This is a genomic window from Pseudomonas sp. IB20 (genome assembly GCF_009707325.1).
Lineage (GTDB): Bacteria > Pseudomonadota > Gammaproteobacteria > Pseudomonadales > Pseudomonadaceae > Aquipseudomonas.
Genome location: NZ_CP046103.1, coordinates 575,397 through 689,608, shown reverse-complemented (window position 1 = coordinate 689,608; position 114,212 = coordinate 575,397). Strand labels below are relative to the sequence as shown.

The window sequence follows — 114,212 nt, the reverse complement described above, 5'->3', positions numbered from 1 at the left end:
CGCTCCCTGGCAAAAGAGCTGCGCAGCGGCGGCGTGTTGCAATTGTTGTACGTGGGCGAAGGCGCCGAAGACCAGTTGGAGGGTGCATTGCGGTTTTTCCTGTCGCCTAAAAGCGCCTACATCTCAGGCCAGGTGATTCGCCTGCAAGCCTGCGCCACACCGGTTGAGGATTGGACCCGCCCATTGGCCGGGCGCAAAGCGTTGGTCACTGGCGCCGCCCGTGGCATTGGCGCCTCCATCGCCGAAACCCTGGCGCGCGACGGTGCCGAGGTGATCGTGCTCGACGTGCCCCAGGCCAAGGCCGATCTCGAAGCCTTGGCGGCACGCTTGGGCGCACGCACCGTGGTGCTGGACATCTGCGCCGAAGACGCTGCCGCGCAGTTGATCGAGCACTTGCCAGACGGCATCGACATCGTGGTGCACAACGCCGGCATCACCCGCGACAAAACCTTGGCCAATATGACCCCGGAATACTGGGACGCGGTGCTGGCGGTCAACCTCAACGCGCCGCAAGTGCTGACCAAGGCGCTGCTCGACAGCGGCACCCTGCACGACAACGGCCGTGTGGTGTTGCTGGCGTCCATCAGCGGCATCGCTGGCAATCGCGGGCAAACCAACTATGCCGCGAGCAAGGCCGGGCTGATCGGCCTGGCCCAGGCCTGGGCGCCGTTGCTGGGTGAGCGTGGGATCAGCATCAACGCCGTGGCGCCGGGGTTTATCGAAACCCAGATGACCGCGCACATTCCTTTCGCCCTGCGTGAAGCTGGGCGGCGCATGAGTTCGCTGGGCCAGGGCGGCCTGCCGCAGGACGTCGCCGAGGCGGTGGCCTGGCTCGGCCAGCCGGGCTCCGGCGCGGTCAGCGGCCAAGCACTGCGGGTCTGTGGGCAAAGCCTGCTGGGAGCATAAACATGGAGTGGCTGACCTTAGGCAATACCCCGTTTCTGCCGCCGCTGTATTGGCGTGCGGCGCTCAAACGCAAGATCACCGGCAGCACCTTGCCCGAGCAGGGGCTGCGCTGCCGGGTGAGCGTCAACCCCAAGGCCGTGGCCGCTTATCGCAACGTCTGCGGTTTTGCCGACAGCCCCATCCTGCCGGCGACTTACCCGCATATCCTGGCGTTCGGCCTGCAGATGCAATTGCTGACGGCGAAAAACTTTCCGTTTCCGTTGCTGGGGCTGATTCACCTGAGCAACCGTATCCGCATTCACCGCCCACTGGGCGCTGTCAGTGAGCTGACGGTGGCCGTGCACGCGCAAAATCTCAAGCCGCACGCCAAGGGCGCAACCTTTGATGTGATCACCACCGTCGAGGACTCCCTCGGCCTGCTGTGGGAAGCCGAAAGCCAATTGCTCTGCCGGGGCGTGAAGCTTGAAGGCGAGCCGGCGGATGACACCTTGCCCAGCCCCACGCAGGTCAACGAGCTGACTCGCTGGAAAGCCCCCGCCGATATCGGCCGCCGCTATGCCCGGGTGTCCGGGGACTACAACCCGATCCACTTGAGCGCGCTGACCGCCAAGTTATTCGGTTTTCCCCAGGCCATCGCCCACGGGTTATGGAATAAGGCGCATACCCTCGCCGCGCTGTGCGACCACTTGCCGGCCGCCAACATTGAAATACACGTCGAGTTCAAGAAGCCGGTACGCCTGCCCAGTGAAGTTACGTTGCTGGCCAGTGCGCCGGGTTCGAGCGGTGAGTTTCTGTTAAAGGGCTCGAGTGACATTGAACATATGGTAGGGAAGTGGCAACCCATCACCTGAAAAACACTGATTAATTGTATATATACACCTTAAGTTATAGCGGACCTGAGCAGTCCGCTTTATTTTATTTAAGTCACTGATATAAAACATATATATATTCTGACACACCCTCTCTTTATACCCTTGGCATTAGTCGCTAAGCGCTGCCAAGCGGCCAGTATATAAATCGTTAATACCAAGTTGAGCGTTGCGCGAAAGAGTGCCCGGGTCTGTGATAGCCAAACGGACAAACGTATCGCTACTACTAGAAATAGCGAGCGTTTGAAACAACCAAGGTTGTACAGGTGCAAGGGAACTGAATCATGAAAACTCAAACTCAAGTAGTGCTATGGAAAGCAAGTACCGCGCTGGCTCTGATCATGGCGATGAGCCTCGGCGGCTGCAGCAGCGGTGGTGGCGGACATCACAGTAGCGTGGCGGCATCTTCCCCTGACTCAGGGGCAGGGACCGGTGGCGGTACTGGCGGTGGCACCGGCGGTGGAACAGGTGGCGGCACTGGCGGCGGCACCGGTGGTGGAACAGGTGGCGGTACTGGCGGTGGCACCGGCGGTGGAACAGGTGGCGGTACTGGCGGCGGCACCGGCGCAGGGGCAGGGACCGGTGGCGGTACTGGCGGTGGCACCGGCGGTGGAACAGGTGGCGGCACTGGCGGCGGCACCGGTGGTGGAACAGGTGGCGGTACTGGCGGTGGCACCGGCGGTGGAACAGGTGGCGGTACTGGCGGCGGCACCGGCGGTGGAACAGGTGGCGGCACTGGCGGCGGCACCGGTGGTGGAACAGGTGGCGGCACCGGCTCGACCACTACGCCTCTGGTCACAGGCCAAATTGTCGGCACCGTGGGCACCACCGTGGGTAATGTCGGCGCAGCAGTGGGCGACCTGGGTTCGACCCTGACCACCGTGCCCATCGTCGGCGTAACCGCTGGAGGCTTGGTCACTGCGACCGGCAAAGCCGTTACCAGCATTGGCACCGGCGTCACCGCGGGCCTGGGCTCGCTGGGCACCAACAGCAATTCACTGGGCATCACCGTCGCTGGCGTAGGTGACGGCGTCTCCGACCTGGGCACCGGCGTATCGAACACCGGCAAGTCCTTGGGCACTACATTAGGCGGCATTCCGGTCGTCGGCGGGTTGACCGGCGGCGTAGGCGGTGCAGCGGGCGGCCTGGTGGACAAGGTCGGCCAAACCGTGACTATGCTCGGTGACACCCTCAGCACCGCCAGTACCACTGGCCCGCTGGGCTCCGTGACCAACACCCTCGGCGGCAAGGTGCTGGTGCCTGTGGTGTCCCTGGTGGAAAACACCACCGGCAACCTCGGCAAAGCCACGGGCCTTGGCAATCCAGTCAATGGCCTGCTGGATAAAGTCGGCTCCACCGTTACCGGCCTGGGCGGTCAAGTGGCTGGCGCCGGCGGCACCGGCAACCCTGTCACTGGTATTGTCGGCGGTGCATTGGCTGGCGTCGGCGGCGCGCTCGACAAGTCGGGCGGCTATGTCGCACCTGCCGGCGGCGCCTCGGCTTCCGGCCTGCCGGAACTGGTGGGTGGCCTGGTGGCCAATGTGGGTAACGGCTTGAACGCCGGCAACACCAACGGCACTGTCAGTGCAGCAGGTGTCACCGGTGGCGCACTGGGCAACACCGTCGCCTCCCTTGGCACTATCATCGGCGGCACCGGCGTTGCCAACACCGCCGCCACAGCACCGGTGGCAGGCTTGGCCACTAACGTTGGCGCAGCGCTGAACCCTGTGACCTCCGGTGTCAGCAGCCTGACACAAAACATCGGCACCACCACCGGTATCGGTGCGCCGGTCAACGGCCTGGTGACACAAGTGGGTGGCGCTGTCAGCGGCTTGGGTACCAACCTGACCGCCGCCAACGCCAACCCGATCACTAACACCTTGGGCACCACCGTAACGGCAGTTGGCAATACCGTGGGCGCAGTCGGTGGTTTGGTCACCGGCGGTACCAGCAGCAGCGGTGGTGGCTTGCTCGGCGGCTTGAACGTAGGCGCCAGTGCCTCGGCCAGCGGCAGCGCAAGCACTGGCACAAGCGGCGGCCTGGGCGGTGTATTGAACGGCCTTACCGGCAAAAAATAAATTGCACCTGGCCGATTAGACGGCCTCCCCTACAGCGCCTACGCTTGGTTGAGACGAGAGACCCTATAAGTCTCTCGTCTTTTTTATGGGGTTTGTTTCAAAGAACAATGCTTGGCTCTCCCGAACCGCGTCCCAGAACCCGGCGGGCCAGAAACGCTGCTGCAGTTTGACCATGGAGTGTCCTATGCGCGTGTTAACGCCGTTGTTAGTGCTTACCCTCAGTGCCTCCTACGTCCAGGCCGAAACCCTTCCCAGCTTCCTCAATAGCAACGACACTATCCGCACCCTGCCGGTGCCCAACCTGCCCGCAGACGCCTATCGGCCGGTCACACCACAGACCCAGGTGCCGGAAGCGTCGCCGACCCAGAACCAGCCCTTGCTGATGGACACTAAAGTCACCATCCGCAAACTGCAGATCGAGGGCGGCACGATCTACCCGCTGGACGAGACGGCCAAGGCCTACGCGGCGTTGATCGGGCATGAGACCAACCTCGCACAGCTGATCGACGCCACCCGCAATATCACCCGTCGCTACCAACAGGACGGCTACCTGCTGTCCTACGCATTCCTGCCACAACAGACCTTCGAAAACGGCCTGGTGCGCGTGGTATTGGTGGAGGGCTATATCAAGGATTATCAACAGAGTGGCGACATCGGTTCCGTGTCGGCCTACGTCGACAAATTGGCGAATAAGCTGCTGGGAGAACGCCCGCTCACACGCAAGACCTTCGAGCGCTACACCACACTCATGGGCCGCATTCCTGGGGTGACGCTGCAAGCACAAGTGCCGCCGCCGGGTACCACCGATGGCGCCACGCACATGGTCATCCAGGCCAGCCGCAAGCCGTTCACCACCAGCATGAGCCTGGTCGAAAAAAACCGCGGCGGCACGCAAGCGTTGCTGACCGCGACCAGCAATTCGCAGACATCCATGGGCGAACAGCTCAACATCAGCGGCCTGTTTCCACCGGGCGATGACAAAGAGCACTACTACCGCGTGGGCTACAGCCAATTCATCAACGCCGAGGGCACCCAGTTGGCGCTGGCGGCCGAGCGTTATCGCGCAGACCCCGGCACCAACGTGCAACTCGATGGCGGCTTCCAACTCAAACCGCACCAGGCAATCGACCGCTACACCATCGGCTTCACCCACCCACTGATTGCCTCACCGAATGAATCGCTGACCCTGGGCACACGCCTGTACACGGTGGACCAGACCACGCGATATCAACTGGTGGGCTACCCCAACCGTTTCGACATCGAAACCAACTTGCGCGCGCTCGCGTTCGAGGGCGACTGGCGCAAGTCCGACACTCGGCAATTGCGTATTCTCAGCGCCGGTTTGTACCAAGGCATCAACGGTTTGGGCGCCACGACTCGCAGTGACCTGGAAGGGACAAAACCTGACCTGGACTTCTTCCGCCTGCGCCTGTCCGGCGTGCAGAGCGACAAGTTCTTCGATAACTGGCAAGGCGTGCTGTCGGGGGCGTTCTACTGGAGCGATAACACCTTGCCCGACAGTGAACGCGCGACCTTTGGCGGGCAGAACTTCGGCCGTGGCTACCCTGATGACCAAGGCTCGGGCGACAAGGGCTGGGGCGTGGCGTATGAGGTCAACTACAGCTTCAACCGCGCCGGCGATTGGGTGAAGGTCCTGCAACCCTACGTGGTGCTCGACCGCGCCAAGACCTGGTTCAACGAGCTGCCGGTCAAAGGCAACGACATGTCATCGGCGGCTGTCGGCCTGCGTTTTGGTGACAACAAGTACTACAACATTGCCCTTGAAGCGGCCAAGCCAATGTCGGACATCGCCCTGGACAGTTTCAACCGGCGGCCGCGGTATACGCTGAGCTTCAGCTATCAACTCTGAGTGTTTGTGGCAGCTCGTTTGTTAGGGAAGGCCGCCCTGCCAGGGGGAATAGGCTGTTGAGGGTGTCGATTAACCGCACCAGATAGATGGGCTTGCGAAACAGGTCCAGCACCTGCAGGCGTAACATGTCGCTGACGTCATCCATCTCGGCATGACCCGACATCACGATCACCGGCAAGTGTTGGCGATCGGTGTGTTCGCGCAGGCGCTTGATCAGCGAGATACCACTTTCCTCGGGCATACGCAGGTCGGTGATGACCAATGCGATGTCGGGGTTCAGGGTCAGTTCCTGCAACGCGTAGGTGACGGAGGTGGCGGTAAAACAAACGAAGCCCTCGTTCTCCAGCGACTCCGCCAGTTCTACGAGGGCATCTTCTTCGTCGTCCACCAACAGAATTTGTTGGCGAAAAGGTGCAGCTGCAGCATTCATGGGTACTACCTGGCGTTGCTAATCAATAACAAAAGTACTCACAGAATGCCGTCTACAAGGTCACGTTGGCGTAATGGCTGTCGTGATTTTTGTAAACAACGCGCTGATCTGAGGCGACAGCGTAGTGCCTGCTGCCAGTATCACCAGCGCTACAATGGCCACCAGAATGAGGTACTCAATCGCCGTTGCACCGTCTTTACGACGAAAGAGCAACTGAAGTTGAACGCAACATCTCATCAACATATCAAGGATCATAATACGGCTCCTCTGGCGCCTCAGCGCCTGATCAACAAGGTACTGCACAGTCGTCGAATGCCCTGCGAATTTACGGTGGCGTAACGGCGGTGGTGATTTTTGTGAAGAAGGCGGTGATCTGTGGTTTTAAGGTAGTGCCAGCTGCCAGTATCACCAACGCTACAATTGCCACGAGAATGAGATATTCAATGGCTGTCGCGCCTTCTTTGCGCTGGAAAAGCAATTGAAGTTGGACGTGAAGTCTAATCAGGAAATCAAGAATCATCGTACTGCTCCCTGGGCGGCCAGGCGCCCTAGCTCGGTGCTGCACAGTAATTGCGATGTGCCACTTGAGCATTGTCAACAAACCCCACACTCACAACTGTAAGAACGGATTAATCACAAAGTAGTGGGTGCATTTCCAGTGCCTCAGATCCGTGATTTCAGAGGGTACTTGGGGCTTCACGAAGAATTTTTTCTGTCAGTAATGGCATTTCGTCCTAGCTGAACTACCTTCAAATAGCGAAATAGTTAGTCCACTGTTCATAGCAGCCGGGTTGCGTAATTGGCCTGTTCGGAAGACGGGTTGTAGTGCAACAGGAAAAGGAGAGCCGTCATGAACACGCGTCTGAGCATGATTCTGGCTGGTGTGCTGTTGATCGGTGCGCTGTTTGCCGGTTATTGGGGGCTTGTCCTCAGCCGTGAACCTGCTCCGGCGCCGCCACCGCCGCCACAGGCTGCTCCTGTCGAAAAAGCCGTCGCCGTGGTGGAAGACCAAACCCGCCAACCCGTGGTGGTGCTGGCTCACGATGTGCCACCGTTTGTTGCGCTGAATGCTGCTGACCTTAGCGTCGAAAAATTACGCACCGTGCCGGCCGGCAGCATGACCAGTGTCGACCAGGCCATCGGCCGTACACCGTGGCGCGCCCTGCAAGCCGGCACCTGGCTGAACGAAGAAAGCTTCACCCCCGGTGGCCCCCTGGCGCGCATGATTCGCCCGGACGAGCGCGCCCTGGCCGTGGCCGTGGATGAAGTGATCGGCGCGGCCGGGCAGTTGAGCCCCGGCGATTATGTGGACGTGCTTTTGTACCTGCGCCAGGACACCGCCAACCTCGAACAATCCGCCCAAGTGGTCGTCCCCGCCATGCGCCTGCTCAGTGTCGGCGATCAAATGGGCCTGACCAACGACGGCACCCCCGCCTCCCCTCCCGCGATGACCGCTGAAGAAAAAGCCCAACGCCGCGCGCCCTCGCGCACCGTGGTACTGGCGGTGCCCGAACAACTGCTGAGCCGGCTGATGCTCGCCTCCCAGGCCGGTACTTTGCGCCTGGCGGTGCGCAGCAGCGACGAACGCCTGTTGAGCCACTATTGGGCAGGCGAACGCGATACGCAGGGCAAGCTGCAAAGCGCCAACCGCGACCTCTACCAGTTCACCCAGCTGGCCTTCGCCCAAGCCCCGAAAAAGCTCGCCCAGAGCGCGCCGCGCCGCGCCGGTGTCGAGGTGATACGCGGCAACCAAGCCACCCAACAAACGCCCGACTGAACAAGGATGCTGTGCATGAGCCGACGTTTCGCACCGGTGTTCACGCTGAAAATTGCCTGTGCCCTGCTGCTGTCGAACCTGCCCGTGGGCCTGGCCGTAGCCGCCACCGGCAACTGCGCCAGCTTGGGCCAATTGCCCGCAGCGCTCTCGGTAGGCGAAGGCCTGCAACAGGAGCTGCAATCGCCGGTAGCGATCACGCGACTGGCAATCGGCGACCCAAAAATCGCCGACGTCCACCTCAATGGCGACCGCGGCTTCCTGCTGACCGGCATCGCTTCCGGTACGACAAGCCTGATGGTCTGGACTGCCTGCTCCACCACGCCGCGCCAGAGCATGGTGTTCGTCAAGGGCAAGGCCACGTCAGCCCTGACCAGCCTGTCCTTGGCGCCAGCGGATGACCCTTCACTGCCCAGCCAGGTGCAGACCGACATCCGCTTTGTCGAGGTCAGCCGCACCAAGCTGAAGGAAGCCAGCACCAAAATCCTCGGCATGGGTAAGAACTTTTTCCTTGGCAGCCCCAACCTGTTGTTCCCCACACCCAGCACCTTCAAGCTGCCGGTGAGCGCTGAGCAGTTCAATATCGGCTTCGGCGGCGGACGTGTTTCCGCGATGATCAACGCCCTGGAAAGCAGCGGTTTTGCCTACACCCTGGCGCGTCCAAGCCTGGTCGCCATGAGCGGGCAAAGCGCGACCTTCCTGGCCGGTGGGGAGATACCGATCCCGGTGCCCAGCAGCGGCAGTGACACTATTTCCATCGAGTACAAAGAGTTCGGCATTCGCCTGACCCTGACCCCCACCGTGATCGACCGCAATCGCATCTCCCTCAAGGTGGCACCGGAAGTCAGTGAGCTGGACTACACCAACGCCGTGGTGATTCAAAACATCCAGGTGCCGGCCCTGACCATCCGCCGCACCGACACCAGCGTGTCCCTGGCCGATGGCGAAAGCTTTGTGATCAGCGGCCTGATCAGCAGCAACAACACCACCAGCATCAGCAAGTTTCCAGGCCTGGGGGACATCCCGATCCTGGGCGCGTTCTTTCGCGATTCCTCGGTCAACCGCCAAGACAAAGAACTGTTGATGATCGTCACGCCGCACCTGGTGCAGCCGCTGGCCGCCAACGCCCAGCTGCCGTCGTTGCCCGGCGAGAACCTGCGCAACTATGACCCGAATTGGTACCGCCTGTACTTCCTGGAAAACGGCAATTTCGACCGCAACAACGGGTTATCCCAATGAGCGATAGCCTGAGCCAGACCTACCTGGCAATCACCCGTAATACCACTGACCTTGAGTGGCTACAGGGCGCGCTGGCACCGCTTGGCCAAGTCGTCAGCGCCGGCAGCGGCACGCTGGATGAGTTGCTGGCGTTGGTCGATGTGACCTTCGCCACCCTAGTGTTTGTCGGCCTCGACCGCGAGCATGTGGTGGCCCAAAGCGCGTTGATCGAAGGCGCGCTGGAAGCCAAGCCGATGCTGGCCATCGTCGCCCTCGGTGACGGCATGGACAACCAGCTGGTACTCAATGCAATGCGCGCCGGGGCGCGGGATTTTGTCGCCTACGGCTCGCGCTCCAGCGAAGTGGCCGGGCTGGTGCGCCGCCTGAGCAAACGCCTGCCGCCGGTGACCACCAACACCCAGCTCGGCGGCCTCACCGTGCTGTTCGGCACTCAAAGCAATGCCGACGGCGCACTGCTCGCCAGCCACCTGGCGCTGGTCGTACAAAAAAGCGGCCAGCAAACCCTGCTGCTGGACCTGGGCCTGCCACGGGGTGACAGCCTGGCACTGCTGGGGCTTGAAAGCTCATTCAATTTCGGTGATGCCCTGCGTCACCTGCGCCGGCTCGACGCGACCCTGATCAACAGTGCCTTTACCTCTGCCGAGGATGGCCTGCGCATCCTCGCCTACGCTTCCAGCGATGAGCCCTTGGAGCAGACCAGCGCCGCCGAGCTGTACATGCTGCTCAGCGCCTTGCGCCAGCACTTCCAGCACATCGTGGTGAACCTCGCCGGCCAGCCGGACAGCGAAGCGCTGCGCACCTTTGTCAGCCATTGCGACAAGCTGCTGTGGTGCACCGATCAAAGCGTGCTGGACTGCCGCCGCAACCTCGCGGTGCTGAACCAGTGGCGCGAAAAAGGCATGAAGCTGGAGCACGCCAAGCTGTTGGTCGATCGCTACATCAAAGGCTGCGCGCCCGACGCCGAGGCCTTGGGCAAGAGCTTTGGGCTGGAGGTGATTGCCGTGTTGCCGTTGAGCCCGGAGGTGCGCCTGAATGCAAAAAACCAAGGGCAGACCTTGTTCAGCCTGGCCCCGCGGGAAGCTCTCACGCAAGGCATGAAAACCCTGGGCGAACGCCTGGCAAAACGCTCGGAAGGCATGAAAAAACCTTCTCACACCTGGTTTGAACGCCTGCTGGGAAGCGGCAAATGAACGGCGAAAAACTCTTTGGCGCACCCGCGCGCAGTGTCGGTGGTAACACCGACCACGATGGGCTGAAGCTGGTGCTGCATCGCTACATCATCGATGCCATCGAAGAGTCGGGAAAGAACTTGCTGGAAGGTTCGCGCCCGCTGCTGGCGCAATTTGTCATCGACAAAGTCGCCGAATACATCAACCGCATGCACCTGGCGATTTCCCGTTACGAGATGGAGCGCCTGGCCGAAGAAATCGTCGACGAGCTGACCGGTTTCGGCCCGCTGGAAGTGCTGCTGCGCGACCCGTCGGTGACGGAGATTCTGGTCAACGGCCCGCACCGGGTGTTTATCGAACGTGATGGTCTTCTGCACCAAAGTGACCTGCGTTTTATCGATGCTCACCACGTGGAGCGCGTGATGCAACGCATTCTGGCGCCGCTGGGCCGGCGCCTGGACGAGTCGTCGCCGATGGTCGATGCGCGCCTGCCGGATGGCAGCCGGGTCAACGCGATCATCCCGCCAATTGCTTTGGACGGGCCATGCCTGTCGATCCGAAAGTTTCGCAAGGACATGCTCAAAAGCAGCGACCTGGTGGCGATGCAGACCATCGACCAGAACATCTTCGATTTCTTCCAGGAAGCGGTGGGCAAGCGTTGCAACATCCTCATCAGCGGCGGCACCGGCACCGGTAAAACCACGCTGCTGAATATCCTCAGCCAATTGATCAACCCGCATGAGCGTCTGGTGACCATCGAAGACGTGGCCGAACTGCAACTGGGCCACCCTCACGTCGTGCGCCTGGAAACCCGCCCGCCGAATGCCGAGGGCCATGGTGAGGTCAAGGCCAGCGACCTGATCCGCAACGCCCTGCGGATGCGCCCGGACCGCATCATTCTCGGCGAGATCCGAGGCGTGGAAGTACTCGATGTGCTCACCGCAATGAACACCGGCCACGACGGCTCCATGAGTACCGTGCACGCCAACAACGCCGCCGATGCGCTGCTGCGCCTGGAAACCCTGGTGGGCTTGACCGGCCGCGTGGTGGCGGAAAAAACCTTGCGGCAAATGATCTGCGCGGCGCTGGACGTGGTGATTCAACTGACGCGCCTGCCGGACGGACGTCGCTGCGTGAGCGAAGTGGTCGAGGTGGTAGGCATCCGTGAAGACGTGTACGTGACCAACACCCTGTTCCGACACGACCGGCGTACCGGCTTCGGCTTTCTGCGCGAGGCGGTCAACCCGGCCGGTGAAAAACTGCGCCGCGAACCGTTACTGCCTTGAAGGAGACGCAAGCATGACCGGGGCTATCCTGCTGCTCATCTGCCTGATCCTGATCGGCCTGTCGATTCGCTCCTTCCAGAACGGTTTGCGCCGCGCCCAGACCGAGCGTGTGCTAGGCCGCCTTGCCGAAGGCCAGCCGCAGCTCGTCGAGGCGAACAGCCAGTGGAGCGGCATGGAACGCATGTTCCTGCGCGCAGGCCTGGGCAAACCCAGTGACCACCTCGGCCTATGGCTTGCAGCCTGGGCCCTCGGCGCGGTGCTGGGGTTGCTGGTTGCCAGTTGGATTGGCCTGCTGGTGATGCTGGTATTGCCGCCCTTGGTGCTGCGCCTATACATCGCCTGGCGCTATCAACGGCGCATCAAGCGCATGATCGAACAACTGCCGCAATTGCTCGACCACACCGTGCGCAGCCTCAAGGCCGGGCGCACGCTGGCTGACGCGGTGCTGGGCGGCATCGAGATCACCGAAGACCCGCTGCAACAAGCCATGGGCCGTATCCGCCGTAACGTGCAGTTGGGCGTGAGCCTGCCGGAGTCGGCCCACGACTTTGCCGAGTTCTATGAGCGTGACGAGTTTCGCCTGTTCGCCCTGGGCTTGAAGGTCAACCACCGCTACGGCGGCAACGCCAGCGAACTGCTGGAAAACCTGATCAAGATGATCCGCGAGCGCGAGCAAGCCGCCCGCCAACTGCGTGCCTTGACCGGCGAAACCCGGGTGACCGCCTATGTGCTCACCGCCCTGCCGATCTCGATGATCGGCTACTTCCTGGCCGTGAACCCCGCGTACCTGATGACCATGTGGAACGACGGCACCGGGCGCATCCTGTTGTTCGTAGCGCTGGTGATGCAGCTGTTGGGCTGCTTCACCTTGTGGCGCATGTTGCGGAGCGTATGAGATGGCGATTGCACTGCTGATCAGCGCTGTACTGTTCATCGCCGCCCTGGGGTTGGTGCTGGCCAACCTGATGAAGCACCGGCGCGGCCAGCGCCTGGTTGCCCAACGCTTGCAGGGCCAGATGGCGCGCGAACACACATTCGGCACGCTGATGCGGCAACTGGGCAGCAGCCCACTCGCGCAACGCTCGGTGAGCCTGGACAACGAAACCCAAATCCTGCTCAACCGGGTCGGCTGGCGCAAAGCCAACCAGCGCTCGATGTTCGCCGCCTTCCAGGTCGGCACGCCGTTGTTGCTGTTGGTCATTACCTTAGTGGCCCAAGAGTTCCTGTTTCCTAACGTAGGCTCGCCGTGGCTGGCGCCTTTGCTGGCCCTGGGCATCGGCTATCTGTTGCCCAAGCGCATCCTCGCCAGGGCCGCCAAGGCTCGCCAGCAACGCATCTCCCACGAGGTATCGACCTTCATTCCGCTGCTGCGCATTCTGTTCGAGTCCGGCATGGCGGTCGAACAAGCGCTGCGCGTGCTGAGCATTGAAGCGCAGCGCCTGCTGCCGGCGCTGACTCATGAACTGCGCCTGATCCTGACCCGCGTCGACTCCGGCCTGGAGCTGAGCGAGGAAATGGGCAAGACCGCCAGGCTGTTGGCCGTGGATGAATTCACCGACACCTGCACCATCCTCCAGCAGTTGGTACAGCAAGGCGGCGGCGCGATGAAATCGCTGCTGTCGCTCAAGCAATTGCTCGACGACCGACGCCTCACGCGGATCCAGGAATTCGTGTCGAAGATGTCGGCAAAAATGTCGGTGGTGATGATGGTGTTTTTGTTTCCAGCCTTGCTGATCGTGCTCGGGGGGCCTGCCTTTATCGGCATCACCCGGGCCTTGAGTAACTTATGAGGAGCGCCCGATGAAAGCCTTGATAGCCGGTTTTAGCCTGTTGCTGCTGGGCGGTTGCGCCACCAACGGCCAAACCCCGTGGGGCGCGTTGACGGGCACCGGCAGTTGCGCCAAACCCAGCTCCGACCAGGAGCTGGCGCTGAACCTGGCCGATGAAATGGCCGGCGACGGCAAGCTGCACGCCAGCCTCGCCAACCTGCAAAGCTTGCCAGCCAATTTGCCCCAGGTGCGCCTGCGGCAGGCCAAGGCTTATCGCCTGCTCGGGCGCAGTGAAGCCGAGCCGTTGTTCCGCAGCCTGCTCGGCACCTGCATGGCCGCCGAAGGTGAGCACGGCCTGGGGCAAATCGCCTCGGCCAAGGGCGATAACGCGCAAGCCGTGGCCCACTTGCAACGCGCGGCGCGGCTGGCACCCACCGATGAGAAAATCCGCAATGACCTGGGCGTGGTGTACCTCAACCAACTGCGCCTGGAAGACGCGCGTTTCGAGTTCATGACCGCCATGGAGCTCAAGCAGAGCGACCCGCTGGCGGCAGTCAACCTGGTGACGCTGTTGATCTATCAGGACAACTGGAAACAAGCCGCGCAACTGGTCAGCCAGATGGGCCTGAGCCCTGAGCAAGTCACCGAAGCCCAGGCGCGGGCCGAGAAACTCAAAGGCTCAAGTGCAACCGCCACCAAAGCCAAAGACCAGATCGCCACGGTCAGTGATGCCGCAAGCAACCCGAGGAATTGATGATGAAAATGCCTTATCTCGCAAGCCTGGCCATGCTGGCGCTGCCCATGAGCGTCATGGCCATCGAACCCGGCCCCTCGTCACCGCAGCAGGCGCAGACCGAACAATGACTGACGCTGCAGTCCACCGGCAGCGCCGCGTCTAAGACCCCACAGAAGGCCTCAGCGGCCGAACGCGATAAAGCTCATCAGCGGTTGTTGGAAAGCTACAAGTACCCGATTCCGGAGTATTTCGAGCAGAAGGTGGGGGGGAAAACTGGAGGGAGTAATTAAGAAAATACCCGCCAGGTCTCTATCAAAATGTGGGAGCGGGCCAAAGCTGTCCAACTTTTGGGGCGCACTTCAACACCGCTATCGCGAGCAAGCCCGCTCCCACATGTTTGACTGCATCCAAACAGACAGATCAGTGCGCCGTCACGCGCTGACGCATCACCGAGTTGTTCGGCGACAACGCCAACGCCAGTTGCGTACGGTTGTGCATGTGCGTCAGGCGCAGCACTTGGGACACGTACAGCTTCACGGTGTTTTCTGTGATGCCCAATTCGCAGGCGATCTGATAGTTGGTCTGCCCCTTCCCCACCAGCCGTGCGACATCCAATTGGCGCGGGGAAAGCTGGTTGAAGATCGCCGGAATTTCAACCGGCCCGGCCTCCTCGGCCGACACTTCTTCGCCGTCCAGGCCTGGCCGACTGCTGCGCACTTTGTCGAGGTCCTGGTACAGGTCGTTGATGGACTCGGAAAGAAATTGCAGCTTCTGGTTCAGGTCGCCCAGTTGCAGATCCTTTTTGCGTTCTTGCAACGCAGCTTCCTGGCGCAGCAAGCCTTCGAGCAACTCGTCGAGGTTGATGGGTTTCTGGTAGTAGTCGGCGATCCCGGCGCGCAGGGCCTTGATCACGTCCTGCTTGTCGGCGCGGCCGGTCAACATGATCGCCTCAAAGACCCGCTGCTTACCGGCGACCTTTTGCAGGGCCTGCACCAACTCAATGCCATCCATGTCCGGCATGTGCAGGTCGCACAGCACCAGGCCGATCTCGGGCTCTTCGCTGAAGCGCTTCAGGGCCTGTTGGCTGGATTCACAGGGGACACAGCGGAAACCGCTGCTTTCAAGAAATTCACAGAGCTCTTCTACGATCAGCGGTTGATCATCGACAACGAGCACTTTTACCGCAGAGATAAGCTTGTTCACGCGCTACTCCATGCATTGCAAGCCAAAAGATTGACCATCCCTTTACGACACATGTTTCCTGTACATCCGTTTATTAAACGTAGACGTACTTTATGACTATGTACATAGCGTTAATACACTCATACGACTAGTGGATCCAACGCCAAGCAAGGGCGAAACCTACCAGCAAAAACGGAGCAAATGGCATCTTTTTTGACTCTCCCGGCGCCAGATACACCATATGCTCTCTAAGGCCTTGATTCATATGCGGCCAAAGCTTTGGCGCGATGATGAGCCAGAGCACATTGGCGATCGCAGCCCCTACAAACGACCCCAGTAAGTACTCGGCATCCGAGGCCAACGCCAACGCCGCGAGCAGCTTCACATCGCCTGCACCCAGGCGGCCAAGGGCGTAACCGGGCAAAGTCAGCAGCAGCGCCAGTAAAAACGCTAGCAACCCCTGCCCGGCCGGCGCACCGAGCCACGTGGTGCCGGTCCAGAACAGGTAGATCAACGCCAACAGGGCCGCGCCCAGTGTCAGGCGATTGGCGAGCAGCCGCTGCCGAACGTCCTGCACCGCACACAGCCCTAACCACACCAACACCACTGCGCCATGGATCACTAAAAAACATCCCTTTTTGCTGATTGATTCTATGCTGATATTAAGTAGTAGCCGTCAGGGTAGACGCGGTGATGAAAACAAGCCTCCCGAATAAGCAAAAAGGCGCGGCAGCCCTCGAGTTCATTGCCGTGTTCGTGATTTTTTTCGCGGTGTTCTACGGCATGGTCAGTTATAGCCTGCCGTTGCTGCTGTTGCAGTCGTTCAACCAGGCGACGGCTGAAGCCGTGCGCCTGAGTGTAGCGCTGGACCCCAACATGGCCGGCTATACAGCCGCCGTGCAAAGCACCGCCAAAGCCGCCGTCACCAACCGCTTGGTGTGGATTCCCCCGGCGTACAACTTCAACGCCAGCCAAGTCAGCACCACCTTCGTCGGTGGCCTGCTGTCAGTACAGATCAACTACCCCACGGCCAATCTCCAGGCGGTGATGCCGCTTATTGTGCTGCCCGGCATCGGCACCGTGCCGCAGCTGCCGGCGACACTGCAGGCCACCTCGAGCCTGCAGTTTTGACCTCGGGGGACAAACTCTTCGGGCGCCTGCTCGGCAGAAGCAGCGCGCTGGCCATCGACAGGCCGGCAGCGCCTTGCGCCGGGCTGCACGTGCACTTGGACGCGCAAGGCCGCGTGCTCGACATCAGCGGCAGGCTACGCCCACAACTGGCGCAATACGCTGATTCGGCGCCCCTGCAAGACCTGCTGTGCGCGCACAGCGCGGTGACGGTTGAAGGCGTGCCGGCCGATTGGCAGCGCCACAGCCTGGACCTGGATTTCCAAGGCGCCGCCGGGCAAATCCTGCACACCCGCGGCACCCTTGAGGCGGAGGATAACGGCTGGCTGCTGCATGCCGTGGACATCGGCGACTTGCTCAGCGGCCGGCACCTGGCCGAGCAGCGTGAACAGAATCAGCAATTGGTCAGCCTGGTGAGTGAACACCTGCGCGTGTGCAGCCTCAGCCGACTGCCCGAGGTGTTCAACGAACAGCTGTGCAGCGTGGCGCAGCGCTGGCGCATCCCGTGTGTGGCCCTTGCGTTGCTTGATCAAGAGGACCAGGCCTGGGTGATCTACAGCCAGTACGCCAACCACGACGCGCCGCTGTTCTGGCACACCGGGCAGCGCCTCGGCACCTGCCTGGACAGCCTCAACGGCACCACCGCGCTGAGCCTGCAAGCGCCTTATGGACGCGGAGAGCATCCGCGTTTGCACAGTGTGTTCGGCAATGCCGACGGTTTTCTGGTGCCGTATCGCGACGGCCAAGGCGTGGCGGCGTGGCTATTGTGCGGCGCCTATAACGGCCAACCGCAGACACGCGAGCGCGACTGGTTGAACCTCGCCGCCGCCCTCGCAGCGCCCCTGCTCAGCCGCCTGCGCGAACAACGGCACCATCAACAACTGGAGCGCCTGGAAGCCCTGCAAGGCTTGCTGGGCACCGGCTGGTTTGAGTTGTTGCCCGCCAGCGACGAGATCCAACTGGCGCCGCAACTGATGCGCAACCTCGGCCCGGAGGAAGGCCCCACCCGCCTAGCCCTCGACACGTGGCTGGCGCTCATCCACCCCGCCGACCGCCAGGAACTGCACAGCCGCCTACGCGACCTGCAAGCCCTCGGCAAACCGCTGCTCGCCAGCGTACGCCTCAACCGTGGCGACAGCGCCCAGCCGCCGACCTGGTACCGCGTACAAGGCCAAGTGCTAGAAAGCGGTGAACAACGGCGCTGGGTCGGCTTCATGCTCGACATCAGCGACATCAAAAACCAGCAACTACAGGCCGACGCCGCCCACGCGCGCCTGGATAACCTGATTGCCAGCTCACCGGCGGTCATCTACGTGCAACGCTACGTAAACGGCGCCTTGCTGCCGGTGTTTTTCAGTGACAGCCTGCTGCCGCTGCTGGGCCGTACCCTGGCCGAATGCACTCACGACAGCCTGGTGCAGTGGGTACATCCCGACGACCGCGACCTGTACTTCCAGCGCACGCGCCAACTGCTGCGCGAAGGCAGCGTGCGCAGCCGTTACCGTGTGCAAGACAAACAGGGCGATTACCACTGGCTGCTCGACGAAGCCAAACTGCTGCGCGACGACCTCGGTGTGCCGGTGGAAGCAATTGGCCTATGGCTGGACGTGACCGACGCGACGCTGGCCGCACAACAGGTCAAAGACAGCGAAGAGCGCTACCGCATCCTGGTGGAAGACTCCCCGGCGATGATCTGCCGCTACCGCCCGGACCTGACCCTGACGTTCGGCAACACGCCGTTGGCCAACTACCTCGAATGCCGGCCCGCACAGTTGCGCGGGCTGAACCTGGGCGACTGGCTGTCAGCCGAACAGCGCGAAGCGTTTGTGCAGCGCATCCGGCAACTGACGCCGGAGTTTCCGGTCAGCACCGCCGAGATCAGCCTGCAACTGCCTGGGCGCGAACATGCCTGGTGGGTGTGGTCGGACCGTGGCGTATTCGATGAGCACGGTGCGTTGGTCGAGGTGCAGGCCGTGGGCCGCGACAACACTGAAGTGCGCCGCTCCCAGCAACAACTGACGCAAAGCGCAAAAATGGCCACCCTCGGCGAAATGGCCACGGGCCTGGCCCACGAGATCAACCAGCCGCTGAACGTGATGCGCATGGCCATCGTCAATGTGCTCAAGCGCCTGGGCAACGGTGATGCGCAGATCGATTACCTGACCGAGAAACTCCAGCGCATCGACGCCCAGGTCCAACGCGCGGCCCGTGTGGTGGACCATATGCGCGTGTTCGGCCGCCGCTCGGAGGTCGAGCAGCAACCTTTCGACCCGGCGCAGGCGGTCGAGGGCACCTTGTCGTTGCTCAGCGAAGGCTTGCGCGGTAAAGGCGTGGACGTGCGCCTGACCCAGGCGGACATTCCCGTGCAGGTCAAAGGCTATGTCGACCAGCTTGAGCAAGTGTTGATCAACCTGATGGTCAACGCCCGCGACGCACTGCTGGGCCAACGTGAAAAAAACCCAGAGCTGCGCCCGTGGATCGCCGTACACACCGAACACGACAGCCGTCACGTGCGCATCTGGGTCGAGGACAACGGCGGCGGCATCGACCCACGCTTGCTGGAGCGCATCTTCGAACCGTTTTTCACCACCAAGCCGATTGGCGTGGGCACCGGGCTGGGCCTGTCGGTGAGCTACGGCATTGTGGAAAACATGGGCGGGCGCCTCAGTGTCAGCAACGGCGAACACGGCGCACGGTTTTGTGTGGAACTGCCCAGGGCCATCGACGCTTAGATCACCAAGTAGGCTTCGCCGGTCTGGCCGCAGGTCAGGTTGGCGCCGACATTCACATTCGCCAGGCTGACGCCGAGCATGTTCAGCAGGTTGTTGAGGATCGGGTTGAGCAGCGGGCCCAGCAGGTTATCCACCACTGGCGTGACGATGGCGCTGACGCTGCCGAGCAGCGACACGACGGTCGGAGCCAGCGCGCCCAATGGGTTTCCGCCCACCGGCTGGTAAGCGGTGATGCCTACGCCATTGAGCGTGGTCGACAGGCTGCTCACCACATTGGTCGCCGGGGTGGCGGCCTGATAGGTCGGTGTGAGCCCCACGTTTGGCGGCGTGGCGAACGGCGTGGTGCTGGAAAACACCAGGGTTTGATCGCTAGCCGCAATCGGGCTTTGCACCTTGATCGCCACGCCACCGCCGGTAAACGGCACGCGAGCGCCACAGGTGCCGACCCCCAGGATCTGATGACAGGTCTTGGTGCCGATATCGATCAGCGCCAAAGGTGCCACGGTCATCGGCAACGTGGAGGAAAACGCATTGGTGATATTGCCCACATTCAGCGAAGCCAACGAGGTCGTGGTGTACGCCGTCAGGCTCTTGGTGCCCGCGCTGCCGGTCGGGCAGCTGTAGGCCTTGACGTAGCTGCTGGCGCCCCCGGCATCCAGCACAATATTGAGCGGCAGATTGCCCGGTAGCGCCAACAAATCCAACTGTTGGCAGCCGGCCCCCAGCAGGCATAACGCCGAATTCAGCGTGGTTACCAGGTTTAAGCTCAGCAGCCCATTGATCACCGGCGTCAGCGGCCCCACCAGGTTATTCACTGCCGTCGTCAGCCCCGACAAGCTGCTCAACACCGGCAGGCTGACCGTCACCTGGGTGCGCACCTGGGCGGTACGCACGTAAATCGCATTCGGCCCGGTAGGGTTGGCGACAGCCAGCGCCGGATTGCCGATGGCCGACAACTGCGGCGGCTGGATCACCTTCACTTGGGTGGTGATATTGGCCAGGCCCAGCAGGCTCACGGGCAAGGTCGCTGCCGCCGCGCTCTGGCTGTTGGAGAGTTGCACCACACCCTGAATCAGCTGGAACACCTGCAGGTTGGCATTCAACGCCGCAGCGGTGGTGCCGGTTTGCAGTTGCAGGATCTGCCCAAGGGTCAGCGGGGTCGGGTTGATCGCGGCGATTTTCAGGTTGCCCAAGGCGGTTAATACGTCGGCTGTTGCGCCGTTGGCGGTGAGCACGGTGATCGCGGCCTGGATCAATTGCGAGGCGGTGACGTTGGTGCTGAGCAGTTGGGTGTAGTTACCGGCGGTCACGCCCAGGTTAATCGCCAGTTGGTCGAGGTAACTGAGCAGGCTGATGTTGGTATTGAGCAGGCCATTCCAGCCGGCGAGCGTCAGGTTGAGGTTGCCGCCGAGCAAGCCGCTGAACAGCGGGTTCAACAGGCTGGCACTCGCGGTGTCGACGCTGGCCAGGGTGCTGTTGATGGTCAGCTGGGCCAAGGTTGGCGTGGGTTTGGCCGCCACTGCCGTGGCCGTCAATACGGTGTTGAGGCTGACCGAGTTGCCGGAAAACAACGACCAGACGCCACCGGCCACGCTGGTGGTAACGGTTTTGCTGGCCACCACTTGGATGGCTGTCGAGACCGCAGGGTTTGCGCTAAAGGTGCGCCGGCCCGAGGCGGGAGTGGTGACGGTGCCACAGGTGGTGACCAGGGTGTTGCCGTTACCTACCACGAAATGGTTGCGCGCCACACTTTGCCCCGCGTAAGCCGCCGCGCTCAAGCCGGTCAGGCAGGTGCCGTTGCGGCTGACGGCTTCCAGTGCCGCGGTGTCGGCCACGCCTTGCAGCTTGCGCTTTTCCAGGTACAAGCGGCCGCTGTCGATCACCAATAAGGTAAAGGCTAAGACCACCGCCAATACGCCGACGGCCATCAAGCCGATAGCGCCACGCTGCTTGCACTGAAATCGGGGAGACATCGAGCACTCCTGTGCCGGCGAGTTGCCGAGCGCTTACTCTCCTGGGGTGTAGATGAGTGTAGACAAGGGCTGAAGGTGATGAAGATCAAATGTGGGAGCGGGCTTGCCCGCGATGCGGGGTGTAGTGCGGTGGGTAGTTGGAGAGGATTTTGCTGACGGTGGTGCGGATGGCGTTGTTGCGGTCTTGTGGGTTTGGGCTGCTGGCCATCATTTGCTCGTCACTGCCACGCCATACCAGCTTGCCGTCTTTGCCGTCCAGCAGGTCAATCTGGAGTGTTGCCACTTTGTAGGTGATGTTGCGCGTTTCGTTGTACATCGGCCCGCCCCAATAGCCATTCCAGGGGCCACCCCAGGCGCCGCCGTAGTTGGTGGTGACTTGTTGCTGGCGGTCTTCGACGATCAGGTAGGCCTGCACATTCAGGTCGGCCTTGGTGCCGGCCGCTGCAGGGCGCAGGCCGCGCTGGTCAAGTTGTTCGCCCACGGCCTGGCGGATGCGCTGCTCGGTGAGGTCACTCTTGATGCGTGGATCATCCGGGCGGTATTGCAGCGCCGGGTCTTTCCAGGCCCAGTTGCGGTAGGCGCCAAAGTCGCGGCTGGCGTCAAAATCGTGGTTGACCTGGTTGGTCTGGCAACCGCCCAGCAACACGACAACAGCAAGTGCAGCAATGCGACGAAACATGGTCTATCTCCAAAAGACAATTCAGCCTGAGATGAGAATAGCGGCTAACTGGGTGGGTAAGCGCTCATTGCTTTTTGCATCGCCGCGCGCAATGCATCGGCCCGTTCGCTCAGGCTGCCCTGGCTGGCGGTTTCGGCGCTGGTACTCCAGACCGGCTGGCGGGTGCGGGCGTCGAACAGGCTGATACGCGCCACCGCGACCGTCACTTCATAGGTGCGCACCACCGGCACCGTGTTGTACATGCCGTAGCCGTTGCCATAGCGGTTATAGCCGCCGTAACCGTTGCGATAGTCTTCCTGCACTTGGCGCAGGCGCTTTTCCAGGCGCACATCCGCACTCACCAGCAGGTCGGGTGGGCGGTTGTCATGCAAGGGGCGCAAGCCACGCTGGTCGAGGGCGCCGCTGACCGCTTCGGCGATCTGCGCCGAGTCGGCCCAGGCGGTGCCCGGCGGTAGTTGGCCGTTGAGCCAGCCCCAGCTGCGGTACGCGCCATAGTCGCGCACCGGCGCCGGGTAGGCGCTGGCGTCAAAGGTGCTGGCCGCCTGGGCCGGAGCCGGCGGCATCGGGGCCGAGGCGGCCACGTAGGGATTGGGGCTGGAGCAGGCGCTCAAGCCTACTGAAAACAAGATCAAACAGAGACGACGCATTTCGACCTCCGCAGACTGGGCCGCTTAAACCGGACGGCAGATCCAGTGCAAATAACGCCCAAGTCCGGCAAAGCTTGGGTGACGACGGTGAGCAAGTTCCATCTCCAACAAGTCCTGTAAATCGACGCGGGCCTGGAATTCCACCGGCATATAGTCGTGGAACACCCGAACGCCACTTTGGCTTTCGACCTGCCAAAGCCCCTCGAGTTGCGCCGCCAACTCACGTGGGTCGAGCGGCTGTTGCGGGGTGAGGCTCTGTTTCTCCCCGGCCATGTCGTTCTTGCGCATTTTGCGGAAGTGGCCTTTGAGCAGGTTGCGGTAAATCAGCGCATCGCGGTTGTAAAACGCCAGCGACAGCCAGCCACCGGGCACCGTGAGCTGGTGCAGCACCGGCAGGATCGCATGGGGTTCGGCCAGCCATTCCAGCACGGCGTGGCACAGCACCAGGTCGTAAGGTTCGGTGAGTTGGCCGAGCAGCTCTTGCCAGGGCGCATGGATAAAGGTCGCGGTCTGGCCGGCGTCGGCGAAGCGTTGGCGCGCGCCGTCGAGCATTGGCTCGGCGGGCTCGGCCAGGGTCACCTGATGGCCGCGTTCGGCCAGCCACAGCGACATATGCCCCAGGCCCGCGCCGATATCCAGCACACGCAACGGGCGGTCTGGCAGGGCTTCGGCGAGGTCGGCCTGCAGCACTGCCAGGCGGATTGCACCTTTGGCACCGCCGTAGATTTTTTCAGCGAAGCGCGTGGCCAACTGGTCAAAATGACGGTCACTCATGGGCAAACCGCCGTTCGCTGTCGGCCAGTTTGGCGCGCACCACCTCGTTCATGTCCAGGCCCAGCTCACTGCACAGCAACAGCAGGTACAGCACGATATCGCCGACTTCCTGCCCGGCGTGGGCGAGTGTGTCGGCGGGCAACTGGCGCGATTGGTATTCGGTCAGCCATTGGAAGATTTCCACCAGCTCGGACATTTCCACGCTGGCAGCCATGGCCAGGTTTTTCGGGCTGTGGAACTGCTTCCAGTCGTTGTTATCGCGGATGCGGTGCAGGCGTTCGGTGAGGTGTTCGAGGTTCATGCGGGGGCTCCTGAAGGTGTATAGCTTCCGGGGGATCAGGGATGAAGGCAAGTGAATCCCGGTGGTGTGTTTGAGGACGCCTTCGGGAGCAACCCCCATCGCGACCAAAGGCTCAGTGTTGGCAATTTCGTCCACTTATTCATCGAGACACACCTATGCAAGCAGACTTTTTCGGATGGCTGGGTAACACAATCGGCTTGATCATCCACTACATCGTCGAGTTCTTCAGCGGGCTGTTCAACATGCTCACCAACGCTGGCGGCAACTTCGTCGAAGGTATGTCCCGCGCACTGGGCATGGACACTTCGATCATCAGCATCATCACCTTGATCGTCGGCCTGCTCTTCCTCTACTCAGCCGTACGCGCCTTCATGCGCGCCTCGATCATCGCAGGCGTCATCTGGCTAATGCTCGGCCTGTGGTAATGCCGCTCCCCAAAGGAGCCCAAATGACAACCCTGCTCACCGACTGGCGCCACCGCCCCACCCACCGCCGCGTCTGGGCCCTGGCCGCGCCGATGATCCTGTCCAACATCTCGGTGCCGCTGGTAGCCCTGGTGGACAGCATGGTCATCGGCCACCTGCCCCACGCCCACCAACTGGGTGCCGTGGCCGTCGGTGCCAGCCTGTATACCTTCCTCGCCTGGGCCATGGGCTTTCTGCGCATGGGCTCCACCGGGTTCGCCGCCCAAGCCGCCGGGCGAGATGATGGCGCCGCACTGCGGCAAATCCTGCTGCAAGGTTTGCTGCTGGCGCTGGGCCTGGCGATGTTGCTGGGCACGGTCGGCATCCCCCTGAGCCATCTGGCCCTGGAGTGGATGCAGCCTTCCCCCGAACTGAATCAACTGACCCGCGATTTTTTCCACACGCGCCTGTTCGGCTTGCCCGCCGCCTTGGCCAGCTACGCTTTGGTCGGCTGGTTCCTGGGCACACAAAACGCCCGCGCGCCGCTGGCGATTCTGCTGACCACCAACCTGGTCAACATCGCCTTGAACCTGTGGTTCGTCCTCGGCCTGGATTGGGGTGTGGTCGGCTCCGCGCGCGCCTCCGTCATCGCCGAATGGACCGGCGCCCTGCTCGGCCTGGCGCTCACACAAAAAGCCCTGCGCGCCTATCCCGGGCACATCGCCTGGGCGGCCTTAACGCTGTGGCAAAGCTGGCGCCCGCTGCTGGCGGTGAACCGCGACATTTTTATCCGCAGCCTTGCCCTGCAATCGGTGTTTTTCATGATCACGGTGCAGGGCGCACGCCTGGGCGATGCCACCGTGGCGGCCAATGCGCTGCTGCTCAACGGCCTGCTGCTGACTGCCCACGCTCTGGACGGTTTGGCCCACGCCGTTGAGGCGCTGTGCGGGCATGCCATCGGCGCCCATGACCGTCAGGCGCTGCGCCGTTCATTGGTGGTCGCCTGCGGCTGGTCGCTGATCGCCAGTGTCGGCTTCGCGCTGTTGTTCACCTTCGCCGGCCACCTGTTTATCGCCATGCAAACCGACATCCCCAGCGTGCGCGAAACCGCCGACATGTACTTGCCCTATCTGGCCGTGCTGCCTTTGATTGCGGTGTGGAGTTACCTGTTGGACGGCCTGTTCATCGGCGCCACCCGCGCGCGGGAAATGCGCAACGGCATGCTGCTGACGGTACTGTTGGTGCTGCCGTTCGCCTGGGCGCTGCAGAGCCTGGGCAACCACGGCCTGTGGATAACCTTTCTGCTGTTCATGGCCTTGCGCAGTCTTACGCTGTGGGTGATCGCTTGGCGATTGAGCAAAAGGAACGAATGGCTTGGCGCTTCGACCTGTTAGTTCTCACAGGTTACAAAAGCCCGTCATCGGCGTTGAATGGAGGTGGGCCCTGAAGAGCGATAAATTCAGGCCCCAACCTTCTTGCAACCCAGGGACGAACCCACATGGGCGGCAATAGCACCGAGACCTCAACGGTGTACAGCCTGTACCGTCAAAAATATCGAGAAAAATAAGCAACGCAGACATCTATCCTTTCAGGAAGGACCCGACATGGATCGCAAAAGCCCCGCCGTTTTCACCCTTTGAGCGTTTTCATGCAAGTGGCCAACGCCGACTCCGAGAAGGAAACCCTCCAGCCTAACGGCATATTGACCATGGACTTGAGCAATGGCGTCATCACGCTGTCCACCACAACCAAAACGGACGCCGTGAAGTTCATAACACTGTCAGGCAAAACCGGTGCCTGCCAACAGGAAAACTGCCTGACGTTACAATAAGCCTTGGCGTTATCGGATCAATCGCCCGGCGTGAACCTGATAAATGCGGTTACCCGATCCAGCACCGGCGCCAGCCAGCGTAAGGGCCGGGAGATCGACGCCACCAACGTCGCGTGGTTGGTCTTGGTGAAGTAAAACTCTTCAACCGGCACATCCGCCGCGCGCAACTTCTTCGCCAGCCCGCCGGTATTGCGCGTGGGGTTGACCAGGCTGTCGGACGTCGAGGCAATCAACAGGCTCGGCGGTGCTCCGGCACTGACATGGTTGATCGGCTGGGAATCGGGCGGTGAGTCGGGAAAGAAAAACACCGGTTTCACGTCAGGGTTGTCAATCGGCAGGAAGTCATACGGCCCGGCCAAGCCGACCCAGCCCTTGAGCATCGATGGCGACATATTCACTTCGCCAAGCCAGCGCGCATCCAGCGCCAACATCGACGCGTTGTAAGCACCCGAGCTGTGCCCCATCAGGTAGAGCTGCTTGGGGTCGGCGCCGTAGTCGGCGATGTGCTGATAGGTCCAGGCGACGGCCTGGGCGTTGTCCTGTAGGAACAGTGGGTAACGCACTTGCGGGTAGAGCCGGTAATCGGCAATCACCACCACGATGCCGCGTGAAGCCAGGGCTTCGCCGACAAAACCGTAGTCATCCTTGGCACCGCTGTTCCAGCTGCCGCCGTAGAAAAACACCACGACAGGGGCGTTGGGCGAGGCTTTGCTCGGACGGTAGATATCGAGTTTTTGGCGCGGGTCATCGCCGTAGGCAATGGAGGCGGTTTTGGTGAAGGTGCTGGAGGGCGTCAGCGCGTTGAGCACTTTGATTGGGGAGCACGCGGCAAGCAGCGCGGCGAATGCCAGGGTGAACGCTTGCAGGAATTTACTCGACATCGCTCAGACCTCACACAGAAGGTACAACCAAACGAAGGTCAACATGTGGTAGCCGGGCTTGCCCTAATGCCGTTCAGTTAAGCGCAGATCCCCTGTGGGAGCCCAAGCCCGGCTCCAACATTAGAGCCGGGTCACTTCAGTTACGACGACAGGTACGAAGACCGCGTCAAACCCAACCGCAACGCATCCAGAAACTGCGTACGCTCCGCCGCACTGATCTTCGCGCTCGCGCACTTGTCACGGTAATGCGTCATCAACTCCTCCGGCGACAAGTGCACATAGCGCAGCATGTCTTCGATGGTGTCGTGGGTTTCGATCCCGGCGCTGTACACAGACCCGTCTTCACGCTGGTAGATGTTCACCGAGTCGGTGTCACCGAACAGGTTGTGCATGTCGCCGAGGATTTCCTGGTAAGCGCCGACCAGGAAGATGCCCAGCAAGTAGTCTTCACCGTCGTTCAAGGCGTGTACCGGCAGGCTGGTCTCGATGCTCTGCTCGTCGACGTATTGCTTGATCTTGCCGTCGGAGTCGCAGGTCAGGTCCTGCAATACCGCACGGCGCAGCGGCTCTTCGTCGAGACGGTGCAACGGCAGAATAGGCAATACCTGGCCGATGGCCCAGGTGTCCGGCAGGCTCTGGAACACCGAGAAGTTGCAGATGTACTTGTCGGCCAGCTTGTCATTGAGTTCGTCCAGCACCTGGCGGTGCGAGCGCTGGCGGGCTTTCAACGAGTTGTGCAGGCGGCGGCACACGGCGAAGTAGCACTGTTCGGCGAGGGCTTTTTCCGCCAGGGTCAGTTTGCCGTCGGCGTACTGGGTGGCCACGTCGCTCATGTAGTGCGTGGCGCGCCAGTAGGTCTCGGTGACCATTTCAATGTCGGTCGGGCCCAGCAGGTCCACCAGCCATTGCACGGTTTCCGGCAGGTTTTCCTTGTTCTCGATCAGCGGGATTTCGTCGTTGTGTTTCTCGACGTCGGTGACTTGCACCACCAGCATGGCGTGGTGGGCGGTCAGGGAGCGGCCGCTTTCGGAGAAAATGTTCGGGTGCGGCAGGCTCTGCGCGTCGCAGAATTCCTTGAGCATGCCCACGACCACACCGGCGTAGTCGTCCATGTCGTAGTTGATCGAGCTGGCGTTACGCGAGTGCGTACCGTCGTAGTCCACGCCCAAGCCGCCACCGACGTCGATGTGGTCCACCGGCAGGCCGAGGTTGCGCAGTTCGCCGTAGTAACGAATGGCTTCCTTGAACCCGTGCTGGTAGTCGGCCAGGTTGGCGATCTGCGAGCCCATGTGGAAGTGCAGCAGGCGGATGCCCTGGTCGAGGCCGGCGTCGCGGAAGCGCTCGACCACCGACAGCAGTTGCGCCGCCGACAAACCGAACTTGGACTTCTCACCACCGGTGTCCGCCCATTTGCTCGACGCCAGGGACGACAAGCGCACGCGCAGGCCGACCTGTGGCTTGACCTTGAGGTTGGCGGCCTCTTCGATCACCAACGCCACTTCGGATTCTTTCTCGATCACGATGAACACGTTGTGGCCGAGCTTCTGGCCCATCAGCGCGAGGCGGATGAACTCACGGTCTTTGTAACCGTTGCAAACGATGGTGCCGCCCTTCGGCGCCAGGGCCAGCACGGCCAGCAGCTCAGGCTTGGAGCCGGCTTCCAGGCCGATGGACACGTCTTGGGTGGCAATGATGTTCTCGATCACCGCTTCCTGCTGGTTCACCTTGATCGGGTACAGCGCGGTGTACTTGCTCTGGTATTCCAGGCGCTCGATGTTGGCGTCGAATGCACCGGTCAGCTGGCGCACGCGGTCTTGCAGGATATCGGGGAAGCGCACCAGCAACGGCAAGGACAGGCCGCTCTTGCGCAGCTCGTCGACTTGCTCGTACAGATCGACAGGCGTGCTGTTCGGGCCGTTCGGACGGACTTCAACGCGACCGGCTTCATTGATCGCGAAATACCCGGCCCCCCAATGGCGAATCCCGTAAACACTGCGGCTGTCCGCAACTGTCCATTGGCTGCCATCGTCTTTGCGTGTGCGTCGTACGGACATCGAAGTCCCCTATAAATGAAGGCGAAGGCGCCGCCCCTGGTTTGAGGCTGGCGCAGTCTAAAGAATGAAAATGACGATTTGCCTGTGAGCAAGGTAAGACCTCACTCGCAGGACAGAGTTTAGACACAGGTTGGGAAGAGGCTTTCAGCCGCCGGCCTCACTCGCAGGACAGAGTTTAGACACAGGTTGGGAAGAGGCTTTCAGCCGCCGGACTTCTTGGCCTTGTACCCGAGCTTGATCAGCTCGGCCAACAGCAACTCGACGTGATCGCCCTGAATCTCGATGACCCCGTCTTTCAACGCGCCACCGGTGCCACAGCGCTTTTTCAGCGTGGTGGCCAATTCCTTGAGAGCGTCTTCTGCAAGCGGCGCGCCGGTGATGGTGGTCACCGTCTTGCCGCCACGGCCTTTACTCTCGCGTCGCACGCGGGCAATGCCGTCGCCTTCAGGGATCAGGGTTTGTTTGCAGGTGCACGAATCCACGGGCTGACGACAGTCCGGGCAGTGTCGACCTGCGTCGGTGGAAAATACCAGGCCACCAAGGGCGGCGAAGGATGCGGCTTTTTTGGCCACCGGCAATCCTCTTGGGAGGACAAAGACTGATCGGTGCTCGCAATGAGGATCACCGACCGCGAAGCCCCACTCAGGCAGGGGCAGCGCTACCGAACCGCAAAGGTGGTTCGGGGGAAAAGTCGCGCAGTGTAACGGCAAAAAGCCGACTTGCTAAGAGCCAAATAGCGCCAATTTATGCAACTTTAGCGACGCGAGGCCAGATAGCGCCGCAAGCCCTCTTGAGCGTCCGGGCAGTAAGGCTTTTGCTCAGCTTCCTGTAGGACAATTTCTATGGGTAAAAAGCGCGCCTCCATGACTTCCTCCGGCTGCAGGTGCAACGGGCCATCCCAGACCGCCGAGTAGGATTTGCACCAGAGCCGACTGTCGCCATCCTCAAAGTAGAAATGGTCATGCTCGGTCAATTGCACACCCGCCACCCCAAGCTCTTCTTCCAGCTCGCGGGCTGCCGAATCAGCGTAGCTCTCGCCTGCCGCGACCATCCCACCCGCCGCCGTGTCCCAGAAGCCGGGGTACATGGCTTTGCTCAGGGTGCGCCGATGCACACACAGCTCACCGGCTGAATTGAACAGGAAAATAAAGGTGCAACGGCCGATAAGGCCGCGCTGGCGAAGGTCGGACCTGACGAGGGTGCCGAGCAGGTTGTCCTGCTCGTCGACCCAATCGATCAGTTCAGCATCAGAGGCCGCGCGGTGCGCGGCCTCGTTGTGACTAGCGTCCATCATCAACCCTGGTTGAGGAGCTGACGCAAGTCGATCACTGCGGCGTTTGCCCGGGAAATATAGTTGGCCATGACCAGCGAGTGGTTGGCGAGGATGCCAAAGCCACTGCCGTTAAGAATCATAGGACTCCAAACCGGCTCCTGCGAGGCCTCCAGCTCACGAATGATCTGGCGCACGCTGACGGTGGCGTTTTTCTTGGCCAGCACGTCGGCAAAGTCGACTTCGATGGCGCGCAACAGGTGGGACAGTGCCCACGCCTGGCCACGGGCTTCGTAGAACACGTTGTCGATCTGCATCCATGGGGTTTCCACCACTTCCTCATCGAGCTGCGGCACTTCACCCGGCGCCAGGGCTTCGGTTTTCAGCGCGGTGTTCAGTTTCACCCGGCCAACACTGGCCGACAGGCGTTGCGACAACGAACCTAAGCGGGTAGCGACGTCCCCCAGCCAGTTGTTCAGGTTGTCGGCGCGGGCATAGAACAGCGCGCCGCGTTGGTTCGGGTCTGACAGGCGTGCTTCGTAGCGGCTCAGGGAGTTAATGCCTTCCTGGTACTCCGACTCGCTGGACGGCAGCACCCAGCTCTTGTTGTCGAAGTTGAAACGCGGCTCGGCCTTGGCCAAGTCGGCGTCTTCAGCCGACTGCGACTGGGAACGGGCGAAGTCTTTACGCAGCGCACGGGTCAGGTCACGCACCTGCACCAACACGCCATATTCCCAGCTCGGCATGTTGTCCATCCACAAGCCTGGCGGGAAACGGTCGTTGGAAATGTAGCCACCAGGCTTGTTCAGCAAGGTGCTGACCACGGTCTTGAGGGTTTCGACGGTGGTGTAGCCCACCACCATCTGCTTGCCTTCCTTCTCGGCGGCAAGCTGGGCATTTTGCTGGACCGGGAACAGCGCGGGCTCTTCGCTCCAGTACCAACCCAGGCCGCCGGTGACCAACAGGTACAAACCCAGCACGCTGAGCACGGCTCGGCTCATCACCAGGTTGCGAACGTAGCTACGGTTGGCCGACTTGGGCTCAGGGGCGGGGCCTTTGGCAGTGCCTGCGCGGTTTTTCCAGTCCAGCATGGCGATATCCTTTCAATCACTTGAGTTCATGCACGTCATTTGTCCGGGTGCGTTCAAACACTCCGACCACAACCCTACCCCATCGTGCCCATCGGCGCGGGGCTTTTAACCGAAAGCGGCGCATGGGAGTGAGGAAGTAGGACTATAAAGGATGCACGTTTTTTACGCTGCGCGACCATCAAGTCAAAAATTGAATGGCACAGACTTGTACTTAATTGACGTATGACACTCATGTAAGAGAAAAGAGGTGCTAGCATAGAGCCATCAGTCGACCTCAGCATGCAGCCTAACTAGTAGTCAGGATATGACCGAGTCAGAAGACCCGAGCCGTGAGCGTCTCAAGCACCATTTTGCCCAGCGGGTAATTCATCAGGCACGTCAAATTCTTGAGATCTGGCAGCGCCTGCAACGCAGCGAATGGTCGAACACCGATTTGTCCGAACTCAGCGAAGCCAACCTGCGCCTGCTGCGCTTTGCCGAGCGTTTCGAACAGCCCGAGCATGGCCAACTGGCGCGGCATATTGGCGAATCGCTCAAGGTGGTCGATGAAAATCGCGGCCGCCTGAGCAGCCAAGTGATCACCGAGCTCAACCGCCTGATGCAGCGCCTGTCCCGCACCGGCCTGCGCCAGGGCGACCAGCTGGAACAAACCTTCCTGCCGCCGATGCGCAAGCCGATCTACGTGATGCTGGCCGATCACGACCGCGCCGAACGCCTGGCCAAGCAGCTGGAATTCTTTGGCATGAGCGCCCAGCCCCTCGACAGCGTGGCGGCGTTTCGCGCCTCCCTGGCCGAGCGCCTGCCCTCTGTGATCGTAATGGATGTGGATTTCTGCGGCCCTGGCCTGGGCCTCACGCTCGCCGCCGAAGCCCAGGAAGGCCTGGAACAAAAGCTGCCGCTGCTGTTTTTCAGCCTGCATGAAACCGACACGCCGACGCGCTTGGCCGCCGTGCGCGCCGGCGGTCAGGAATTTCTCACCGGCACCCTCGAGGCTTCGAGCCTGCTGGAAAAAATCGAAGTGCTGACCTGCGTCGCTCAGTACGAGCCGTATAGAGTGCTGATCATCGACGACTCGCGCGCCCAGGCCCTGCACACCGAGCGCCTGCTCAACAGCGCCGGCATCGTCACGCGCACCTTGATCGAGCCGATCCAGGCGATGGCCGAGCTGGCGGACTTCCAGCCGGACCTGATTATCCTCGACATGTACATGCCCGCCTGTACCGGCACCGAGCTGGCCAAGGTAATTCGCCACAACGACCGTTACGTCAGCGTGCCAATCATCTACCTGTCGGCCGAAGACGACCTGGATAAGCAGTTGGATGCCATGAGCGAAGGCGGCGACGACTTCCTCACCAAGCCGATCAAGCCGCGCCACTTGATCACCACCGTGCGCAACCGCGCCGCCCGCGCACGCAACCTCAAGGCGCGGATGGTCCGTGACAGCCTGACCGGGCTGTACAACCACACCCATATCCTGCAATTGCTCGAAGACTGCAGCTTCCGCGCGCGCCGCGAGAACAAGCCGTTGAGCTTTGCCATGCTCGACATCGACCACTTCAAGCGGGTCAATGACAGCCACGGCCACCCGATGGGCGACCGTGTGATCAAGAGCCTGGCGCTGTTTCTCAAACAGCGTTTGCGCAAGACCGACTACATCGGCCGCTACGGCGGTGAAGAATTCGCCATCGTGATGCCCGACACCGACCTGGAATCGGCCTGCAAGGTGCTGGACGAAATCCGCGGGCGTTTTGCCGAAATTCATTACCCGGCCCAGCCGCAGGATTTGTGGTGCACCTTCAGCGCCGGGCTGGTGGAGCTGTGCGACGGCTCCGACAGTTTGATGATGGCCGCCCAGGCGGATGAGGCGCTATACCGCGCCAAGAACGCCGGACGTAACCGCGTGCAAGCCGCGCGCACGTCAAAGCAAAGTGCCACCTTTTCACCGGAATCCACTGAATCCGTCATAACTCTGTAATGGAAACGCAATAACTTCAGGCACTTATCTTTTGCTGTCGGTTGAAACCACGCATGCGCCTGAAGCTGCTGACCAATCTGAATACCCTCCTTCTGGTGGCCGTGTGCCTGGCGCTTGGGGCGACGCTGTGGTGGTCGCAACGGGCGCTGGAGCGGCCTTATTTGCTGATGGAACGCTACCTGGGCCTGTCGCAAACCTTTCAGAACCAAGCCGCGCGCAACATCGACGACTATTTGGCCAGCGGCGATGCCCTGCGCTTGAGCAGTGCCGGCCAGAGCCTCGAAAGCCTGTTGCAGCACTTGGACGAACTGCCCGCAGAGCTGGCGCAAAACCTGCGTCCCAGCCTGGTAGACCTCGACACCTTCAGCAAAACCGACCTGCTGGCCGCCGGCAAACTGGCCGGCGACCCGCAAGCCCTGCTGTTGCAAGCCGAACGCGAATTGGGCGCGAACCTGGAGCAACTGAGCCAGTACGCCATGGGCGTCAACTCGCCCGAGGCCTCGCGTTATCTGCCGCCGTTGCTGGCCGCGTCCCAGCACTTGGGCAAGCTGTCCCTGGCCCGCGACAAGCTGGTGAGCAGCGGGCGCGCGGAACTGGCGGATGATGTGGAGCGCGAAGTCGCCAGCATCCGCACCCAGGCGGACCTCTTGGCGCAGCTGCCGTTGCTCGGCGTTAAGGCCAGTGCCGAGTCCAACACTGATGACTTTTCCGCCATGATGGGCCTGGAAAACACCGAGAAAACCGAAGCCCAAGACACTGGCGTCGACCTCAAGCGCGAACTCAACAGCCTGCTGACCCGCTACCCCGCCGAACTCAAACGCACCCGCGACCAGATCCAACTGCGCACCGCGCTGGCCGACAGCACCCATGTGAAAATCGCTACCGTGCAGCAAGCCATCGCTGGCCTGGAGCCGGTAGTGCGCGCGCAACACGCCAAGATCCAGGGCGAAGTGCGCCTGATGCAAGGCGTGATGATCGGCCTGATTCTGCTGATCGCGCTGCTGATCGACACGCTACAAAGGAAGCTGGCGCGCGTACTCACCAACCTCGCACCCGCCTTGTCGACCTGGGCCGAAGGCGACTTCAGCCGACCGATTGCCTTGGGCAAGACCAACCGCGAGCTGCACGATATCGAAGCCTCGCTCAACCGCCTGCGCGCTTATCTGGTCGATTTGGTCGGCACCATTCGCGGCAATGCCGAAGAAGTGGCCGGTAGCAGCCGCGCCCTCGCCGAGCTGAGCAGCGGTCTGCACGACGGTGCCGAGCGCCAGGCCGGGGACACCGCGCAGATCCGTGATTCGCTGGGTGAACTGGAGGCGACCATCCAGCAAGTGGCCGGTGATGCCAGCCAGGCCGCCGGTGCCAGCCGCAGTGCGGGCCAGGCCGTGGAACAGGGCCAACGCGTGATCGGCCTGAGCCTGACCGGGCTGCATGCCCTGGTGGGCGAAGTGCAGCAAAACGCGCAGATGATCGAAAAACTCGCCGAAGAATCCGCCACCATTGGCGGTGTGCTGACGGTGATTCGCGCGATTGCCGACCAGACCAACCTGCTGGCGCTCAACGCCGCCATCGAAGCTGCGCGTGCCGGTGAGGCCGGGCGCGGGTTTGCCGTGGTCGCCGATGAAGTGCGCTCGCTGGCGCAACGCACCGCCGGCGCCACGGCCGAAATCCAGACGCTGATCGCCGGCCTGCAAACCGCCGCCCACCAATCGGTGCAAGGCATGCGCACCCAGGTCGAACACGCCGAAGCCACTGCCCAGCAAGCCCAGGCGGCGGACGGTGCCTTGGATGAAATCGTCGGGGCTATCCAAACCATTTCCGACACGGCGGTGCGCATCGCCGATGTAACCGCACAGCAAAGTGGCGCCGTCAGTGAGATTCGCGATAACAGCGAGCGGATTCACCAGCTGGGTGAGGACAATTTGCTGCGCATTGGCCAGGGCCGTCGCCAAGGCGAACACCTGCTGGTGCTGGGCGGGCAGCTCAACACGGCCGTGCAAGCCTTCCGCGTCTGACCCAATCGCCCGTCATGCGGAGATTAAAATGTGGGAGCGGGCTTGCCTGCGATAGCGGTATGCCTGTGCAAGATAGGCTGGCTGACCTGCCGCTATCGCAGGCAAGCCCGCTACCACAGTGGATCCGCGCCGATTTCGGGCCGTCTTACCAATGACCGGAATCTGACCCGCAGTCACAAATTTTGCGCAATCCTCGCTAATCGTGCCGCCTACTGCATAGAACTGGACAGTCACAAACGCTTTGCGGCATAGTCGCCGAGTTCTGCCGTACCCACATCAATAACAAGGAACAGCCGATGGCGACCTTATTGGTTCTTCACGGACCCAACCTGAACCTGCTCGGCACCCGCGAACCGGGCGTCTACGGGGCAGTGACCCTGGAACAGATCAACCTCGATCTGGAACAGAGGGCTCGTGATGCCGGCCACCATTTGCTCTACCTGCAAAGCAATGCCGAGTACGAATTGATTGATCGCATCCATGCCGCGCGCGGCGAAGGCGTGGACTTTATCCTGATCAATCCCGCCGCTTTTACGCACACGAGTGTTGCATTACGTGACGCGCTGCTGGCGGTGAGCATCCCATTCATCGAAGTGCATTTGTCCAACGTGTACAAACGCGAACCTTTCCGCCATCACTCTTACTTCTCCGACGTAGCGGTAGGAGTGATCTGCGGCCTTGGCGCCAGCGGTTACCGACTGGCCCTGGAGGCCGCCCTGGAACAGCTTGAACAACCGGCCAAGCGCCCCTGACCGACCCTTGGGAGTTGATGATTCATGGATATCCGTAAAGTTAAGAAACTGATCGAACTGCTGGAAGAATCCGGTATCGACGAGCTGGAAATCAAGGAAGGCGAGGAGTCCGTACGGATCAGCCGTCACAGCAAGACCCCAGCCCAACAGTTCTACGCACCGCAAATGCAAGCACCGGCTCCAGCGGCTGCTCCAGCCGCCGCACCTGCTGCTGCAGCGCCTGCCGCACCGGCTGCGCCTGTACTGAACGGCTTCGTGGTCAAGTCGCCAATGGTCGGTACGTTCTACCGCACCCCGGCACCGACCTCGCCAGCCTTCGTTGAAGTCGGCAAGACCGTGAAAGTGGGCGACACCATCTGCATCGTTGAAGCGATGAAAATGATGAACCACATCACAGCTGAAAAAGCCGGCGTCATCGAATCCATCCTGGTAGAAAACGGTCAGCCGGTTGAGTACGACCAGCCGCTGTTCACCATCGTTTGAACCGCGGAGCGCCTTCGATGTTGAAACCTGCGAAGAAACTGCAAAAAGTCCTGATCGCCAACCGCGGCGAGATCGCGCTGCGTATCCTGCGCGCCTGTAAGGAAGAGGGCATCAAGACCGTCGCTGTTTACTCGACGGCCGACACCGAATTGATGCACGTGAAGCTGGCCGACGAGGGCATCTGCATCGGCCCGCCACTGGCGACCAACTCGTACCTGAAAGTCTCCAACATCATCGCGGCCGCTGAAGTGACCGGCGCTGATGGCATCCACCCGGGCTACGGCTTCCTCGCGGAAAACGCCGATTTCGCCGAACAGGTGGAAAAATCCGGGTTTGCCTTCATCGGCCCGAAAGCCGACACCATTCGCCTGATGGGCGACAAGGTATCGGCCAAGGACGCCATGATCGCCGCCGGCGTACCCACCGTTCCAGGTTCCGACGGCCCACTGCCTGAAGACGAAGAAACGGCTCTGCGCATTGGTCGTGAAGTCGGCTACCCGGTGATCATCAAGGCCGCCGGTGGCGGTGGTGGTCGCGGCATGCGCGTGGTGCACAAGGAAGAAGAGCTGATCGAAGCCGCCAAACAGACTCGCTCTGAAGCGGCTGCCTGGTTCGGCAACCCGATGGTCTACCTGGAGAAGTACCTGACTAACCCACGTCACGTGGAAGTGCAGGTTCTGTCCGACGGCCAAGGCCACGCCATCCACCTGGGCGACCGCGATTGCTCGCTGCAACGTCGTCACCAGAAGGTACTGGAAGAAGCACCGGCACCGGGCCTGGATGAAACCGCGCGCCAGGAAGTTCTGGCTCGTTGCGTCAAGGCCTGCATCGACATCAACTACCGTGGCGCCGGTACTTTCGAGTTCCTCTACGAGAACGGCCGTTTCTACTTCATCGAGATGAACACTCGTGTGCAGGTAGAGCACCCGGTGTCGGAGATGGTCACCGGTATCGACATCGTCAAGGAGATGCTGAGCATCGCCGCCGGCAATGTGCTGTCCTTTACCCAGGACGACGTGAAGATCCACGGCCACTCCCTGGAGTGCCGGATCAACGCCGAAGACCCGAAAACCTTTATCCCAAGTCCAGGCCTGGTCAAGCATTTCCATGCTCCAGGCGGCAACGGCGTTCGCGTCGATTCGCACCTGTACAGCGGCTACAAGGTTCCGTCCAACTACGACTCGCTGATCGGCAAGCTGATCACCTGGGGCGCTACCCGCGACGAGGCCATGGCCCGTATGCGTAACGCCCTGGACGAAATCGTGGTTGACGGCATCAAAACCAACATCCCACTGCATCGGGATCTGGTTCGTGATGAAGGCTTCTGCGAAGGTGGTGTGAACATTCACTACCTGGAACACAAGCTGGCTAACCAGTAAGTGTTCCCCCAACAAAGCCGCCTTCGGGCGGCTTTGTTGTTTCTGGGCTATCAAGAACAGCACAAAATCCTGTGGGCGCTGGCTTGTGTGGGAGCTGGCGGAACGCGCCTGCATCGCAGGCAAGCCCGGCGCCCACATAAGCCCTTCCCACATTTGGACTGAGTGTGCAGTCAGCACAGTCGTCTTCTGCACGCCGCTCGCGTAAACTTGCGCCCTTTCGCGACCCAGCCGGTCGCACACTCATTTTTTCAAAGGTGCCCGCCATGCCTTGGCTGCAAGTCCGTCTCGCCATCAGCCCAGAACAAGCCGAAACCTACGAAGACGCGTTCCTCGAAGTGGGCGCCGTGTCGGTGACCTTCATGGACGCCGAAGACCAACCGATCTTCGAACCCGAACTCAACACCACGCCGCTGTGGTCCCACACCCACTTGCTGGCCCTGTTCGAAGACGGCACCGATGCCGCCGCCGTCCTGGCCCATATGCAACTGCTCACCGGTAGCCCGCTGCCCGAGCATCACAGCGAAGTGATCGAAGACCAGGACTGGGAGCGCAGTTGGATGGACAACTTCCAGCCGATGCGTTTCGGCCAGCGCCTGTGGATCGTGCCGAGCTGGCACGCCGCGCCTGAGCCAGAGGCGGTCAACCTGCTGCTCGACCCGGGCCTGGCGTTCGGCACCGGCACCCACCCCACCACCGCGCTGTGCCTGGAATGGCTCGACGGCCAGGACCTGGCCGACTGCAACGTGCTCGATTTCGGCTGCGGCTCAGGGATCCTGGCGATTGCCGCCCTGCTGCTGGGCGCCAAGCAAGCTGTAGGCACGGACATCGACGTGCAAGCCCTGGAAGCCTCCCGCGATAACGCTGGGCGCAACCACATCCCTGAGGGCAAATTCCCACTCTACCTGCCCGAGCAACTGCCCCAGGTGCAGGCCGATGTGTTGGTGGCCAACATCCTCGCAGGGCCACTGGTAGCCCTGGCGCCGCAGCTGTCGAGCCTGGTCAAGCCAGGTGGCCGCCTGGCGCTGTCGGGCATCCTCGCCGAGCAAGGCGAAGATGTGGCGGCGGCCTATGCTAAGGACTTCGAGCTGGACCCGATCGCCAACCGCGATGGCTGGGTACGCATCAGTGGGCGTCGGCGCTAGAATGAGCGCTTGCCTGAATCGGATGGCCGCATGACCGACAGTTTCGTCACCCAGTGCCCACATTGCCAAGCGCGTTTTCGCGTCAGCCACGCTCAATTGAACGTGGCCCGTGGCGTGGTACGTTGCGGCTCGTGCCTGCAAGTGTTCAACGCGATTCGCCAGTTGCTGGAGCAGCGTGCCGGGGCATCAGCGTCGAAACCTGAACAGCCAGCTGCGGTTGAACCAGCGGTTCAACCGACGCCCAAGGCAGCCCCCGCAATACCAAGGGCCATCAGCCAGAAACAGTGGGCCGCCGAAGACCTGGACCTCGACAACCTGGACCTCGACGAAGAACTGGCCAAGCTGGACGACTCGACAAGAACTGGCCAAGCTGGAACGCCGTCAGGCAAACGTCGACCGCCGGCAACCTGAGGACTCACTCAGCGCCACCCGCGGCACCGTTAAGGCCGACGAAGAAAAATGGGCCGCCAGCCTGTTCAGCGAACCGCCTGAAGAACGCCCCCAAGCGCCCGAAGACGAGCCTGAACCGGCGGCTGCGACCAAGCAGCGCACCGAGCCATCGATGTCGTTTCACACGGGCGATATCGACAAAGAGCCGCTGTTGCGCTCCTCCCCTGACGATGACGACTTCGACCCGCCGTTCACGCCCCTGACCCATGCCGTGGACGAGCCCGAGCCTGAAGAACGCCCTCAGCCGCGTCGCAAGCGCCCGCGCCCCGATGCCGGCCTTCACGACGCCGTCCTCCAGGACCTGGAAGACGACCCACTGCATCTTTACGCGCAGAAACGTCCATCCGGCTGGGGCCGTCGCCTTATCTGGATCATCCTGGTTTTGCTGGCTGCTGCGGGCCTCGCAGGCCAGTACATCGCCTATCAATTCGACGAACTGGCCCGCCAGGACGCCTACCGCCCATGGTTCCAGCAACTGTGCCCCACACTGGGCTGCACCGTGCCATCACGGGTCGATATCGCACATATCAAGAGCAGCAACCTGGTGGTGCGCAGCAACCCGGAGTTCGCCGGAGCGCTGGTGGTGGATGCAATCCTCTATAACCGCGCGACGTTCTCCCAGCCCTTCCCGCTGCTGGAACTGCGCTTCGCCGATTTGAACGGCGGACTGATTGCCAGTCGTCGCTTCAAACCGGCCGAATACCTGAGTGGTGAGCTTGCCGGAGTGAGCGAAATGCCTTCGCAGACACCGATCCATATCTCCTTGGACATACTCGATCCAGGCAATAAAGCCGTGAATTACAGCCTGAGTTTCCACTCGCCCGAGTGAGGCGGCACACGCGTCGAGGTTTGACGGCAGATTATTGACTGGGCTGCGCAACCAAACCAGCGGCGATAAAGAAATAACTGTTCAGATTTTATCCAATTCAGCCTTTATCCAGTCATCGAGAGCGGGTATCATGCCAACCCTTTTTCGAACTCTAATGATCCGGCCCCACAACAGGGAAGTCCTATGTCGGCGGTACGCATCGGCCCATACACATTGCCAAATGGCTTGATCCTCGCCCCGATGGCAGGCGTCACCGACCAGCCCTTTCGTCAGCTGTGCAAGCGTTTGGGCGCGGGTCTAGTAGTCTCTGAAATGGTCACCAGCGACATGAGCTTGTGGAACACCCGCAAATCGCGGATGCGCATGATCCACGAAGGTGATCCCGAGCCCCGCTCGGTCCAGATCGCCGGTGGTGATGCACAGATGCTGGCGGCTGCGGCCCGGGCCAACGTGGAGTTGGGCGCACAGATCATCGATATCAACATGGGCTGCCCGGCCAAGAAGGTCTGCAACAAGGCCGCCGGTTCCGCCCTGTTGAAAGATGAGCAATTGGTAGCCGAGATCCTGCAGGCCGTTGTCGCCGCAGTGGATGTGCCGGTCACCCTGAAGATTCGTACCGGCTGGGACCGGGACAACAAGAACGGCCTGACGGTGGCGAAGATCGCCGAACAGGCAGGCATTACAGCGCTGGCGGTGCATGGCCGCACCCGCGCCGACCTTTACACCGGTGAAGCCGAGTACGACACCATTGCCGCGATCAAGCAGGCGGTGTCGATTCCGGTGTTTGCCAATGGCGATATCGATTCAGCCGAGAAAGCCCGGCGCGTGCTGCACGCAACCGGTGCCGATGGCTTGTTGATAGGCCGGGCCGCCCAGGGGCGGCCATGGATTTTTCGTGAGATCGAGCATTTTCTGCGTACCGGCGAAGTCTTGCCGGCACCGGAGCTGACCGAGGTGGAACGTATTCTGCTAGAGCATCTGGCCGCCCTGCACGCCTTCTATGGAGACGTGATGGGAGTACGCATTGCTCGCAAGCATGTCGGCTGGTATCTCGCAACCTTGCCGGGCGCCAGGGAGTTTCGCGCCCAGTTCAATCGTTTGGATGATACGCATGCACAGGTCGCCACCGTTCGAGAGTTTTTCAGCGAGCGCGAAAAGAGCCTGGGGACAGGGGACGGAGAGGGGGTGGCCGCATGACGATGATGACCGAGACTTTAGTGAGTGGAACAACACCCGTGAGCGACAACGTCAATTTGAAACAGCACCTCAACACGCCGAGCGAAGAAGGCCAGACCCTTCGCGGGAGTGTCGAGAAGGCGCTGCACAATTATTTCGCCCACCTTGAGGGCGCTTCCGTCACGGACGTGTACAACCTGGTGCTCTCCGAGGTCGAGGCCCCCTTGCTCGAAAGCGTGATGAACTACGTCAAGGGCAACCAGACCAAAGCCAGTGAGCTGCTGGGCCTCAACCGTGGCACCTTGCGCAAAAAGCTCAAGCAGTACGATTTGCTGTAAGCATTCAATCAAACCAGAAAGGCGCCCGCGTAAAAAACGGACGCCTTTTTTGCTGACTCCTTTGCTTTTGATGGAAATTGAAATGACCGACCAGACTACCCGCCTGCCGATCCGCCGCGCCTTGATCAGTGTTTCCGACAAGACCGGGATCCTCGAATTTGCCCGGGAGCTGGAAGCCCTGGGTGTGGAAATCCTCTCCACGGGCGGGACCTTCAAACTGCTGCAGGACAACGGCGTGGCCGCAGTAGAAGTCGCGGACTACACCGGTTTCGCAGAAATGATGGACGGTCGGGTCAAGACCCTGCACCCGAAAATCCACGGTGGCATCCTCGGTCGTCGCGGTATCGACGACGCCATCATGACCGAGCACGGCATCAAGCCGATCGACCTGGTGGCCGTTAACCTCTACCCGTTCGAAGCCACCATCAACAAGCCTGGCTGCGACCTGCCGACCGCCATCGAAAACATCGATATCGGCGGCCCGACCATGGTCCGCTCTGCCGCCAAGAACCACAAAGACGTGGCCATCGTGGTTAACGCCAGCGACTACGCCCAAGTGCTCGAAAGCCTCAAAGCCGGTGGCCTGACCTACGCCCAGCGTTTCGACCTGATGCTCAAGGCGTTCGAACACACCGCCGCCTACGACGGCATGATCGCCAACTACATGGGCACCGTGAACCAGGCGGCTGAAACCCTCAGCACAGAAGGTCGCAGCCAGTTCCCGCGCACCTTCAACAGCCAGTTCATCAAGGCCCAAGAAATGCGCTACGGCGAGAACCCGCACCAGAGCGCGGCGTTCTACGTTGAGGCCAAGCCGGCTGAAGTCGGCATCGCCACCGCAACCCAGTTGCAAGGCAAAGAGCTGTCCTACAACAACGTGGCCGACACCGACGCCGCGCTGGAATGCGTGAAGAGCTTCGTCAAGCCGGCCTGCGTGATCGTCAAGCACGCCAACCCGTGCGGCGTGGCTGTGAGCCCGGACGCTGAAGGCGGTATCCGCCAGGCGTACGAACTGGCCTATGCCACCGACACCGAATCCGCGTTCGGCGGCATCATCGCCTTCAACCGCGAGCTGGATGCCGAAACCGCCAAAGCCATCGTCGAGCGTCAGTTCGTCGAAGTGATCATCGCCCCTTCCGTCAGCATCGAGGCCCGCGCCATTGTTGCCGCCAAAGCCAACGTGCGCCTGCTGGCCTGCGGCGAGTGGTCGGCTGACCGTGCCGCTGCCTGGGACTACAAGCGCGTCAACGGCGGCTTGCTGGTACAGAGCCGCGACATCGGCATGATCGGCAGCGAAGACCTGAAGGTCGTGACCAAACGCGCGCCAACCGAGCAGGAAATCAACGACCTGATCTTCGCCTGGAAAGTCGCCAAATACGTTAAGTCCAACGCCATCGTCTACGCCAAAAACCGCCAGACCATCGGTGTCGGCGCCGGCCAGATGAGCCGCGTGAACTCGGCGCGTATCGCCGCGATCAAGGCTGAGCATGCAGGCTTGCAGGTAGTCGGTTCGGTAATGGCTTCCGATGCGTTCTTCCCATTCCGTGATGGCCTGGACAATGCCGCGAAGGCCGGTGTTACCGCCGTGATCCAACCGGGCGGTTCAATGCGTGATGCAGAAGTCATCGCCGCTGCGGACGAAGCCGGCATTGCCATGGTCTTCACCGGCATGCGCCACTTCCGCCACTGACAGATCGCTCCCACGCTCTGCGTGGGAATGCCTCTACGGACGCTCTGCGTCCGAGGGACGCGGAACGTCCCGGGCTGCGTTCCCACCGGCGTGAGACGGAACGTCCCGGGCTGCGTTCCCACGCGGAGCGTGGGAACGATCAACTGACAGAATTTGAGGTTTATGAAATGAATGTTTTGATCATTGGCAGCGGTGGCCGTGAACACGCCCTGGCCTGGAAAGTTGCCCAGGACCCGCGTGTCCAGAAAGTTTTTGTCGCCCCCGGCAACGCCGGCACCGCCATTGAAGCCAAGTGCGAAAACGTCGCTATCGACGTATTGGCCCTGGAGCAACTGGCTGACTTTGCCGAAAAAAATGTGTCCCTGACCATCGTCGGCCCGGAAGTGCCGCTGGTTGCCGGCGTTGTGGACCTGTTCCGCAGCCGTGGCCTGGACTGCTTCGGCCCGACCGCTGGCGCTGCCCAGCTGGAAGGTTCCAAGGCGTTCACCAAAGACTTCCTGGCGCGCCACAAGATCCCGACCGCCGACTACCAGAACTTCACCGAGATCGAGCCAGCACTGGCCTACCTGCGTGAAAAAGGCGCGCCAATCGTGATCAAGGCCGATGGCCTGGCCGCCGGTAAAGGCGTAATCGTAGCGATGACCCTGCAGGAAGCCGAAGACGCCGTGCGCGACATGCTCGCCGGCAACGCTTTCGGTGACGCCGGTTCGCGCGTGGTCATCGAGGAGTTCCTTGACGGCGAAGAGGCCAGCTTTATCGTGATGGTCGACGGCAAAAACGTCTTGCCAATGGCCACCAGCCAAGACCACAAACGCGTCGGCGATGCTGACACTGGCCCGAACACCGGCGGCATGGGTGCTTACTCCCCGGCCCCAGTGGTCACCAGCGACGTACACAAGCGCGTGATGGACCTGGTGATCTGGCCGACCGTGCGTGGCATGGCCGACGAAGGCAATGTGTACACCGGTTTCCTGTATGCCGGCCTGATGATCGACAAAGCCGGTAACCCGAAAGTCATCGAGTTCAACTGCCGCTTTGGTGACCCGGAAACTCAACCAGTGATGCTGCGCCTGCAATCGAGCTTGGTGCTGCTGGTGGAAGCCGCGCTGGCCCAGGCGCTGGACAAGGTTGAAGCGCAGTGGGACCCACGTCCGAGCGTTGGCATCGTGCTGGCGGCCGGTGGTTACCCTGCCGACTACGCCAAAGGCGATGTGATTGAAGGCCTCGACGCAGCTGCTACGCTAGAAGGTAAGGTGTTCCATGCGGGCACCGCGCTCAAGGATGGCAAAGTTGTAACCGCAGGTGGCCGCGTATTGTGCGCCACCGCGATGGGTGCCAGTGTCGACGCCGCGCAACAACAGGCGTACAAGCTGGCCGCGAAAATCGACTGGAAAGGTTGCTTCTACCGCACGGACATCGGCTACCGCGCCATTGCCCGTGAACGTGGCGAGAACAACTGAGGCGCTACATTCAAGTAGCTATCCGTTCGGTTAGGCAAGGGCCTCTGGCCCTTGCCGTACCCATGTCGCCCCGCGCATAGTTAACCCGTGCATCAACCTACGAAGGGATTTCGCCGTGCGCTGGCTCAGGATCGCCATAGGTTTCACAGTCAGTCTGCTGACTCTGCTCTGCTTGTTCCCGGCCCAGGCCGCCGCGCAAGGCATTGGCTGGGCAGTATTGCTTGATGAACAGGCCGACCTGCAACTGAGCGACATCCGCTCGGCTCGCTACACCAATCAATTCAGCCCCATCGAACTGGACCGGATTACCGCCGCCGAGCCGGACGGTGCGTTGTGGGTACGCTTCAAGCTGCAACCCGGCAAGCACGAGCAAGTGCTGCGGGTGTTTGCCCCGGATCTCTCCCACCTGAGCCTCTATGTACTGGACGGCGACACCCTGGTGGAACAACAAAGCACCGGCACCCGCCAGCCCCAGGCGGAACGCCCGCTGCCCAGCAGCGACTTCATGCTGCCGATGCCACAGAGCCAGAAGCCGCTTGAGGTGTACCTGCGCCTGGTCTCGGAACACGAACTGCGTCCCTATATCACACTGGAACCGGCCGTGCTCGCCGCCGCCGACCAGAACCAGACGCTGATCTACGGCCTGCTGTTCGGCTGCCTGCTGATGCTGATCCTGCACAACCTCACGCGCTTCGCCTACCACCGCTCACGCAGCAGCCTGTGGCTGGCGGCCTGCGAAGTGTTGTTGATGCTGAGCCTGGCGCTGTTACTGAACCTCGTGGGGCCGTGGCTGCCAAACTGGCACGCGGTGCAGACACCAGGCGCCTACCTCGCCCTGCTGCTGACCGCGCCGTGCGGGCTGATGTTTGCCTACCGTTTTTTCATGCCGTTGGGCCCGCACCCGCTGAACAAGCTGTTGATGGCCGACATCCTGCTGATCGTGCTGTGCGGCCTGCTGCTGTTGTTCGTCAATACCTTGCCGTTGAACATCATCACCTATGCACTGGTCGCCCTGGCCGGCTTGAGCATGTTGTTTGTCTCGGCGTATCACTGGCAAAAAGGCTACCGGCCGGCGCGTCTGTTCATGGCGGCGATGGTGGTGTTCAACATCGGCACGCTGATCATTCTGCCAGCCCTGCTCGGCCTGACGCTGGTGGCCCCGCAAGGCTTGATCGTCACGCTGCTCGGCTTTATCTGCCTGAGCGGCTTGCTGATGAGCCTGGCCCTCGGCGAGCGCCAGCGCGCGATTGTCGAGGCGCGCTTCAGCCTCAGCCGCGACCTGGCGGCGAGCAATGCCGAGATCGCCGCCAAGGCCGAGTTCCTGGCAAAGATCAGCCACGAAATACGTACACCCATGAACGGCGTGCTGGGTATGACCGAGTTGTTGCTGGGCACGCCGCTGTCGGTGAAGCAGCGCGACTACGTACAGACCATCCACAGCGCCGGTAACGAACTGCTGACGCTGATCAACGAGATCCTCGACATCTCCAAGCTGGAGTCCGGGCAGATCGAGCTGGACGACGTGCAATTCGACCTCAATGCGCTGATCGAAGACTGCCTGAGTATCTTCCGCGCCAAGGCCGAGCAGCAGAACGTCGAACTGATTAGTTTTATTCAACCCCAGGTGCCCCGCGTCATCAGTGGCGACCCGACGCGCCTGCGCCAGGCACTGTTGAGCCTGCTGGAAAATGCCCTGCAAAAAACCGATGAAGGTGAAGTGTTGATCGTCGTCGCCCTCGACGAGCGCAGCACCAAACCGCGCCTGCGCATTGCCGTGCAAGACAGCGGCCTGCCGATGGAAGCCGCCGAGCGCGACGCGTTGCTGAACAGCGAACTGCACAGCAAGAACTTCCTCTCGGCCACACGCTTGAGCGGCCACCTGGGCCTAGTGATCGCCCGCCAACTGATCCTGTTGATGAACGGCGAGTTCGGCATTAAGAGCGGCAGCCACCAAGGCAGCACCCTGTGGCTGACCCTGCCGCTGGACCCGGAACGCCTGGAGCACCCGACCTCTGACCTCGACGGCCCGCTCAAAGGCGCACGGGTGCTGGTGGTGGACGACAACGACACGTGCCGCAAAGTGCTGGTGCAACAATGCACAGCCTGGGGCCTGAACGTCAGTGCCGTGCCGTCCGGCAAAGAGGCCCTGGCGTTGCTGCGCACCAAGGCGCACTTGCGCGACTACTTCGACGTGGTGCTGCTGGACCAGAACATGCCCGGCATGACTGGCATGCAACTGGCGGCGAAGATCAAGGAAGACCCAAGCCTGAACCACGACATCCTGCTAATCATGCTCACCGGCATCAGCAACGCGCCAAGCAAGATCATCGCGCGCAACTGCGGGATCAAGCGCATCCTCGCCAAGCCGGTGGCCGGCTATACGCTCAAGACCACCCTGGCCGACGAACTGACCCAGCGCAGCAAAGGCGTGGTGGTGCCACGCGTGGCCCTCAGCGCACCGGCAGCCGTGACCGTGCCTGCCGATTTCCGCATCCTGGTGGCCGAAGACAACAGCATCTCCACCAAAGTGATTCGCGGCATGCTCGGCAAGCTCAACCTCAACCCGGACACCGCCAGTAACGGCGAAGAAGCGCTCGAGGCGATGAAGGCCCAGCGTTACGACTTGGTGTTGATGGACTGTGAAATGCCGATCCTCGATGGCTTCTCTGCTACCCAGCAACTGCGGGCGTGGGAGGTTAGCCACCAACGCATTCGTACCCCGGTGGTTGCGCTTACAGCGCACATTCTCTCGGAGCATAAAGAGCGTGCGCGCCAGGCGGGGATGGATGGGCATATGGCCAAGCCGGTGGAGTTATCGCAGTTGCGCGAGTTGGTGGAATTCTGGGTGGCACAGCGTCAGCTGCGGCCGGAACACGCCCCGTCCTGACATAAAATGCGATCTCAATGTGGGAACAGGCTTTTGTGGCGACATGAACAGGCTTTTGTGGCGAGCGGACTTGCCACAACAAGCCAGCTCCCACATTTGATCAGTGTCGCCTGTTAGACTCTCCCCACTTCCCCCGCCCGCGAGCCGCCCCCCATGCTCCACGTGTTATTCAGCGTTTACCTGAAGATGCTGGTGCTCTACAGCCCATTCTTTGTGCTGTCCTGCTTTATCAGCCTGACCCGGGGTTACTCCAGCAAGGAACGCCGGCGGCTGGCCTGGAAAGTGGCCCTGGCAACACTGGTCTCGAGCGTATTGCTCTACCTGTTCGGCCGAGTCATTTTCAGTGTGTTCGGCATCACCGTGGACGCCTTCCGCATCGGCGCCGGCAGCGTGCTGTTTATCTCCGCCCTGGGCATGGCCCAGGGCAAGTCAGCGGTGCAGACCGACAATGTGCAGCAGGACGTGACCATCGTGCCGCTGACCATCCCGCTCACCGTCGGCCCCGGCACCATCGGTGCGCTGCTGGTAATGGGCGTCAGCCAACCGCATTGGGATGACAAGATCATGGCCATCCTCAGTATCGCCCTGGCCAGCCTCACGGTGGGCGTAGTGCTGTACCTGTCCAACCGGATCGAACGCATCCTGGGTGACCAGGGCTTGCAGATAGTGAGCCGGTTGATGGGGTTGTTCGTGTGCGCCCTCGCCGCGCAGATCATCTTTACCGGGGTGCGCGGTTACCTGGTGCCCTAGATCCGGTACTTGGCGATTGCCAATTGCACCTTGTCACCTGCGCTTTCGCGCATCAGCTGAACAGTTTTTTCGTTGACCACCGAGGTATTCAGCACCAGGCAGGTCTGCCCGCTGAAGGCCTCGAACGAGGCACTGTCCCATTCCAGAAACGGCAGCCCCAGCTGTTTGCTCACGCCGTGGGAGCTGTAAGTCACCAGCACCATCGTCACTTCGCCATCGGTTTCGGCACAAGACGCCAGGCCAAAATCACCGCCTTGGTGCACCGTGCTGTTGCGTTTGAAAAGCTCGAACGAGACGGGTTGACGCTTGAGCGCCTCCAGCGCGTCGGCCGCTAATTTCGGCAGTGCGGCGAGCAATGGCCCGGCCAGCGAAGTCGATGCCAGCATTGTCGCAATGATATTCAGCGCCGCCAGTTGTACAGTCAGGCCCTTGCCGGAGCTCGACACCCGCTTGAAGCGGCTGCGCACCGGCAGCCAGCCCAGGCTGACCATCACCTTAATAAATTCGTCGTACCAAACCTCGGTACCGCGCTGCACCTTCAACACATCGCTGACATAGCTGCTCGCCAGCAGGTAGCTCTTGCGCACGTACTCGCGGTTCAAGGCGGACATGCCCTCGATAAACGAGATCACCCCGTTGTTCACCACGGCCGCGTTGCAATCATCCTCCACGGTGCCCACCGGTACAGAGGGCGTCTTTCCCGGTGCGCCTGGCAGCTTGTAGGCGGCAATCAACTTGCGCCTTTTCGCACTGATGATCCTTTTGTGATGTCGCTCCATTTTCAGTTCTCCACAAGCACCCCACATGGGGTTTTCCTCCACACTAGTCCAGTGGCGGGCGGGCTTTCCAGGCGACAAACATCGCTTGGCCCACCCGTGGAAAAAGCGCCACCCAGCAATAACGAGGCGTACACGCAGGCCGTCCGGATTTCATCGATAAAAAAAGAAAAAGCTCCGAGTAGCAGCAGGTTTTCACCCAGCGTTACTCGGAGCCTTCTTGCGTGCGCCAGGCCGTTTTCAGCCGGCGGGCTTCTCGCCATACCAGCGCGGCGTATACACCCAGTCACCGCCACCAGCACGTGGGAACACGCACGTGGTGGACGAGCCGATCAGCACCATGGTGCGCATATCGACCTGTTCCGGCGTCAATTGCCCAAGCGTGGTGACACGCAGGGTCTGGCCTGGGCGACCGATGTCGCGCCCCAGCACCACCGGGGTCTGCGGCGTGCGGTGCAACGCGACGATCTCCAGCGCGCGGCCCAGCTGCCAAGGCCGCGAACGCGAGATCGGGTTGTAGAACGCCAGGGCCAGGTCGGCCTGGGACGCGAGGTCCAGGCGCTTTTCGATGATCGACCAGGGCTTGAGGTTGTCCGACAGCGACATCACGCAGAAGTCATGGCCCAGCGGTGCACCCGCCTGGGCGGCGGTGGCCAGCGAGGCCGAGACACCCGGCAGGATCTCCAGGTCGACCTGATGCCAGGCCGGATCGCTAGACTCGTGCAAGGCTTCGATCACCGCAGCGGCCATGGCGAACACGCCGGGGTCGCCGGACGACACCACGACCACGGAACGGCCCTGCGCGGCCAGCTCAAACGCGTGACGCGCGCGCTGCATTTCCTCGCGGTTGTCCGTGCAGTGCTGCACTTGATCGTCGCGCAACGGCCCGGCCATGCGCACATAGGTTTCATAACCCAGCACATCGGTGCAGCGCGCCAGTTCAGCCTTGACCGCCGGCACCATCAACTCGGCGGCGCCCGGGCCCAAGCCGATCACCGCCAAACGACCACGCGGGCGCCCGACATGCGCCAGGTCCAGCGGTTGCTCGGCAACGCTGATGACGATGTCGGCCTCTTGAGTCACGCCAGCAAAACGCAGCGGCACACCCAGTTCCAATGCAGCCTCATGCAGTGAAGCGTCGGCCATCTGCAGCTCGCTGGCCAACAGGCAGGCCAGGGCTTGCAGCGCAATGCCTGCGTCATGTAATGCCGCACGCACTCGCTCAGCCAACTGCACGCCGGGCTTGCAGGTGACGCATACGTTCTTTGGATAAATCAGCAACTCGTTAGCCGAAGGCACACGTTCGGTGCTGCCCACATGAATCGCCAGGCGCGCGTGCTGATCCTGCGGCAAATTGGCCTGGTCCAGCCAAGGCGCCGCGCCTTCGATGCGCACGCTTTCGCCGGCGAGCAGGTCCGAGACGAAACGCTTGCCCAACTCCAGGTCCGCCAGCTGATAACCGGCCGGCGGGTTCAGCAGGCAGGTGCCGAAACGCAACTCGCCACTGGTGGTGATCGCGGCAGACACGCCCAACGCGGCGGCAATGTCGCGCGCCATCAGGTTCACACCGCCGAGGCCGCCGAGCAAGGGCACCACGGCGCTGCCGTCTTCGGCCACAGCCAGCACGGCGGGTTCCTCACCCTTTTCCAGCAGCAGCGGCGCCAGGGTGCGGATCACGATGCCGGCGGCGCACAGGGCAATCAGCGGTGTGCCTTGTTGATACAGCTGGCGCAGGGTCGCGCCGAACTCACTGTAGGTCTGGTCGGCACCTTCAACCCGCCCGGCCAAACCATGAATCAGCGCGCCGGGGTAAACCTGCGCAATCTTGCGCGCCGTGGCCAGGCTGCCCTGACCCAGAATGACGATCGCCGGGCGCATCAACCTTGCCACCTTTCACCCGGCACGATGATCAGCGAGAAATACGGCGAAGACGCCGGGTCGACCTGACCCAGCGGCACGATTTTCTGGTTGGCCATGGTCGCGCGCTCCACATACAGCGCACGCTCGGCCAAACCGAGTTCTTCCAGCACCTGGCGCACCTTGGGGAAGTTGCGGCCCAGTTTCATGATCACCGCCGCATCGGCATCCGCCAGGCGACGCTTGAGGTCGTCATGGGGCAGCACACCCGACAGCACCGACAGGCTCTGATTGCGATACACCAACGGCGCACCGAGTACCGAGGCGCCGCCGAGCATTGAGCACACACCGGGGATGACTTGGGCTTCATAGCGCTCGGCGAGGCGGTCGTGCAGGTACATGTAGGAGCCGTAGAAGAACGGGTCGCCTTCGCAGATCACCGCCACATCGCGGCCAGCGTCCAGGTGCGCCGCGACGTCGAGGCTGGCCGTGTCGTAGAAGTCGCTAATGACTTGCTCGTAAGACAGCGGCGCCGGCAGCACTTCGGTGGTCACCGGGTACACCAGCGGCATCAAGGTCTGCTGCGCGACCAAGTGGTCTTCGATGATGCCGAAAGCGTTGCCCTTCTTGCCCTTGGCCACGAAGTACGCCACCACCGGCGACTCGCGCAGCAGGCGCAGGGCCTTGAGCGTGATCAGTTCCGGGTCGCCGGGGCCCACGCCCAAGCCGATCAAACGTCCGCGTGCCGGCATTATTCGACCTCCGTGGCCAAGGCGTTAACCGCTGCGGCGGCCATCGCACTGCCGCCCAGGCGGCCCTGCATGATCACGAACGGCACGCCACGGCTGTCTGCCGCCAGCATCGCCTTGGATTCGGCGGCGCCGACGAAGCCGACCGGGAAGCCGAGAATTAACGCCGGTTTCGGCGCGCCGGCATCGAGCATTTCCAGCAGGTAGAACAACGCGGTCGGCGCGTTGCCGATGACCACCACGCTGCCTTCCAGGTGCGGGCGCCACAGTTCCAGCGCGGCAGCGGAGCGGGTGTTGCCCAGCTCCCGCGCCAGCTCCGGCACGCTGTCATCGCGCAGGGTGCAGATCACTTCGTTGTTGGCCGGCAGGCGCGTGCGGGTCACGCCTTCGGAGACCATTCGCGCATCACACAAAATCGGTGCGCCAGCGGCCAGCGCATCGCGCCCGGCCTTGCCTGCACCTTCGGAGAACTGCAGGCCGTCGATGGCCTCGACCATGCCGCAGGCATGAATCACCCGCACCGCGAGTTTTTCCAGGTCGGCCGGGATGCGGTCCAACTTGGCTTCCGCGCGAATAATGGCGAAGGAGTTGCGATAGATCTCCTGACCGTCGCGGATGTAATCAATCATCGGTGTTGCTCCGTGAGCGTGCGCGTAACAGGGCGCCCGCCGCTTCAATGGAAAGAGTGCGCGCGTGCAGCCGGCCGAAACCGGGTTGGGCTGCGTCGCGAAAATAGACGTCGTAGTGGCCGGGGCTCACCGCCAGCAAGGTGACCGGCGCGGTGTGTGCGGCGGCGCAGGAGCGTGGGCAGCCGGACAGGTGCACCTCAACGCCGGGTTGCAGCGCGGCCAATTGCAGGGCGTCGACCTTGGTGTCGGCCAGGCCTTTGCCGCAGCCACTTGAGCCCGTGCAGGCGATCATGCGCGCCAGGGGTTGGTCGACTGAGCAGAGAAAGCCCAACCGCTCCAATCGCGCAGTAACGGCGTCATGATTTTGAACATTGGGCAGCAGCACGCCCTGCCAAGGCGTAAAGCGCAACGTGCCGTCGCCACACTCACTGGCCAGCTGCGCGACGCCTTTAAGCATGGTTGAATCCAAACGACCCAATGGCGCAACGGCGGCGACGTAGAACTGATTTTTTTGACCCTGTGGATAAGTCCCTAAATGCAATAAAGCCTCACTGGCCGGGCGTTTGAAGCCATCCACCGGCAGCAGCGGCAGGTTTAGACGGGCCAGTAAGTTATCCACAGCCAGATGACGCATGCGAGTTTGCGTCGGGGTCGCCAAGTCGAGAAACAGCTCGAGCACGGCAACGACCAAAGCATGACCTTGCTCTAGGGGCACAGCCGCCAATGGCGCATCCAACCCCGGGCAACCGGCTAAGCCAAAGGCCAACAATGTTTCACCATCACGCTCAAACGCCGACAGCCACAGGTCGTGGTGATGCTCGAGCATCGCCAGGGCCTCAAAGCCATCCAGCTGCACGGCGAACTTGGCCGACAACTCATGAAACCGTGGATGGTTTTGCAAGGTGGCGAGGATCTGGTCGGCCAGCGGGCGGGTGTCGAACAGCATCTGCGGGTCGATGCCGGCGCTGGGGCTGAGCATCAGGTTGCGCACATCGTCGCCAGCGGCGTTGTTCGGGCCAAGGCCTGCGGCCAGCAGCGCGGCAATCAAGGCGCCCTGCTCGGCGCCAATCCCGCGAATCTGCAGATTGGCGCGGTTGGTGGCCTCGATCACCCCGCCCGCATAGGCTTGGGCTGCATCCGCCACGGCAATCGCCTGGGCGGCAGTGATCGACCCACCGGCCAATTTGATTCGACAAATGCCACCATCCAACGCCTGGACAATACGCAGCAACCCCGGACAAGCCGAGGGGCGCAAGGTGTTCAGAGCAGGCGTTGGGTTCACGGGGCTACCGGTTGACGGGTAAAGGCGCGGTATTATGCCTGCTTTGTCCGGTGGCATGAAAAGCCTGCCCGTCGGATGTCGTTCAAGGAATTGATATGTCGCCCTGGCTGACGGTAGTAGGCATCGGTGAAGACGGCTTCAAGGGGCTGGGCAGAAACGCCCGGCACGCCTTGTTGCACGCCTCCCGGATTATAGGCGGCCAGCGTCAGTTGGACCTGTTGCCGGTGTGTATTCGTGGCGAGCGTCAGTTGTGGCCTAGCCCGTTTTCCCTGGCGCCGGTGTTGGCGCGGCGCGGCGAGCCTGTGTGCGTGCTGGCCAGCGGCGACCCAATGTTCTATGGCGTGGGCGCCAGTTTGGCGCGGCAGGTGGCGGCTGAAGAGTTGCTGATTTTGCCGGCGCCGTCGTCGGTGTCGTTGGCAGCGGCGCGGTTGGGCTGGCCGTTGCAGGAAGTGGTGACATTGTCAGTGGTCGCGCGGCCGCTGGCGGCGCTGAATGCACATTTGGCCAGTGGCGTGCGGTTGCTGGTGTTGAGCAATGACGGGCGCAGCCCTGCGGCGATTGCCTCGCTTTTGGTTGAGTCCGGGTTTGGGTCCAGCCGGTTGACCGTATTTGAACACTTAGGCGGCGTGGATGAGCAGCGTATCGACGGACTGGCCCAGTCATGGGAGCACACCCAGGTCGCCGATTTGAACGTGGTCGCCATCGACTGCCTCGCCGACGCCAATACGCCGCGCCTGTCGCGCCTCGCCGGTCTACCGGATTCGGCGTTCAAACACGACGGCCAACTAACCAAGCGCGATGTGCGCGCCATGACCCTCGCCCGCCTCGCGCCGATGCCCGGCGAGTTACTCTGGGATGTGGGCGCGGGCAGCGGCTCTATCGGCATCGAATGGATGCGTGCCCACCCGAGCTGTCGTGCACTGGCGATTGAAGCCGATGCCGGCCGCCAAGGCCTGATCGAACATAACCGCGACGCCCTCGGCGTGCCCGGCCTGCACCTGATTCGCGGCAAGGCCCCGGACGTATTACACGGACTGGAAGCACCGGATGCGATCTTCATCGGCGGCGGCGTCACCCGCGACGGCGTGCTCGACACCTGCTGGCAACACCTGCGGCCCGGCGGCCGCTTGGTGGCGAATGCCGTGACCCTGCAAAGCGAAATGACCCTGATGGCCTGGCGCGCGGAGCACGGCGGCGAGCTGACCCGCATTCATGTGGCGCAGGCCCAGCCGCTGGGTGAGTTCGACACCTGGCGCCAGGCGCTGCCGATCACCTTGCTGGAAGTGGTCAAACCACTATGAAACGCATCCTGCTGTTGGGCGGCGTGACTGAAGCCCTGGCCATTGCCCGAACTCTGGGCCCGGAGCACATCTATAGCCTGGCGGGCGTGGGCCGCGTACCGACGGACCTCACATGCCACGTGCGTGTCGGCGGTTATGGTGGCGTTGAGGGCCTCGTGCAGTTTGTCCGTGAGGAACACATCAGCCTGATTCTCGACGCCACCCATCCCTATGCAGCTCAGATCAGCCGGAATGCTGCCGAGGCTGCAACGCTGTCCGGCATCCCTTGCTGGGCGTTGCGCCGCCCGGCGTGGCAACCGCAGGCGGGCGATGACTGGCGTGAGGTCAGTGATTGGGCCGAGCTGATTGAAGCGTTGAAACCCTTCAAGCGGCCGTTGTTCACTCTTGGGCGCGAGCCGTTGCAGCATCTCGAGGAAATTCCGCCGGAGCAGTTCTGGACGCTGCGCGCGCTGGATGTGTATCCGGGGAATGCGCGCTGTGAAGTCATCGGTGCGCGTGGGCCGTTTCTGATCGAGGATGAGCGCGCGTTGTTTGAGCGGCGTGGGATTGATGTGCTGATCAGCAAGAACAGCGGCAGCACGGCCACTGAACCGAAGCTGGAAGTGGCTCGCGAGCTGGGAATGCCGGTGCTTGTATTGAAGCGTCCAGTGTTGGCTGCGGTAGATCGAGAGTTCACCGACGTGGCTGCGGTGCTACAGGCAGTCAACACTCTCTAAACACCACCTTTCCAATGTGGGAGCGGGCTTGCCTGCGATGCAGACGGCTCGGTCTTCCAGTTAGGCCAAGGTGATGCCATCTGGCTGCGGTAGATCGAGAGTTCACCGACGTGGCTGCGGTGCTACAGGCAGTCAACACTCTCTAAACACCACCTTTCCAATGTGGGAGCGGGCTTGCCTGCGATGCAGACGGCTCGGTCTTCCAGTTAGGCCAAGGTGATGCCATCGCAGGCAAGCCAGCTCCCACAGGGTTCAACGTCACGCCGGATGTCGCGACCCGTCTGAAAAATTGGCAATCCGTGGTTCCCGACTATCATGAAGGCAACCACTGCGACACCAAACCACACCTGCGCTTTTTACTTATCCCCACCGATCAGGCTAAATACCCACCTGATCGTTTAACCCTACGGATTGTCCGCCATGGCCCGTCAACGCTTTGCAATTGTGTGGATCGCCTGCTTTGCAGTGCTGTTCAACGCCTTTGCCATGCCGATGGCCAGTGCGATGCAGCAGTCCAGTGACCCCGTGCAGCAATTGCTGTGGGGCAGTTTCTGTTCGTCTAATGGCGCCAGCCTGAAGACCATTGCCCTGGGCAAGCTGGACATTCCGGCGCCGCAGCAGGACGACCACTCCACCATGCAGCATTGCTGGTGTTGCTCGGGCTCGCCGCCGCTGGTGGCGTTGCCGGGGCATGTGCCGCAGTTGTACGTCACACGGTTTGCGGCGGTGCAGAGCCTGCCGCCACCTTCACTGCAAGCGCCTACACCGCGCCAGCAATGGCCGAGCCTCAACCCGCGCGCCTCTCCAACGGCCTGATTTCTTCGCAAGTGAACTGCGTTTAGAACCGTTCTGGAGAACTGCCATGCTCAAATCTTCCCTGCTTCTGGCTGCGTTGTTGCTGCCGGTGTGCGTTGCTGCCAATGCCGATGACTACAAGGCCGGCGACTTGCTGGTCAGCGGTCCCTGGTCTCAGGAATTGCCGCCCAATGCGCCGACCGTCGCGGCGTATTTTGTGATTCATAACACCGGGGAAACGCCGGACCGCTTACTTAGCGTCGAGACGCCTGTGGCGGACAAAGCCGAACTGCATGAGCATGTGATGCAAGGCGACTTGATGAAGATGCAACAAGTGCCCAGCGTTGCCGTGCCGGCCAAGGGTGATTTGACCTTCGCGCCGATGGCCTATCACGTGATGCTGCTGGGTCTCAAAGACCGTAGCCTGTTGGCCGATGGCAAGCAATTCCCACTGACCCTGACGTTCGAAAAAGCCGGCAAGGTTGAAGTGGAAGTCTCGGTTCAGAAAACGCCACCGATGGCGGGCCACGAGCATATGCACGCTCAATAGGCCAACCTCGATGGGCGCCCCTCGCGCCAGGTTATCCGCGCAGCGCCGCAAGCCCATGGGCTTGATGCGCGGCAGTTGGATCAGCCTGTTCGCCATGCTGATGATCTTTATCGGTCCGCTGATTTCCCAAGCGATGCCGATGGATCATCACGCCGGTATGTCGATGGAAATGTCCATGGACATGCCCAACTGCCATGGCGCCCCACCGCAACACAGTAAAACGCCTGACGAACACCACGTGCTCTGGGAAAAGTGCGGCTATTGCAGCCTGCTCTTCAGCTGCCCGGCCCTGCCCGGCAGCGTGTCCTACGTCACCCTTGGCACCCCGCCGCCGGCCAACGCCCTCACCCCCGCCCCACGCCTGGGCCATGCCCGGCAGAGCATCTTCCCCGGCGCCCGCAGCCGCGCGCCACCCATCACCGCGTAAGCACTTCACCGCGTTACTTCACCCCGGCCGACTTTAGACAGACAGCCGCAGGCTGCTGGCCGTGTTGTTTACGAATGATTGATGGAATTTTTCATGTCCAGGTTTTCTGCTGACACCCGTTTGGGACGTACCCCTGTTTTCGCTGTTCTGTGTGGCGCACTGTTGGTGCCACAGGTTCACGCGGAAGATCATGATCTGAGCCCCACGGTGATCACTGCGATTGCCCCCAGCTCGCCGCTGACCGTGATCACCAACCCGAAAGACCCGCGCCAACCTGTGCCCGCCAGCGATGGCGGCGACTACCTCAAGACCATCCCCGGCTTCGCCCTGGTGCGCAACGGCGGCACCAATGGCGACCCGGTGCTGCGCGGCATGTTCGGCTCGCGCCTGAATATCCTCACCAACGGCGGCATGATGCTCGGCGCCTGCCCCGGCCGGATGGATGCGCCCACCTCGTATATCTCGCCGGAGACCTACGACAAGCTGACCGTGATCAAAGGCCCGCAAACCGTGCTCTGGGGCCCGGGCGCCTCGGCCGGTACCATCCTGTTCGAGCGTGAGCCGGAGCAGTTCGGCGAACTGGGCACACGGGTCAACGCCAGCGTGCTGGCCGGTTCCAACGGGCGCTTCGACAAAGTCATCGATGCCGCCGCCGGCGGGCCGCTGGGCTATGTGCGGGTGATCGGCAACCAAGCGCATGCCGATGACTACAAGGATGGCAACAACGATACGGTTGCCTCGCGCTACGACAAATGGAACGGCGACGTCGCGGTCGGCTTCACCCCCGACGCTGACACCCTGCTGGAACTCACCGCCGGCCGTGGCGATGGTGAAGCCCGCTACGCCGGGCGCGGCATGGACGGTTCGCAGTTCTTGCGCGAAAGCCTGGGCCTGCGTTTCGAGAAGTCCAATATCGGCGAGGTGCTGGATAAGGTCGAGGCCCAGGTCTACTACAACTACGCCGACCATGTGATGGACAACTACAGCCTGCGCACGCCGTCGGGCACCGGGATGATGGCCGGGCCCATGGCCTCCAACGTCGACCGCCGCACCCTCGGCGCGCGGATCAAGGCCACTTGGCGCTGGGCCGATGTGCAGTTGATCAGCGGCCTGGATGCGCAGACCAACGAGCACCGCCAACGCAGCAGCATGGGCATCGACACCTACAAGAATCTGCCGCGCAACAAAGACGCCAACTTCCACAACTACGGGGTGTTCGGCGAACTGACCTGGTACGCCGCCGACCGCGATCGTCTGATCACCGGTGCGCGCCTGGACCGGGCCTCGGCCAAGGATTTCCGCCAGCGCACGGGCTCAGGAATGATGTCGCGCCCCAACCCGACCGCCGACAACACCCGCGCCGATACCCTGCCGTCAGGCTTTATGCGTTATGAGCATGACTTGGCCGACAGCCCGACCACCGTCTACGCCGGGCTGGGCCACGCCGAACGCTTCCCGGATTACTGGGAGCTGTTTTCGCCCAAAACCGGCGCGGCCGGTTCGGTGAATGCCTTCGATGGCGTGAAGCCGGAAAAGACCACCCAACTCGACTTCGGCGCGCAATACAAAACCGCGGATGTGGAAGCCTGGGCCTCGGCTTATATCGGCCAGGTACGCGACTTTATCCTGTTCGATTACAAGCCCGGCATGATGGGCACCACCTCCCAGGCGCGTAACGTCGATGCACGGATCATGGGCGGCGAACTGGGTGCAGCCTACAAGCTGACGCGCAACTGGAAGGCCGACGCCAGCCTCGCCTACGCCTGGGGCAAGAACAGCAGCGACGGCAAAGCGCTGCCGCAAATGCCACCGCTGGACGCCCGTTTCGGCCTGACCTACAGCGAAGACGACTGGAGCGCCGGTGCCTTGTGGCGCGTAGTCGCGGCGCAAAACCGCATCGACCAAAACAAGGGCAACGTGGTCGGTAAAGACTTCGACAAGAGCGGCGGCTTTGGCGTGTTCTCGCTGAACGCGGCGTACCGCATCAACAAAAACTTCAAGGTCAGCACCGGCGTCGACAACCTCTTCGGCAAGGCCTACGCCGAGCACCTGAACCTGGCCGGTAACGCAGGCTTCGGCTACCCGGCCAACGACCCGCAAGCCATCAAGGAACCGGGGCGCACGCTCTGGACCAAGGTGGACATGAGCTTCTAACAGCATCGCGGGCAAGTCGAATCGTCGCACCGCCGCTCCCACAGTTGAAATACATTCCCCTGTGGGAGCGGCGGTGCGACTTGCCCGCGATGGCTGCATAACTGACAAAAATTTTTAAAGCCTTTGCGGAGCACCTGATGACCACTCAAAAGATTTCCTTCTACAACCTGGCCTGGCGTTGGCACTTCTACGCCGGGCTATTCGTCGCCCCTTTCATGGTGCTGCTGGCCCTCACCGGCATCATCTACCTGTTCAAACCCCAGCTCGACCCGCTGATGTATGGCGACCTGCTCAAGGTGCAAAGCGCCGAACACGCATTGAGCGCCGACGAACAATTGCAACGCGCCCAGGCGGCCTTTCCCCAAGGCAAGATCAGCAAATATTTGCCGCCTGCCGACGCCACCAGCAGCGCGCAATTCGTGATGCGTCACGATGGGCGCGAAGTGACCGTGTTCGTCGACCCGTATCGCGGCACCGTGCTTGGCGAACAGGATGCCAAATACAACCTGCAAGCCATCGCCCGCGCGTTGCACGGTGAGCTGATGATCGGCACCGTCGGCGATCGCCTGGTGGAACTCGCCGCCGGTTGGGGCGTGATGCTCGTGGTGTCCGGCGTGTACCTGTGGTGGCCGCGCGGCAAGTCGTCGGCCGGGGTCTTGTGGCCGCGATTTAACACACGTGGCCGGGTGTTCTGGCGCGATATGCACGCGGTCGCCGGCTTCTGGGGCGCGGTCTTTTTACTGGTGATGCTGCTCAGCGGCATGACCTGGACCGGCTTCTGGGGCAAGCAATACGCCGAGCTGTGGAACACCTTCCCGGCGGCGATGTGGAACAACATGCCGCAGTCCGATCAGCAGGCCCGCGTGCTCAATACCGCCAGCCAGCAAACCGTGCCCTGGGCCATGGAAAACACGCCGATGCCCATGTCCGGCGACCACGCCGAACACATGAACCACGGCGCCATGCACTCTGGCCCGGCCGCCCCCACCGTGCGCCTGCAACACGTGGTCGACCTGGCCAACGCACGTAAGGTCGAGCCCGGCTACAGCATCACCTTCCCCACCACCGCCGAAGGCGTGTTCACCATCGCGGTATTCGCCAACGACCCGCGCAACGACGCCACCCTGCACGTGGACCAATACACCGGCAAAGTCCTCGCCGATGTGCGCTGGGAACACTACAACACCGTCGCCCGTGCTACTGAGACCGGTGTGATGCTGCATGAAGGCAAGATGTTCGGCTGGGTCAATCAACTGATCGTGCTGGTGATTTGCTTGATGATTCTGCTCAGCGCCGTCAGTGGCGTGGTGATCTGGTGGAAGCGTCGGCCCGTGGGAGGTTTGGGTGTTCCGCCGTTGCGCCATGACCTGCCGAAGTGGAAAACCGCGATGGTGATCATGCTCGGGCTGGCGATTATCTTCCCGTTGGTGGGCGCGTCGTTGATCGTGGTGTGGGTATTGGATCGTCTGGTGTTGGCGCGTTTTTTCAACCCACGTGAATCTGCCTCAGGTTCTGCATGAAGCAGGCGAGATGCCCACGGCAGAGCCCTTCTGTAGCCTTGCGCGACTTTCGTCGCGCAGCCAATAAGTGTTAACTTATAACACTTTCTGCGTTATCGTTGCTCGCCGCGCCCTGCGGCGAGCACACCCTTCAAGAAGTGATTGATCGTCCGATGAACAAGTACCTCGCGTGCGGCCTGTGCCTGCTCGCCCTGCACAACAGCGCCCAGGCCCTGACTCTGCCCGCCAGCCCCGTGACTGCGCCCGCCGTGGATGACGAGCGCGTCGACCTGAACACCCCGACCACCGCCGGCTCGCGCTTGAACCTCACGGCCTTGCAGACGCCCGGCAGTGTCGAGAGCCAGACCGGCGAGAAAATCCGCGAACGCGGCGACGCCAGCGTGCAGGACGCCATCTCGCGTGCCTCCGGCATTAGCCGCACCGGCACGCCGGGCGACGGTGGCACCTCGTTGCAGGCACGCGGTTTTACCGGGCAGAGTTCGGTCATGCAACTGTACGACGGCAACCGCATGTACACCGGCATGGGCACATCGACCTTCCCGGTGGACACCTGGGCGGTGGAGCGCGTGGACGTGCTGCGCGGCCCGGCTTCGGTGCTGTACGGCGAAGGCGCCACCGGTGCGGTGGTCAATACACGCTCGAAAAAGCCCTTCACCGGCGACATCGAAAACCATGTCCGCCTGGGCTACGGCTCTTATGATCGCCAGCAGCAAGCCCTGGACAGTGGCGGCTCGCTGACCGACACCCTGAGCTATCGCCTGAACCTCAACCGCCTGCGCAGCAACGGTTTCATCGACCGTGGCGACTCCGGCAGCGACTTCGTCAGCGCCGCTCTGCGCTGGCAACCAGCCGACAACTTGAGCTTCACCCTGGCCAGCGACTACGGCGACCAGCGCCCACAGAATTATTTCGGCACACCGCTGCTCAACGGCCAATTGCACAAGAGCCTGCGCGACAAGAACTACAACGTCAGCAACGACACCCTGCACTACAACGATCAGTGGACGCGCCTGACCAGCGAGTGGCAACTCAACGACAATGTCAGCGCCACTAACGAGCTGTACTACCTGAAAAACCAGCGCCGCTGGCAGAACGCCGAGAACTACAACTTCACCAACGGTCAGCTGACCCGCAGCGGTAACTTCGGCATCAAGCACAACCAGGAACAGGTGGGCGACCGCCAGACCTTCACCTTCAAGCACACGCTGTTTGGCCTCGACAGCCAGACCGTGGCCGGTGTGGAATACAACCGTATTCGCTTCCGCCTCGCCAGCAACTCGCCCTTTGACGACGTGCTTAAAAACGGCCAGCCGATCGACCTGTACCATCCGGCGCCCGCTGCGTTTCAAAGCAAAGACCCGTTCAAACCGCTGTTCGCCACCACCACTAAAACGGTCGCCGGCTTTGCCGAAAACCGCTTGCAGCTCACCGACCAACTGTCGCTGATCACCGGTATTCGACGCGACTATGCGCACATCGACCGCGATGATTTGCGCGATGGCAACCAGTCCAACAAGACCCTCACCGGCAACAACTGGAAGGCCGGTTTGGTCTATGCGATCACCGCAGACACCTCGGTCTACGGCCAGTACGCCACCAGCACCGATGGCGTCGGCGGCCTGATCTCCTTGAGCCCGGGCCAGCAGCAGTTCGACCTGTCCACGGCCAAGCAGGGCGAAATTGGCATCAAGCAGGCGTTCTGGGACCAGCGCGGCGAATGGACGTTGGCGGCCTACCACATCGTTAAAAAGAAACTGCTCACCGACGTCCCGGGCAACCCGAACCTCAAGCAGCAAGTCGGCCAGCAATCCTCCAACGGCCTGGAAGCCAGCCTCGACCTACAACTGCCCAACGCCTGGCAATTGCAAGCCAACGCCGCCATCGTGCGTGCGCAGTACGACGACTTCAAACAGGATGTCGGCGGCGTGCAAGTATCGCGCGACGGCAACCGCCCGGTGGACGTACCGCGCCGCACCGCCAACCTGTGGCTGAGCAAGGCCGTGACCGACAGCATCCGCGCCGGTGCCGGCGTGCGCTATGTCGATGCGCGTTACGCCGACATGGCCAACCAGAACGAACTGCCAAGCTACACCGTGGTTGACGCCACCGTGTCATGGAATGCGCTGCGCAATACCACCCTGGGCCTGCAACTGAACAACCTGTTTGACCGCACCTACGCCGTCAGCCAATACAACGATGGCCAACAGTGGATCCTGGGTGAACCGCGCTCGTTTTTCGTCACGGCGGACTACACCTTTTAACCGAACAACACAGGCTCCAGTGTGGCAGCTGGCTTGCCACAACAAGCCCGCTCGCCACGAAGTGCCTGATCCACCGCTATCGCAGGCAAGCCAGCTCCCACCTTTGAATTGTGTTGAACAAGAGAACATTGATGACCTCGCTCACCCTCACCGACCTTGCCTGGACACCACCGGGCCACGACCACTGCCTGCACCAGTTCCAGCTGCGTGACGCCAGCCTGCAGGTCGGTGCGGGGGAGTTTGTCGGGCTGATCGGCCCCAATGGCAGTGGCAAGACCAGCCTGCTGCGCTGCGCCTATCGCTTCAGCAAACCGGAACACGGCGACGTGTTGCTTGAGCATCAGAATGTGTGGAAGCACAGTGCAAAGTGGTGCGCGCAACGCATCGCCGTGGTGCTACAGGAATTCCCCGACGCCTTCGGTTTGCGCGTGGATGAAGTGGTCGCCATGGGCCGCACGCCCCACAAGGGTTTGTTCGACAGCGACACGCTGCACGACCAACAGCTTGTTCGCAGCGTGTTGGCGTCGGTCGGCATGCAGGACTTCGAAGACCATGCCTTCGCCACCCTTTCGGGCGGTGAAAAACAGCGAGTGATCCTGGCCCGCGCCCTGGCCCAGCAACCCCAACTGCTGATCCTCGACGAGCCGACCAACCACCTCGACCCACGCTATCAGCTGGAGTTGTTGCGGCTGGTAAAACGTTTGAACATCGGCACGTTGGCCAGCATCCACGACCTGAACCTGGCCGCCGCCTTCTGTGATCGCCTGTACGTGATCAACCACGGGCGCATTGTCGCCAGCGGCCCTCCCCACGAAGTGCTTACCGTCGAATTGCTGCGCGAGGTATTTGCCGTCGACGCCCTGATCGACACCCATCCTTTGTCCGGCTACCCCCGAATCACCTGGATAACCCAACCATGACCCTGCGCGCCCTGCTGTCTCTCGCCTTGCTGTTCGGCACTGCCCAAGCGTTCGCCGACGCGACCCATTACCCGGTGACCCTCAAAAGCTGCAACCGCGATGTGACCTTTCAGCAGGCGCCCAAACACGCGGTCAGCCACGACATCAACATGACCCAGATGATGCTCGCCCTGGGCCTCAAGCCAAACATGGCTGGCTACAGCGGCGTCACTGGCTGGAAGTCGGTAACGCCCGAAATGGCCGAGCACCTCGAAGGCCTGCCGGAGCTGGCGAGCAAGTACCCGTCGGTGGAAACCCTGCTCAATGCCAACGTAGATTTCTTCTTCGCCGGCTGGGACTACGGCATGCGCGTGGGCGGCGACCTCACGCCGCAAACCCTGCAACCCTTGGGCATCACCGTGTATGAGCTGACCGAGTCGTGCGCGTTCGTGATGAAGCGCCCGGCTGCCACGCTGGAAGACACCTATAACGACGTGCGCAACCTGGGCAAGATCTTCGATGTGCAAGACCGCGCCAACGCACTGATCGCACAGATGCAGGCGCAAGTGGCCGAGGTGCAAAAAGACCTGCCCGCCGACAAGCCACGCGTATTTCTCTACGACAGCGGTGAAGACCGCGCCATGACCTCAGGCCGCCTGGGCATGCCGCAGGCGCTGATCGATGCAGCCGGCGGGCGCAATATTCTCGATGACATCGACGCCAGCTGGACCCGCGTCAACTGGGAAACCGTGGTGGAACGCAACCCGCAGGTGATCGTGATCGTCGACTACAGCGAAATCACTGCTGATCAAAAAGAGAAATTCCTGCTCAACAACCCGGCCCTGCAATCAGTGGACGCGATCAAGAACCAGCGTTTTATCGTGATCCCCTACGTGCAGGCCACGCCGGGTATCGACAATGTGCTGGCGGTTGAAACCCTGGCCAAGGGGTTCCACGGCGAATGATCACGCGTCGCTACGCCCTGCTATTGAGTGCCCTTGGCGCGTTGTTGCTGGTGTCCTGCGTGATCTCGCTGGGGTTCGGCTCGGCGCGGGTGCCGGTGGACGTGGTGTGGCGGATTTTACTCAACAAGGCGTTCGGCATCGGTGCGGTGAACTGGAGCACGGGGCAGGAACACATCGTGTGGCTGATCCGCGTGCCGCGCATGCTGCTGGGCGCGCTGGTGGGCGCCGGGCTGGCCTTGATCGGCGCGGTGCTGCAGGCGGTGACACGCAACCCGCTGGCCGACCCGCACCTACTCGGCGTGACCTCCGGCGCCACCCTCGGCGCGGTGATCGTGGTGCTGCATGTGGGGGAAGTCATCGGCCTGCTGACCCTGCCCATCGCCGCCTTTGTCGGTGCCCTGCTGAGCATGCTGGTGGTGTTGGCCGTGGCCAGTCGTAACGGCCGCCTGGAGAGTGATCGCCTGCTGCTGTGCGGTGTGGCCGTGTCGTTCGTGATGATGGCGGTGGCCAACCTGCTGCTGTTTATGGGCGACCACCGCGCCGCGTCGGCAGTCATGTTCTGGATGCTCGGCGGCTTGGGCCTCGCGCGCTGGGAGCTGCTGGCGATCCCCGCCGCTACCGTGCTGCTGGGCTTGGTATTGCTGCTGGGCATGGCGCGGCCGTTGAATGCGTTGATGGCCGGCGAACAGACCGCCGTGACCCTGGGCCTGAACGCGCGCAACGTACGGCTCAAGGTGTTTCTGGTCGCGTCCCTGATGACCGGCGTGCTGGTGTCCATCAGCGGCTCCATCGGCTTCGTCGGGCTGATGGTGCCGCACATCGCCCGACGCCTGGTGGGCGCCGAGCACCGGCGATTGCTGCCGGTGTGCGTGCTGCTGGGCAGCGTGTTCCTGGTGTGGGTCGACGTCGCAGCACGCACCCTCATCGCCCCCGAAGACCTGCCCATTGGCGTGGCGACGGCGGCGATTGGCGGGTTGTTTTTTATCGGTTTGATGCGCAAGCGCTGAGGTCAGAGTTCGTCCCTGGTTCGTGAGTACCAGAACTCCTCGGCCTCCAGTTCTGCCTGCACCTCGCTGATATTCCACTCTTCACCCAGCACCCCCAGACGTGTCCAGAAGGCGTCGGTGACCAGCACCGACAAACTGCCCTGGCCGCGCAACTGATTGACCAGCACCCTGGGATCTGGCGCGGCCCCTGGTGCAAGAACCCGGGTTTCTGCCTCTGTAAATGCCGGCACGTACTTGAGCAGGGCACCGCCCCGGCAGGACAGGTAACAACTCTTGGCGTCGGGAAAGTTGCTCTTGATCACCGACACATAGTCGCGCAGGTCGTCCTTGGAGACGAAGTTGGCCAACAGGCTTGTGTCGATCGGTTCCAGGCTGGACGTCGAAGCAATGGTTTTGTAGAACGCCTGCACAGCGGAGATTTTGTAGGTCTTGAGCTCATGGGTGTCAGGCACGTCGAACCCGGCATGGTCGATCCAGAACAACAGTTGCAAGGTACTTGTGTCTCCCGTGCCCTGATCCTCCACCGGATCGAGGGCGACGTAGCCCTGCGTGAGCCCAGGCACCAGGACCGCGCCCAAATACTGCTGAGTACTGAACGGCGCCACCAAGCCTTCGGCATAGCGGGCCGCATCATCGGGGTAAAGAAACAGCGGCCCGCAAAACGAATGCAAACGCGGGTCGTCGGCAAACGCATGGGGCGCTTTTTTTGGCACCCACTCGGCAGTGACTCGCTCCTTTCTGCCCCAGACGTCACTGGTCACCCGAATGGACAACTCACCCGCACCTGCCAGGCGGCGCACATAGTCACGCACCGTGAGGGTGCCTTCGAGCAAGTGCGTGCGGTCCAGGTGCGCGGTGCGGGTCCAGTCGGACAGCGACGCGGTCTTGGGAAACACATACGTGAGCAGCGCACCATCGCTGCACGCCACATACAGTGGCAGGACATTGACATTGCGCGCAGAGGTCATGAAGTTGAGTGCTTTGGCGAGGTACTGGGGCGGCAGGAAGCTGCGCGCCATTTCATCCTCGGCCGAGGCGATGGCAACCGTGGAAGCGCACAGATACAGGCCATCGAGCACATAGCCTTGGGGCAACTGGCCGTCGACAAACACTTGCTCGAAGTCGGCCAGGTTATCTCTGACAAGCGCCAAGGTCGTCATGTACAGCGGCTTGTTGACTGACTTGAGCACGTAACCGAAGGCCACGTCGGTGTGCGGCTTCCACGCGCGCTGGGCGTAACGAACAGCATCCAACGCGCGGGTAAAAATCGGCCCGCAGGGCGAGTCGAAGAACACCTGGCGAATATCCCCGGCGTTGGGGCGAAATTGATTCGGCACAAAATTCGCTGTTATCTGCCTGGGCTGCCCCCATGTCTGATCGCCCTCAACCACATACAATTTACCCGCCTTCGCCACCTCAGTGATAAACGCCTGCGGCGAGAGTGCACCGCTGCGCAGTTGCTGTTCGACGCCGTTGTCGCCGTAATCACCCTTGGCCAGGTTCAGAGGGCCAAGCCGACTCTTGAGCTGCCTCTCCTCCTCGGTGCCCGACAGCTCGTAACTGAGGATCGAGCCATTTGCGCCGAACACATATTCACGCTTGATGTGGGCTTCACGGTGCAACAGGTTCGACAGCACTGCGCTCGGGATCATGCTCTTGTAGATGGATTTCTGAGTGGAGGACAGCAGCAGCGGTACTTCTTGGTCCACCTCGGACCGGTAACGGGCAACAATAGTACTGCCCCCCGGATAAAGCCCCACCTCAGCCGCGTGTTCAGGGTAGATCCAGTGCAATGCCAAGCCCTGAGGCGGAATCGCCAAAGGGTTCGTCGAAGCGAACAACCGATTGCCCAGCCTGAGGATCACTCCGCCATAACGCCGACGATGCCCGTTGCCCACCAAGGCTGCCGCGTGACGGGCCGCATCATCGGGGCTGGAAAAAGCCGGGCTTAATCGGCGAGGCGCCAAGGTTTCGTAACCGGTCCAGGTAGTGGCGACTACGCCTTTTTTATCCCAGCACTGGCTGGTACGTATCACATGAAGCCTGCCCCTCAGCGCCCACTCCCTGACGAAAGCCGAGGGCGTCTTTTTACCAGAGTTCAACTCTTCCTGCGCCTGAGTCAATAAGGTTTCCGCCGGGCCGCCCGCCTTAACGTCAACCGGTGAGGGCACATACCGCAACAGCGCGCCATCCAGGGTTGAGCAGTAAATCGGCAGGTTGGTCACGCCACTTCGATTCGCTTCATAGAGCGCGACGTACAACACCTGCGGCGTGATAAAAAACAGCGTCAGCCAAGCGTACGACGTGTTTAGCCCAGCAGGGGACCATTGCTGCGAGCGAAACAGCCCGTGCAATACAAACCCATCGGGCAAGCGGTAGCCGCCCTCAGCCTTGGGCTCAAACAGGCTGTTGAGATTGAACAGTTTGTTCTGCTGGCTGACGCCCACCACCTCACTCGCAATGTACTGTTCCTGATCCCGGCGCTTGAGGATGAAGGCAAAGCAGGCCGGCTCTGCGAAGTTACGCGCATGGACCCGCCCATGCAGGTTGCGGGCAGCCTCATCGGCACTGGCGAATACGGCGCCGTAGGTAGCGTAGGTGGGAGCGCCGGACCTCGGGGCGTAATCGAAGTTGGGCGTCCAGTCGCTGTAGACCACCGAGCGTGGGCCCCACAACGGGTTGCCCAGAATAATCTTGAAATCCCCGGCTTGAGCCAGGCGCCGGACCCAATCGAGAGGGCGGATCTGCCCGCTGTCGAGGCGCTTGCCGAGGCTGTTATCACCGGCGTGCGGGCCAATATTGGCCAGCAGTATCCGTTCCTCAGGCGAATTGTTCGGGGTGTACTCCAGCAAGCAGTCCCGCGCCCCCGACAAGTACGCCACCCGCCCGGCCGGGATGATCGAGTACATTTCATCGTCAGAGAATACCTGCAGGTTGGTCTGTGCCTCATCCCGCGTCCAACGGCGCCGCGCGACCCAGCCCGGGTCAATCATCGACAGGGCGGTGTGGGAGCCATAGCGCCCCTGCAATACGTAAGGTTCTGGCGGGATAAGCGGGCCTTGGTTGTCGCGTGGAAAAAACAGCGTGAAGGCAAATGGATTCGCCGCGCTTTCCATGGGCTCAGTGATCACAAAACGGCCGTCTTCGCCCTTGAGTACGTAACCGCCGTAGTAGCGGTCCCGCCGAGTGCCAATGCGCTCATGGGCATACACCGCCGCATCGCGCGCCGAAAGAAACGAACGACTCAAGGTCGCCGTGTAAAACGAGGTCAGCAGGTCGGAGCGGTTATCCACCCCGCCCACCCTGCGCCACAGGCCTCCGGCCTGCACCACCGACAGATCGGTCGCCGCAATGACCCTGCGCACATACGTTCGCGGGCTGAGCGTACCGGCGGCCAGAGCTGCTTGTGCGCCATTATCGTCAAGCTCACCGTCATTTTTTTGCCCGACCAGCTCCAACATGGCCGTGACCTCGGGCACCTTGAATGTCAGCAGGGCGCCATCGGAGGCGTGCATGTACAGCGACAACCCGCGAGCCGAGTCCTGGACGTCCAAGGTAGCCCGCGCCTGGCGGGCCGCTGCGACAACCTGCGCAGGCGTAAAGAAGGTACTGGCCAGCCATTTTTCCCTGGCCGCGACTTCGTCGTTCTCGTACCAGCTTCGGAAATAAATGGCCGCCAGGCGGAAATTGGACGGCAATCGAAGCTTGCCGCCGGGGCGTTCAAGAAACACTTTGTTGGGCGAAAACAGCGGCTGAGTCTTGGGCACTGCCAACGTCGCGACATAGACGTCCTCGCGAGTGTGCTTGAGGACGAACCCCATGGCGCCCGCGTCGAGTGGGCCGGAAGTCAAAAGCGCACTCAGCACGGCCGTTTCCGAGGTGGGGAACACTGAGGTGAAAAAGGGTTGTTGCAGTACGGCACTGCCAAGGGTCACTGGCGTGTTGATTCGCCAGCCTTTTTTAACCTGGCCGCGAACACCGCCCCAAACCCCATGGCCAATCAGTACCGACAATTCGCCGGCCTCGGCCAGTTTCCAAATCATGTTCTCAAAATCGCTGCTGGCCTCAACCGTTCCGGTGCGCAGTTGTTGTTCCCAGGTTTTTTCCAGCGCCGAACCACTGCTGACGTATTTGAGCAACACATTGTCCGGCCCGGAAAAATAGTGGGTCTTGGCGAACGCTCGCTGCTTGAAGCTGAAGAGTTGGTCCGCCACCGAATAGAAGTTGTTGAACAGCTGCACCTGGTCAGGCGTGAAACTTCGAAACTGTTCGCGGATTTTTGTCGCGTTGGCGGGATGGGAGTGATAGAACGCCTCGGCGCTGTAATCATCAGGCGCGATGAAGTTGCCCTCACTGTCCTTGGCCAACAACAACCCATGGTCAAAGCTTTCGTGCTGGTCCGGTAGGGGCTCGGTCGCGTAGTAGCGGTTACCACGTTTGAGAATGACACCGCCATATTCGACGTCGCGCCTCGCGCCGATAGCCTCATGGGCCCAACGGGCGGCGTCGGCGGCGGTGATAAAGGCCGGGCTGAGAACGGGCACGGGAATCTTTGAGAAGGGCCGCCAAGCAGGCGTCACGGCGCCGACCTTGTCCCACACATTACTGGCTTCCAGCACCGTCAACTCACCTGCAGCCGCCACTTGCTGGATAAACGCTTTGGGGCTGAGTTGGGCGTTCATGATCGTGCCCTGAATGCCGTTGTCCGTCACTTGCCCCTCTGGCGTGACGCTATAGAGCAACTCCTCCTGCGCAGAAAACGAAAAACCAGGAGCGGTGTCAGCCTCAGATGAACTGAGGACGGACTTAAAGACGGTAGATAGTTGTTCGCGCAAGTCGGTACGGGACTGCCTCAGCGCTGACAGATTTTGCACCATTCAAGCAACAACCGCGTGAATACCCGCTCGCCCGCGCTCGGGTCTGCCCACACGCCCTTTTTGAGGGCTTGCCGTGCACGGGCCCGCCATTACAGCGCCAAGTTGGTGCGCCACGCCCGCGCCTTCACCCGCTAACCCCCATCAATGCTCACGTTAAGCGCCGCAGGCACAGCCTTTGCAAAGTCCGGTGTATCTGCCCCACAAAAAATATCGGTTTACGGAGATCGCACCATGCAGCGTCGTAGCTTGATCAAGGCTTTTACTTTGTCGGCATCCATTGCCGCCATGGGTTTGACCTGGACCGTGCAGGCCGCCGAGACCATCAAGGTCGGCATCCTGCACTCGTTGTCGGGGACCATGGCGATCTCCGAAACTTCGCTTAAAGACATGGCGTTGATGACCATCGACGAGATCAACGCCAAGGGCGGCGTCAACGGCAAAATGCTTGAGCCGGTGGTCGTCGACCCGGCCTCGAACTGGCCGCTGTTCGCCGAGAAAGGCCGCCAGTTGCTGACCCAGGACAAGGTCGCCGTGGTGTTCGGCTGCTGGACCTCGGTGTCGCGTAAATCGGTATTGCCGGTGTTTGAAGAACTCAACGGCTTGCTGTTCTACCCGGTGCAATACGAAGGCGAAGAGATGTCGCCCAACGTGTTCTATACCGGTGCAGCACCCAACCAGCAGGCGATCCCAGCGGTGGAGTACCTGATGAGCGAAGAAGGCGGCGGCGCCAAGCGCTTCTTCCTGCTCGGCACCGACTACGTGTACCCGCGCACCACCAACAAGATTTTGCGCTCGTTCCTGCATTCCAAAGGCGTCGCCGATAAAGACATCGAAGAGGTCTACACCCCGTTCGGCCACGCCGATTACCAGACCATCGTGGCCAACATCAAAAAGTTCTCTGCAGGCGGCAAAACTGCCGTGATCTCCACCGTGAACGGCGACTCCAACGTGCCGTTCTACAAAGAACTGGCCAACCAGGGCCTGAAGGCGACCGACGTACCGGTGGTGGCCTTCTCCGTGGGTGAAGAAGAGCTGCGCGGCATCGACACCAAGCCGCTGGTGGGCAACCTCGCCGCCTGGAACTACTTCCAGTCAGTGGAGAACCCGGTGAACAAAAAGTTCGTCGCCGACTGGAAGGCTTACGCCAAGGCCCACAACCTGCCAGGCGCGGATAAAGCCGTGACCAATGACCCGATGGAAGCCACTTACGTGGGCATCCACATGTGGGCGCAAGCGGCGCAGAAAGCCAAGTCCACCGACGTCGACAAAGTGCGTGAAGCGCTGGCCGGGCAGACCTTTGCCGCGCCGTCGGGCTTCACCCTGACCATGGACAAAACCAACCACCACCTGCACAAGCCGGTGATGATCGGCGAGATCCAGGCCGATGGGCAGTTCTCGGTGGTGTGGCAGACCCAGGAGCCGATTCGGGCGCAGCCGTGGAGCCCGTACATCCCGGGGAATGACAAAAAACCCGACTACGCCGTCAAGAGCAACTAAAGCCTAAAGGTCGGGCACGGTCAGTGTGGGAGCTGGCTTGCCTGCGATGCAGACGACTCGGTGTGGCAGACACACCCAGCCACACACGAGTCAGTGCCCACACCGTCCGCGCATGATCAGGACATTTTGTTATGCCCACTGCCCTCTACCGCTTGATCCTGGCCTTGCTGCTCATGCTGCCTTTCGCCGCACACGCCAGCGACGCCGAAGATTTCCTCAACGCCAACCCGATGCAACAAGCCAAGCTGCTCCAGGACTGGGCCGCCCAGCCCGACCCGGCGCGCATCGAGCTGGTGGACGCGCTGCAACAAGGCCAGCTCACGGTCAATGGTGAAACCAAAACCGTTCGCTTGAACAACCGCCTACGCGGCCTGATCGACAACGCACAGGCCAGCCAGCAATTGCTCGCGGCCGACCCCAAGGTGCGCCTGGTCGCCGCGCAAACCCTGCAAAAAACCGCTGTACCTGCGCAGCTCAAATTCCTCGACCAGCAGGTCGCCGCCGAAACCAACGAGGGCGTGCACACCGCCCTCAGCCTGGCCCTGGCTAACCTGCAACTGGTCGACACCGACCCGGTCGTGCGCCTCGCTGCCGTGCGTTTGCTCGGCAGCACTGGCGACCCCCTGGCCCGCACGCGCCTTGAAGCGTTGCTCGCGCCCGGTGTCGAAACCGACGCCGCCGTGCACACCGCTGCCGAGACCAGCCTGGCCCAGGTCAAACGCAAATTGATGGTCGGCGAGATCCTCGGCCAGGCCTTCAGCGGCATGTCCTTGGGCTCGATCCTGCTGCTCGCGGCCTTGGGTTTGGCGATAACCTTCGGCCTGCTCGGCGTGATCAACATGGCCCACGGCGAGATGCTGATGCTTGGCGCGTATTCCACTTACATGGTGCAGCTGATGATGCAGCGCTATGTGCCCGCCGCGATTGAGTTCTACCCGCTGATCGCGCTGCCGGTGGCATTCTTCGTCACCGCCGCCATCGGCATGGCCCTGGAACGCACGGTGATTCGTCACCTCTACGGCCGCCCATTGGAAACCCTGCTCGCCACCTGGGGCATCAGCTTGATGCTGATCCAGCTGGTGCGCCTGGTGTTCGGTGCGCAGAACGTCGAAGTGTCCAACCCCGCCTGGCTGTCCGGTGGCATTCAAGTGCTGCCCAACTTGGTGCTGCCGTACAACCGCATCGTGATCATCGCGTTTGCACTGTGCGTGGTGGTGCTGACCTGGCTGCTGCTGAACAAGACCCGCCTGGGCCTCAACGTGCGTGCGGTCACCCAGAACCGCAACATGGCCGCCTGCTGCGGCGTACCCACCGGGCGGGTGGACATGCTCGCCTTTGGCCTGGGCTCCGGTATCGCAGGTTTAGGTGGTGTGGCCCTGAGCCAAATTGGCAACGTCGGCCCGGACCTGGGCCAGAGCTACATCATCGACTCGTTCCTGGTGGTGGTGCTCGGCGGTGTCGGCCAGTTGGCCGGTAGCGTGATGGCCGCCTTCGGCTTGGGCATCGCCAACAAAATTCTCGAACCGCAGATCGGTGCCGTGCTCGGCAAGATCCTGATCCTCGCGCTGATCATTCTGTTTATCCAGAAACGCCCGCAAGGACTCTTCGCACTGAAAGGACGGGTGATCGACTGATGAACCAGCCATTGATGCTTACGGCCACGCAAAAGGCCGGTCCCAAAGTCACGATTGCAGTGGGCGTGGTGATCCTGATCCTGCTGCTGGCGTTGCCGTTGTGCTCGCTGCTGCCTGCGGACAACCCGCTGCAGGTGTCGGCCTACACCCTGACGCTGGTGGGCAAGATCCTTTGCTACGCCATCGTCGCCCTCGCGCTGGATTTGGTGTGGGGTTACGCGGGCATGTTGTCCCTCGGCCACGGGTTGTTCTTTGCCCTTGGCGGCTATGCGATGGGCATGTACCTGATGCGCCAGGCCTCCGGTGATGAGCTGCCGGCGTTCATGACCTTTTTGTCGTGGACCGAGCTGCCTTGGTACTGGACCGGCACCGAGCACTTCCTCTGGGCCATGTGCCTGGTGGTGTTGGCCCCGGGTTTGCTGGCGCTGGTGTTCGGGTTTTTCGCCTTCCGCTCGCGGATCAAGGGCGTGTATTTCTCGATCATGACCCAGGCGCTGACCTTTGCCGGGATGCTGCTGTTTTTCCGCAACGAGACCGGGTTTGGCGGCAATAACGGTTTCACCAATTTCCGCAGCATCCTGGGCTTTGGCATTACCGAGCCAGGCACGCGGGCGGTGTTGTTTTTTGCCACGGTGGTGTTACTGGTCGCGAGCCTGTACACCGGCTGGCGCCTGGCGCAGAGCAAGTTCGGCCGGGTGCTGACCGCGTTGCGCGACGCCGAGAACCGCTTGATGTTCTGCGGCTACGACCCGCGTGGTTTCAAGCTGTTTGTGTGGGTGCTGAGCGCAGTGTTGTGTGGCCTGGCCGGGGCGTTGTATGTGCCGCAAGTGGGCATCATCAACCCCAGCGAGATGTCGCCGACCAACTCCATCGAAGCCTCCGTGTGGGTGGCCTTGGGCGGGCGTGGCACCTTGATCGGGCCATTGCTCGGCGCTGGCGTGGTGAACGGCATGAAGAGCTGGTTCACCGTGGCTTTTCCGGAGTACTGGCTGTTCTTCCTGGGGGCGCTGTTCATCATCGTCACCCTGTACCTGCCCAAGGGCGTTATCGGCTTGCTGAAGAAATGAGGAATGTCATTTTGCTGAAGAAATGAGGAATGTCATGCTCGAACCTATTTTCGATGCGGGCAGCAGCCGCGATGCGATCGGCCTCGGCCAGGCCGCAGGCAAGGGCCTCAACACCCGCCACGGCACCATCCTGACCCTGGAGGACATCAGCGTCAGCTTCGACGGTTTCAAGGCGCTTAACGACTTGAACCTCTACATCGGCGTCGGCGAATTGCGCTGCATCATCGGCCCCAACGGCGCGGGCAAGACCACGCTGATGGACGTGATTACCGGCAAGACCCGCCCCAGCCACGGCAAGGCCTGGTTCGGCGAAACCCTCGATTTGACCAGCATGAGCGAAGTGCAGATCGCCCAGGCGGGTATCGGGCGCAAGTTCCAGAAACCCACGGTATTCGAAGCTCTCAGCGTGTTCGAAAACCTGGAGCTGGCGCAGAAAACCGACAAATCTGTGTGGGCCAGCCTGCGTGCACGCCTGAGTGGCGAGCAGAAAGACCGCATCGATGAAGTGCTCGACACCATCCGCCTGACCGCCTCGGTACAGCGCCCGGCGGGGCTTTTGTCCCACGGGCAAAAGCAGTTCCTGGAAATCGGCATGCTGCTGATGCAAGACCCGCAGTTGCTGCTGTTGGACGAGCCGGTGGCGGGCATGACCGACGCCGAAACCGAGTTCACCGCCGAACTGTTCAAGCGCCTGGCGGGCAAACACTCGTTGATGGTGGTGGAGCACGACATGGGCTTTGTCGGCTCGATTGCCGACCACGTGACCGTGTTGCATCAGGGCAGCGTGCTGGCCGAAGGGTCGCTGGAACAGGTGCAGGAAAATGAGCGGGTGATCGAGGTGTACCTCGGCCGTTGAGCCAGACACAGACCGCTTACTGTGGGAACCGTTGGGCATCACCTCGGTCCAACAGACATACCGAGTTGTCTGCATCGCAGGCAAGCCAGTTCCCACATTTGATCCGGTTCCTACCAGGGAATTGAGGAGATTTTGAACATGCTGCAAGTCGACAAGCTGCATCAGTACTACGGCGGTAGCCACATCCTGCGCGGGCTGTCCTTTGACGTGAAGATCGGCGAAGTCACCTGCCTGCTTGGCCGTAACGGTGTGGGCAAGACCACCTTGCTCAAGTGCCTGATGGGTCTGCTGCCAGCCAAAGAAGGCGCGGTGAACTGGGAAGGCAAGGCCATCACTGGCTTCAAGCCGCACCAACGCGTGCACGCCGGCATCGCCTACGTGCCCCAGGGCCGGGAGATTTTTGCGCGGCTGACGGTGGAAGAGAACCTGTTGATGGGCCTCTCGCGCTTTCCCGGCTCCGAAGCCAAGGAAGTGCCGGCGTTTATCTACGAACTTTTCCCTGTATTGCTGCAGATGAAGCACCGCCGTGGCGGTGACTTGTCCGGCGGCCAGCAGCAACAACTGGCAATTGGCCGCGCCCTGGCGAGCCGACCGCGCCTGTTGATTCTGGATGAACCTACGGAGGGCATTCAGCCGTCGGTGATCAAGGAAATCGGTATGGTCATCAAGAAGCTCGCCGCGCGCGGTGACATGGCGATTCTGTTGGTAGAGCAGTTCTACGACTTTGCTGCCGAACTGGCGGATCAATACTTGGTGATGTCTCGCGGAGAGATCGTCCAGCAAGGCCGAGGTGAAAATATGGAAAGTGAGGGTGTGCGCGGCTTGGTTACCATCTAATCTGTAGCGTCCTAACGATAAGCACTAGAACATGAACCTGCCCGTTTCCCCTGCCCTGTTCACCCCCAGCTGGCACGCCGCGCTGGAACTCGGCTACGCGCGTTTCGGCGACACCACGCGCCCGGTGATGCGCCGCCACCTCGGCCCGCTGCGCGTGCAAAAGCACCTGTACGCCGAAGGCCCCGAGGTGTGCCAGCACATCATCGTGCACCCGCCCGGCGGGATTGCCGGCGGTGATCGCCTGGACATCCGCGCCCATGTCGGCGCAGGCGCCTGGGCGCAATTGACCAGCCCCGGCGCCGCCAAGTGGTACCGCGCCAGCGGCCCGGCGTTTCAGCAGCTCGACTTGACCGTGGAAGCTGGCGCCACGCTGGAATGGCTGCCCCAGGAAACCATCGTGTTCAGCGCTGCCCAGGCCGAACTCACCACGCGCATTGACCTGCAAGGCGATGCGCGGCTGTTTTACTGGGATGTGGTCGCCCTCGGCCGCCCGGCCAGTGGCGAGCGTTTCGACCTCGGCCACTTCCAATCGCACCTAGATATTCGCCGCGACGGCCAGTTGCTCTGGCATGAGCGCCAGCGCATTGTGGGCGCCGACGGGTTGCTCGACTCGCCCATCGGGCTGGACGGGCAACCGGTGTTTGCCACGTTGCTGGTGACGGGCGACATCGAACCTGAACTGCTGGAAACCTGCCGCGCCCTGCCCCACGCGGTGCGTGGTGACCTGACCCAATTGCCCGGGCTGCTGGTCGCCCGTTGCCTGGCCAGTGAAGCGCTGCTGGCGCGGGGTTGGTTGATTGATTTATGGAAACTATTACGTCCGGTGGTGCTGGGGCGGGAAGTCGTGGCCCCACGAATTTGGAGCACATGAAGATCAAAATGTGGGAGCGGGCTTGCTCGCGAATGCGGTGTGTCAGTCGACACCTCTTTAACTGATCGACCGCATCGCACCTCTTTAACTGATCGACCGCATTCGCGAGCACCCGCTCCCACAGTTGATCTCTGTTGTAGTTAAAAATGCATTCTTTGAAGGACCTTGAACCATGGATTTGACCCCACGGGAAAAAGACAAACTGCTGATCTTCACCGCTGGCCTTGTCGCCGAACGCCGCCTGGCGCGGGGCGTGAAGCTCAACTACCCGGAAACCATCGCCTACATTTCCGCCGCCTTGATGGAAGGCGCCCGCGATGGCCGTACCGTCGCCGACCTGATGCACTACGGCACCACCCTGCTCAGCCGCGAACAGGTGATGGAAGGCATCCCGGAAATGATCCCGGATATTCAGGTGGAAGCCACCTTCCCCGACGGCACTAAGCTGGTCACCGTCCACCAGCCCATCGCGTGAGGCACGGCCATGATTCGTGATGCAACCTGGCAAGACCTGCCGGCCATTCGAGACATCTACAACGACGCGGTGCTTAACACCACGGCAATCTGGAACGAACAACCGGTCGACCTGGCCAATCGTCAGGCCTGGTTCAGTGCGCGCCAGGCCCAGGCCTATCCGATCCTGGTGGCGGTGGAAAACGATGAAGTCACCGGCTACGCCTCGTTCGGCGACTGGCGGCCCTTCGAAGGCTTCCGTTACAGCGTTGAACACTCGGTGTACGTGCGCAATGACCAGCGCGGCAAAGGCCTCGGCCCGCGCCTGATGCAAGCGCTGGTCGAGCGTGCCCGCACCTGCGGCAAGCATGTGATGGTCGCGGCCATCGAAAGCGGTAACCAGGCATCTATTCGCCTGCATGAGCGCCTGGGGTTCATCACCACCGGGCAAATGCCGCAAGTGGGTATCAAGTTCGGCCGCTGGCTGGACCTGACCTTTATGCAACTGACATTGAACCCGGGCGCAGAACCGCCCAAGGAGTGAGATCGATGAGCGCTGCACAACTGCGTCGAGTGAATGCTGAAAGTTTTGCCCATTACCGCCTGGGTTTGATTGAGCTGTTGCTGGACGCGGTGCAGCACGGCGCGTCGGTCGGCTTCATGGCTGACTTCGATGACGCCCAGGCCCGCGACTATCTAAAGGGCGTACAAGCCAGTATTGAAGACGCCAGCCTGTTGCTCTGGGTGGTGGTGCGCGACGAACAGGTGATCGCCAGCGTGCAATTGGCGCTGTGCCAGAAAGCCAACGGCCTGAACCGCGCCGAAGTGCAAAAGCTGTTGGTACACAGCAGTGCGCGCCGCCATGGCCTGGGCCAGCAACTGATGGGCGCGTTGGAACTCGCCGCGCGCCAGCACAAGCGCGGCCTGCTGTACCTGGACACCGAGGCCGGCTCCGGTGCCGAAGCCTTCTACCAGTCGCTGCACTACACCAAGATCGGTGAGCTGCCCGACTACTGCCAAAGCCCGGACGGGCGCTACAGCCCGACCGCTATCTACTTCAAGACCCTGGGGCAACCTGCATGATTCCTGGTGAATATCAGATCCAGCCTGGCGACATCGAACTGAACGTGGGCCGGCGCACCGTCACGCTGAGCGTGGCCAACAGCGGCGACCGGCCGATCCAGGTGGGCTCGCATTACCATTTTTTCGAGACCAATGACGCGCTGACCTTTGACCGCGCCGCGAGCCGTGGCATGCGCCTGAATATTGCGGCGGGCACGGCGGTGCGGTTTGAGCCGGGGCAAAGTCGTGAAATCGAGTTGGTGGATTTGAGCGGTGGGCGCCGGGTGTTTGGGTTTGCCGGGCGGATCATGGGTGACCTCGACTGATCATTCCCACGCTACGCGTGGGAATGCCGCCATGGACGCTCCGCGTCCGCTCTTAACGTCGTGACGCAGAGCGTCACAGGATGTATTCCCACGCAGAGCGTGGGAACGATCGAGGACACACACATGAAGATTTCCAGACAAGCCTACGCCGACATGTACGGCCCCACCGTCGGTGACAAGGTCCGCCTGGCCGACACCGAGCTGTTCGTCGAAGTCGAGAAAGACTTCACCGTCTACGGCGAAGAAGTGAAATTCGGCGGCGGTAAGGTGATCCGCGATGGCCAGGGCCAGAGCCAGTTGCTCGCCCATGAGGTCGTGGACACCTTGATCACCAACGCGCTGATCATCGACCACTGGGGCATCGTCAAAGCCGACGTCGGCCTCAAAAACGGCCGCATTCACGCGATCGGCAAAGCCGGTAACCCGGACATCCAGCCCGGCGTGACCATGGCCATCGGCGCCAGCACTGAAGTGATCGCCGGTGAAGGCATGATCCTCACTGCCGGCGGCATCGACTCCCACGTGCATTTCATCTGCCCGCAGCAGATCGAAGAAGCGTTGACCAGCGGCGTCACCACCATGATCGGCGGCGGCACCGGACCGGCCACCGGCACCAACGCCACCACCTGCACCTCCGGCCCGTGGCATTTGGCGCGCATGCTGCAGGCCAGCGACTCGTTCCCGATGAACATCGGCTTTACCGGCAAGGGCAACGCCAGTTTACCGGGGCCGTTGGTCGAGCAGGTCAAGGCCGGCGCCATCGGTTTGAAGCTGCATGAAGACTGGGGCACCACGCCCGCCAGCATCGACAACTGCCTGAGCGTCGCCGACGAATACGACGTGCAGGTAGCGATCCACAGCGACACGCTCAACGAGTCCGGCTTCGTCGAAACCACCCTCGCCGCGCTCAAGGGCCGCACTATTCACACCTACCACACCGAAGGTGCCGGTGGCGGCCACGCGCCGGACATCATCAAAGCCTGCGGCTTCCCGAACGTGCTGCCCAGCTCCACCAACCCGACCCGGCCGTTCACTCGTAACACCATCGACGAGCACCTGGACATGTTGATGGTCTGCCACCACCTGGACCCGAGCATTGCCGAAGACGTGGCCTTCGCCGAAAGCCGCATCCGCCGCGAGACCATCGCCGCCGAAGACATCCTGCACGACCTCGGCGCGTTCTCGATGATCAGCTCCGACAGCCAGGCCATGGGCCGCGTCGGTGAAGTGATCACGCGCACCTGGCAGACCGCCGACAAGATGAAAAAACAGCGTGGCGCCCTGCCCGGTGACGGCCCAGGCAATGACAACTTTCGCGCCAAGCGCTACATCGCCAAGTACACCATCAACCCGGCGATCACTCACGGTATCAGCCATATCGCCGGCTCAATCGAGGTGGGCAAATGGGCCGACCTGGTGCTGTGGCGCCCGGCGTTTTTTGGCATCAAGCCGACCTTGATTCTCAAGGGCGGCGCGATTGCTTCAAGCTTGATGGGCGACGCCAATGCCTCGATCCCCACCCCGCAACCGGTGCACTACCGCCCCATGTTCGCCAGCTTCGGCAGTTCGCTGCACGCCACCAGCCTGACCTTTATCAGCCAGGCGGCACAGGACGCCGGGTTGCCCGAAGCCCTGGGGTTGAAGAAGCAGATTGCGGTGGTTAAAGGTTGCCGCGACGTGCAGAAAACCGACCTGATCCACAACGACTACCTGCCGGACATCGAAGTGGACCCGCAGACCTATCAGGTCAAGGCCGATGGCGTGTTGCTGTGGTGTGAGCCGGCCGAAGTACTGCCGATGGCCCAGCGGTATTTCCTGTTCTGACTATCCATGTGGGAGCTGGCTTGCCAGCCCCCACTGGGTGTCGATTTAGAAGTTCTCGCGCGGGTTAAAGGCCGCTTTCCGCGCCAGCTCCTGCCACAACGCTTTCACCTCGTGTGGTGTGAGCCGGCCGAAGTACTGCCGATGGCCCAGCGGTATTTCCTGTTCTGACTATCCATGTGGGAGCTGGCTTGCCAGCCCCCACTGGGTGTCGATTTAGAAGTTCTCGCGCGGGTTAAAGGCCGCTTTCCGCGCCAGCTCCTGCCACAACGCTTTCACCTCGTCATCACCTGCCGGTGGCATCACGGCCTTGAGCTGCACGAACAAATAGCCACGCTGCCCGGCCTTGTTCAGCAAACCATGGCCCTTGGCGCGCATGCGCTGGCCGTTCTGGCTACCGGCCGGCACCTTGAGGTTGATCTTGCCGGTCAGGGTCGGCACGGCGATCTCAGCGCCCAGCGCTAACTCCCACGGCGCCAGGGGCAAGTTGATGATCAGGTTTTCGCCATCCACTTCGAACTTGGCGTGCGGCGCGAACTTGATGATCAGGTACAGGTCGCCATTCGCCCCACCGCCAATACCCGGTGCGCCCTGGCCCTTGAGGCGGATGCGCTCGCCGTCGGCCACGCCGGCGGGGATCTTCACGTTCAGGCTCTTGGTGGTGTTGCTCACGTGGCGACCCGAGGCGTCGTATTGCGGCACCTGGAAGCTGATCTGCTTGGACTCGGTGGACAACGTCTCTTCGAGGAGCACCGACAGTTGCATCTCCACATCCTGGCCCTTGCGCCCGGTTGAGCGGCGCTGGCCGCCACCGCCGAAGCCGTCGCCTCGGTTGCCGAAGATCGAGCTGAAGAAGTCGGAGAAGTCTTCAGTGCCCGCGCCACCGCCATAACCGCCACGGCTCTGCCAGCCCGGCGGCCCTTGGAACGGCTGGCCGTGCTGGCCGTATTTGCGCAGTTCGTCGTATTCCGCGCGCTTGTCCGCGCTTTTAAGCGCTTCATAGGCTTCGGACGCGTCCTTGAATTTTTCTTCGGCGTCTTTTTCCTTGCTCACGTCAGGGTGATATTTGCGCGCGAGCTTGCGATAGGCGGCCTTGATTTCCTTGTCATCAGCCGTCGGCTCGACACCCAGAATCTTGTAGTAGTCTTTGAAATCCATCGGCGGTTCACCATCCTTAATCGAGATCGCACAGCCTGGGCCACAACGTGCGTTGCTTTGCACCTGTTGAGTGTTGTGGCCTGAGAGTACGTAAAAGTGTTATCGGCGCTAACCGTATGCAACAGATGTGGGGGCAAATCCCGCACTTTCAAGCACGATTTAACGGATGGTCGGCCTACGCATCCGCCTTCGACTGGCATACACTGCGCGGCCGTTTTTCAACCGGAACCAGATAGACATGAAAAACCCATCCCCAGCCCGTGCCTGCGGTATCGACTTCGGCACGTCCAACTCCACCGTCGGCTGGATCCGCCCCGGCGAGGAGACGCTTATTGCGCTGGAGGACGACAAGATCACGTTGCCGTCGGTGGTGTTCTTCAACTTCGAGGAGCGCCGCCCGGTCTACGGGCGCCTGGCCCTGCACGAATACCTGGAAAACTACGAAGGCCGGCTGATGCGCTCGCTCAAGAGCCTGCTGGGTTCCAAGCTGATCAAGCACGACACCAGCGTACTCGGCACGGCGATGCCGTTCACCGACCTGCTGGCGCTGTTTATCGGCCAGCTCAAGAGCCGCGCCGAGACCACCGCCGGCCGTGAGTTCGAGGAAGTAGTGCTGGGCCGCCCGGTGTTTTTTGTCGATGACGACCCGATGGCCGACCAAGAGGCCGAGAACACCCTGGTCGATGTGGCACGCAAGATCGGTTTCAAGGACATTTCGTTCCAGTACGAACCGATTGCGGCAGCCTTCGACTACGAGTCCACCATCGAGAAAGAAGAGCTGGTGCTGATTGTCGACATCGGCGGTGGTACGTCCGACTTCTCGCTGGTGCGCCTGTCGCCGGACCGCCGTCACAACGACAACCGCCACGATGACATCCTCGCCACCGGCGGCGTGCACATCGGCGGTACCGACTTCGACAAACAACTGTCGCTGGCCGGCATGATGCCGCTGTTCGGCTACGGCAGCCGCATGAAAAGCGGCGCCTACATGCCCACCAGCCACCACATGAACCTGGCCACTTGGCACACCATCAACTCGGTGTACTCGCAAAAATCCCAGTTGGCCCTGGGCAGCATGCGCTACGACATCGAAGACACCGGCGGCATCGACCGCCTGTTCAAGCTGATCGAACAGCGCGCTGGGCACTGGCTGGCGATGGAAGTGGAAGAAACCAAGATCCAACTGACCCACGAAGACAACCGCCATGTGCTGCTGGACCGGGTTGAGCCAGGGTTGAGCGTGGACCTGAGCCGCAGCCTGTTCGAATCGGCGATTGATGGTTTGCTGGAGCGCGTGCGTAACAGCGTTACCAAATTGCTAACCGATGCGTCGGTGGAAGTGGCGCAGGTGGACACGGTGTTCTTTACCGGCGGTTCCAGCGGGATACCGGCACTGCGCCACAGCATTTCGGCGATGCTGCCGAATGCGCGGCATGTGGAAGGCAATATCTTTGGCAGTATCGGCAGTGGTTTGGCGATTGAAGCAAGCAAGCGTTACGGCAGCTGACCTTCACTAACACAGCAAATCCATAGGTGGGAGCGGGATTGCCCTCGATAGTAAAGTGTCAGTCGATGTATTTATCAACTGACCCGACGCCATCGCGGGCAAGCCCGCTCCCACATTTTGACCTGTGCACACCTGAAACCCCAGTTGCCACAGCCCCCCTCTGTGGCGAGCGGGCTTGCCCCGCGCTGGGCTGCGCAGCAGCCCCAAAACCAGCCACTCGGGAGTACCTGAAACTGGAGCCGCTTCGCAGCCCAACGCCACATTTTGACCTGTGCACACCTGAAACCCCAGTTGCCACAGCCCCCCTCTGTGGCGAGCGGGCTTGCCCCGCGCTGGGCTGCGCAGCAGCCCCAAAACCAGCCACTCGGGAGTACCTGAAACTGGAGCCGCTTCGCAGCCCAACGTCGCCGATGTCAGTCAAACCATGCCGGCGAGTTTCAGTTCACTCTTCAAATACGCATAATAAATCGGCCCCGCCACCACGCCCGGCAAGCCGAATGCGGCTTCAAACACCAGCATCGCCAGCAGCAATTCCCACGACTTGGCACTGATCTGCCCGCCGACGATGCGCGCGTTGAGAAAGTATTCGACCTTGTGGATCACGATCAAATACCCCAGCGCCGCCACCGCCACCCAGATTGAAATCGACAGCGCGACGATGGTGATCAGGGTGTTGGACATCAGGTTGCCGATGACCGGCAGCAGGCCAAGCAAGAAGGTCAGCACGATCAGGGTTTTGGTCAGCGGCAGGTGGATCCCGCACAGCGGCAGCACCACCGCGAGGAAGATCGCGGTGAACATAGTGTTGAGCGCGGCAATCTTGATCTGGGCGAAGACGATGTTGCGAAACGCCTGGACCAGCAGGTGCAGGCGGTCGAACAGCGCGGCAGCCAGGGGTTTGCGCTTGGTCACGTCGGGCACGCGTTGCAGCGCGATGATCGCACCGAGGACCATGCCGATCAGCAAGGTGACGAACATGTGGGCGGCGTCTTTGCCGACCAGTTGCAACTCGCTTAGGTGTTTGCTCAGCCAATCGCCGATGGCCACGCGAAATTCTGCGGCGCTGGCGGGCAGGTAGGCGTCGAGAAACGGCGGTAATTGGCCGCGCGCGCGGTCGACCACGCCCATGAATTTGTCGAGGGAAGCCCCGGGGTTTTCCGCTTCGTGGAGCAGGAAGCTGATGGCGCCGGCGAAGATCAACGTCAGCACGCTGACGATCAATGTGCCGAGCAAGGCCACGGCGAGCCAGCGAGCACGGCGGCCTTCGATCAGCCGCTGCAACTGCGGGGTGAGCATGTTGACCAGCTCATAGACCAGCAGGCCGGCCAACAGGCTGGGCAGCAGCTTGAGCGGCAGGACCAGCAGTAATCCACCGAAAATGATGATGCAACTGACCAACAACAACACGTGACGCTGAGAAAACGTTGGCATACAGCCTCAAAACAAACGGCGTTAAAGGATGGGCAGTCTGCCAGCCTTGAGGGAATCAAGCGAGAGGCCAGGGTGTGAATGCGATCAAGTGTGGTAGCCGGGCTTGCCCGCGATGCAGGCGCCTCGGTCTATCAGGCCTACTGAGGTGATGCTATCGCAGGCAAGCCAGCTCCCACATTGAGCTCCAGCGTTGGCGAAATCGTGATCAGCCTTTGAGGCAAGTGCTCATAAAGGTCTTACGCGCATCGCCGGTCAACGCCTTGGTTTTCGCTGTGGCGTTGCAGTCTTTCATCTTCTGCTGCTGTGGGGTCAGGGTCTTGGCGTCGTTGGCGGCTGGCGCCGACAAACAGGTCTTCATAAAGGCCTTGCGATCATCGCCTTTAAGCGTCTTGGTGGTGGCGTCAGCATTGCAGGTGGTCATTTTATTTTGCTGGGCGGTAGCGGCAAAGCCTTGGGAACACAGCAGCAGGCCCATCATCAACAACGGAATACGCAGCATCTTCATGGAGTTTTCTCCCTGTTACCGTGCCGGGGGGCACGGCCTACGCAGCAGTGTAGTCAAAGCCTGTTACATCTTCACCGGCTACGTATATTTGTTCGACGATACTGCTCCGGGGTGCAGCCGGCGTGGCGCTGGAACATGGCGATGAAGGCCGAGGCGGTGCTGTAGCCCAGGTCAAACGCCACGTGTTGCACGCTGTGGTCGCTGTCGAGGGCTTCGATGGCCGCCAGGTAACGCAGACGCTGGCGCCATTCGCCGAAGCTCATGCCCAGCTCTCGCACAAACTGGCGCGCCAATGTCCGTTCACTCACATGCACCTGCTGCGCCCATTGCGCCAGCGGGCGGTTGTCGCCGGGCTCGGCCTGCATGCCTTCGAGCACACCCAGCAAGCCGGGGTGGCGCGCGTAAGGCAGGAAGCAATCGTGAATCGGCGCTTGCTTGAGTTGATCCACCAACACTTGAGCCAGGCGGATGTCGGCCTCGGTCTGCGGGATGTTGACGTCACGCTGGGCAAAATCACTGAGAATGGCCTTGAGGATTTCACTGATCGCCAAGGTGCAGGGCGCCTTGGGCAATTGCTCGCAGAGTGCCGGGGCCAGGCCCACCGAGCGGTAGACAATCGCCTGGGCATTGTAGGAGCTGTGTTCGGTATTGGGCGGGATCCATACCGCATACTGCGGCGGCGACATAAAGCGGCTGCCGGCCACTTCCATGCGCATCACGCCGTTGGCTGAGTAGTCCAGCGAACCCCACAAATGCCGGTGCGGTGTGCACTCGGTGTCCGGGGCAAATTCGGAGTAACGGAAGTAGACCGGGCTCGGCAGGCTGTGGAAATCCGCGAGGCGTACGGTATGTCTGGCCATATTGTCTGGATACAAAGGTCATTTGTCTGGATCGCAGTATAGGCTTCGATCCAGACAGGGGATAATCCTGCCTCATCAACACACCTGGTTTCTTTCGATGCAATACGCGTACCCCCTGCTGGCTATCTTTATCTGGGCCGGTAACACCGTGGTCAACAAACTGGCCGTGGGCACTATCTTCCCCGCAGAAATCGGCTTTTACCGCTGGTTGCTGGCGGCGCTGCTGTTCACTCCGTTCATGCTCAAGCCGGTGATCGCCAACTGGGCGCTGATCCGCCCGAACCTGGGCAAGATCTTCATCCTCGGCGTGCTCGGCATGGCGGTGTATCAGAGCCTGGCCTACTACGCCGCGACCCTGACCAGCGCCACCAATATGGGCATCATCCTCTCGCTGATGCCGTTGATGTCATTGACCGCCGCCATCATCAGCCTCGGCCAACGCCTGACCTTTGGCGCACTGACCGGCGCGGTGCTGTCGTTCGCAGGCGTGGTGGTGGTGGTCTCGGCCGGCAGCCTGGGCGCGTTGCTGCAACACGGGCTCAACCTGGGCGACGCCATGATGCTGATTGCCACCCTGGCCTACGCGGTCTACAGCACCTTGCTGAAAAAATGGCAGCTGCGCCTGCCGCCGTTGGTGCTGCTGTACCTGCAAGTGCTGGTGGCGGTGGTGGTGCTGTTTCCGCTGTTCCTGTTCTCGACCAAGGCGGGCCTGGGCTGGGCGAACATTCCGCTGGTGTTGTACGCGTGCTTGCTGGCGTCGATGGTCGCGCCACTGGCGTGGATGCACTCGGTGAAAACCCTGGGGCCAAGCCGAACCACGCTGTTTTTCAACCTGCTGCCGTTGATTACCGCGTTGATTGCGGCGGTGGTGTTGAAGGAGGAGTTGGCGATGTACCACTTGGTGGGTGGTTTGCTGACGTTGGGCGGGGTGATTTTGTCGGAGCGTTGGACGACGCCGGTTCGTCGTCAGGTCAGTGTTGCCTGATAAATAGCCTTCGCGAGCAAGCCCGCTCCCACATTCGATCACATTCCAAATGTGAAACTCGGTCGAATGTGGGAGCGGGCTTGCTCGCGAAGAACGATAACGCGGTGAACCTGCTAAACCCCCGCAACCTTCAGCCTTTGCGCATGCTCAACAAACAACCGAATCGGCTCCGCGCCCTTGCCCACCAGCCCGAAGGATTGGTTGACGATATCGAAGTGATCCAAAGCGTAGTCATCGCCAATCACCAACCCCAGGTGTGAGCTATAGCGCCCGACCATGCCGTCACACTGGCCCTTCTCCCGCACAAAACTGCGCGCGAACAACCGGCAGCTGCGGTTCGTGCCGTCCAGCAGGTTGCGCCCACGATCAGTCTTGCCCGGCTGCAAGGTGCCGGACCACGAGTAATAACGCACGCCGTTGACGACCTCAGCACCCTGCCCGCCCCAGGTTTGCGGCAAACCCTGCGGATACTGGCGGTTGAACAGGGCCACGCCTGCAGTGGTCAAGGACTGATGCGAGGCGTGCAAATCGGTCTTGAAGCGCGGCCCGCGATAGCCGGTTTCCAGCAGGCCCATCACCCAGGCGACCAGATGAAACAGCGTGCTCACGAGCCGGCCTTTCCAACTGTCCGGGGGGTAATGGGCATGGAAATAATCCGCCAATTCCGAACCGTGATTAGGCCCGGCCACCGACGTTACCGATGCCACCCATTCCGGGCGCTTGGCCGCGGCATACCGCGCCGTCAGCGAGCCCTGGCTATGGCCGATCAGGTTGACCTTGTCGGCGCCGGTCTCGCGGCGAATCCGCTCGATCTGCACCAACAACTGCTCACCGCGCACCTCACTGGAATCCAGCGGCGCCACTTGCACGGGAAACACCTGCGCCCCACCCTTGCGCAGCGCCGGGACGATGCCGTACCAGTAGGGAAACAACCCCAGACGCACGAAGCCGAGCATGCCGGGCACCAGCACCAGGGGATAACGCGTGGCGAGAGACTCGGGCATGCAGCGGGCATCCTGATCAGGCAAGCGATAACGCCATCCTAAGCGGGCTGTCCGGCCATGCGTTGTGAAATCCGATAAAACTTTTTGCGTCGCGCGGGACTCACAACTTATAGCGATCACGCCGGCAGAGCGTGGCGTAAAACCGGATTAGCACCAGGAGATTGAGATGACTGAAGCACATTTGACTGACGTTGCGACCTTACGCAGCCGCGCCCGCCAGAACGTCGAAAACGGCGCCGTAACCGAAGGCTACAACGCCGACCGCGAAGAAATCATCCGACTGCTCAACGCGTCCCTGGCCACTGAGTTGGTCTGCGTGTTGCGCTACAAACGTCACTACTTCATGGCCACCGGCCTGAAAGCCAGCGTCGCCGCCGATGAATTCCTCGAGCACGCGACCCAGGAAGCTGAGCACGCCGACAAACTGGCCGAGCGCATCGTGCAACTGGGCGGCGAGCCGGAGTTCAACCCTGACCTGCTGTCGAAGAACTCCCACGCCCAATACGTGGCCGGCAACTCGCTGAAGGAAATGGTCTACGAAGACCTGGTGGCCGAACGGATTGCGGTGGACAGCTACCGCGAGATCATCCAGTACATCGGCGACAAAGACCCGACCACCCGTCGCATCTTCGAAGACATCCTGGCCCAGGAAGAAGAACACGCCGATGACATGGCGGATATTCTGCAGGACCTATAACCCGCCACACCGCTGAACCCCTGTGGGAGCGGGCTTGCCCGCGATAGCTATCGAACAGTCAGTGCATCTGTCGACTGTTACACCGCTATCGCAGGCAAGCCAGCTCCCACATTTGGTTTGCGGTTTCGTCAGTTACTTTTCACGGTCTTTGGCGCTTTGCCTTCCCTCATCTGCTGCAGCAACGGTGCACATTGGTTCGGCTCATCACCGCTAGGTGCTACCAAGGCCAGCAGCCCCGCCGCCGGGCCGGCGATGACACCCAGCGCAACCATCCCGGCGCCACGCAGCATCAGCGGCACCGCCTTCACACCCGCATTCGGCTTGATAAACGGCCCATTCACGTACAGCGGCGAACGCAGAGAGAACAGGCGGAAGCCCTTCGACTCCGGCGTGATGGTGAGGTCCAACTGTTCGGTCGCCATGTTCGCGGTGCCATCGATATAGATGATCGCGTTCTCGGTATCGAACACAAACAGGCGAGTGGTCGCAAGGCCAGTCTTGATGCCGAAGTCCGCCGCCGCGCAGTTGATCTTCACTTCCTTGTCGCCGAACAGGCGGCCTACTACGTAGTTGCCCACGTTAAGCCCGGCAATTTCCATCAGGCCTCGGCTGATGGCGCCGTCGTTGATGAGCATCTTCAGATCGCCGTTAGAGCTGCCCAGCAGCGCCGCCACGGAGTTACCGCGCCCGGAAATATCCGCGTCACCGTTGAGTTCACCAAAGCTGGTTTTCATCGGTTCGAAGGTCGGGAACAGCTGCTTGAGCTTGAAGTTGCGCGCAGTGAGTTTGGCGCGACCTTCCATGGGTACAGTGCGGCCATTCAGGCGAATTTGCGCATCCAGCTTGCCGCCGGCCACGCCGAAACGCAGGGGCTCCAGGCTCAGTTCGCCATCATTGAGCACCAAGTGGGTATAGAGGTCGGTGAAAGGCAGATCGGCACTGTGCACGATGCGTTTGCCGGTGAATTCCACATCGGCGTCCATCTCGCGCCAGCGCGCGGTGCGGAATTCTTCCACTGGCAGCACTTTGGTCGCTGGTTGCTTGCTTTCACCGCCACGGGCTTTTTGCTTGGCGTTGGAATCGGCACCGATCAACGGTGCCAGGTCGGTCATCAGCAGTTGGTTGGACACCAGCGCGCCGCTGAGTTTGGGCCGTGGCTGGCTGGCGACATAGGCCAGGTTGCCGTGGATGTCGCTGTCGCCGATCTTGCCGTTGAAGTTCTCGTAGCGGAATGAGGCGCCGCTGGCTTCATGCAGTTTGGCGATCAGGTGGCCGTCAGTGGAATAGGCCGGCGAGTCCGGCAAGGTGACGCCGGTCAGCGGGTACAGGTTGCCCAGGCTGCTGCCGGCGAGTTTCAAGCGCAGGTCCAGGGCGCCGAGGTTCAGCGGGTCGGTCAGAGTGCCGGCCAGCGCGATGCGGGTGTCAGCGATTTTCACCTGGGCTTGCAGCGGGAACGGCTTGGCCGCGTCCTGCAAGGCGAGCAGCCCGCCGATCTTGCCGGTGCCGTCGAGTTTCTGGCCGTGGTATTGGCCTTTGACCTTGAGGCCGAACGCGTAGTCCTGGGGCGCTGAGCCTTTTTCCAAGGCCTTTTTGGCATCGGCGTCACCGACGATTTCGCCGAAGGGAATCGGCTTGCCCAGCGGGTCGATGATCACGTCGAGCTGGGTCTTGAGGGTCTGGTCGTCGAGGGTCACGTGGCCTTTGTCGAAGCCGATGGCGCCGATGTCCACCACCCAGCTGGAAGGCTCGGCGTTGGGGTCCTTGGGGTCGAACTTGAAGGTCCAGTTGGCGCGGCCGTCGGCCAGGCGCTGCAGGTCGGCGCTGGGTTCGGTGAGGTCGATACGCGGAATCACCACGCGCTGCACCAGCAACGCCAGGGGCGAGATGCGCAACTCCACGCGCTTGAGGGTGACCATTTGCGGCTTTTTCGACCAGTCGGGGTTGCCCAGCGTCAGGTCTTCGGCAATCACATGCGGCCACGGCACCCAGGCACGCCAGCCACCTTCATCCGGCTCACGCGCCCACACCACCGCCAGGTTGCCATTGATGGCAAAGGGGCGATGCAGCTCCTCGGAGACCTTGGCATTAAGCGGCGGTTTGATGCGGTTCCAGTCAAAGAACACCAGCACCAAGACCACCACGGCGATTAACAGAACGAAGCTGGCGCAGCTCCAAACGACAATTTTACGAGTGCGCGTCATTGCACAGGACTCCTGGTTACGACTGAGGGCGCGCGTTGCCGCGCGCCTTTTGACTACAGCTTATAGAGCTACGACTGACAAATGGTCTGGGGGTTTAGCCCGAGTACGAATTCCCAGCAAAAAAAGCGACTTCTCCTACAGCTCAAGTCGACCAAACCATCAACAATGCACCAGTGTTACCCATGAACGGGTCGAAAATACCCACCATGGTGCAAAACCGCGGGCTTGAGAGGCTCGGTCTAGAGCCTCCGCAGGGAACAATCAATTCTGTTGATTATTACCATTGCGTTTATGAACTTTTATATCGACTTATCGAGAGTAGCATTAGCCCTGTACCCACTTTATCGCCCTCCCAAGGAGCAACCCTCATGAAACGCCAAATACTCGCTACCGTTCTGCTGTCTGTCCTGGCTTCCAGTGCTTTTGCCCTGCCAGCCGCTGAACAAGCTACCCCACAGAACAAAGCTCAAGCCGTGCAATCCAGCCAAACCGTGGCTCGCAGCGGTTCGCAAGAAGATGAAAACCGTGACTACGCCAAAGGCGCTGTTGCAGAAAACGGTTCGGAACACGCCAACAAACGTGCCTACACCGAAGGCGTTGCTGAAGGTGGCCGTGATCGCCTGGAACAGAAAGGTCTGGTAGAAGGCGGCGCTGAACAAGCCAACGACCGCGCATACACCCAAGGTATTGCCGAAGGTGGTGCTGATCGCCTGCAAGAACTGCATCAAGCTCAGAGCTAAGCCCGTGGTGGCCCAGAAAAAAGCCCGATCGACCGATCGGGCTTTTGCTTTTTTATAGAAACTACGTCACACCCCACACCACCAAGTTCGACGCCAGCGAAGCGGTTTTGCTAGAGTGCGTCGCTGTACTTGCCGACTAAGCCCGCCCGCCGATGCTGCCCCGCGCCGAACAGAAGCAACAGACCCGCCTCGCCCTGATGGACGCAGCCCGCCATCTGATGGAGTGTGGCCGTGGGTTCGGCAGCCTGAGCCTGCGCGAAGTGGCCAAGACCGCCGGGATCGTGCCGACCGGGTTCTATCGTCATTTTGACGACATGGACCAGTTGGGGTTGGTATTGGTCAGTGAAGTCGGCCAGACCTTCCGCGCCACGATTCGCCTGGTGCGCCACAACGAGTTCGTGATGGGCGGCATCATTGATGCGTCCGTACGGATCTTTCTGGATGTGGTCTCGGCCAACCGCTCGCAGTTCCTGTTCCTGGCCCGCGAACAATACGGTGGCTGCCTGGCTGTGCGCCAAGCCATCGGCGCCTTGCGCGAAGACATCACCAGCGACTTGGCGGCCGACCTCACACTGATGCCCAAGCTCCAGCACCTGGATGCCGAAGGCTTGCACGTAATGGCAGACCTGATCGTCAAGAGCGTGTTCGCCACCCTGCCCGACATCATTGACCCGCCGGCCCAGGCCCTGCCTGCCCATCTCACGCCTCAGGCGAAAATCACCCAGCAACTGCGCTTTATCTTTATCGGCCTCAAGCACTGGCAAGGCCTGGGCAGCACCGAGTAAGCCGATCAGCCCTACGGGTGGAAGCGTTTGGCGCTGGTGTAGTTTTTTTTCCAGAATCAGTGCGAATCAGATGAAAGAAATTTCATGCTGCACTCAGTAGAACTCAACGCAAAACGCCCACATCCGGTGCTATAAATTCAATCACGCACCATTTGGATGCGCCGTAGGAATCAACTGACGCCCTATTCGGTGGCATGCCCATGCTTGCCTACAGGGTTTTCCCATTCGCACGTGCGGTTGGCAAGCCCCTTGCTCTAGCTCTTTTATCGCTCATAGCTGGAAGCCTCCTGATGCTGGTGATCCACCGCCGAATCGCCCCCCAAGCCCTCTGGGCCGCTGAACTGCTGCTGAACTTCGAAGCACGCAGCAAAAGCCGCCTGCGCTGTTTCAGTGCCGACGGTGAAGACGTCGGCCTGTTTCTGGAGCGCGGCCAGCCGCCGTTGCACGATGGCGAATGCCTACAGGCTGAAGACGGACGTGTCGTACGCGTCGTTGCCCGCCCTGAACACCTGCTACACGTCACCTGCAGCAACGCGTTTGAACTGACCCGCGCGGCTTATCACCTCGGCAACCGCCATGTCGCCCTGCAAGTCGGCGACGGCTGGCTGCGCCTGCTTGATGACTATGTGCTCAAGGCCATGCTCGAACAGCTAGGGGCTCACACAGAAACCCTCGAAGCGCCGTTCCAGCCGGAACACGGCGCCTATGGCGGTGGTCATCACCATTCCCGCCACGGCGATGAAGACTTCAACTACCCGCCCAAGCTGCACCAGTTCGGCGTACGTCTATGAACCCAGCCTGGGCGCTGTTGCGCCTGGCCAGTCCGCAATTGCCGATTGGCGGCTACAGCTATTCCCAAGGCCTGGAAATGGCCGTGGACAATGGCCGCGTCAAGGATGCCGCCAGTGCGCGACGCTGGGTCAGCGACCAGTTGCTGCTCAACCTTGCGCGTTTCGAAGCGCCATTGCTGCTCGCCCATTGCCGCGCGGCGGCGGATGAAGACTGGCCGCATCTGGCGCAATTGTGCGAAGAACATCGCGCCAGCCGCGAGACCCGCGAGCTGTATCAGGAGAGCCGGCAAATGGGCTACTCCCTGCAACAACTGCTCAATGGCTTGCCGGAACTGGACGACGCCGCGCGTACATTTGTGCAGCAATGCGCCGAACCGCACCTGGCCCTGGGCTGGGCCCTGGCGGCGCGCGCCTGGCACATCAGCCCGGATGACGCCCTCGCCGCTTGGCTGTGGAGCTGGCTGGAAAACCAACTCGCCGTATTGATGAAGACGTTGCCGTTGGGCCAGCAGGCCGCCCAGCGCCTGACCAGCGAACTGCTGCCGCTGTTGCAACAAGCCCAGCAAGACGCCGGCCGCATCGACCCCAACCATTTCGGCAGCGCCGCGTTCGGCCTGTCCCTGGCGTGCATGGCCCATGAGCGCCAGTACAGCCGCTTGTTTCGTAGCTAGGGCCTTAAATTTTGGAGAAGCACATGAACACACAACCTTTGCGTGTCGGCATCGGCGGCCCGGTGGGCTCCGGCAAGACGGCCCTGACCTTGGCGCTGTGCCTGGCCTTGCGCGATCGCTACAACTTGGCCGTGGTGACCAACGACATCTACACCCGCGAAGACGCCGACTTTCTGGTGCGCAACCAAGCCCTGGCGCCCGAACGCATCATCGGCGTGGAAACCGGCGGCTGCCCGCACACGGCGATCCGCGAAGATGCCTCGATTAACCTCGAGGCGGTGGACCAACTCAACCGCCGCTTCCCCGGCCTGGACCTGATCCTGGTGGAGTCCGGCGGCGACAACCTGTCGGCGACGTTCAGCCCGGAGCTGTCAGACCTGACCATCTATGTGATCGATGTATCGGCCGGCGACAAGCTGCCACGCAAAGGCGGGCCCGGTATTTGCAAATCCGATTTGCTGGTGATCAACAAGATCGACCTCGCGCCGTTGGTAGGCGCCTCGCTTGAGCTGATGAACAGCGACACCCAGCGCATGCGCAACGGCAAACCCTTTGTGTTCAGCAACCAGAAAACTGGCGTCGGCCTGGATGAAATCGTCGCCTTTATCGAACGTCAGGGCCTGCTGACTGCTGCCTGATCCCACCCTAAAAAAGGAGCCTGTTCATGAGTCTCAACAAATTTCTCGCAACCGCTGCGCTGCTGCTCGCCCCAGCCCTCGCCTTCGCTCACCCCGGGCATGGTGATAATGGTTTGGTCGCCGGCATCAGCCACCCGTTGGGCGGTATTGATCACTTACTGGCTATGGTCGCGGTCGGCCTGTGGGCGGCGCAGCAAAAAGGCAACGCGCGCTGGGCCCTGCCTTGCACCTTTGTCGGCACCATGCTGATTGGCGGCCTGCTGGGCTTTGAAGGCCTGCAATTGCCGGCGCTGGAGAGCGGGATTGCTGCCTCGGTGCTGGCGCTGGGCCTGGCAGTGGCGCTGGCGGTGCGGCCGCCGCTGTTTGTGGCGGTGGGTGCTACAGCGCTGTTTGCGTTGTTCCATGGCGTGGCGCATGGCCTGGAACTGCCGGACATGTCCAGCCCGTGGGCGTATGCGGCTGGGTTTGTGGGCGCGACGGCGGTTCTGCATGCGGCGGGTTATGCCGTAGTGCGCTTCCTGCCGGCGGCCGCAGCGCCGCTGGTGCGGGTGGCTGGAGCGGCTTCGGCGGCGACTGGGGTTTGGTTGTTGGCGGGCTAACCTTGATCGTTCCCACGCTCTGCGTGGGAACGCCGCCCAGGACGCTCCGCGTCCCAAAGCACGACGCAGAGCGTCACAAAATGCATTCCCACGCAGAGCGTGGGAACGATCAGCCTGCTACCATGCGCGCCTACACCCCTGCCGTGACGACGCCAGCCGATGCCCATCGCTCCAAGTTCCGCCTCCCAGCCTTCGTTGAACGCCGTGCTCACGCACTTCCATGACCTGATCGTGCCGCTCTGGCAGGGCCCGGGCTGGAATGCCGAGTTGGCGTTGCCCTATGAGGCGCTGGACGCCGATCACCAGCCATTGCCCCCGCAACGCTACCGCGCGATGGCCTGTGCCCGGCAGTTGTACCTGTTCGCCAGCCTGATCGGCGAGCCCGGTGCAACCTTTGTCGAAGAGCGCGCGGCGGCGCTGTTCCGTTCCCTGCAGCGGCACTTCCACGACGCCGAGCACGGTGGTTGGTTCTACAGCATCGACGCCCACGGCAAGCCGCTGGATAAGCGCAAAGACCTCTACACCCACGCCTTCATCATCTTCGCCTGCGCCCATTACTGGGCCAAAGTGCGTGAGCCATTGGTGGAGTCGGTGCTCGACGCAGCCCTGGAAGTGGTCGCCGAACGCTTCGCCACCGGCGACGGCCTGTACGAAGCGGTGTTGGAACGCAATTGGTCGTCCCTCAAGTCCGGCCCGCTGCAAAACCCGCTGATGCACCTGGCCGAAGGCTTTCTCGCCACGCTGGCAGTGCGTGAAGACGCCGTCACGCAAGATGCGCTGCTGGACCTCGCCACCGCCATGCAGAAGCGCTTCATCGACCGCCAGCACGGCGTGATGATGGAAAAGCCGCTGGGCGCTGTGGATAACTGGTTTGAGCCGGGCCACCAGTTCGAATGGTTCTTTTTGCTCGAGTCTTCAGACGTACTGCGCGGCACGCCGCTGCATGCCTCGTTGACGCGGGCATTTGCCTACGCCGAGCTTAAGGGTGTGGATAAATTGAGCGGCGCGGTCAGCGGCATGCTTGCCCTGGACGGCACGGTGCGTGATGGCACTCAACGGATCTGGGCCCAGGCGGAATACCTGCGGGCACTGACCTTACGGCCTGAGAGTGAGGCGGTGCTGCAACGCCAATTGCTGGCGCTGCAACAGCACTTCCTGCATGAAAAGGGTTGGCATGAGTGCCTGGATGCCAAGGGCGCCGTGAGCCGACGGGATATGCCGTCTACTACGCCGTATCACTTGGCGACCTGCTATCAGGGGCTGACCTCAAAGGCCCTATCGTAGCGGTGCGACCTGTCGACAAGCCCGCCCCCACACTTGACCGCGTCCAACCGTTGGAATGCGGTTAACTGTGGGAGCTGGCTTGCCTGCGATAGCCTCACCTCGGTCTAACTGACCATCACGCAATCCACTTGCGATCCCCTGTAAAACTGATCGTCAGCCAGCGCGCCGCATCCGGCGTACCGAGCCCTGTGGATATCTCTTCGCGCAACCCATCAAGGGTTGCGACGCTGCCCACCGGGTAATCCGTCGGCAACACCACATGAATCTCGATAAACCGCGCCCGCCCGTGCTTTTGCACGTAGGACACGTAGTCGTCGAAACCATGCTTGGCCTGGGCCGCGTCCATCACTTCGCGCACCTTGTCGTCCAAGTGGTCCGGGGCAATCCCCAGCACTTCGCGCAACGCCGGGCGCAGGATCTTGAACGCCGGCGCCAGCATGCTCAGGGCCAACAGGATCAGAATCAGTGGGTCGACATACACCGCCCACTCGCCATAGCCTTGAGACTTGAGCAACAGCGCGGCAAGAAAGCTGATCAGCAAGCCCACCGAGAGCATCGCGTCCACCAGCCAGCTGATGTTGTCGAACTGGATCAGCGAGGATTTCAGTTTGCGATTGCGGTAGCGCACGTAGAAGAAGTAGCCGAATTCGACGACGGTAAACACCGCCGCGTAAACGATCACCAGCCCTAGCTCGATCTCGCGCCCGCCATTGATAATGCCGAACACGCCGTTGAGAAACGCGTAGATGGCGATCAGCAGCAAAAAGCTGCCTTCGATCAGCAATACCATCGGCTCCAAGTGCCAGTAGCCGAACTGGAAGCGCTCGTTGCTTTTCTTTGCGATCAGCTTGGCCGTGATCAGCATCAACACCTTGATGGCGGTGGCGATCAGCGAGAAAAAGCCGTCGAATAGAATGGATTGGGCGCCAGACATCATACCCGTGACAATCCCGGCGATCGCTACAGCGAACATCAGGATGGTCGATTGTTTGAGCAGTGCCTGCTCACCTCGGTTACTCACATTTCCTCCCGTCAAAACCTTTAAACCGCACAGCGCGGAGGGGTTTTCCGGAGTGGAGTGTACCTTATGTCTTGTTTTGGCCGATTTGACGCCTTCGCAGGCAAGCCAGCTCCCACATTTGATCGGGTTCACACGGTCAAAATGTGGGAGCCGGACTTGCCCGCGATGGCCGCAACTCGGTCTTAACCTTTAGCCCCACGCTCAATCGCAAACCCAGCCCACGTCTGGCTCACCGGCATCAGCTCCAACCGGTTGATATTCACGTGCGCCGGCGTGTTGAGCACCCAGAAGATGGTGTCGGCGATGTCCTGTGGCTGGATCGGCTCGGCACCGGCGTAGGTCGCGTCGTAACGCGCCTGGTCACCGCCGAAGCGCACCAGTGAAAACTCGCTCTCGCACAGGCCTGGCTCGATGTTGGTCACGCGCACGCCAGTGCCTTGCAGGTCGCAGCGCAGGTTCAGCGAGAATTGCTTCACGAACGCCTTGGAGCCGCCATACACGTGGCTGCCTGGGTATGGGTAGCTGCCAGCGATGGAACCGAGGTTGATGATCCCGGCGCCACGGCCGTGGGCAATCAGGCGCGGCAGCAGCAGGCTGGTGGTGGTCAGCAGGCCTTTGATGTTGGTGTCGACCATGGTTTCCCAATCGTCGAGGCTGCACTTAGGCGCAGGGTCGGTGCCCACGGCCAGGCCGGCGTTGTTGATCAGGCCACGCAATTTGGCAAAAGAAGGCGGCAGGTTGGCGATGGCGTCTTCCATGCCCTTGCGGTCACGCACGTCCACAACCAGGCCGTGTACTTCGGTCTGCTTGGAAAGCTCTTCGACCAAGGCATTCAAACGCTCGGCACGCCGGCCGGTAAGCACCAGTTTCCAACCGGCGTCGGCAAAACGACGGGCGCAGGCTTCGCCGAAACCTGAGGTTGCGCCAGTAATAAACAGCGTGTCGGACATGGTGTTCTCCTTGCGGGCATCGGAAAAAAAGTTGCCAGCAGAATGCCCTTACGCCGCGATTGCGGCAACCGCTAAGCACACAACTTCATGTACAGCTGATCATTTTTTAACCACCCCGAGCAGAGCCTTATACACCGTGGCCTGCAGCCATATGCGCGCAGGTTATCCACAGCTGCGCCCACAGTCTTTGGGGGCAAATGTAAAAAGCCAAAAGCCGCTGTGTGCAAGGCCTGTAGGCAGTTTTAGAAAGTTTTTTGCTTGACCTTGGGCGGGGCGTATGTAGCCCCTTGTAAAGAGGGAAAATCTGAGCGATGGCTCCAGGCCAGTCATTCCGGCCTCTGTGGCAGTCTTTCCAGAGTTTAGTCACAGACTTATCCACAGGCTGGGGAACATAAATCGGTCATATACCTGTGTCTTTAAACAGGTTGACAAAACCCTTGATCGGTCTCGAAAAACCAGCTGATCATAAAACAACCACAACGCTACAAGCCACGTGGTTAAAGGCTTTCAGCCAGCTACTCCCACGTTACCCACAGCCGGTTCCACAGCGAATGGGGACAAGTCAAAACTGTGACAAAACAGGGATTTGCGGCGGCTATATGTCGCGCTTTGGAGGGCGGCTGGATTTGTTTTCCACAATTTGCCGGGGAGCCTGTGGACACCCCTAAAAACAAGTGTGGGAACCGGCTTTATGTGGCAGCCGGTTCCCACATGGGTTATTGCATCAAGCCTTCAGATCAGTGCCCGCCGAGGTAGGCGTTGCGCACTTCGCCGGGGAGCCTGTGGACACCCCTAAAAACAAGTGTGGGAACCGGCTTTATGTGGCAGCCGGTTCCCACATGGGTTATTGCATCAAGCCTTCAGATCAGTGCCCGCCGAGGTAGGCGTTGCGCACTTCCTCGTTCACCAGCAACTCCTTACCCGTGCCCGTCAGGCGAATCTCGCCGTTAACCATCACGTAAGCCCGGTCAGACAAGCGCAACGCATGGTTCGCGTTCTGCTCCACCAGGAAGATCGTCATGCCAGTGGCCGCCAGTTCACGCAGGGTGGCGAAGATCTGCTTCACCACAATCGGCGCTAAGCCCAGGCTCGGTTCGTCCAGCAGCAACAGCTTGGGCCGGCTCATCAGCGCGCGAGCGATGGCGAGCATTTGCTGCTCACCGCCAGACATGGTCATGGCGCGCTGGGTGCGCCGTTCCTTGAGCCGAGGGAACAGCTCGAACATGCGCTGCATATCTTCCTGGGCGAATTTGTCACCAATCGGAATGGTGCCCATCAACAGGTTTTCCTCGACGGTCATGTCGGGGAACACCCGCCGCCCTTCCGGCGACTGCGCAATGCCGTTGGAGGCGATGTAGTGGGACGACTTGTGGGTAATGTCGACGCCGTTATAGAGAATCTGCCCGGACTCAGCCCGAGGCTGGCCGAAGATCGACATCAGCAGCGTGGATTTACCCGCGCCGTTGGAGCCGATCAGGCTGACGGTTTCGCCTTCGTTGATGTGCAGCGAGACTTTTTTCAGGGCCTGGATCGGGCCGTAAAACACGTCCAGGTCCTTCATTTCGAGGATAGGTGCACTCATACCAGCTCCTCTTCGTCTGCGCCCAGGTAGGCGGCAATCACTTTCGGGTCGTTGCGGATCGCTTCCGGGCCACCTTCGGCGATCACGTTGCCGTGGTCGAGCACCACGATGTGGTCGGAAATACTCATCACCATGCCCATGTCGTGTTCGATCAGCACCACCGTGAGGTCGTGTTCGTCGCGCAGCAGGCGAATCATCGCGCTGAGCGCTTCGGTTTCCTGCGGGTTAAGGCCGGCTGCCGGTTCGTCCAGGCAGATGATCTGCGGCCGGGTGCACATGGCACGGGCGATTTCCAGGCGGCGCTGCTGGCCGTAGGAAAGCTCGCCGGCCAGGCGGTTGGCGCAGTCCACCAGGTCCACCACTTCCAACCAGTAGAAGGCGTGGTCGAGCGCATCGCTTTCGGCCTTGCGGTAGCCCTTGGTATTGAGGATACCGGCGAGCATGTTGCGGTTGACCCACATGTGCTGGGCCACCAGCAGGTTTTCCAGCACCGACATTTCCTTGAACAGGCGAATGTTCTGGAAGGTCCGCGCCAAGCCTGCACGGTTCACCAGGTGGGTGCCGCCGAACATCTTGTAGTACACGCGGCTGAAGAAGCTTTTGGGCGACACGAAGTCGACAGCTTTGAAGCGTTCGCCGAGCAACTGAATCACGTTGGTCTGCTTGCCGCGTATGCTGAGTTCGATCTTGCCGCCACTGGCTTTGTAGAAGCCGGTGAGGCAGTTGAACACCGTGGTCTTGCCGGCGCCGTTGGGGCCGATCAAGGCGAAGATCGAGTTGCGTTCGACCTTGAGGCTCACATCGCTCAAGGCCTTGATGCCACCGAAGTGCATCATCAAATGTTCGACGGAGAGCACGACTTCTTTGCTCATGGCGCCACTCCTTTACGTGGTGTCACACCGGTACGGCTGATCCGGATCAGGCCGCGTGGCCGCCAGATCATCATCACCACCATCAATACGCCAAACAGCAGCACGCGGTACTCGGAGAAGCTGCGCAGCAGTTCCGGCGCCACGGTCAATACGAAGGCCGCAATCACCACGCCGACCGTCGAGCCCATACCGCCCAATACCACGATGGCCAGAATCAGCGCCGACTCGAAGAAGGTGAACGACGACGGGTTGACGAAGCCTTGATAGCTGGCAAAAAACACCCCGGCAAGACCCGCCGTGGACGCGCCGATGGTGAAGGCCAAGAGCTTGACCAGTACGTGGTTCAGGCCCATGGAACGGCAGGCGATTTCATCTTCGCGCAAGGCTTCCCAGGCGCGGCCGACCGGCATGCGGGTCAGGCGATGCTTGATGTACAGCACGGCCAGGACCACCAGGAACAGCACGATGTAGATAAACATGAACTTGATGTTGGGGTTGTAATCGAGGCCGAAGAACTCGTGGAACGGAATCCCACCCTCCTTGGCTTTACGCCCGAACTCAAGGCCCAGGAACGTCGGCGAAGGCACCGGCATACCGTTCGGGCCACCGGTAAACGACAGCCAGTTATTCAGCACCAGCCGGATGATTTCACCGAAGCCCAAGGTCACGATGGCCAAATAGTCACCGTGCATTCGTAGCACCGGGAAGCCGAGTATGCACCCCGCTAACGCCGCTGCGATGGCCGCCAGTGGCAGTACGCTCCAGAAGCCCAGGCCCAGGTATTGATAACCCAACGCCAAGCCGTAGGCGCCGATGGCGTAGAACGCCACGTAACCCAGGTCGAGCAAGCCGGCCAAGCCGACCACGATGTTCAGGCCCAGGCCGAGCAACACGTAGATCAGCCCGAGGATGACCACGGTGAGCAAGTACTTGTTGGCGAAGATCGGGAACACGATGGCGATCACGATCAGCGCCGGGATGATCCAGCGCAGTCGCGACTTGTAGTCCGGCGGCAGCACGTGCACGCCGGAGCTGCTGCTCTCGAACCCCTGCAGAATCTTCACGCCCTTGGGGGTTTGCAGGAACAGGCTTAAGGCAAAACGGCCGGCCATCACGATGGCGACCAGAATGGCCACGCGCGCCGGTTGCAGGTTGAAGCTGTAGCCGTCGAGTACCAAGCCGACGATCGGACCGAACACGATCAACGAAATCAGCCCGGCGAGGACCGTATCGACCACACTTTTCTTGATATCGATAGATTTGGCAGCAGACATGTTTACACCTTCGCCACGAGCGGACGACCAAGCAGGCCCTGAGGACGGAAAATCAGAATCACCACCAGCAGAGAGAAACTGAACACGTCTTTGTAGTCAGAGTTGATCAACCCTGCGAACAGCGACTCGGAGATACCCAGGATGATCCCGCCGAGCATGGCCCCAGGCAGGGAACCGATGCCGCCGAGTACCGCTGCGGTAAATGCCTTGATGCCGATGATGAAGCCGGCATAGAAGTCGAACGTGCCGTAGTTCAGGGTAATCAGCACGCCGGCCAGGGCCGCCATGGCTGCACCAATCACGAACACGTAGGAGATCACCCGGTCGGTGTTGATACCCAGGATCGACGCCATCTTGCGGTCTTGCTGGGTGGCACGGCACATGCGGCCCAGCTTGGTGTATTTGATGATGTAGGTCAGCAGCCCCATGCCGAGAAACGCGGCCACCAGGATGAACACCTTGGTGTAGGTCAACTGCACGAACCCGCTGCCGATATCGACGCGCCAGGCGCCGGCCAGCAGGGTAGGAATCCCTTGTTGTTTCGCACCCTGGGCGATCTGCGCGTAGTTCTGCAGGATCAGGGAGATACCGATGGCGCTGATCAGCGGTGCCAGTCGGGTGGAGTTGCGCAGCGGTTTGTAGGCGACACGCTCGATGACCCAACCGTAAACGCCGGTGACGACCACGGTGAATATCAGGGTGCCGAGAATGAGCAGCGGGAAGGATTCGATGCCGAAATAAGCCAGCAGTGCCAGACTGATCGCCGCGAGGTAAGCGGAAATCATATAAACCTCGCCGTGGGCGAAGTTGATCATGCCAATGATGCCATAGACCATTGTGTAGCCGATGGCGATCAGGCCATAGACCGACCCGAGAGTCAGACCGTTGACCAGTTGCTGCAGGAAAATACCATCCATAACGCAATCTCACGCGGTGAGCACCTGCACACCCGTGGGTGTGCGGCGCTTCTGGAGGAAAAGACAGATCTGTTGCCGGTCACGATGGGGCAGGCAACCAAGTTCCCTGTGGGAGCTGGCCTTGTGTGGGAGCTGGCTCCCACACAAGCCCGGCGCCCACTGGGGCGGTCCCACACAAGCCCGGCGCCCACAAGGTTCAGGGGTGCCGGGTAGATCGCGTGATTACTTCTGCTTTTCCAGCTGGTGGTATTTACCGTCTTTATCCCACTGGTAAACCACGTAGTCAGAGACTTTCAGGTCGCCCTTGCCGTCCCAGGCTTTTTCGCCCATTACGGTTTTTACCGGGTTAGCCTTGAGCCACTTGGCAGCGTCTTCACCTTTGTTGGACTTGGCGCCGTTGAAGCCGGCAGCCAGGGCCTGGATCGAGGCATAGGCGTACAGGGTGTAGCCTTCAGGCTCGGTGCCATTTTTGCGGAACTCTTCCACCACGGTCTTGCTGTCTGGCAGCAGGCGCGGGTCGGCGCCGAAGGTCATGTAGACGCCGTCTACGTATTGCGCGCCGCCTGCGGTGGCGACCAATTCGTCGGTGACAATGCCGTCATCGGACATGAACTTGACGTCTTTGAGGCCGGCTTCACGAATTTGGCGAACCAGTGGACCGGCTTCCGGGTGCAGCCCGCCGAAGTAAACGACGTCGGCACCGGTGGAGCGGATTTTGGTGACCAGGGCGCTGAAGTCTTTCTCGCCGCGGGTCAGGCCTTCTTCCAGCACCGGCTTGACGCCACGTTTAGTCAACTGCTGAGCGGTGGCGTCAGCCAGGCCCTTGCCGTAGGTGTCTTTGTCGTTGATAACCGCGACTTTTTTGCCCTTGAGCACGTCGACGATGTAGTCGCCGGCGACGATACCTTGCTGGTCGTCACGCCCGCACATACGGAACACGGCGCCCAGGCCACGTTCGGTCACCTGAGGGTTGGTGGAGCCCGGGGTGATCATGATGATCCCCGCTTCGTCGTACACCTCGGAGGCCGGGATGGTGTTGGACGAGCAGAAGTGCCCGACCACGCCGATCACTTTGTCTTGGTCCGCCAGGCGGTTGGCTACCGCTACAGCTTGCTTGGGCTCACAGGCGTCGTCGCCGGCCACCAGCTTGATCTGTTCGCCGTTAAGCCCACCCGCTTTGTTGATGACGTCGGCCGCCGCTTGGGCCCCCTTCATGTACTGCTCACCGAAAGCTGCGTTGGCGCCAGTCATCGGCCCCGCTACGCCAATCTTCACATCAGCTTGAACAAACGCAGAAACACCCAGCGCCGCTGCAACGGCGAGGGCCAGAAAGCCTTTCTTGTAAAACGTCTGGGACATGAGTGGTGCTCCGAGGTTTTTGTTTGTTGGCATTCTTCATAAATAAAGAGCGAATTCACTGCGGACTTTCAACCAAAACTTTCAGGGAAAGCCCAGAGCAAGGCGCGTGCCATTACTTTTTTATTCTTCAAAAAGACACGGTGTCATTGTTATTACAGGCGTTTCGCCTCCTTCTGCCAGGACGTGCAACCGTCTAGCATCGGAAGGTGCAACCAGCGGGCCTAAAAAGTACAACCCTGGCAGGTCGCACCTGCAACCAGTCGGATAAACGACAGTTCCTGCACCTGTAACAATGTGCGTAACGGAACTGCACATTTACAGTGCGTGATTGCTACGACTTGCACCAATACAGATTAGTAGCCTGCTAAGAAAATGCAGGCTTTTGCCATGTATTTCGCTGATCAGATCACGATCCGCAGGCATTGGCCCGCGTGATACAGCGAAAATCCAGCCTCATACAAGCAACTGCGCAGGCCCACTCCGGCCAGCGGCTGCATCGGTGCAAAGGGAATCGGCAACGCCTTGGGGTCCTGGTGACACAAATAGTCGGCAAATGCCTTGCCCACTACGCTGCCAGTAGTCACGCCACGCCCGTTGTAGCCCGTGACCGCCACCAAGCCGGGCGCCGGCTCGAACAGGCGCATCAGGTGGTCTGGGGTGAAGGCGATGCAGCCGGTCCAGGTGAATTCCCACTGCACCGATTTGAGGTACGGAAAGTAGTGCTGCTGCACCCGGTCGGCCCACGCCTTGAGGAACCATGCCGGTTTCTGGTTGCCGTTGCCCAGGCTGCCAAGCAACAGTCGGCCGTCAGCATCGCGGCGGATGCTGCTGAGTACCTGGCGTGTGTCCCACGAGCCTTGCCCGCCGGGAAGGATCTGTTTGGCGGCGTCGTCGGTCAGCGGGGCCGACGCGACTTGGTAGTAATAGCCAGGGAAGAAATTGCGCCGCAGCTCGGTCCACTCGCCTTCGGTGTAAGCATTGGAGGCGATCACCACCTGTGCAGCCTGCACAGAACCCTGCGCGGTCTGCACCGACCAGTGTGAACCCTGACGTTCCAGCTGGGTGACAGGGGAATGGTCGAAAAGCTGCCCGCCCAGGCCGACCGCCGCATTGGCCAAGCCACTGGTGTAGGCCATCGGGTTCAAGGTGCCGGCGCGCCGATCCAGCAGGGCGGCGGCAATCTTCTTAGTGCCCGTGGCTTGCTCGCACGCCTGCCCGGTCAGCAGTTCAACCGGCGCGCCACGGCGCTTCCATTGTTCTTCTCGACTGCGCAAATCCGCCTCGCCACGGGCGTTATGCGCCATGTGCAAAGTGCCCTCGCGGCGTAATTGGCAATCGATGCTGTATTTGTCGATCAGGCTGAACACCAGCGACGGCGCCGCGCCCAACATGCGGTTGAGCTGGCTGCCCACCGCCTCGCCAAAACCGGCTTCGATCTCATCCGGCGGGATCCACATGCCGGCGTTGACCAGCCCCACGTTACGCCCCGAACCACCATGGCCGGTGCGATGGCCCTCAAGCACGGCGACGCTTTTACCCTGTTCCAGCAAGTGAATAGCCGCCGACAACCCGGTGATCCCGGCGCCGATCACGCACACATCCACCTTGACCTCGCCCTTGAGCGCGGCCCGGTCCGGGCGGCCGGGGGTGAGGTGTTCCCATAAACACGTTTCGCGTAATGGCATTGCCAGACTCCGGAGAGGACCTAACAAACAACTATTATTTTGAATTGCAAACCCAACCAACTGTGGGGGCTGGCTTGCCTGCGATGCAGGCACCTCGGTGCATCAGGTACACCCAGGTGATGCTATCGCAGGCAAGCCAGCTCCCACATTTTGATCTCACTGCGACTTGAGGGATCAGTCGAAAGTAATACCCTGCGCCAGCGGCAACTCCAGCGAGTAGTTCACGGTATTGGTCTGGCGGCGCATGTACCCGCGCCACGCGTCCGAACCCGATTCACGCCCGCCACCGGTCTCTTTCTCACCACCAAACGCGCCACCAATCTCCGCGCCGCTCGGGCCGATGTTGACGTTGGCAATGCCGCAGTCACTGCCCACCGCCGACATGAACTGCTCGGCTTCACGCACATCGGTGGTGAAGATGCACGACGACAGGCCTTGTGGCACGGCGTTGTTCAGGCGCAGGGCTTCGTTGAAGTCGCTGTAGCCGATCACATACAGAATCGGCGCGAACGTTTCGGTGCACACCACGTCGCTTTGCTCGGGCATTTCCACAATCGCCGGTGACACGTAGTAGGCATTCGGGAATGTTTCTTCCAACTGACGCTTACCGCCGAACACCTTGCCGCCTTCGCTCAAGGCTTGCTCCAGGGCGTCCTGCATGTTTTCGAAGCTGTGCTTGTCGATCAGCGGGCCGATCAGGTTGCCTTCCAACGGGTGGCCGATGCGCACTTTGGAATAGGCCGCCTTGAGGCGGGTGACGATTTCTTCTTTGACCGATTCATGCGCGATCAACCGGCGCAGGCTGGTGCAACGCTGGCCGGCAGTGCCGACGGCGCTGAACAGGATGGCGCGCACGGCCATGTCCAGGTCGGCGCTTGGGCCGAGGATCATCGCGTTGTTGCCGCCCAGCTCGAGGATGCTGCGGGCAAAACGGGCGGCGACTTTCGGCGCCACTTCGCGGCCCATGCGCGTACTGCCGGTGGCGCTGATCAGCGCCACGCGCGGGTCATCCACCAGGGCAGCGCCGGCGTCACGGCCGCCGATAATCACTTGGCTCAGGTACTCGGGGGCATCGGTGAATTTCTTCAGCACGCGCTCAAAGAGCGCCTGGCACGCCAAAGCGGTGAGCGGGGTCTTTTCCGACGGTTTCCAGATCACGGCGTTGCCGCACACCAGCGCCAGCGTGGTGTTCCACGCCCACACCGCCACCGGGAAGTTAAAGGCGCTGATCACGCCGACCACGCCCAGCGGGTGCCAGGTTTCACGCATGTGGTGGCCCGGGCGCTCGGAGGCGATGGTCAAGCCGTACAGCTGGCGGGACAGGCCGACGGCGAAGTCGCAGATGTCGATCATCTCCTGCACTTCGCCCAGGCCTTCCTGGGTGATCTTGCCGGCTTCCCAGGACACCAGCTCGCCCAGGTCGGCCTTGTATTCGCGCAATACATCGCCAAATTGGCGCACCAGCTCGCCGCGACGCGGTGCCGGCACCTTGCGCCAGGCGTCGAATGCATGCTCGGCGCGACTGACCTGCTGCTCCACCTCGGCGGCACCTTCCCAGTGCACGCTAGCGATACGGCTGCCATCAATCGGCGAATGCACGGGTTGTTTACCCGACTGGTACAGCGCCGGGTTTACCCCGAGACGATCAAGCAATGCGGCAACCATGGGTCACTCCTTCAATCCACAAACAGAAAAATTGCGCCGCGGCCCGCACGGCGATCCAGACCTTATTTGTAGCTGGCCCAAGACTTGCCAACAAACGACGATTAGGCGAGATATCATTCCGTTTATTCATGCATAGAATAAAAAGAGGCGTGCCGTGCTGAACAAAAGACATTTGCCCTCGATCACCGCCCTGCAGTGTTTCGAAGCCGCCACCCGCCACCTGAGCTTCACCCGCGCCGCCGAGGAGCTGAACCTGACGCAAAGCGCGGTGAGCAAACAGGTGGCGCAGTTGGAAGAATTGCTCCAGCACCTGCTGTTTCGCCGCGTGCGCCGCCGCTTGCAGATGACCCCGGCGGGCGATTTGTACCTGGTGGAAGTGCGCAAGATCCTCACCCAGGTGGAGATGTCCACTCACTACTTGCGCTCCTACGGCGGCGAGACCGAAGTACTGCGCGTGTCCACGCCCTACACCTTTGGCGCACGCTGGCTGGTGCCTCGCCTCAAGGGCTGGCGCCTGCGTCACCCGCAAATCCATTTGGACCTGTGCAACGAGCAGGAGCCCGACGAGTTGCTGCAAGGCAAGGCCGACATGGCCTTCTACTTCGGCCAAGGCTCACGCCCCGGCACCGAGAGCCTGAAACTGTTCAGCGAGGAGTTGGTGCCAGTGTGCGCGCCGGAAAGCCTGCCCGCGCAGCCGTTCACCGATCCCACGCAGCTGAGCGACCTGGTGCTGCTGCAAAACGCCTCGCGGCCGCAGGGCTGGCATGACTGGTTTGCCAGCCAGGGCTTCCACACCGAGCACAGCTACCACGGGCCGCGCTTTGACACCTTCTATATGTGTATTCGGGCAGCGCAGGTGGGCTGCGGTGTGGCGCTGCTGCCGCGCTTTCTGGTGGAAGAAGAACTGGCGGACGGCAAGCTGGTGATCCCTTGGCAGCATGCGTTGCCGAGCCAGGATGCGTATTACCTGGCGTATCCGGAGCATTCGGCGGAAGTGCCCAAAGTGCGGGATTTTGTGAAGTGGATGATGGAGCAAGTGGTTTAGCGCCAGGAATACCGCCATTGCAGGCAAGCCAGCTCCCACATTTTGACAGTGTAGATACCTATGCTGCGATGGCGCCAGTGGCCACTCCCAAAAAAATCACTGGCAAAACCCCACAGGTCTATGCGCCACTAGCGCCATTCCTTAATTGTGCGTAAAGGTCGGCGCCCATCGCCGACCCGTCTGGAGATTCCCGTTATGAGCGAGAGTGTGTTTGCCGATCGCATCGTGCAGAACCTGCTCGACACCGACTTCTACAAGCTGACCATGATGCAGGCGGTGCTGCACAACTACCCGAACGTGGAAGTTGAATGGGAGTTTCGTTGCCGCAACAGTGAAGACCTGCGCCCGTACCTGGCGGAAATCCGCTACCAGATCGAGCGCCTCGCCGAACTGAGCCTGAGCCCCGACCAGCTTGGTTTTCTTGAGCGCATCAGCTTTATGAAGCCGGACTTCTTGCGCTTCCTCGGGCTGTTCCGCTTCAACCTGCGCTATGTGCAAACCGGCATTGAAAACGGCGAGCTGTTTATCCGCCTGCGCGGGCCATGGCTGCATGTGATCCTGTTTGAAGTGCCAATGCTGGCCATCGTCAGCGAAGTGCGTAACCGCTACCGCTACCAGACCGTGATCCTCGAGCAGGCCCGCGAGCAGCTGTACCGCAAGTTCGATTGGCTGACCGCTAACGCCAGCAGCGACGAGCTGTCGGAGCTGCAAGTGGCTGACTTCGGCACGCGCCGACGCTTCTCGTACCGAGTGCAGGAAGAAGTGGTGAGCGTGCTAAAGCACGATTTCCCCGGGCGCTTTGTCGGCACCAGCAACGTGCACCTGGCCCGCGAGTTCGATATGAAGCCGCTCGGCACCATGGCCCACGAATGGATCATGGCCCACCAGCAACTCGGCCCACGCCTGATCGACAGCCAGATTGCCGCCCTCGACTGCTGGGTACGCGAATACCGTGGCCTGGCATCGCCCTGACCGACTGCATCACACCGACCCTTCCTCGGCGACTTCGATTTGTACTTCGCCAAGCTGTTCGACGGCCTGCGCCATGACTCCGGTGACCCGATACAGTGGGCCGAAAAAGCCATCGCCCACTACCACAAACTCGGCATCGAGCCGATGAGCAAAACGCTGGTGTTCTCCGACAGCCTGTCGCTGCCCAAGGCTCTGGAGATTTTCCGCGCGTTGCGCGGTCGCATTAATGTCAGCTTCGGCATCGGCACCAACCTGACCTGTGACATTCCAGGGGTTGAGCCGATGAGCATCGTGCTTAAAATGACCGCCTGCAATGGCCAGCCCGTCGCGAAGATCTCCGATGAAGCGGGCAAGACCCACTGCACCGACCCGAATTTCGTCGCCTATTTGCGCCACGTTTTTAAAGTACCTGCCCTACCTAGCAAGGAGTGAATCATGCAAGCCGTACAGCGTGAGATTGCGCAGCAGCTCAAGGTCCAAGCGCCCTTCAACGACCAGGCCGCCCTTGAGGCCGACGTTGCCCGCCGCGTGGCTTTTATCCAGGATTGCCTGCGCAATTGCGGGCTCAAAGCATTGGTGTTGGGCATCAGCGGCGGCGTTGACTCCCTGACCGCAGGCCTGCTGGCCCAACGGGCGATACAGGAACTGCGCGCCAGCAGCGGTGATGAGGCCTACCGTTTTATCGCGGTACGCCTGCCTTACGAAACCCAGTTCGACGAAATCGACGCCCAGGCATCGGTGGACTTTATCGAACCGGACGAGCGCCACACCGTGAACATCGGCCCAGCGGTGAAATCCCTGGCCAATGAAGTGGCGGCGTTTGAAGGCAAGGCGGCGGTGTCGCGTGACTTCGTACTGGGCAACACCAAGGCGCGCATGCGCATGGTGGCGCAGTACACCATCGCCGGCGCGGCCGGCGGCCTGGTGATCGGCACCGACCATGCGGCGGAAGCGGTGATGGGCTTTTTCACCAAGTTCGGTGATGGCGCGTGCGACTTGGCGCCGTTGAGCGGGCTGGTGAAAAACCAAGTACGCGCCATTGCCCGGCACTTTGGTGCACCGGAGTCGTTGGTTGAGAAGATCCCGACTGCCGACCTTGAAGACCTGTCGCCAGGCAAGCCGGACGAAGCGTCCCACGGCGTGACCTACGCCGAAATCGATGCCTTCCTGCAGGGCGAACCGGTGCGCGCGGAAGCGTTCAAGATCATCTGCGACACGTATCGCAAGACTGAGCACAAGCGGGTCATGCCATTCGCGCCGTGAGGTAGATCGCTATCGCAGGCAAGCCAGCGCCCACAGTTGGAATGCACTCCCCTGTGGGGGCTGGCTCGCCAGGATCACCCTGGGGGGCTGGCTCGCCACAAGGTATTCAACGCCCACAAAAAAGCGCCCCGCAAGGCGCTTTTTTTTCGACCAGGGTTGGCTTATTTGACGGTCACAGTGCCTTTCATCATCGAGATGTGGCCTGGGAACGAGCAGAAGAACGCGTAATCCGTACCCGCTGCCAGCTTCGACACATCGAAGGTCACGGCGTCTTTTTCGCCGGCACCGATGATCTTGGTGTGGGCGATGATGCGGGTGTCGCCTTCTTTCAGGTAGTTCTTGTCGATACCGGCAGCCATGCCGTCGCTGGCGACGCCAGGCATGTCGGCGGCGGAGCTCAGCACCCAGTTATGGCCCATGACGTTTTTCGGCAAGCTACCGGAGTGAGTCAGCTCAACGGTGAACGTCTTGCAGCTTTTATCGATTTCAATGGCCTTGGTGTTAAAGGACATTTGGTCGGTAGAGTCGACGGTGACCTTGCACTCTGCAGCAAGCAACTGGCCGCTCGCCAGAGTCAGCAGGGAAACAGCAACGAGTTTGGCAAACATGTGAATCTCCAAGGCAGGGTTTAATAAACGCATATTGCGACAAGGTTGCCTCAAGCAGGCTTAAATTCTTATGATCTGAATCAACAGATTGTATACAACTTTAGGCTATCAGACTGATCAACACAATCTACCAGCCAACCTTCGGCCCGCGGTTTATGATCGGCTCACCCCCCTTGGAGCCTGCGCCATGCACCTCAACCAACTGTTCAACGGCCTGCTGGCCGCGTACGCCTGCGGTAAGTGAAGGCCAAGCGAGGTGCTAAGCTGCTACCATAGCGACCCAAGGCAGCTGCGCGCCGCCCCACCCTCACCTTCGACCCTAGAGGATCGCCCATGGCCAAACCTAATTACTCCTTCGCCAAACGTCAGAGAGACTTGGCCAAGGAGCAGAAGAAAGAGGAAAAGCTGCAACGCAAGAAAGCCACTGCAGATGAAGAAGCTGGCGCACTGAACCCGGATGCTGAAGGTGAAGTGGCGACTGATGAGACTGAGACACCGAAAGACCCGGCGGAATAAATTCTGTTGAGGTGAGCAGGCCCTCCCTGCTCACCCCAACCCACCCCTATTCCAGCGGCATCACCGTCACCCGCACCTCCGGGTCATGGCTCCCACCTCCCAGAATCACCCCCCGCAACGGCGACACATCAGAGAAATCACGGCCCCAGGCCAGGGTGATGTGCTCCAGGGCCGGCTGCACATTGTTGGTCGGATCAAAATCTACCCAGCCCAACACCGGGCAATACACCGAGACCCACGCATGGGACGCATCGGCGCCGATCAGCCGTGGCTGGCCGGGCGGTGGCTGTGTGAGCAGGTAGCCGCTGATGTACCGCGCCGCCAGGCCACGCGAGCGCAGGCAGGCGAGCATCAGGTGGGCGAAGTCCTGGCACACGCCGCGTCGGCGCTCCAGCACCTCCACCAACGGCGTGGCGACCTGGGTGGCTTCGGCATCGAAGGTGAACTCGCTGAAAATCTTCTGCATCAATGCCTGCACGCCAAGCAGCAATGGCTCGCCGGGTGGAAAACAGCTTTCGGAAAACTCAACGAAGGTTTTTTTCAGGTGCACGTAGGGCGATTCGAAGCGATAGCGGCAGGCTTCGATCAGTTCGGCTGAGAGTGGCTGGCTGCTGTAGGTCAGGCTGTCGCGGGTCTGGTCCCAGGCCGGCGACTGCTGGAAATCCAGCGCAGGCCGCGCCAGCACTTCGACGGTCAGCCCGGCATTCACCAGCAGCTCATCGTGGGGCCGTTCGAACGCCAGGCGCGTGATCGGGTTGCCGAACACGTCCAGCTCATCACGCCGCGCTGTCGGCTCCGGGCTGATCTCCAATTGCTGCGAACTGCAACGCTGCCAGGCACACGGCCGTGGCCACAGGTGCGCCAGCTGCTGGGCCAGGGACACCGGGCTGTCGTAGTGGTAATGGGTATCGTGGAAAATTTGGTAGCGCGCACTCATCACACCGACACCGTTTGCTGACTGACATCATCCACATGGGCAAAATGGCGCAAGGCCAGGCGATCCGACACTTGCCCACTCTCATCGGCCACCGCTTGCAGC

The 114,212-nt window shown here is 61.4% G+C and carries 102 protein-coding genes and 3 pseudogenes (2 of these 105 cut by a window edge); 66 read left to right on the top strand and 39 right to left on the bottom strand.

From position 1 onward, the window contains the following. The 4 genes from GJU48_RS03055 to GJU48_RS03035 all read left to right on the top strand — a co-directional run. On the top strand, window positions 1-906 hold the 3' portion of the coding sequence (locus GJU48_RS03055; RefSeq protein ID WP_094951754.1) for a 3-oxoacyl-ACP reductase. Its footprint begins 447 nt before the window's first position; 906 of the gene's 1,353 nt are visible here — the last part of the coding sequence; its start codon lies beyond the left edge, outside the window; its stop codon occupies window positions 904-906. Between the two features lie 2 nt (window positions 907-908). Beyond that, window positions 909-1,757 carry a MaoC family dehydratase gene (locus tag GJU48_RS03050; protein ID WP_094951753.1) on the top strand — a complete coding sequence of 283 codons (849 nt, stop codon included), beginning with the start codon at window positions 909-911 and terminating at the stop codon, window positions 1,755-1,757. A 302-nt stretch (window positions 1,758-2,059) separates the two neighbouring features. Further along, on the top strand, window positions 2,060-3,853 hold the full coding sequence (locus tag GJU48_RS03040; RefSeq protein ID WP_256671202.1) for a collagen-like triple helix repeat-containing protein: 1,794 nt from the start codon (window positions 2,060-2,062) through the stop codon (window positions 3,851-3,853). A 184-nt stretch (window positions 3,854-4,037) separates the two neighbouring features. Beyond that, window positions 4,038-5,723 carry a ShlB/FhaC/HecB family hemolysin secretion/activation protein gene (locus GJU48_RS03035; protein ID WP_094951750.1) on the top strand — a complete coding sequence of 562 codons (1,686 nt, stop codon included), beginning with the start codon at window positions 4,038-4,040 and terminating at the stop codon, window positions 5,721-5,723. Here GJU48_RS03035 and GJU48_RS03030 read toward each other — a convergent pair. The 3 genes from GJU48_RS03030 to GJU48_RS03020 form a co-directional block, all read right to left on the bottom strand. After that, complete coding sequence (locus GJU48_RS03030; protein WP_155295921.1) at window positions 5,707-6,153, bottom strand: response regulator; 447 nt, start codon at window positions 6,151-6,153, stop codon at window positions 5,707-5,709. The two genes, GJU48_RS03035 and GJU48_RS03030, sit on opposite strands and share 17 nt — an antisense overlap. Before the next feature lie 60 nt (window positions 6,154-6,213). Then, window positions 6,214-6,408, bottom strand: a complete 195-nt coding sequence (locus GJU48_RS03025; protein ID WP_094951749.1) for a Flp family type IVb pilin — start codon at window positions 6,406-6,408, stop codon at window positions 6,214-6,216. Window positions 6,409-6,478: 70 nt separating this feature from the next. Continuing rightward, on the bottom strand, window positions 6,479-6,673 hold the full coding sequence (locus GJU48_RS03020) for a Flp family type IVb pilin (RefSeq protein ID WP_094951748.1): 195 nt from the start codon (window positions 6,671-6,673) through the stop codon (window positions 6,479-6,481). Window positions 6,674-7,003: 330 nt separating this feature from the next. Here GJU48_RS03020 and cpaB point away from each other — a divergent pair, with 330 nt between their 5' ends. From cpaB to GJU48_RS02980, 8 genes and pseudogenes are all read left to right on the top strand, one after another. Continuing rightward, window positions 7,004-7,930 (top strand): Flp pilus assembly protein CpaB, encoded by a 927-nt coding sequence (cpaB, locus tag GJU48_RS03015; protein WP_094951747.1) that lies wholly within the window; start codon window positions 7,004-7,006, stop codon window positions 7,928-7,930. A 15-nt stretch (window positions 7,931-7,945) separates the two neighbouring features. After that, entirely contained in the window at window positions 7,946-9,166 is a 1,221-nt protein-coding gene (locus tag GJU48_RS03010) for a type II and III secretion system protein family protein (protein ID WP_094951746.1), read from the top strand. After that, window positions 9,163-10,356 carry an AAA family ATPase gene (locus tag GJU48_RS03005; RefSeq protein ID WP_094951745.1) on the top strand — a complete coding sequence of 398 codons (1,194 nt, stop codon included), beginning with the start codon at window positions 9,163-9,165 and terminating at the stop codon, window positions 10,354-10,356. Before GJU48_RS03010 ends, GJU48_RS03005 begins: the two co-directional genes overlap by 4 nt. Further along, window positions 10,353-11,621 (top strand): CpaF family protein, encoded by a 1,269-nt coding sequence (locus GJU48_RS03000; protein WP_094951744.1) that lies wholly within the window; start codon window positions 10,353-10,355, stop codon window positions 11,619-11,621. The genes GJU48_RS03005 and GJU48_RS03000 overlap by 4 nt, the downstream gene beginning before the upstream one ends. 13 nt (window positions 11,622-11,634) lie before the next feature. Continuing rightward, on the top strand, window positions 11,635-12,516 hold the full coding sequence (locus GJU48_RS02995; protein ID WP_094951743.1) for a type II secretion system F family protein: 882 nt from the start codon (window positions 11,635-11,637) through the stop codon (window positions 12,514-12,516). A 1-nt stretch (window position 12,517) separates the two neighbouring features. Next, window positions 12,518-13,411: a type II secretion system F family protein gene (locus GJU48_RS02990; protein WP_094951742.1), complete on the top strand. Its 894-nt coding sequence runs from the start codon at window positions 12,518-12,520 to the stop codon at window positions 13,409-13,411. Window positions 13,412-13,421: 10 nt separating this feature from the next. Further along, window positions 13,422-14,144: a tetratricopeptide repeat protein gene (locus tag GJU48_RS02985; RefSeq protein ID WP_094951741.1), complete on the top strand. Its 723-nt coding sequence runs from the start codon at window positions 13,422-13,424 to the stop codon at window positions 14,142-14,144. Window positions 14,145-14,146: 2 nt separating this feature from the next. Beyond that, window positions 14,147-14,416, top strand: a pseudogene (locus tag GJU48_RS02980) (DUF3613 domain-containing protein). Between the two features lie 130 nt (window positions 14,417-14,546). Here GJU48_RS02980 and GJU48_RS02975 read toward each other — a convergent pair. Both GJU48_RS02975 and GJU48_RS02970 read right to left on the bottom strand, forming a co-directional pair. Next, window positions 14,547-15,329 (bottom strand): response regulator transcription factor, encoded by a 783-nt coding sequence (locus tag GJU48_RS02975; protein WP_094949818.1) that lies wholly within the window; start codon window positions 15,327-15,329, stop codon window positions 14,547-14,549. Between the two features lie 127 nt (window positions 15,330-15,456). Beyond that, window positions 15,457-15,927 (bottom strand): prepilin peptidase, encoded by a 471-nt coding sequence (locus GJU48_RS02970; RefSeq protein WP_176462907.1) that lies wholly within the window; start codon window positions 15,925-15,927, stop codon window positions 15,457-15,459. 74 nt (window positions 15,928-16,001) lie between these two features. Between GJU48_RS02970 and GJU48_RS02965 the strand changes: the two genes are divergently transcribed. Further along, window positions 16,002-16,439 carry a TadE/TadG family type IV pilus assembly protein gene (locus tag GJU48_RS02965; RefSeq protein WP_094949816.1) on the top strand — a complete coding sequence of 146 codons (438 nt, stop codon included), beginning with the start codon at window positions 16,002-16,004 and terminating at the stop codon, window positions 16,437-16,439. Further along, a complete protein-coding gene (locus tag GJU48_RS02960) occupies window positions 16,436-19,168 on the top strand; it encodes a PAS domain-containing sensor histidine kinase (RefSeq protein ID WP_094949815.1) in 2,733 nt (910 codons plus the stop codon). Before GJU48_RS02965 ends, GJU48_RS02960 begins: the two co-directional genes overlap by 4 nt. Here the strand turns inward: GJU48_RS02960 and GJU48_RS02955 are convergent. From GJU48_RS02955 to GJU48_RS02935, 5 genes are all read right to left on the bottom strand, one after another. After that, window positions 19,165-21,141, bottom strand: a complete 1,977-nt coding sequence (locus tag GJU48_RS02955; protein WP_094949814.1) for a pilus assembly protein TadG-related protein — start codon at window positions 21,139-21,141, stop codon at window positions 19,165-19,167. The two genes, GJU48_RS02960 and GJU48_RS02955, sit on opposite strands and share 4 nt — an antisense overlap. An 85-nt stretch (window positions 21,142-21,226) precedes the next feature. Further along, on the bottom strand, window positions 21,227-21,820 hold the full coding sequence (locus GJU48_RS02950; protein ID WP_155295920.1) for a DUF4136 domain-containing protein: 594 nt from the start codon (window positions 21,818-21,820) through the stop codon (window positions 21,227-21,229). Window positions 21,821-21,864: 44 nt separating this feature from the next. Further along, the gene (locus tag GJU48_RS02945) at window positions 21,865-22,467 is read right to left on the bottom strand and encodes a DUF4136 domain-containing protein (RefSeq protein ID WP_094949812.1); all 603 of its coding nucleotides are present in this window, start codon (window positions 22,465-22,467) and stop codon (window positions 21,865-21,867) included. Between the two features lie 24 nt (window positions 22,468-22,491). Further along, complete coding sequence (locus GJU48_RS02940; RefSeq protein WP_094949811.1) at window positions 22,492-23,241, bottom strand: methyltransferase; 750 nt, start codon at window positions 23,239-23,241, stop codon at window positions 22,492-22,494. After that, a complete protein-coding gene (locus GJU48_RS02935; RefSeq protein ID WP_094949810.1) occupies window positions 23,234-23,542 on the bottom strand; it encodes a MazG-like family protein in 309 nt (102 codons plus the stop codon). Before GJU48_RS02935 ends, GJU48_RS02940 begins: the two co-directional genes overlap by 8 nt. A 155-nt stretch (window positions 23,543-23,697) precedes the next feature. On the opposite strand from GJU48_RS02935, the gene GJU48_RS02930 reads away from it, so the two are divergent. The 3 genes from GJU48_RS02930 (at window position 23,698) to GJU48_RS02920 (ending at window position 25,777) form a co-directional block, all read left to right on the top strand. Beyond that, a complete protein-coding gene (locus GJU48_RS02930) occupies window positions 23,698-23,967 on the top strand; it encodes a hypothetical protein (RefSeq protein WP_155295919.1) in 270 nt (89 codons plus the stop codon). Between the two features lie 23 nt (window positions 23,968-23,990). Next, complete coding sequence (locus GJU48_RS02925) at window positions 23,991-25,340, top strand: MATE family efflux transporter (protein WP_094949807.1); 1,350 nt, start codon at window positions 23,991-23,993, stop codon at window positions 25,338-25,340. Window positions 25,341-25,594: 254 nt separating this feature from the next. Next, complete coding sequence (locus GJU48_RS02920; RefSeq protein ID WP_155295918.1) at window positions 25,595-25,777, top strand: hypothetical protein; 183 nt, start codon at window positions 25,595-25,597, stop codon at window positions 25,775-25,777. A 17-nt stretch (window positions 25,778-25,794) separates the two neighbouring features. Here GJU48_RS02920 and GJU48_RS02915 read toward each other — a convergent pair whose 3' ends face one another. The 5 genes from GJU48_RS02915 to GJU48_RS02895 all read right to left on the bottom strand — a co-directional run bounded on the left by GJU48_RS02915 (window position 25,795) and on the right by GJU48_RS02895 (window position 31,073). Then, entirely contained in the window at window positions 25,795-26,658 is an 864-nt protein-coding gene (locus GJU48_RS02915; RefSeq protein ID WP_094949805.1) for an alpha/beta hydrolase, read from the bottom strand. A gap of 140 nt (window positions 26,659-26,798) precedes the next feature. Then, a complete protein-coding gene (gene speA / locus GJU48_RS02910; RefSeq protein ID WP_094949804.1) occupies window positions 26,799-28,712 on the bottom strand; it encodes an arginine decarboxylase in 1,914 nt (637 codons plus the stop codon). A gap of 200 nt (window positions 28,713-28,912) precedes the next feature. Continuing rightward, window positions 28,913-29,284: a translation initiation factor Sui1 gene (locus GJU48_RS02905; RefSeq protein WP_094949803.1), complete on the bottom strand. Its 372-nt coding sequence runs from the start codon at window positions 29,282-29,284 to the stop codon at window positions 28,913-28,915. 182 nt (window positions 29,285-29,466) lie between these two features. After that, window positions 29,467-30,003, bottom strand: coding sequence for an NUDIX hydrolase (locus GJU48_RS02900; RefSeq protein WP_094949802.1), 537 nt, complete (start codon window positions 30,001-30,003; stop codon window positions 29,467-29,469). A gap of 2 nt (window positions 30,004-30,005) precedes the next feature. Further along, entirely contained in the window at window positions 30,006-31,073 is a 1,068-nt protein-coding gene (locus tag GJU48_RS02895) for a DUF2333 family protein (RefSeq protein WP_094949801.1), read from the bottom strand. Window positions 31,074-31,377: 304 nt separating this feature from the next. Between GJU48_RS02895 and GJU48_RS02890 the strand changes: the two genes are divergently transcribed. The 13 genes and pseudogenes from GJU48_RS02890 (at window position 31,378) to GJU48_RS02830 (ending at window position 48,399) form a co-directional block, all read left to right on the top strand. Further along, window positions 31,378-33,048: a response regulator gene (locus tag GJU48_RS02890; RefSeq protein ID WP_094949800.1), complete on the top strand. Its 1,671-nt coding sequence runs from the start codon at window positions 31,378-31,380 to the stop codon at window positions 33,046-33,048. A gap of 53 nt (window positions 33,049-33,101) precedes the next feature. Beyond that, complete coding sequence (locus GJU48_RS02885) at window positions 33,102-35,063, top strand: methyl-accepting chemotaxis protein (RefSeq protein WP_094949799.1); 1,962 nt, start codon at window positions 33,102-33,104, stop codon at window positions 35,061-35,063. A gap of 296 nt (window positions 35,064-35,359) precedes the next feature. Further along, window positions 35,360-35,815 carry a type II 3-dehydroquinate dehydratase gene (aroQ, locus tag GJU48_RS02880; protein ID WP_094949798.1) on the top strand — a complete coding sequence of 152 codons (456 nt, stop codon included), beginning with the start codon at window positions 35,360-35,362 and terminating at the stop codon, window positions 35,813-35,815. Window positions 35,816-35,839: 24 nt separating this feature from the next. Continuing rightward, window positions 35,840-36,298, top strand: a complete 459-nt coding sequence (gene accB / locus GJU48_RS02875; protein WP_094949797.1) for an acetyl-CoA carboxylase biotin carboxyl carrier protein — start codon at window positions 35,840-35,842, stop codon at window positions 36,296-36,298. A 17-nt stretch (window positions 36,299-36,315) separates the two neighbouring features. After that, complete coding sequence (accC, locus tag GJU48_RS02870; protein WP_094949796.1) at window positions 36,316-37,677, top strand: acetyl-CoA carboxylase biotin carboxylase subunit; 1,362 nt, start codon at window positions 36,316-36,318, stop codon at window positions 37,675-37,677. Window positions 37,678-37,940: 263 nt separating this feature from the next. Continuing rightward, window positions 37,941-38,819 (top strand): 50S ribosomal protein L11 methyltransferase, encoded by an 879-nt coding sequence (gene prmA / locus GJU48_RS02865; RefSeq protein WP_094949795.1) that lies wholly within the window; start codon window positions 37,941-37,943, stop codon window positions 38,817-38,819. Window positions 38,820-38,849: 30 nt separating this feature from the next. Further along, window positions 38,850-40,098: pseudogene (locus GJU48_RS02860) on the top strand (DUF3426 domain-containing protein). Window positions 40,099-40,281: 183 nt separating this feature from the next. Next, entirely contained in the window at window positions 40,282-41,295 is a 1,014-nt protein-coding gene (gene dusB / locus GJU48_RS02855; RefSeq protein WP_094949793.1) for a tRNA dihydrouridine synthase DusB, read from the top strand. Further along, window positions 41,292-41,612, top strand: a complete 321-nt coding sequence (gene fis / locus GJU48_RS02850; protein ID WP_002555375.1) for a DNA-binding transcriptional regulator Fis — start codon at window positions 41,292-41,294, stop codon at window positions 41,610-41,612. Before dusB ends, fis begins: the two co-directional genes overlap by 4 nt. Window positions 41,613-41,694: 82 nt before the next feature. After that, window positions 41,695-43,302, top strand: coding sequence for a bifunctional phosphoribosylaminoimidazolecarboxamide formyltransferase/IMP cyclohydrolase (gene purH / locus GJU48_RS02845; RefSeq protein WP_094949792.1), 1,608 nt, complete (start codon window positions 41,695-41,697; stop codon window positions 43,300-43,302). A gap of 167 nt (window positions 43,303-43,469) precedes the next feature. Beyond that, window positions 43,470-44,762: a phosphoribosylamine--glycine ligase gene (purD, locus tag GJU48_RS02840; RefSeq protein ID WP_094949791.1), complete on the top strand. Its 1,293-nt coding sequence runs from the start codon at window positions 43,470-43,472 to the stop codon at window positions 44,760-44,762. Between the two features lie 115 nt (window positions 44,763-44,877). Next, entirely contained in the window at window positions 44,878-47,649 is a 2,772-nt protein-coding gene (locus GJU48_RS02835; RefSeq protein WP_094949790.1) for a hybrid sensor histidine kinase/response regulator, read from the top strand. A 153-nt stretch (window positions 47,650-47,802) separates the two neighbouring features. After that, window positions 47,803-48,399: a MarC family protein gene (locus GJU48_RS02830; protein ID WP_017253590.1), complete on the top strand. Its 597-nt coding sequence runs from the start codon at window positions 47,803-47,805 to the stop codon at window positions 48,397-48,399. Here GJU48_RS02830 and GJU48_RS02825 read toward each other — a convergent pair. From GJU48_RS02825 to cobG, 5 genes are all read right to left on the bottom strand, one after another. Further along, complete coding sequence (locus tag GJU48_RS02825; protein ID WP_094949789.1) at window positions 48,396-49,178, bottom strand: hypothetical protein; 783 nt, start codon at window positions 49,176-49,178, stop codon at window positions 48,396-48,398. The genes GJU48_RS02830 and GJU48_RS02825 overlap by 4 nt on opposite strands. A gap of 237 nt (window positions 49,179-49,415) precedes the next feature. Continuing rightward, on the bottom strand, window positions 49,416-51,053 hold the full coding sequence (cobJ, locus tag GJU48_RS02820; RefSeq protein WP_094949788.1) for a precorrin-3B C(17)-methyltransferase: 1,638 nt from the start codon (window positions 51,051-51,053) through the stop codon (window positions 49,416-49,418). Further along, window positions 51,053-51,784, bottom strand: coding sequence for a precorrin-2 C(20)-methyltransferase (locus GJU48_RS02815; protein ID WP_094949787.1), 732 nt, complete (start codon window positions 51,782-51,784; stop codon window positions 51,053-51,055). Before GJU48_RS02815 ends, cobJ begins: the two co-directional genes overlap by 1 nt. Then, on the bottom strand, window positions 51,784-52,410 hold the full coding sequence (locus GJU48_RS02810) for a precorrin-8X methylmutase (RefSeq protein WP_094949786.1): 627 nt from the start codon (window positions 52,408-52,410) through the stop codon (window positions 51,784-51,786). Before GJU48_RS02810 ends, GJU48_RS02815 begins: the two co-directional genes overlap by 1 nt. Continuing rightward, window positions 52,403-53,749 carry a precorrin-3B synthase gene (gene cobG, locus GJU48_RS02805; protein ID WP_094949785.1) on the bottom strand — a complete coding sequence of 449 codons (1,347 nt, stop codon included), beginning with the start codon at window positions 53,747-53,749 and terminating at the stop codon, window positions 52,403-52,405. The genes GJU48_RS02810 and cobG overlap by 8 nt, the downstream gene beginning before the upstream one ends. A gap of 38 nt (window positions 53,750-53,787) precedes the next feature. On the opposite strand from cobG, the gene cbiE reads away from it, so the two are divergent. From cbiE to GJU48_RS02750, 11 genes are all read left to right on the top strand, one after another. Then, entirely contained in the window at window positions 53,788-54,993 is a 1,206-nt protein-coding gene (cbiE, locus tag GJU48_RS02800) for a precorrin-6y C5,15-methyltransferase (decarboxylating) subunit CbiE (protein ID WP_094949784.1), read from the top strand. After that, window positions 54,990-55,709 (top strand): cobalt-precorrin-6A reductase, encoded by a 720-nt coding sequence (locus GJU48_RS02795; RefSeq protein WP_094949783.1) that lies wholly within the window; start codon window positions 54,990-54,992, stop codon window positions 55,707-55,709. Before cbiE ends, GJU48_RS02795 begins: the two co-directional genes overlap by 4 nt. 420 nt (window positions 55,710-56,129) lie before the next feature. After that, on the top strand, window positions 56,130-56,525 hold the full coding sequence (locus GJU48_RS02790; RefSeq protein ID WP_094949782.1) for a DUF2946 domain-containing protein: 396 nt from the start codon (window positions 56,130-56,132) through the stop codon (window positions 56,523-56,525). Window positions 56,526-56,571: 46 nt separating this feature from the next. Further along, window positions 56,572-57,054, top strand: coding sequence for a copper chaperone PCu(A)C (locus GJU48_RS02785; protein WP_094949781.1), 483 nt, complete (start codon window positions 56,572-56,574; stop codon window positions 57,052-57,054). A 64-nt stretch (window positions 57,055-57,118) separates the two neighbouring features. Then, the gene (locus GJU48_RS02780) at window positions 57,119-57,481 is read left to right on the top strand and encodes a DUF2946 domain-containing protein (RefSeq protein WP_094949819.1); all 363 of its coding nucleotides are present in this window, start codon (window positions 57,119-57,121) and stop codon (window positions 57,479-57,481) included. A gap of 93 nt (window positions 57,482-57,574) precedes the next feature. Continuing rightward, the gene (locus GJU48_RS02775) at window positions 57,575-59,635 is read left to right on the top strand and encodes a TonB-dependent copper receptor (RefSeq protein ID WP_094949780.1); all 2,061 of its coding nucleotides are present in this window, start codon (window positions 57,575-57,577) and stop codon (window positions 59,633-59,635) included. 137 nt (window positions 59,636-59,772) lie between these two features. Continuing rightward, window positions 59,773-61,155, top strand: a complete 1,383-nt coding sequence (locus tag GJU48_RS02770) for a PepSY-associated TM helix domain-containing protein (RefSeq protein ID WP_094949779.1) — start codon at window positions 59,773-59,775, stop codon at window positions 61,153-61,155. 152 nt (window positions 61,156-61,307) lie between these two features. Continuing rightward, window positions 61,308-63,416 carry a TonB-dependent receptor gene (locus tag GJU48_RS02765; protein ID WP_094949778.1) on the top strand — a complete coding sequence of 703 codons (2,109 nt, stop codon included), beginning with the start codon at window positions 61,308-61,310 and terminating at the stop codon, window positions 63,414-63,416. Between the two features lie 131 nt (window positions 63,417-63,547). Next, window positions 63,548-64,336, top strand: coding sequence for an ABC transporter ATP-binding protein (locus GJU48_RS02760; protein ID WP_094949777.1), 789 nt, complete (start codon window positions 63,548-63,550; stop codon window positions 64,334-64,336). Continuing rightward, the gene (locus GJU48_RS02755) at window positions 64,333-65,280 is read left to right on the top strand and encodes an ABC transporter substrate-binding protein (RefSeq protein WP_094949776.1); all 948 of its coding nucleotides are present in this window, start codon (window positions 64,333-64,335) and stop codon (window positions 65,278-65,280) included. The genes GJU48_RS02760 and GJU48_RS02755 overlap by 4 nt, the downstream gene beginning before the upstream one ends. Then, window positions 65,277-66,287 carry a FecCD family ABC transporter permease gene (locus GJU48_RS02750; protein WP_094949775.1) on the top strand — a complete coding sequence of 337 codons (1,011 nt, stop codon included), beginning with the start codon at window positions 65,277-65,279 and terminating at the stop codon, window positions 66,285-66,287. Before GJU48_RS02755 ends, GJU48_RS02750 begins: the two co-directional genes overlap by 4 nt. A gap of 2 nt (window positions 66,288-66,289) precedes the next feature. Here GJU48_RS02750 and GJU48_RS02745 read toward each other — a convergent pair whose 3' ends face one another. Next, window positions 66,290-70,969: a DUF4329 domain-containing protein gene (locus GJU48_RS02745; RefSeq protein ID WP_256671195.1), complete on the bottom strand. Its 4,680-nt coding sequence runs from the start codon at window positions 70,967-70,969 to the stop codon at window positions 66,290-66,292. 426 nt (window positions 70,970-71,395) lie between these two features. On the opposite strand from GJU48_RS02745, the gene urtA reads away from it, so the two are divergent. The 11 genes from urtA (at window position 71,396) to ureC (ending at window position 81,591) form a co-directional block, all read left to right on the top strand. Continuing rightward, a complete protein-coding gene (gene urtA, locus GJU48_RS02740) occupies window positions 71,396-72,661 on the top strand; it encodes an urea ABC transporter substrate-binding protein (protein ID WP_094949773.1) in 1,266 nt (421 codons plus the stop codon). Window positions 72,662-72,792: 131 nt separating this feature from the next. Further along, the gene (gene urtB, locus GJU48_RS02735) at window positions 72,793-74,295 is read left to right on the top strand and encodes an urea ABC transporter permease subunit UrtB (RefSeq protein ID WP_094949772.1); all 1,503 of its coding nucleotides are present in this window, start codon (window positions 72,793-72,795) and stop codon (window positions 74,293-74,295) included. Continuing rightward, window positions 74,295-75,362 carry an urea ABC transporter permease subunit UrtC gene (urtC, locus tag GJU48_RS02730; protein ID WP_094949771.1) on the top strand — a complete coding sequence of 356 codons (1,068 nt, stop codon included), beginning with the start codon at window positions 74,295-74,297 and terminating at the stop codon, window positions 75,360-75,362. The genes urtB and urtC overlap by 1 nt, the downstream gene beginning before the upstream one ends. Window positions 75,363-75,384: 22 nt before the next feature. After that, a complete protein-coding gene (gene urtD, locus GJU48_RS02725; RefSeq protein ID WP_162530288.1) occupies window positions 75,385-76,218 on the top strand; it encodes an urea ABC transporter ATP-binding protein UrtD in 834 nt (277 codons plus the stop codon). 138 nt (window positions 76,219-76,356) lie between these two features. Beyond that, on the top strand, window positions 76,357-77,055 hold the full coding sequence (gene urtE, locus GJU48_RS02720) for an urea ABC transporter ATP-binding subunit UrtE (RefSeq protein ID WP_094949769.1): 699 nt from the start codon (window positions 76,357-76,359) through the stop codon (window positions 77,053-77,055). 31 nt (window positions 77,056-77,086) lie between these two features. Then, a complete protein-coding gene (locus GJU48_RS02715) occupies window positions 77,087-77,926 on the top strand; it encodes an urease accessory protein UreD (protein ID WP_094949768.1) in 840 nt (279 codons plus the stop codon). A gap of 172 nt (window positions 77,927-78,098) precedes the next feature. Next, window positions 78,099-78,401 (top strand): urease subunit gamma, encoded by a 303-nt coding sequence (ureA, locus tag GJU48_RS02710; protein WP_003171437.1) that lies wholly within the window; start codon window positions 78,099-78,101, stop codon window positions 78,399-78,401. 9 nt (window positions 78,402-78,410) lie between these two features. Continuing rightward, a complete protein-coding gene (locus GJU48_RS02705; RefSeq protein ID WP_094949767.1) occupies window positions 78,411-78,923 on the top strand; it encodes a GNAT family N-acetyltransferase in 513 nt (170 codons plus the stop codon). A 5-nt stretch (window positions 78,924-78,928) separates the two neighbouring features. Then, window positions 78,929-79,462, top strand: coding sequence for a GNAT family N-acetyltransferase (locus GJU48_RS02700; RefSeq protein WP_094949766.1), 534 nt, complete (start codon window positions 78,929-78,931; stop codon window positions 79,460-79,462). Next, a complete protein-coding gene (locus tag GJU48_RS02695) occupies window positions 79,459-79,767 on the top strand; it encodes an urease subunit beta (protein ID WP_094949765.1) in 309 nt (102 codons plus the stop codon). The genes GJU48_RS02700 and GJU48_RS02695 overlap by 4 nt, the downstream gene beginning before the upstream one ends. A gap of 123 nt (window positions 79,768-79,890) precedes the next feature. Continuing rightward, a complete protein-coding gene (ureC, locus tag GJU48_RS02690) occupies window positions 79,891-81,591 on the top strand; it encodes an urease subunit alpha (RefSeq protein ID WP_094949764.1) in 1,701 nt (566 codons plus the stop codon). Window positions 81,592-81,804: 213 nt separating this feature from the next. Here the strand turns inward: ureC and GJU48_RS02685 are convergent, their stop codons facing one another. Beyond that, window positions 81,805-82,746 (bottom strand): DnaJ C-terminal domain-containing protein, encoded by a 942-nt coding sequence (locus GJU48_RS02685; RefSeq protein WP_094949763.1) that lies wholly within the window; start codon window positions 82,744-82,746, stop codon window positions 81,805-81,807. A gap of 238 nt (window positions 82,747-82,984) precedes the next feature. Between GJU48_RS02685 and GJU48_RS02680 the strand changes: the two genes are divergently transcribed. Continuing rightward, the gene (locus tag GJU48_RS02680) at window positions 82,985-84,253 is read left to right on the top strand and encodes an Hsp70 family protein (protein ID WP_094949762.1); all 1,269 of its coding nucleotides are present in this window, start codon (window positions 82,985-82,987) and stop codon (window positions 84,251-84,253) included. Window positions 84,254-84,670: 417 nt separating this feature from the next. On the opposite strand, the gene GJU48_RS02675 is transcribed toward GJU48_RS02680, so the two are convergent. From GJU48_RS02675 to GJU48_RS02665, 3 genes are all read right to left on the bottom strand, one after another. Continuing rightward, window positions 84,671-85,684: an AI-2E family transporter gene (locus GJU48_RS02675; protein ID WP_094949761.1), complete on the bottom strand. Its 1,014-nt coding sequence runs from the start codon at window positions 85,682-85,684 to the stop codon at window positions 84,671-84,673. A 205-nt stretch (window positions 85,685-85,889) separates the two neighbouring features. Then, the gene (locus GJU48_RS02670) at window positions 85,890-86,189 is read right to left on the bottom strand and encodes a PsiF family protein (protein WP_094949760.1); all 300 of its coding nucleotides are present in this window, start codon (window positions 86,187-86,189) and stop codon (window positions 85,890-85,892) included. 71 nt (window positions 86,190-86,260) lie between these two features. Then, window positions 86,261-87,049 carry an AraC family transcriptional regulator gene (locus GJU48_RS02665; RefSeq protein ID WP_094949759.1) on the bottom strand — a complete coding sequence of 263 codons (789 nt, stop codon included), beginning with the start codon at window positions 87,047-87,049 and terminating at the stop codon, window positions 86,261-86,263. A gap of 97 nt (window positions 87,050-87,146) precedes the next feature. Between GJU48_RS02665 and GJU48_RS02660 the strand changes: the two genes are divergently transcribed. Next, entirely contained in the window at window positions 87,147-88,034 is an 888-nt protein-coding gene (locus GJU48_RS02660) for a DMT family transporter (RefSeq protein WP_094949758.1), read from the top strand. Between the two features lie 113 nt (window positions 88,035-88,147). Here GJU48_RS02660 and GJU48_RS02655 read toward each other — a convergent pair whose 3' ends face one another. Further along, window positions 88,148-89,038, bottom strand: a complete 891-nt coding sequence (locus GJU48_RS02655; protein WP_094949757.1) for an esterase/lipase family protein — start codon at window positions 89,036-89,038, stop codon at window positions 88,148-88,150. Window positions 89,039-89,204: 166 nt separating this feature from the next. On the opposite strand from GJU48_RS02655, the gene GJU48_RS02650 reads away from it, so the two are divergent. After that, complete coding sequence (locus GJU48_RS02650; RefSeq protein ID WP_094949754.1) at window positions 89,205-89,735, top strand: ferritin-like domain-containing protein; 531 nt, start codon at window positions 89,205-89,207, stop codon at window positions 89,733-89,735. A gap of 128 nt (window positions 89,736-89,863) precedes the next feature. Here the strand turns inward: GJU48_RS02650 and GJU48_RS02645 are convergent, their stop codons facing one another. Further along, entirely contained in the window at window positions 89,864-91,936 is a 2,073-nt protein-coding gene (locus GJU48_RS02645; protein WP_094949753.1) for an AsmA family protein, read from the bottom strand. 368 nt (window positions 91,937-92,304) lie between these two features. Between GJU48_RS02645 and GJU48_RS02640 the strand changes: the two genes are divergently transcribed. The 7 genes from GJU48_RS02640 (at window position 92,305) to GJU48_RS02610 (ending at window position 97,444) form a co-directional block, all read left to right on the top strand. Then, a complete protein-coding gene (locus GJU48_RS02640) occupies window positions 92,305-92,676 on the top strand; it encodes a hypothetical protein (protein ID WP_094949752.1) in 372 nt (123 codons plus the stop codon). A gap of 152 nt (window positions 92,677-92,828) precedes the next feature. After that, window positions 92,829-93,461: a TetR family transcriptional regulator gene (locus tag GJU48_RS02635; RefSeq protein WP_053254084.1), complete on the top strand. Its 633-nt coding sequence runs from the start codon at window positions 92,829-92,831 to the stop codon at window positions 93,459-93,461. Between the two features lie 290 nt (window positions 93,462-93,751). Then, window positions 93,752-94,252 carry an urease accessory protein UreE gene (gene ureE, locus GJU48_RS02630; protein WP_094949750.1) on the top strand — a complete coding sequence of 167 codons (501 nt, stop codon included), beginning with the start codon at window positions 93,752-93,754 and terminating at the stop codon, window positions 94,250-94,252. Next, window positions 94,249-94,923: an urease accessory protein UreF gene (locus tag GJU48_RS02625; protein ID WP_094949749.1), complete on the top strand. Its 675-nt coding sequence runs from the start codon at window positions 94,249-94,251 to the stop codon at window positions 94,921-94,923. Before ureE ends, GJU48_RS02625 begins: the two co-directional genes overlap by 4 nt. 23 nt (window positions 94,924-94,946) lie before the next feature. Next, window positions 94,947-95,561, top strand: coding sequence for an urease accessory protein UreG (ureG, locus tag GJU48_RS02620; protein WP_017849719.1), 615 nt, complete (start codon window positions 94,947-94,949; stop codon window positions 95,559-95,561). A 26-nt stretch (window positions 95,562-95,587) separates the two neighbouring features. After that, window positions 95,588-96,160 carry a HupE/UreJ family protein gene (locus GJU48_RS02615; RefSeq protein WP_094949748.1) on the top strand — a complete coding sequence of 191 codons (573 nt, stop codon included), beginning with the start codon at window positions 95,588-95,590 and terminating at the stop codon, window positions 96,158-96,160. Window positions 96,161-96,319: 159 nt separating this feature from the next. After that, window positions 96,320-97,444 carry an AGE family epimerase/isomerase gene (locus GJU48_RS02610; protein ID WP_094949747.1) on the top strand — a complete coding sequence of 375 codons (1,125 nt, stop codon included), beginning with the start codon at window positions 96,320-96,322 and terminating at the stop codon, window positions 97,442-97,444. A 115-nt stretch (window positions 97,445-97,559) separates the two neighbouring features. On the opposite strand, the gene GJU48_RS02605 is transcribed toward GJU48_RS02610, so the two are convergent. The 9 genes from GJU48_RS02605 to amaB form a co-directional block, all read right to left on the bottom strand. Continuing rightward, a complete protein-coding gene (locus GJU48_RS02605) occupies window positions 97,560-98,465 on the bottom strand; it encodes a cation diffusion facilitator family transporter (protein ID WP_094949746.1) in 906 nt (301 codons plus the stop codon). Window positions 98,466-98,647: 182 nt separating this feature from the next. After that, window positions 98,648-99,415 (bottom strand): SDR family oxidoreductase, encoded by a 768-nt coding sequence (locus GJU48_RS02600; protein WP_094949745.1) that lies wholly within the window; start codon window positions 99,413-99,415, stop codon window positions 98,648-98,650. 865 nt (window positions 99,416-100,280) lie between these two features. After that, window positions 100,281-100,997 carry an ABC transporter ATP-binding protein gene (locus GJU48_RS02595; protein WP_094949744.1) on the bottom strand — a complete coding sequence of 239 codons (717 nt, stop codon included), beginning with the start codon at window positions 100,995-100,997 and terminating at the stop codon, window positions 100,281-100,283. Continuing rightward, entirely contained in the window at window positions 100,994-101,869 is an 876-nt protein-coding gene (locus GJU48_RS02590) for an ABC transporter ATP-binding protein (protein WP_094949743.1), read from the bottom strand. The genes GJU48_RS02595 and GJU48_RS02590 overlap by 4 nt, the downstream gene beginning before the upstream one ends. Continuing rightward, window positions 101,866-103,143 carry a high-affinity branched-chain amino acid ABC transporter permease LivM gene (livM, locus tag GJU48_RS02585; RefSeq protein ID WP_094949742.1) on the bottom strand — a complete coding sequence of 426 codons (1,278 nt, stop codon included), beginning with the start codon at window positions 103,141-103,143 and terminating at the stop codon, window positions 101,866-101,868. The genes GJU48_RS02590 and livM overlap by 4 nt, the downstream gene beginning before the upstream one ends. A 2-nt stretch (window positions 103,144-103,145) precedes the next feature. After that, window positions 103,146-104,060 (bottom strand): ABC transporter permease subunit, encoded by a 915-nt coding sequence (locus tag GJU48_RS02580; RefSeq protein ID WP_094949741.1) that lies wholly within the window; start codon window positions 104,058-104,060, stop codon window positions 103,146-103,148. Window positions 104,061-104,282: 222 nt separating this feature from the next. After that, entirely contained in the window at window positions 104,283-105,419 is a 1,137-nt protein-coding gene (locus tag GJU48_RS02575) for a branched-chain amino acid ABC transporter substrate-binding protein (RefSeq protein ID WP_094949740.1), read from the bottom strand. Window positions 105,420-105,820: 401 nt separating this feature from the next. Then, complete coding sequence (amaA, locus tag GJU48_RS02570) at window positions 105,821-107,104, bottom strand: L-pipecolate oxidase (RefSeq protein ID WP_094949739.1); 1,284 nt, start codon at window positions 107,102-107,104, stop codon at window positions 105,821-105,823. A 174-nt stretch (window positions 107,105-107,278) separates the two neighbouring features. Next, window positions 107,279-108,769 carry an L-piperidine-6-carboxylate dehydrogenase gene (gene amaB, locus GJU48_RS02565; RefSeq protein WP_094949738.1) on the bottom strand — a complete coding sequence of 497 codons (1,491 nt, stop codon included), beginning with the start codon at window positions 108,767-108,769 and terminating at the stop codon, window positions 107,279-107,281. 154 nt (window positions 108,770-108,923) lie between these two features. Between amaB and GJU48_RS02560 the strand changes: the two genes are divergently transcribed. From GJU48_RS02560 to nadE, 3 genes and pseudogenes are all read left to right on the top strand, one after another. Beyond that, the gene (locus GJU48_RS02560) at window positions 108,924-109,814 is read left to right on the top strand and encodes a LysR family transcriptional regulator (protein ID WP_094949737.1); all 891 of its coding nucleotides are present in this window, start codon (window positions 108,924-108,926) and stop codon (window positions 109,812-109,814) included. 195 nt (window positions 109,815-110,009) lie between these two features. After that, window positions 110,010-111,218: pseudogene (pncB, locus tag GJU48_RS02555) on the top strand (nicotinate phosphoribosyltransferase). A gap of 3 nt (window positions 111,219-111,221) precedes the next feature. Further along, entirely contained in the window at window positions 111,222-112,049 is an 828-nt protein-coding gene (nadE, locus tag GJU48_RS02550) for an ammonia-dependent NAD(+) synthetase (protein ID WP_094950951.1), read from the top strand. A 161-nt stretch (window positions 112,050-112,210) separates the two neighbouring features. Here the strand turns inward: nadE and azu are convergent, their stop codons facing one another. After that, a complete protein-coding gene (gene azu / locus GJU48_RS02545) occupies window positions 112,211-112,657 on the bottom strand; it encodes an azurin (RefSeq protein WP_094950952.1) in 447 nt (148 codons plus the stop codon). Between the two features lie 333 nt (window positions 112,658-112,990). On the opposite strand from azu, the gene GJU48_RS02540 reads away from it, so the two are divergent. After that, window positions 112,991-113,173 carry a hypothetical protein gene (locus GJU48_RS02540; protein ID WP_064450422.1) on the top strand — a complete coding sequence of 61 codons (183 nt, stop codon included), beginning with the start codon at window positions 112,991-112,993 and terminating at the stop codon, window positions 113,171-113,173. Window positions 113,174-113,219: 46 nt separating this feature from the next. Here GJU48_RS02540 and GJU48_RS02535 read toward each other — a convergent pair whose 3' ends face one another. Continuing rightward, on the bottom strand, window positions 113,220-114,110 hold the full coding sequence (locus tag GJU48_RS02535) for a transglutaminase family protein (RefSeq protein WP_094950953.1): 891 nt from the start codon (window positions 114,108-114,110) through the stop codon (window positions 113,220-113,222). Further along, window positions 114,110-114,212, bottom strand: the end of a protein-coding gene (locus GJU48_RS02530; RefSeq protein WP_094950954.1) for a circularly permuted type 2 ATP-grasp protein. Its footprint extends 2,384 nt past the window's final position; the window shows 103 of its 2,487 coding nt (coding positions 2,385-2,487); the start codon falls outside the window, past its right edge — the gene reads right to left on this strand; the stop codon is at window positions 114,110-114,112. Before GJU48_RS02530 ends, GJU48_RS02535 begins: the two co-directional genes overlap by 1 nt.

Excerpts from the sequence above, each read along its gene's own strand:
- dusB (WP_094949793.1), top strand. The coding sequence starts at position 40,282 with ATGTCGGCGGTACGCATCGGCCCATACACATTGCCAAATGGCTTGATC.
- nadE (WP_094950951.1), top strand. The coding sequence starts at position 111,222 with ATGCAAGCCGTACAGCGTGAGATTGCGCAGCAGCTCAAGGTCCAAGCG.
- GJU48_RS02660 (WP_094949758.1), top strand. The coding sequence starts at position 87,147 with ATGCAATACGCGTACCCCCTGCTGGCTATCTTTATCTGGGCCGGTAAC.
- GJU48_RS02670 (WP_094949760.1), bottom strand. The coding sequence starts at position 86,189 with ATGAAGATGCTGCGTATTCCGTTGTTGATGATGGGCCTGCTGCTGTGT.
- GJU48_RS02705 (WP_094949767.1), top strand. The coding sequence starts at position 78,411 with ATGATTCGTGATGCAACCTGGCAAGACCTGCCGGCCATTCGAGACATC.
- GJU48_RS02625 (WP_094949749.1), top strand. The coding sequence starts at position 94,249 with ATGAACCCAGCCTGGGCGCTGTTGCGCCTGGCCAGTCCGCAATTGCCG.
- GJU48_RS02950 (WP_155295920.1), bottom strand. The coding sequence starts at position 21,820 with ATGTTTCGTCGCATTGCTGCACTTGCTGTTGTCGTGTTGCTGGGCGGT.
- GJU48_RS02985 (WP_094951741.1), top strand. The coding sequence starts at position 13,422 with ATGAAAGCCTTGATAGCCGGTTTTAGCCTGTTGCTGCTGGGCGGTTGC.
- cobG (WP_094949785.1), bottom strand. The coding sequence starts at position 53,749 with ATGCCACCGGACAAAGCAGGCATAATACCGCGCCTTTACCCGTCAACC.
- GJU48_RS02675 (WP_094949761.1), bottom strand. The coding sequence starts at position 85,684 with ATGCCAACGTTTTCTCAGCGTCACGTGTTGTTGTTGGTCAGTTGCATC.
- GJU48_RS02640 (WP_094949752.1), top strand. The coding sequence starts at position 92,305 with ATGAAACGCCAAATACTCGCTACCGTTCTGCTGTCTGTCCTGGCTTCC.
- GJU48_RS02765 (WP_094949778.1), top strand. The coding sequence starts at position 61,308 with ATGAACAAGTACCTCGCGTGCGGCCTGTGCCTGCTCGCCCTGCACAAC.
- GJU48_RS02990 (WP_094951742.1), top strand. The coding sequence starts at position 12,518 with ATGGCGATTGCACTGCTGATCAGCGCTGTACTGTTCATCGCCGCCCTG.
- fis (WP_002555375.1), top strand. The coding sequence starts at position 41,292 with ATGACGATGATGACCGAGACTTTAGTGAGTGGAACAACACCCGTGAGC.
- GJU48_RS03050 (WP_094951753.1), top strand. The coding sequence starts at position 909 with ATGGAGTGGCTGACCTTAGGCAATACCCCGTTTCTGCCGCCGCTGTAT.
- urtA (WP_094949773.1), top strand. The coding sequence starts at position 71,396 with ATGCAGCGTCGTAGCTTGATCAAGGCTTTTACTTTGTCGGCATCCATT.
- GJU48_RS02700 (WP_094949766.1), top strand. The coding sequence starts at position 78,929 with ATGAGCGCTGCACAACTGCGTCGAGTGAATGCTGAAAGTTTTGCCCAT.
- amaA (WP_094949739.1), bottom strand. The coding sequence starts at position 107,104 with ATGCCATTACGCGAAACGTGTTTATGGGAACACCTCACCCCCGGCCGC.
- GJU48_RS02595 (WP_094949744.1), bottom strand. The coding sequence starts at position 100,997 with ATGAGTGCACCTATCCTCGAAATGAAGGACCTGGACGTGTTTTACGGC.
- GJU48_RS02815 (WP_094949787.1), bottom strand. The coding sequence starts at position 51,784 with ATGCCGGCACGCGGACGTTTGATCGGCTTGGGCGTGGGCCCCGGCGAC.
- purH (WP_094949792.1), top strand. The coding sequence starts at position 41,695 with ATGACCGACCAGACTACCCGCCTGCCGATCCGCCGCGCCTTGATCAGT.
- GJU48_RS03000 (WP_094951744.1), top strand. The coding sequence starts at position 10,353 with ATGAACGGCGAAAAACTCTTTGGCGCACCCGCGCGCAGTGTCGGTGGT.
- GJU48_RS02775 (WP_094949780.1), top strand. The coding sequence starts at position 57,575 with ATGTCCAGGTTTTCTGCTGACACCCGTTTGGGACGTACCCCTGTTTTC.
- GJU48_RS02760 (WP_094949777.1), top strand. The coding sequence starts at position 63,548 with ATGACCTCGCTCACCCTCACCGACCTTGCCTGGACACCACCGGGCCAC.
- purD (WP_094949791.1), top strand. The coding sequence starts at position 43,470 with ATGAATGTTTTGATCATTGGCAGCGGTGGCCGTGAACACGCCCTGGCC.
- GJU48_RS02890 (WP_094949800.1), top strand. The coding sequence starts at position 31,378 with ATGACCGAGTCAGAAGACCCGAGCCGTGAGCGTCTCAAGCACCATTTT.
- GJU48_RS02785 (WP_094949781.1), top strand. The coding sequence starts at position 56,572 with ATGCTCAAATCTTCCCTGCTTCTGGCTGCGTTGTTGCTGCCGGTGTGC.
- ureA (WP_003171437.1), top strand. The coding sequence starts at position 78,099 with ATGGATTTGACCCCACGGGAAAAAGACAAACTGCTGATCTTCACCGCT.
- GJU48_RS02825 (WP_094949789.1), bottom strand. The coding sequence starts at position 49,178 with ATGGAGCGACATCACAAAAGGATCATCAGTGCGAAAAGGCGCAAGTTG.
- cobJ (WP_094949788.1), bottom strand. The coding sequence starts at position 51,053 with ATGCGCCCGGCGATCGTCATTCTGGGTCAGGGCAGCCTGGCCACGGCG.
- GJU48_RS02885 (WP_094949799.1), top strand. The coding sequence starts at position 33,102 with ATGCGCCTGAAGCTGCTGACCAATCTGAATACCCTCCTTCTGGTGGCC.
- ureG (WP_017849719.1), top strand. The coding sequence starts at position 94,947 with ATGAACACACAACCTTTGCGTGTCGGCATCGGCGGCCCGGTGGGCTCC.
- GJU48_RS02940 (WP_094949811.1), bottom strand. The coding sequence starts at position 23,241 with ATGAGTGACCGTCATTTTGACCAGTTGGCCACGCGCTTCGCTGAAAAA.
- GJU48_RS02540 (WP_064450422.1), top strand. The coding sequence starts at position 112,991 with ATGGCCAAACCTAATTACTCCTTCGCCAAACGTCAGAGAGACTTGGCC.
- GJU48_RS02780 (WP_094949819.1), top strand. The coding sequence starts at position 57,119 with ATGCGCGGCAGTTGGATCAGCCTGTTCGCCATGCTGATGATCTTTATC.
- GJU48_RS02745 (WP_256671195.1), bottom strand. The coding sequence starts at position 70,969 with ATGAACGCCCAACTCAGCCCCAAAGCGTTTATCCAGCAAGTGGCGGCT.
- GJU48_RS02635 (WP_053254084.1), top strand. The coding sequence starts at position 92,829 with ATGCTGCCCCGCGCCGAACAGAAGCAACAGACCCGCCTCGCCCTGATG.
- GJU48_RS02750 (WP_094949775.1), top strand. The coding sequence starts at position 65,277 with ATGATCACGCGTCGCTACGCCCTGCTATTGAGTGCCCTTGGCGCGTTG.
- GJU48_RS03020 (WP_094951748.1), bottom strand. The coding sequence starts at position 6,673 with ATGATTCTTGATTTCCTGATTAGACTTCACGTCCAACTTCAATTGCTT.
- GJU48_RS02655 (WP_094949757.1), bottom strand. The coding sequence starts at position 89,038 with ATGCCCGAGTCTCTCGCCACGCGTTATCCCCTGGTGCTGGTGCCCGGC.
- GJU48_RS02895 (WP_094949801.1), bottom strand. The coding sequence starts at position 31,073 with ATGCTGGACTGGAAAAACCGCGCAGGCACTGCCAAAGGCCCCGCCCCT.
- GJU48_RS03030 (WP_155295921.1), bottom strand. The coding sequence starts at position 6,153 with ATGAATGCTGCAGCTGCACCTTTTCGCCAACAAATTCTGTTGGTGGAC.
- GJU48_RS02650 (WP_094949754.1), top strand. The coding sequence starts at position 89,205 with ATGACTGAAGCACATTTGACTGACGTTGCGACCTTACGCAGCCGCGCC.
- GJU48_RS02755 (WP_094949776.1), top strand. The coding sequence starts at position 64,333 with ATGACCCTGCGCGCCCTGCTGTCTCTCGCCTTGCTGTTCGGCACTGCC.
- urtB (WP_094949772.1), top strand. The coding sequence starts at position 72,793 with ATGCCCACTGCCCTCTACCGCTTGATCCTGGCCTTGCTGCTCATGCTG.
- ureE (WP_094949750.1), top strand. The coding sequence starts at position 93,752 with ATGCTGGTGATCCACCGCCGAATCGCCCCCCAAGCCCTCTGGGCCGCT.
- GJU48_RS03035 (WP_094951750.1), top strand. The coding sequence starts at position 4,038 with ATGCGCGTGTTAACGCCGTTGTTAGTGCTTACCCTCAGTGCCTCCTAC.
- GJU48_RS02945 (WP_094949812.1), bottom strand. The coding sequence starts at position 22,467 with ATGCGTCGTCTCTGTTTGATCTTGTTTTCAGTAGGCTTGAGCGCCTGC.
- GJU48_RS02810 (WP_094949786.1), bottom strand. The coding sequence starts at position 52,410 with ATGATTGATTACATCCGCGACGGTCAGGAGATCTATCGCAACTCCTTC.
- azu (WP_094950952.1), bottom strand. The coding sequence starts at position 112,657 with ATGTTTGCCAAACTCGTTGCTGTTTCCCTGCTGACTCTGGCGAGCGGC.
- ureC (WP_094949764.1), top strand. The coding sequence starts at position 79,891 with ATGAAGATTTCCAGACAAGCCTACGCCGACATGTACGGCCCCACCGTC.
- GJU48_RS02615 (WP_094949748.1), top strand. The coding sequence starts at position 95,588 with ATGAGTCTCAACAAATTTCTCGCAACCGCTGCGCTGCTGCTCGCCCCA.
- speA (WP_094949804.1), bottom strand. The coding sequence starts at position 28,712 with ATGTCCGTACGACGCACACGCAAAGACGATGGCAGCCAATGGACAGTT.
- GJU48_RS02770 (WP_094949779.1), top strand. The coding sequence starts at position 59,773 with ATGACCACTCAAAAGATTTCCTTCTACAACCTGGCCTGGCGTTGGCAC.
- GJU48_RS02915 (WP_094949805.1), bottom strand. The coding sequence starts at position 26,658 with ATGTCGAGTAAATTCCTGCAAGCGTTCACCCTGGCATTCGCCGCGCTG.
- urtC (WP_094949771.1), top strand. The coding sequence starts at position 74,295 with ATGAACCAGCCATTGATGCTTACGGCCACGCAAAAGGCCGGTCCCAAA.
- amaB (WP_094949738.1), bottom strand. The coding sequence starts at position 108,769 with ATGGTTGCCGCATTGCTTGATCGTCTCGGGGTAAACCCGGCGCTGTAC.
- GJU48_RS02790 (WP_094949782.1), top strand. The coding sequence starts at position 56,130 with ATGGCCCGTCAACGCTTTGCAATTGTGTGGATCGCCTGCTTTGCAGTG.
- GJU48_RS02535 (WP_094950953.1), bottom strand. The coding sequence starts at position 114,110 with ATGAGTGCGCGCTACCAAATTTTCCACGATACCCATTACCACTACGAC.
- cbiE (WP_094949784.1), top strand. The coding sequence starts at position 53,788 with ATGTCGCCCTGGCTGACGGTAGTAGGCATCGGTGAAGACGGCTTCAAG.
- accB (WP_094949797.1), top strand. The coding sequence starts at position 35,840 with ATGGATATCCGTAAAGTTAAGAAACTGATCGAACTGCTGGAAGAATCC.
- GJU48_RS02715 (WP_094949768.1), top strand. The coding sequence starts at position 77,087 with ATGAACCTGCCCGTTTCCCCTGCCCTGTTCACCCCCAGCTGGCACGCC.
- GJU48_RS02610 (WP_094949747.1), top strand. The coding sequence starts at position 96,320 with ATGCCCATCGCTCCAAGTTCCGCCTCCCAGCCTTCGTTGAACGCCGTG.
- prmA (WP_094949795.1), top strand. The coding sequence starts at position 37,941 with ATGCCTTGGCTGCAAGTCCGTCTCGCCATCAGCCCAGAACAAGCCGAA.
- GJU48_RS03025 (WP_094951749.1), bottom strand. The coding sequence starts at position 6,408 with ATGATCCTTGATATGTTGATGAGATGTTGCGTTCAACTTCAGTTGCTC.
- GJU48_RS02830 (WP_017253590.1), top strand. The coding sequence starts at position 47,803 with ATGCTCCACGTGTTATTCAGCGTTTACCTGAAGATGCTGGTGCTCTAC.
- GJU48_RS02685 (WP_094949763.1), bottom strand. The coding sequence starts at position 82,746 with ATGGATTTCAAAGACTACTACAAGATTCTGGGTGTCGAGCCGACGGCT.
- GJU48_RS02695 (WP_094949765.1), top strand. The coding sequence starts at position 79,459 with ATGATTCCTGGTGAATATCAGATCCAGCCTGGCGACATCGAACTGAAC.
- GJU48_RS02920 (WP_155295918.1), top strand. The coding sequence starts at position 25,595 with ATGCAAGTGGCCAACGCCGACTCCGAGAAGGAAACCCTCCAGCCTAAC.
- urtE (WP_094949769.1), top strand. The coding sequence starts at position 76,357 with ATGCTGCAAGTCGACAAGCTGCATCAGTACTACGGCGGTAGCCACATC.
- GJU48_RS02580 (WP_094949741.1), bottom strand. The coding sequence starts at position 104,060 with ATGGATGGTATTTTCCTGCAGCAACTGGTCAACGGTCTGACTCTCGGG.
- GJU48_RS03040 (WP_256671202.1), top strand. The coding sequence starts at position 2,060 with ATGAAAACTCAAACTCAAGTAGTGCTATGGAAAGCAAGTACCGCGCTG.
- GJU48_RS02900 (WP_094949802.1), bottom strand. The coding sequence starts at position 30,003 with ATGGACGCTAGTCACAACGAGGCCGCGCACCGCGCGGCCTCTGATGCT.
- GJU48_RS02680 (WP_094949762.1), top strand. The coding sequence starts at position 82,985 with ATGAAAAACCCATCCCCAGCCCGTGCCTGCGGTATCGACTTCGGCACG.
- cpaB (WP_094951747.1), top strand. The coding sequence starts at position 7,004 with ATGAACACGCGTCTGAGCATGATTCTGGCTGGTGTGCTGTTGATCGGT.
- GJU48_RS03005 (WP_094951745.1), top strand. The coding sequence starts at position 9,163 with ATGAGCGATAGCCTGAGCCAGACCTACCTGGCAATCACCCGTAATACC.
- accC (WP_094949796.1), top strand. The coding sequence starts at position 36,316 with ATGTTGAAACCTGCGAAGAAACTGCAAAAAGTCCTGATCGCCAACCGC.
- GJU48_RS02795 (WP_094949783.1), top strand. The coding sequence starts at position 54,990 with ATGAAACGCATCCTGCTGTTGGGCGGCGTGACTGAAGCCCTGGCCATT.
- GJU48_RS02590 (WP_094949743.1), bottom strand. The coding sequence starts at position 101,869 with ATGAGCAAAGAAGTCGTGCTCTCCGTCGAACATTTGATGATGCACTTC.
- GJU48_RS03010 (WP_094951746.1), top strand. The coding sequence starts at position 7,946 with ATGAGCCGACGTTTCGCACCGGTGTTCACGCTGAAAATTGCCTGTGCC.
- livM (WP_094949742.1), bottom strand. The coding sequence starts at position 103,143 with ATGTCTGCTGCCAAATCTATCGATATCAAGAAAAGTGTGGTCGATACG.
- GJU48_RS02645 (WP_094949753.1), bottom strand. The coding sequence starts at position 91,936 with ATGACGCGCACTCGTAAAATTGTCGTTTGGAGCTGCGCCAGCTTCGTT.
- aroQ (WP_094949798.1), top strand. The coding sequence starts at position 35,360 with ATGGCGACCTTATTGGTTCTTCACGGACCCAACCTGAACCTGCTCGGC.
- GJU48_RS02955 (WP_094949814.1), bottom strand. The coding sequence starts at position 21,141 with ATGTCTCCCCGATTTCAGTGCAAGCAGCGTGGCGCTATCGGCTTGATG.
- GJU48_RS02600 (WP_094949745.1), bottom strand. The coding sequence starts at position 99,415 with ATGTCCGACACGCTGTTTATTACTGGCGCAACCTCAGGTTTCGGCGAA.
- GJU48_RS02930 (WP_155295919.1), top strand. The coding sequence starts at position 23,698 with ATGCAAGCAGACTTTTTCGGATGGCTGGGTAACACAATCGGCTTGATC.
- urtD (WP_162530288.1), top strand. The coding sequence starts at position 75,385 with ATGAGGAATGTCATGCTCGAACCTATTTTCGATGCGGGCAGCAGCCGC.
- GJU48_RS02925 (WP_094949807.1), top strand. The coding sequence starts at position 23,991 with ATGACAACCCTGCTCACCGACTGGCGCCACCGCCCCACCCACCGCCGC.
- GJU48_RS02665 (WP_094949759.1), bottom strand. The coding sequence starts at position 87,049 with ATGGCCAGACATACCGTACGCCTCGCGGATTTCCACAGCCTGCCGAGC.
- GJU48_RS02935 (WP_094949810.1), bottom strand. The coding sequence starts at position 23,542 with ATGAACCTCGAACACCTCACCGAACGCCTGCACCGCATCCGCGATAAC.
- GJU48_RS02575 (WP_094949740.1), bottom strand. The coding sequence starts at position 105,419 with ATGTCCCAGACGTTTTACAAGAAAGGCTTTCTGGCCCTCGCCGTTGCA.
- GJU48_RS02965 (WP_094949816.1), top strand. The coding sequence starts at position 16,002 with ATGAAAACAAGCCTCCCGAATAAGCAAAAAGGCGCGGCAGCCCTCGAG.
- GJU48_RS02995 (WP_094951743.1), top strand. The coding sequence starts at position 11,635 with ATGACCGGGGCTATCCTGCTGCTCATCTGCCTGATCCTGATCGGCCTG.